We start from the raw sequence: 115,343 nt of genomic DNA, 5'->3' as shown, positions 1-115,343 counted from the left end.
TCGTGGACGGGGTCGCGATGGGGCAGGTCCTCCAGGCCGGCGCCGGCCAGAACCCCGCCCGTCAGGTGGCGCTGCTCGCCGGCCTCGGCTGGGAGACCCGTGCCGTCACGGTCAACACGGTGTGCCTCTCAGGCCTCACCGCGATCATCGAAGCGGCCCGGTGGCTGCGGCTCGGCGAGGCAGAGGTCGTCGTCGCAGGCGGGATGGAGTCGATGACCCGGGCTCCTCATCTGCTCCCCGGTTCTCGCGCGGGATACACCTTCGGCGATGTCGGGCTCCTCGACCACGCACGTCACGACGGCCTCACCGACGCGTTCGACGGAGTCGCCATGGGCGAGCTGACAGAGCGCAGCATCGCCGGCCAGCCGATCAGCCGAGTCCTCCAGGACGCCCTCGCGGTCCGCTCCCACCGCCGAGCGGCACGGGCGCGCGCGGACGGCACCCTGCGCGCCGAGATCGTCCCGGTCCACGTCCCGCACCGCCGTGGCGAGCTCCTCGTCGCGGACGACGAAGGCGTTCGTCCGGAGTCCACGGGCGACACGCTGGCGCGTCTCGCCCCGGCGTTCCACGCCGACGGCACCATCACCGCGGGCAACGCCTCTCCCTTGTCCGACGGCGCAGCAACGGTCGTCCTCACGACCCGAGCTCGCGCCGAGGCAGAGGCATGGCCCGTGCTCGCCACGCTCCGTGCGCACACCGAAGTCGCGGGACCGGACAACACGCTCCTCGAACAGCCGGCCCGCGCGCTCACCATCGCGCTCAAGGCCGAGGGCTGGACCACCGAGCAGCTCACCACGATCGAGATCAACGAGGCCTTCGCCGCTGTTGTCGCCGCATCGGCCCAGGCCCTCGGCATCGACCCGGCCGATCCGCGGCTCAACGCCGACGGTGGCGGCATCGCCCTCGGACACCCGCTCGGAGCGAGCGGTGCACGACTCGTCGTCCATGCGACGCACACCCTCCGACGCACCGGAGGGCGAGCTGGCATCGCGCTCTGCGGTGGTGGCGGACAGGGAGCCGCACTCCTCCTCCAAGGGTGAGCCATCTGCCCAGGCACACCTCCTCAGGCGGCGGCCCCGTCGCTTCCCCTGACCGCTGACAGGCGCACGCCTCCCTCTCGAGCGCCCGCCCGCGACGTTCGCCTCGACGACGAGGCGCACGCAGTTCACACACACCGTCGAAGATCGAAGGAGATCTCATGACCGACGTCGCTGAACGTCACACCTCGACCCCACGCAGAGCAGGCATCGCACAAGCCGTGCCCTTGCTCGCGGCCAGCTGCATGCCGGTACTCGGGTCGGTCCTCATCACCCCCGTGCTTCCACAGATCTCCGAGCACTTCGCCACCACCCCTGGCGCGACCGTGCTCGTCCCGATGATCGTCGCCATACCGGCCCTGATGATCGCCCTCTTCGCGCCCTTCGCCGGGCAGATCGCCGACCGGGTCGCACGCAAGAAGCTCCTCCTGGGCGCACTCGTCGTCTACTCGGTCGTCGGTGTCGCCCCCGCGTTCATGGACGGACTGCCCAGCATCCTCGTCACCCGCGTCCTTCTCGGCATCTGCGAGGCCGCGATCATGACCGTCGCGACAGCGCTCATCGTCGACTACTTCCCCGACGAGAAGCGCAGGAACCGCTACCTCGGGCTGCAGGCAGTCACCACGACCCTGGCCGCAACGGTCTTCATCGCCATCGGCGGTGCGCTGGGCGCCAACGGCTGGCACACACCCTTCTGGATCTACTCGGCGGGTCTCGTGATCGCCGTCCCGGTAGCGCTCCTCCTCTGGGAGCCCACCGCCCAGCGGACCGCCTCCACCGCGACATCACTCGCGCTGTCCCGCATCCCCTGGCGCGAGATCGCCGTCCCCCTCCTCGTGACGTTGATGGGCGGCATCACGTTCTACGTGCTCATCGTCGAGATCAGCTACCTCGTGGTCGGTACCGGAGTCGATGCCCAGTCCACCGCGATCATCGGTGCCGTCGCAGCCGGGGCATCCCTGGCCACGGCCGCCGGCGGCCTCACCTTCCCGCGCGTCGCACGGTTCACCCCCGCGAGGCTGCTTCCCGTTGCCTTCGGTCTGCAGTCCATCGGCATGCTGGTCATCTGGCTCGCGCCGGGCGGCCTCGCAGCAGTGGTCACCGGGGCCGTGATCGCGTCGGTGGGATCCGGCTTGCTCCTGCCGACGCTGGTGGTCTGGGTCATCGCTCGCCAGCCGTTCGAGCAGCGTGGCCGTGTGTCCGGGCTGTGGAACTCCGCGTTCTACCTGGGCCAGTTCCTCGCCCCCCTCGTCGCGACCGGAGTCGCCGCCGCTCTCGGCGGCCTGCCTGCGGCGATCGGCGCAGTCGGAGCGGTCGCCCTCGTCGTCGCGCTCCTGCTCGGGGCCAGGGCCCGGCGGGTTGCGCCCGCCGCCGTCGCGCCCGCCGGCTGACGCGCACCGCCGTCGGCGAAGGGCTGGGCCGTGGAGCGTGCTTCCCGGCCCAGCCCCGGTCGACCGTGCCGTCGGCGCGCGCGTGGACGAGCAGGTTGCCCAGCGCTGCACCCTCGACCGGTCCGGCGACGACCGGCAGCCCGGTGGCGTCGCAACTCTCAGGCGTCGGACGGAAGACCGAGGTAGCGGATCACGGCCTGCTCCACGGCGACGAGGTCGTCGTGGTGCAGGTAGTCAACGGGGTCGCCGACGATGTCGTCGACGTCGACGGTACGGAGCTGGTCGACCAGGAAGCGGGTGGGTCGGCCGGCGACCTCGAGCTCCGGTCGGAAGACCGCCTCACCCGCGCTGGTGGAGGTCGGCACGATGGTTGCCGCCGACCACGGCATCTGCGAAGGCGACAGAACGAGCCCGTACCGGTGTCCGCCCTGCTCGTGCCCACGGGGCTCGCCCAGGTCGACCCTGTAGACGGCGCCGCGGATCACCAGGCGTCCGGCTCGCCGCTCAGATCCTCGGCGTGCAGCCGCTCCGCGTCGCTTCGCGCCCTGTCCACCCATCTCTCACGCTCGACGAGGCGCAGGCCGTGGCGCAAGGCGTCCGCCGTCGTCATGCCCGTGCGCGTCAGGGCGTCCAGGATGCGCTGGTCCTCAGCGGTGGGACGGAACCCCACGGTGGCATTCGGCATGGCGCCAGGCTACCTCCGTGTGCAACATTTGTCGAACACCTGGCAGCGGCGTGATCGCGGCGCGTGGTTCAGCGGGCGAGCTCCTCCGCGGGCTCGTAGCGCTCCACCGCGACGGACCGGCGCACGACGCCGCGCAGCGCGGCGAGATCGCCGTCGAGCACCCCGATGGCGCGGGCCTGGACGAGCAGGTTGCCCAGGGCGGCGCCCTCGACCGGTCCCGCGACGACCGGCAGGCCGGTCGCCTCGGCCGTCAGCCGGCACAGCAGCGCGTTCTGCGACCCGCCGCCGACGACGTGCACGACGTCGACCTCGCGACCCGAGAGGGTCGTCACCCGCTCCACCGCTCGCCGGTAGGCGTCGGCGAGCGAGTCGAGGACGCACCGCACGACCTCGCCCACCGTCACCGGGACGGGCTGCCCGGAGGCGCGCGCGGCCGCGGCGAGACGCGCCGGCATGTCTCCGGGCGGGAGGAACGCGTCGTCGTCGAGGTCGACGACCGTGCGACCCGGCTCGGCCGCCTCGGCCGCGGCGAGCGCGTCGTCCAGGGCCACCGGGTCGCCCGCGTCCCGCCACGTCCGCAGCGTCTCGGACAGCACCCACAGCCCCATGACGTTCTTGAGGTAGCGCACGGTGCCGTCGACGCCGAGCTCGTTCGTGACGTTCGCCGCGCGGCTCTCCGCCGTGAGCACCGGGGCGTCGAGCTCGACGCCCACGAGGGACCACGTCCCGGAGGACACGTACGCGAAGCGCTCGTCGGTCGCGGGCACGCCGACGACCGCCGAGGCGGTGTCGTGCGACCCGACCGCCACGACCGGGACCGGCCCGAGCCCCGTGGCGGCCTGCACCGCCGCCGTCAACGGCCCGAGCACCGTCCCCGGCTCCACCACGTCCGCGAGACGCGCCCGCAGCCCGCCGAGCTCCGGGTACGCGTCCTCGAGCGCGGCGACGGCCCGGTCGGACCAGTCGCGCGTCGTCGCGTCGAGCAGGCCGGTCGTCGACGCGTTGGTCACCTCGCTCACGACCACGCCGGTCAGCCACGACGCGAGGAGGTCCGGGACGAGGCGCACGGACGCGGCGAGCGGCCACGCGGCGTCGTGCCGGCCCGCGACGAGCTGGAACGACGTGGTGAACGGGAGCACCTGGAGGCCGTCGACCGCGTACTGCTCGGCCGCGCCCAGGCGGGCGAGCACGTCGTCGGCGACGCCCGCGAGGCGCGGGTCGCGATGGTGCCGCGGGTTGCCGAGGAGCGTGCCGTCGGCGGCGACGAGCCCGACGTCGACCGCCCACGAGTCGATGCCGATGCCGGAGAGCCGCAGCCCGAGCGACCGGGCGTGCGCGCCCGCCGCACGGAGCCCGTCGAGGGTTCCGCGCCACAGGTGCAGGAGGTCCCAGTACAGGCCGGAGCCCGTGGCGTCGGGCACCTCGACGGGTCCGTTGGCGAAGCGCGCGACCTCGGTGAGGTCGACGCGCTCCTCCCCCGGCACACCCCGCACGACCCCCACCACGGCGCGGCCGCTCGACGCGCCGAGGTCCACCGCGGCGAAGGCTGCGCGGGCCGCGTCGTCCGGCAACCCGTGCGCACCGTCGTGCGGGGTGGCGCTCACCGCAGGAACGCCGCGGCGACGCCCGAGTCGACGGGCACGTGCAGGCCGGTCGTCTGCGCGAGGTCCGGGCCGGTGAGGGCGAGGACCGCGGCGGCGACGTGCTCGGGGAGCACCTCGCGCTTGAGCAGCGTGCGCTGCGCGTAGAACGCGCCGAGGTTCTTCTCGTCCACGCCGTAGACGGCGGCGCGCTGCGCGCCCCAGCCCGCGGCGAAGATGCCCGAGCCGCGCACGACCCCGTCGGGGTTGATGCCGTTGACGCGGATCTGGTGCTCGCCGAGCTCCGCCGCGAGCAGGCGCACCTGGTGGGCCTGGTCGGCCTTGGTCGCGGAGTAGGCGACATTGTTCGGCCCGGCGAACACCGCGTTCTTCGACGCGATGTAGACGATGTCACCCCCCATGCCCTGCGCGACCATCGCGCGCGCCGCCTCGCGGGACACGAGGAACGAGCCCTTCGCCATGACGTCGTGCTGGAGGTCCCAGTCCGCCTCGGTGGTCTCGAGCAGCGGCTTGGAGATCGACAGCCCGGCGTTGTTGACGACGAGGTCCACGCCGCCGAACGCGAGGGCCGCGGCGTCGACCATCGCGGCGACGTCGGCCGCGGAGGTGACGTCCCCGCCGACGGCGACCGCGACGTCGGGGCCCCCGAGCCCCTCGGCCACCTCGCGCGCGCCGTCGACGTTGCGGTCCGCGACGACGACGCAGGCTCCCTCGGCCGCGAGCCTCTCGGCGATGGCCTTGCCGATGCCCGACCCGCCACCGGTCACGAGCGCGACCCGCGTGGCGAGCGTCTTCGGCTTCGGCAGACGCTGGAGCTTGGCCTCCTCGAGCGCCCAGTACTCGATCCGGAACTTCTCCGACTCCTCGATCGGCGCGTACGTGCTGATCGCCTCGGCGCCCCGCATGACGTTGATCGCGTTGACGTAGAACTCGCCCGCGACGCGCGCGGTCTGCTTGTTCCTGCCGAACGAGAACATGCCGACACCGGGCACGAGCACGATCGCCGGGTCGGCCCCGCGGATCGCCGGGCTGTCCGGCGTCGCGTGCCGGTCGTAGTACGCGCGGTAGGCCTCGCGGTAGGCGGCGTGGGCGTCACGCAGCGCGGCGACCGTGTCCTCGACCGACGCGTCGGCGGGCACGTCGACGACGAGCGGGCTGACCTTCGTGCGCAGGAAGTGGTCCGGGCACGACGTGCCGAGGGCGGCCAGCGGGGCCAGCTTCTCCCGGGCGAGGAAGTCGAGCACGACGTCGGAGTCGGTGAAGTGCCCGACCTGCGGTGCGTCGGTCGACGCGAGGCCGCGGATCGTCGGCGCGAGCGCGGCCGCCTTGGCGCGCCGCTCGTCATCGGGAAGGGCCTCGCGTCCCGCGCGCACCGCGCCGAACGGGTGCTCGCCGCCGTCGGCGAGCTGCGCCGTCCGGCCGGCGATGAACTCCTCGGCGCGGCGGACGATCTCGAGCGAGCGCCGCTCGGCCTCCTCCGACGTCTCGCCCCACGCCGTGATGCCGTGCCCGCCGAGCACGCACCCGATCGCGTGCGGGTTCGCCTCCTTGACGGCGGCGATGTCGAGCCCGAGCTGGAACCCGGGACGGCGCCACGGCACCCACACGACCTCGTCGCCGAAGACCTCGCGCGTCAGGGCCTCGCCGTCGGCAGCCGTCGCGAGCGCGATGCCGGCGTCGGGGTGCAGGTGGTCCACGTGCGCGGCGTCGACGAGGCCGTGCATGGCGGTGTCGATCGACGGCGCGGCGCCCCCCTTGCCGTGCAGGCAGTAGTCGAACGCGGCGACCATCTCGTCCTCGCGCTCCACGCCCGGGTACACGCCGACGAGCGCGCGCAGCCGGTCGAGGCGCAGGACGGCGAGGTTCTTCGCGGTGAGCGTGCCGAGGTCGCCGCCCGAGCCCTTGACCCACAACAGCTCGACGGGCTCACCCGTGACCGGGTCGGTCTCGGTGCCCTTGGCGGACGTGTTGCCGCCCGCGTAGTTCGTCACGCGGGGGTCGGAACCCAGGCGGTTCGACCGGGCGACGAGGTCGGCGACGGCGTCGGGGGCCGGCTGCGTCGCGGTCGCGGGCTGGGTCGGGTGCTGGGCCGGGGTCGTGGTCGTGGTCGTGTCGGTCATCTCAGGCTCCCCATCCGGCCTGGGCGCCACCCACGCGCTCGGCCACGATCGTCTCGGTGTAGCCCGACGCCGCGAACGCGGCCATCGGGTCGGGCGCGAGGCCCTGCTCGGTACGCAGGTCCGCCAGCAGCGGCCGCACGTCGGTGCTGTAGGCGTCCATGAGGGCGCCGTTCGCGGCGAGGACGTCTCCGGAGACCTGCGCGGCCTCGAGCGCCTCGGCGTCGACGAGCAGCGCCTTGGCCGTCGCCTCCTGGACGTTCATCACGGACCGGATCTGGCCCGGGATCTTCGCCTCGACGTTGTGGCACTGGTCGAGCATGAAGTTCACGCCGCTGCTCGGGTCGAGCGCCCCCGCCTGGACGATCTCGTGCATGATCCGGAAGAGCTGGAACGGGTCCGCCGCGCCGGCCATGAGGTCGTCGTCGGCGTAGAACCGCGAGTTGAAGTCGAAAGCGCCGAGCCGGCCCTGGCGCAGGAGCTGCATGACGATGACCTCGATGTTCGTCCCCGGGGCGTGGTGGCCCGTGTCGAGCACGACCTTCGCCCGGTCACCGAGCGCGAGGCAGTGCAGGAGAGACGTGCCCCAGTCGGGGATGTCCGTCGCGTAGAACGCGGGCTCGAAGAACTTGTACTCCAGCACGAGGCGGTTCTCGGGGTGGGCGGCGGTCAGCGCCGCGTAGATCTCCGCGAGCGAGTCGGCGAGGCGGTCCTGGCGCGCGCGGATCGAGTCCTGGCCCGGGTAGTTGATCCCGTCCGGGAGCCACAGCTTGAGCTCGCGCGAGCCCGTCGCGGCCATCACGTCGATGCACTGGAGGTGGTGGTCGACCGCCTTCTTGCGCACCACGGGGTCCGGGTGCGTGAGCGACCCGAGCTTGTAGTCGTCGTCCTGGAAGAGGTTCGAGTTGATCATGCCGATCGACACGCCCTGCTCGGCCGCGTGCCGCGCGAGGTCCTCGTAGTCGTCGACCAGGTCCCACGGGATGTGCAGCGACACGCGCGGCGCGACGCCGGTGTACCGGTGCACCTGCGCGGCGTCCGCGATCTTCTCGTACGGGTCGCGCGGCACGCCCGCCTGGGCGAAGACCTTGAAGCGCGTCCCCGAGTTCCCGAACGCCCAGGAGGGCAGCTCGATCGTCTGCTGCCGCAGGGCGGCGAGCGCCGCCTCGGTGCGGTCCGTCATGGTCCTTCTCCTCCTGCGCGCAGCCTCGCGCGCCGTCGTCGGTCGCCGTCGGCCCCGGCGTCCGATCTGGCGATGAATCGATTCATCGGAGCGTACGCGGGCCAGCGACCCACGGTCAACACGTCCGGGACGTCAGACGGTCGGGAGGCCGGCGCGCTCGAGCTGGGCCTCGAGGTGGAAGACCTCGTCGAGCACGACGAACCCCTCGTCGGGGCTGCCGTCGGCGACGAAGAAGTCGCCCATCGCGGCCTGCCAGCGCGCGTTGACCGCAGTGCGCGCCATCGCCGCCTGGGCCGCGACGTAGTCGTCGGTCTCGAGGAATCCCACGAGCAGCCCGTCGGGACGCAGGAACAGGTGGTAGTCGCGCCAGCCGGAGTCGCGCAGCGCCTCGAGCATCTCCGGCCACACGGCCCCGTGGACCGCGCGGTACTCCTCCAGGCGGTCGGGGCGCACCTGGGACGTAAAGCACACGCGGGTCGCACGACGATCGGACATCGAAGGCCTCCTGGGCTCGAGGATGAAACGGTTCATGACCGTAGCGCACGAGAGCGTCGACCGCGGTGGGACGTCGTGCGCGAAGATGTGACCGGGCACGAGACCGAGGAGGACGGATGAGCACGAGCAGCACGCGTCGCCGCGCATCGGTGAGCGACGTCGCGCGGCGCGCGCAGGTGTCGGTGGGCACGGTGTCGAACGTGCTCAACCGGCCGGACCGCGTCACCCCCGCGACGCGCGAGCGCGTGCTGGCCGCGATCGACGACCTCTCGTTCGTGCCCAACGGGTCCGCACGCCGTCTGCGCGCGGGCACCATCACGACCGTCGGCGCGATCGTCCTCGACATCGCGAACCCGTTCTTCACCGACGTCGCGCGCGGCATCGAGGACCGCCTCGCGCGCGACGACTACACGCTCATGATCGCGAGCTCGGAGGATGACCCGGAGCGCGAGTCCCGCTACCTGCGCCTCTTCGAGGAGCACGGTGTGCGCGGCGTCATGGTCGTGCCGGCGACGGACCGGGTCGACCACCTGCTGGCCCTGCGCGAGCGCGGCGTCGGGGTCGTGCTCCTGGACCGCCCGGCGCCGACGCCCGACCTGTCCTCGGTCGCCGTCGACGACGTCCGGGGCGGTGAGCTCGCCGCACGCCACCTCCTCGACCAGGGGCACACGCGTATCGCGTTCCTCAACGGGCCGCACTCGATCCGCCAGTGCATCGACCGCCTGCGCGGCGTCGAGCACGCGCTCGAGGCCGCGGGCCTCGACCCGGCGGAGCACCTCACGGAGATCACGCTCGCGTCGCTCAACGCGGACGGCGGCGAGGCTGCGACCCGCGCCCTGCTCGCGCGCGACGACCGCCCCACCGCCCTGTTCTGCGTCAACGACCTGGCCGCGCTCGGGGCCCTGCGCACGCTGCGCCGCGAGGGGGTCGACGTGCCGGGCGAGGTCGCCGTCGTCGGCTACGACGACGTGGCGTTCGCCGCGGAGCTCGCGACCCCCCTCACGTCGGTGCGCCAGCCGACGCACCTGCTCGGCGAGCGTGCGGCCGACCTGCTCCTGCGCGGGCGCGACGCCGCGGCGGAGCAGGTGATCTTCCAGCCTGAGCTCGTGGTCCGGGCCTCGAGCGCGGGCCACCGCCCCTGAGGCCCGAGCGGCCCGTCAGTCGCGCGCGGCGTCGCCCCGGGCCGCGCCCCAGCCGTACCAGCGCTCGACCTCGATCCACGCGCTGACGCGCGCGTTCTCACGGTTCGCGTACTCGTGGCCCGTGTAGTGCCGGGAGACGCGGTCGATGTCCGCGAGGCCCTCGTCGTCGCGCAGCTCGACGACGCGGCCGAGGAGCGTCACGTGGGTGTACCAGTTCTCGTCGAGCACCGTGAGCGAGACACGCGGGTCCCGGCGCAGGTGCTTCAGCCGGACACGGCTCTCGTCGAGGTTCACGAGCACCCGACCGTCGTCCTCGAGGACGTACCAGGTGGCGGCGGTGACCGGCGCGCCGTCGGACCGCGTCGTCGCCATGACGGCGGCGTTCGGTCGGCGCAGCAGGTCGACGAGAGCGGACGGCAGCGGGGGTCGGGGCATGACGGCTCCTCGGGTCGACGGCGTCTGGTGCCTCGACCGTACGGCACGCCGCCCGGTCAGGCACAGGACCGCACCCCGGTCCGGAAGGGCCGGGATGACGGCCTGTCTCAGGACGCGCGGTAGCGGAAGGCGTCCCACGCGCCGAGGAGGTACTGGATCCCCAGCGCGCGGTCGTACAGGCCGTAGCCGGGCCGGGGCTTGTTGGTCGTGTTCTCGTCCCACAGGTGCCGTCCGTGGTCGGGACGCACGTACCCCTGGTAGTCCGCCTCCGCGTAGGCCTTCATGATGCCCGTCGTGTCGACGCTCCCCTCGCACGCCCGGTGCGCCACCTCGGTGAAGTCGCCGCCCCCCAGGTGCTTGATGTTGCGCACGTGCGTGAAGTGGATGCGGTCCATGAAGGTCCGCACGGCGTCGACGGCGTCCGCGTCGGGGTTCGCCGAGAAGCTGCCCAGGCACAGCGTCAGCCCGTGGTACGGCGAGGGGTGCAGCCCGAGGACCGTGGCGAGGTCGTCCTTCGACGAGACCACGCGCGGCCACCCGAACACGTCGAACGGCGGGTCGTCGGGGTGGACGCCGAGCTTGACGTCCACCTCCTCGCACACGGGGACCACGGCGTCGAGGAAGTACCGGTAGTGCGCGTACATGTCCTCGCGGGTCACGCCCTCGTACGCGGCGTTCAGCTCGCCGAAGCTCGCGAGCCGCTCCGGCTCCCAGCCCGGCAGCGTGAGCCCGTGCGTGTTCGCCTCCATGTCCGCGATGAGCCGCTCCGGGGACATCGCGTCCACGACGGCACGCTCGAAGAAGAGAGCCGTCGAGCCGTCGGGCAGGGGGTGCCACAGGTCCGTGCGGAGCCAGTCGAAGACCGGCATGAAGTTGTAGCAGACGACCTTGACCCCGGCCCGGCCGAGGCGACGGATCGTCGTGCGGTAGTTCTCGATCGCCTCGTCGCGGCCCATGCCCAGGACGGTCCGACCGAGCTTGATCGACTCGTGGACGTTGACGGACTCGACCACCTCGGCGTCGAACGTCCGCGTGATTCCCCGGGCGCGGGCCTCGTCCGAGAGCCCGACGATCTTCGCGACCTCGGCGTCGATCTCCGCCTGCTCCCAGACCTCGCCGGCCTGCTTGTCGTGCAGGCTCCACACGATGGTCTCCACGCCCGGGATCTGCCGGACGTGGTCGAGGGTCACCGTGTCGTTGCCCTCGCCGTACCAGCGGAAGCCCATCTTCACGACGACCTCACCACCGTCCCGACCGCGGCGACCACCGCGTCGGCGAGGGCGTCGAGCGGGCCCGCGTCCGCGACGTCGGGCAGGAGCCCCGGCAGGCGCACGAGCGCACGGACCGCCACGGCGTCGCCGTCGGCCGCCTCCACGACCGAGCGCAGCTCGTCCGCGCGCGGGTCGTCGACCGCGCGGCCGGCGCGCACCTCGGCGACCACGAACGCCGCCCAGGCCGCGAGCGCGGCCACGACGCCCTGCGGCAGCTCGTCTCCGGCGGACCTGTCGGCGAGGCGGTCGGCGAGCGTCCCGCCCCAGCGGAACGGGATCTTCTGCGTGCCGTCCATCGCGACCTGGCGGGTCGTGTGCCCCGTCGCCGGGTTGGCGAACCGCTCCAGCAGCTCCTCGGCGTACGCGGCGAGGTCGACGCCGTCCGGGGCCTCGAGCGTCGCGATCGCGTCGGCCTGCAGCGCGCGGGCGTGCGCCGCGAGCGCCGGGTCCGCGACCGCCTCGGCGATCGTCGCGTACCCCGCGAGGGACCCCGCGTACGCCAGGAGCGAGTGGGCGCCGTTGAGCAGGCGCAGCTTGGCGCGCTCGTACGGCGCGACGTCGTCGGTGAAGGTCGCGCCGCCCTGCTCCCACGCGGGGCGGGGACCGGCGAAGCGGTCCTCGATCACCCACTGGAGGAACGGCTCGGCGACGACGAGGCCCTCGTCGCGCGCACCGAGCAGCGTCTCGACCTCGTCGCGCTGCGCGGGCGTCGTCGCGGGGACGATGCGGTCGACCATGCTGCACGGGAACGTCACGGAAGCGGCGAGCCACGTCCGCAGGTCGTCGCCCGCCGCGCCGGGCAGCGCCGCGTCCACGGCCTCGCGCACGAGCGCACCGAGGACACGGCCGTTGTCGGCGAGGTTGTCGCAGCTCAGCACCGTGAGCGGTGCGCCCCCGGCCCGACGGCGCGCGGCGAGCCCGCGCACGAGCAGCCCGACGGCGCTCGTCGCCGTCGCGGCCTCGTCGCGGTACCCCGCGGCGTGCTCCTCGCGCGCGAGCGCGTCGAGGTCGCGGCGCACGGCCTCGCGGTCGAGGCGGCCGTCCGCGCCGCGGGAGTAGCCCTTCTCCGTGATCGTGAGCGTCACGACGTGCGTCGTCGGCGCGGCGAGCGCGGCGAGGACGCGCGGCGTCTCCTCGGCCGGCCACGCGACGTCGGTCACGGACCCGAGCACGCGCGGGGAGCCGCCGTCGGGCCCGACCGTGAGCACCGTGTAGACCCCGCCCTGCGGGCGCAGCTGGTCGCGGACCGACGCGGAGCGCTGCGTCACGCCGAGGATGCCCCAGCGCGTGTCACCTGTCGCGCGCGCGGCGTCCTCCGTGGCGACGGCCTGGTGTGCGCGGTGGAACGCCCCGATGCCGAGGTGGACGATCCCGACCTGCGTCGGCCGCACGGGCGCGGGGAGACCGGACGGCACCGCGTCCCGGTGCAGGCGCGCGCCGGCCCGCTCGGTCGGCGCGTCGGCCGGGGCGGCGGTGGAGAGCACGTCCGGCACGGCGTCCGGGGTGGTGTCGGACGACGTCGGGGTGGCGGTCGGGGCGGTCACACGGCCTCCTGCGGCTGGGTGGTGCCGGGGCCGTCGGCCCGGGGCACCGTGGTCGGTGGGTCGGTCGGGGCGGTGGCCGCCGGTGGGGTGGTCGTGGCCGGCGGGACGGTCGTCGAGCCGCGCACGACGAGCTCGACGGGCAGCTCGTCCGCCGGCCCGGCCGGTGCCGCGCCGGTGGTGTCGCCGTCCGGCTCCGCTCCCCCGCCGGCGGCCGTCCCGCCGCGGCCGGGGCGGCGTGCGTCGAGGGACGCGACGAGGCGGTCGACGGCGCGCGCGCCGAGCTGGGCGAGGTCGGTGCGCACGGTGGTCAGGGGCGGGGAGGAGAGCGTCGCGACGAACGTGTCGTCGAACCCGACGACGCTGAGGTCCTCGGGGACCGACACGCCTCGTTCGCGCAGCCGGGCCACGAGCCCGAGGGCGACGAGGTCGTTGTAGGCGAGGACCGCCGTCGCCCCGGACGCGACGACGAGGTCGGCCGCGCTGCGCCCTCCCTCGACCCGCGGGCGGAACGAGCCGACCGCGACCGTCTCGACGTCGGGGAACCGCTCCTGCGCGAGCTCGAGGCCGGCGCGCCGGCGCCCGTCGGACCACGACCGTGCCGGGCCGCCGACGTAGGCGACGCGCCGGTGCCCGAGCGCGCGCAGGTGCTCGACGGCGAGGACGACGCCGTGCGCGTCGTCGGCGGAGACGGACGGCACCGGGTCGGCCCGGAGGTTCACGAGCACGACGGGCGCGTCGCGGGCCGCCTCGAGGTCGGCCTCGACGGCTCGGGGGGAGCACAGGACGAGCCCGTCGGTCTGCGACCTCAGACCCGCGACGAGCTCGGTCTCGAGCGCCGGGTCCTCCCCCGCGTCGACGACGAACACGGCGTGTCCCGTCCGGCGCGCGCGCGCCTGGACCCCCTTGGTCACGGACGCGAAGTACGGGTTCTCGAGGTCGGGCACGACGAGCCCGAGCGCTCCGGTCCGGCCCGCGCGGAGCCCGCTCGCGGCACGGTTCGGGCGGTAGCCGAGCCTGCTCGCGACGGCGACGACGCGGTCACGGGTCTCGGGGGCCACGCGGTCGGGCTCGGCGAGGGCGCGCGAGACGGTGGAGATCGACACCCCGGTCTCGCGGGCGACGTCGCGGGCGGTGACCACGGCGGCCTCCTCGGTGCTGCGGCTCGGACGAACTGTTGCGAACGATTGTAGCGTTCCCGTCACCAGGCGCGATGGATCACGCATGACGTAGGATGCAAACGTTCGCAACGACGCTGCTGGAGGCCTTCCGTGACGACCACGGCCCACCGTGACACCACCACCGCGACGACGCCGTGGTCCCTGCACCCCGACCGCGCGCTGCCCGCGGACCCCGCCCTGCGACCGATCGCGCGCGAGGTCTACGCGGCGACGCGCGACCTGCCGATCGTGTCGATGCACGGGCACGTGGACGTCTCGCTGTTCGCCGACGACACGCCGTTCGGCAACCCCGCCGAGCTGTTCGTCACGCCCGACCACTACCTCGTCCGCATGCTCGTCGCGCAGAGCACGTCGCCGCACGGCGCTCCCGGCGTCCGCGGGATCCAGGACCTCGGCGTCGCCCCGGTCCCTGGCGCACCCGCCGGGACCGCGCCCGCAGAGACCGACCCGCGGGAGATCTGGCGGCGGTTCTGCGCCGGGTGGCGCCTGTTCCGCGGCACGCCGACGCGCTACTGGACCGAGCACGCGCTCGTCGAGGTGTTCGACGCGCCGGTCCGGCCGTCGGCCGAGACCGCCGACGAGCTCTACGACCACCTCGCCGACCGCCTCGCCCGCCCGGAGTTCCGCCCGCGCGCGCTGTTCGAGCGGTTCGGCATCGAGATCCTCGCGACGACCGACCCCGCGCAGTCGCCGCTGGCCGACCACGCGCGTCTCGCGGCGGACGGCTGGGGCGAGCGCGTCGTGCCGACGTTCCGCCCCGACCCGCTGCTGCACGTCGACCGCGCCGACTGGCTCGCGCAGGTCGGCGAGCTCGGCGCTGCGGCCGGGACCGACGTCGTCGACTACCGCTCGTACCTCGACGCGCTGCGCTCCCGGCGCGCCGCGTTCGTCGCCGCGGGGGCCCGCGCGACCGACCACGGGCACCTCCGCGCCGACACCACGCCCCTCGACGACGCGGACGCCGCGCGCGTCCTCGACGCCGCGCTGCGCGGCGAGGTCACGACGGCCGAGGCGGACGCGTTCTCGGCGCACATGCTGTTCCAGATGGCCGCGATGTCCGCCGAGGACGGCCTCGTCATGCAGCTCCACCCGGGCGTGCTGCGCGACCACTGCGAGGGTGTCGCGCGCGCCTACGGCCCGGACAAGGGGTACGACATCCCCGAGCAGACGGAGTACGTGCGCGCGCTGCGCCCCGTGCTCGAGGCCTTCGGCCACCACCCCGGGTTCCGGATGATCGCGTTCACGGTGGACGAGACGTCGTTCTCGCGCGAGCTCGCCCCGCTGGCGGGCGTCTACCCCGCGCTGCGCCTCGGCGCGCCGTGGTGGTTCCTCGACACGCCCGAGGGCATGCTCCGCTTCCGCGAGGCCGCGACGGACACGGCGGGCTTCTACAACACGAGCGGCTTCGTCGACGACACGCGTGCGTTCTGCTCGATCCCCGCCCGGCACGACCTCGCGCGGCGCGTCGACGCCGGCCACCTGGCCCGCCTCGTCGCCGAGCACCGGCTCGACCTCGACGAGGCGCTCGAGACCGCCGTCGACCTGGCGTACCACCTGCCGAAGGCGTCCTACCCCGCCCCCCGCTGAGTGCTGGATTCTTGTCGTCCGAGGCTGCTTCGGACGACACATCCCCCGCACTCACGGTCGAACCGTTCTCGAGGAGCAACCCCGTGACAACCCCGGACCGCTCGTCCGTGCACCCGGCGTGGCTGCCCGACGCCGCGACCACGTTCCTGTGCGGCCGCACCGTGCGCGTGGACGGCACGGGCCCGCTCGCGCAGACCGTCCGCGCGGAGGCGCGCCGCGCGGGAGCGACGCTCGTGCACGACGGCGCGGCCGACCTCACCCTGCGCGACACCGCCGCCGTCCCCGGGGGCGAGGGCTTCGCCGTCGGGCAGCGCGACGGCGGCCTGGACGTCGCCGCCGACGACGACGCAGGCCTGGTGCACGCCTGGTTCCACGTCGTCCGCACGGGCGGTGCGACCGAGCCGGGTCGGCACGACCCCGCGCACGCGCTGCGCATGCTCGACCACTGGGACAACGTCGACGTGCACCCCGTCATGGGTCAGGTGGAGCGCGGCTACGCGGGCGGCTCGATCTTCTACGCGGACGGCCGGGTGCGCGAGGACCTGTCACGCGTCGAGCAGTACGCGCGGCTCCTCGCCGCGACGGGCGTGAACCGTGTGGCCATCAACAACGTCAACGTGCACCGGCGCGAGGCGCTCCTGCTCACCGACGACCTGCCCGACGTCGCGCGGGTCGCGGCCGCGTTCCGGGCGTGGGGCATCCGCGTCCACCTGTCGGTGAGCTTCGCGGCGCCCATGGTGCTCGGCGGTCTCGCGACGTCCGACCCTCTCGACCCGGGTGTGCAGGACTGGTGGGCGGACGCCGTCGCGCGCGTGTACGCGACGGTCCCCGACTTCGGCGGCTTCGTCGTCAAGGCCGACTCGGAGGGGCAGCCGGGCCCGTTCGCGTACGGGCGCGACCACGCCGACGGCGCGAACCTGCTCGCGCGCGCCCTCGCCCCGTACGGCGGGACCGTGCACTGGCGAGCGTTCGTGTACGACCACACGCAGGACTGGCGCGACCGCTCGACGGACCGTGCCCGTGCGGCCCACGACCACTTCGCCCCGCTCGACGGCCGGTTCGACGACAACGTGGTCGTGCAGGTCAAGCACGGGCCGATGGACTTCCAGGTGCGCGAGCCCGTGTCCCCCGTGCTCGCGGCGATGCCGCGCACGCGCCTCGCGCTCGAGCTGCAGGTCACGCAGGAGTACACGGGCCAGCAGCGGCACGCGTGCTACCTCGGACCGTGGTGGAGCGAGGTCCTGCGGTTCCGGCCCTGGGGTCCGGTGGACGCCGCGGCCTGCGTCGGTGCCGGTGCGGATATCGGTGCCGGCGCGGACGGCGGTCCCACGGTGTCCGACGTCGCCGCGGGGCTCGGTCCGGGAGCGTCGCCCCGGGTCGTGGCCGGCCGGGGCGGTGGGGTCGCCGCGGTGTCGAACGTCGGCGACGACCCGTTCTGGACGGGGCACCCGCTCGCGCAGGCCAACCTCTACGCGTTCGGCCGGCTCGCGTGGGACCCGACGCTCGACGCCACGGGCCTCCTCGACGAGTGGGTGTCGCTGACGTTCGCGGGGACGGGCGACGAGGACGGCACGGCGGCGGGCCGCGTCGACCCGGTCGTGCGCGAGGTGGTCCACCGCGTGCTCGACGGGTCGTGGGCGACCTACGAGTCGTACACGGCGCCGCTCGGGGTCGGCTTCATGGTGCGGCCAGGGCACCACTACGGGCCGGACGTCGACGGCTACGAGTACACGCCGTGGGGCACGTACCACTTCGCCGACCGCGACGGGATCGGCGTCGACCGCACCCGCGCGACGGGAACGGGCTTCACCGGCCAGTACCCCGAGCCGTGGCGCGACGTCTACGAGTCGCTCGACACGTGCCCCGACGAGCTGCTGCTGTTCTTCCACCACGTGCCGTACACGCACGTGCTGCGTTCGGGGACGACGGTGGTCCAGCACGTGTACGACACGCACTTCGCGGGCGCCGACGAGGTCGACGCCGTCGCGGCGGCGTGGGCCGGGGTCGAGAGCCGCGTGCCCGACGACGTGTTCGACCGGGTCGCCGAGCGGCTCGCGGAGCAGCAGCGCTCGGCCCGCGAGTGGCGCGACCAGCTCTGCACGTACTTCCTGCGCAAGTCCGGGATCCCGGACGCGCGGGGCCGCACCATCTACTGACCGGACCCGATCTCGACGGGGGTCGCCGCGACCTCGGCCGGCTCCGCGACGAGGTCGATCGCGACGACGCGCCCGTCCCGGACCGTGAGCGTGAGCACCGAGCGCACGACTCCCCCCGGGGCATAGACCGCGCCCCACGCGCCGTCGACGAGCGCGACCTGCGTCTGCCGGGCCCGCCCGACGAACGCCTGCGCGACGGCGTGCGCGCCGACGAGCTCCGGCTCGATCGCCGGGGCGCCGTGAGCGAGCGCGGCCCGCGCGGACTCGACCGCCGCGGGGTCGGCCCGCAGCACGACGTCCGGGTCGAGCAAGGTCAGCAGCCGCTCGAACCGGCCCTCGCGCGACGCGGCGAGGAACGCCTCGACCACCTCGCGCTCCCGGGCGGCGTCGGGCTCGGGATCACCGCCGCCCTGCACCCGGCGCCGGGCCCGCGACGCGAGCTGGCGCGTCGCGGGGATCGACCTCCCGACGACGGTCGCGACGTCCTCGAACGGGACCGCGAACAGGTCGTGCAGGACGAACGCGAGACGCTCCGCCGGCGAGAGCGTGTCGAGCACGAGCAGCAGGGCGGCACCGACGGCGTCCGCCTCCTCCGCGAGCGCCTCGGGCCCAGGCCCCGCCGCGGGCCGGTCGAACGCCGGACCGCCGTCGGACCCTGGCACGTCCCAGGACGTCTCGCGGCGCGTCCCGCGCGAGCGCAGCAGGTCGAGGCAGATGCGCGACACGACCGTCGTGAGCCAGCCCCGCAGGTTCGCGACGTCGCTCGTGTCCGACCGCTGCAGCCGGAGCCACGTCTCCTGGACGGCGTCGTCCGCCTCGGCGGAGCTGCCCAGCACGCGGTACGCGACCGCGCGCAGGTGCGGGCGGGCTTCCTCGAACTCCTCGGTCAGGCGGTCCTGGTCCATGCGGCCATCCTCTCGTCGTCCCCCACGTCGGGCTCTGCCACCCTGACGGACGAGACCCCGAGAACGTGACCGGCCGGGCCGGGCTCGTGCGTGACGACTCGGTCGACGGAGCTACGGCCGGTCCTCGCGCAGCACGACGACGTCCGTCGGCTCGAGGTGCAGCGTCTCGCCGCGCTCGATCCTCCGGCCCGTGAGCAGGTCGGTGCCCGACGCGTGCGCGGCGACGTCCACGGCGGTGAGGGCGTGGTTGAGGACGAACGCGGTGCGCTCGCCGTCTCGCGCCCGGACCGCGAGCTCGAGGTCCTCCACGTCGGCGTACGGGCCGACGAGACCGTGCCGGTCGAGCACGCGACGCAGCACCCACGCGAGGCCGGCGTCGTCCAGGCCGGTCCCCACGTACCAGGCCTCCCCTGTCCTGGCGGGCTCGTCCACGCCGCCGCCCGCGTCGAGCGCGCCGCCCGCGTCGGCCGGTACGCGGCACCGCGTCACGGCGGGCGTCCCGGCGTAGAACTCGGCGCCGTACGTCCCGACGACGTCGGCGCCCTCGGGCACGAGCAGCTCCATGACGAGCTCCGCACCGGACACGAGCGAATCGCTCGGTCCGTCGTCCGGGTCGTGCAGCGTGACCGGGTTGACCGCGCCCGGCTCGGCGGAGTCCGTTTCCTCGACGCGCACGCCGAACAGGCCGGCGAGCGGACCGGGGGCGTCCGTGAGGAACGCGTTGTCGTCCTCGTCGACGCGACCCGCCCAGAACGACGAGACGACGCTGCCCCCGCGCGCCGCGACGGCAGCGAGCCGCGCCGCGACGTCGTCCTTCAGCAGGTGCAGCATGGGCGCCACGACGACGTCGTACCGCGAGAGGTCGGCCGTCACGGGGACGACATCGACGTCCGCGTTGGCCTGCCAGAGCGCCCGGTAGTACCCGAGCACCGTGGGCACGTACCGCGCGTGGCGGTTGAAGCCGTCGGTCATCTCCGCGGCCCACCACGAGTCCCAGTCGAAGAGCAGCGCGACGCGCGCGGGCGTGCGCGCGCCGAGCACCGCGTCACCGAGCACACGCAGCTCCTCGCCGAGGGCCGCGACCTCGCGGAACGCGCGCGTGTCCGTCCGGCCCGCGTGGTCGAGGACGGCCCCGTGGTACTTCTCGCACGCGCCCCTCGACTGGCGCATCTGGAAGTAGAGGACGGCGTCGGCCCCGTGCGCGACGGCCTGCCACGACCACAGGCGCAGCACCCCCGGGCGCTTGACCGGGTTGACGTCGCGGCTCGCGGTGATGGTCGGCGTCTGCTCCATGACCCAGAACGGCGCACCGCCCTTGAGCCCGCGCATCAGGTCGTGCGCGAGCGCCGTGCGCGCGTGCTCGCGCGGCCCCGGCGGATAGTTGTCCCACGACGCGAAATCCAGGTCGTCGGCCCAGCGGTGGTAGTCGAGCGGGCGGAACAGGCCCATGAAGTTCGTCGTGACGGGCGTCGTCGCGTCGTGCTCGCGGATGCGCGCCTTCTCGTCGCGGAAGTTCTGGCGCATCGCGTCGGACTGGAACCGGCGGTAGTCGAGCGTGATGCCCTGGAACGCGGTGTGGTCGGGGCCGCGCCAGTGCTCGCTCAGCACGTTCGGCGGGACGACCTGGTCCCAGTCGGTGAACAGGTGCGACCAGAACTCCGCGTTCCACGCCACGTTCAGCCGCTCGATCGTGCGGTAGCGCTCGCGCAGCCAGACCCGGAAGGCCGCGGCGCACAGGTCGCACCAGCACCCGCCGTCGAACCCGCCGTACTCGTTGCCGACGTGCCACGCGACGAGCCCGGGCGTCCCGGCGTAGCGCTCCGCGATCCGGCCCGCGAGCTCGGCCGAGAGCCGCCGGTACACGGGCGAGCTCGGGCACGCGTTGTGCCGCTGCCCGTACACGTGCCGGCGCCCCTGGAAGTCGGTGCGGTTCACCTCGGGGTGCTCGTGCGCGAGCCACGGCGGCAGGGCACCCGTCGCGGTCGCGAGGACGATCCGCCGGCCGCCCTCGACCGCGCGCGCGACGATCGCGTCGAGCCGCGAGAAGTCGTAGGTCCCCGCCGCGGGCTGGAGAGACGACCACCCGAAGACCGACAGCGTCACGGCGTCGATCGCGGCCTTGTCGAACGCCTCGTAGTCCTCCTCCCAGACCGGGCGGGGCCACTGCTCGGGGTTGTAGTCGCCCCCGTAGAGGACCTTGTCGGCGGGCAGGTGCGCGGCGGTCATCGGGCGGAGCCCTCCTCGGCGTCGGTGGTGAAGCGGGAGCGGACGTCGTCGAGCATCCGCAGGTCGTTGCGGTACCAGCACCACACCCACACCCCGCCGACGACGGCGAGGACGGCGTCGGTCGCGAACCACGCGACGCCGCCCGCGGCGACGAGCAGCGAGAGCACGCCGAGCGTGACGAGCGGCAGGCGGCCCACGTAGTAGGCGGCGAGGCGAGCGACGTCGCGTGCCCGGAACGCGAAGAACGTGGTGATGGCGACGGCGTGCAGCGCCCAGACGGTCACCAGCACGGCGATCACCACGAGCACGCCCGCGTGCACCGGGCCGACGCCCGCGGCGTCGGCGTTCGCGAGGACGACACCGACGATCGCGAGAGCGACGAGCGCGGGCACCCACGTGCGGAGCACGTCGACCGCGTTGCCGCGGTAGCCACGCCAGAAGGCGCGCGCGGGAGCGACCTCGTCGGCCGTCTCGCGAGCCCGGACGGCGTGCAGCGCGGCGGACAGCGCCGGGCCGAGCGGGACGGCCGCGAGCGCCGCGAGCGGCGCGTTGGACGCCGACCGGTCGAGCAGCAGGAGCAGCACGACCGTGGGCAGCGCGGCGAGCGCGAGCAGCGCCGTGACGACGACGTACCAGTACACGAGAACCGTCGCCCGGCCGAGCGGACCCTGCCCGAGGTCTCCGGGGACGTGGTGGTCGTCGGTGCCCGACGGCGGGGCGCTCGGCCCGGTCACGGCGGTCACCTCGCGCTCTCGCGGCAGAGGATGCGGTCGTCGTCGAGCCACGGCGGCGTCTCGTCCTGCACGGGGTCGATCTCGACGAGCGTGACCTCGTGCCGGGCGAGCGTGAGCACGAGGTCGACGCGGCCGTCGTCGACGGGCAGCGAGGTGAGCGACCGCGCGGGCTCGGACGCCTCGTGGAGCAGGTCGAGCTGGCGTGACGTCGGCGACGCGGGGCGGCCGAGGTGCTGCCACGCGGTGAACGCGTTGCCGTGGTGCTCGTCGACGACGCTGCGGTGCACGGACGCGCGTCGGTGACTGCCCGGGGCGGTCCCTCGTGGCCCGACGGCCGGGTGGCCGACCGGCACGCTGAGCCGCAGCTCGTGACGTTCGGGCTCGGTCGGGTCGTCGGCCCCCCCGACGGGCTGCCACGCGAGGACCGTGACGCGACCCGCGGCGTCGCGCGTCACGAGGTGGTCGTCACCGCGTGCGAGGACGTCGGCGCCCATCCGGGCCATGAACGCGTAGAGGTGGTAGGTGGGCTTGCGCACCTGGCGGTGGGCGAGCATCCCGAACCCGCCGTGGAAGATCGCGGTGGGGATGTTCTCCTCCTCGAAGACGTCGCAGAACGTCCAGTAGGAGAACGAGTCGACCAGGTCCCCGCCGTGCGCGAGGACGGGCGCGAGGTAGGCGGCGTTGTAGGCCGTGTCGTGCACCGGGTTGTCGGGGCGGTAGCTCGTGTTGAACTCGGTGACGTGGGCGGGAACGCCCGCGAGGCGCGTGCCCGCGAGCAGCTCGCGGGGCCGCGCGAACTGGTCGAGGAGGCCCTGGGGGCGCCGGAGCGTCTGGTAGACCCCGAACGGCACGTGCTGGGCAGGGCCGCTCGTGTACGCGTGGAACGAGACGAAGTCGCACGGCAGGTCGCGCGCGGCGACGGCGTCGGCGAACGGCGACCACCAGTCGTCGGCTCCGGGCGAGATGGCGGGGCCGCCGACCTGGAGGTCGGCGTCGACGTCCTTGACCGCGTGCGCGGTGACCTCGTAGAGGCGGAGGTAGGCCTCCTGGTCGGCGCCCTCCCAGAAGTTCACGAGGTTGGGCTCGTTCCACACCTCGACGGGCCACGTGCGGACCTCGTCGAGGCCGTACCGGTCGACGAGGTGACGCAGGACCGCGCTCACGAGGGCGGCCCACTCGCGGTGGTCGCTCGGCGGCGTGACGTTGCCCTGCCACCAGAACACCGTCTGGTCGCCGGACGCGAGCCCGGACGGCATGAACCCGAGCTCGAGGAACGGCTTGATCCCGAGCGAGAGGTAGGCGTCGACCACCTGGTCGACGTACGTGAACGCATACCGGGTGCCGTGGTACCTCGTCGACCCGGCGACGTCGTACGGGCGGTGGATCCCGACGTCGTCGGACAGCAGGCCGTGACCGCGGACGTACCGGAAGCCGATGTCCGCCTGCGCGAGCGCGAGCGACTCCTGGTAGTCCTGGCGCAGCGCGAGGTTGAAGCGCCCGGTACCGACGCACGTGCGCCACGCGTCGGACAGGACGGCGACGGGCTCGGACGGGACGACGGTGGGTGTCACGGGTCTGGCTCCGGTGCTGGGATCGGTGGGGTGCTGGGGCGCCGGACCGCCGCCGCCCGGTGGGGCGACCGGGCGGCGGCGGGGCGTGCGGCGGGCGACGCCTTCGGCGTCAGCCGTCCTGACGCGCGAGCGCCGTGTTGTTCGTGTCGATGAGCTGCGTGGCACCGAGCCCCTCGAGCTCGGCGACGTACGCGTCCCACTCGCTCAGGGGACGCTGCCCGGTGACGAACGCGGCCGTCGCGGCCATCACGGCGTCCTTGAGCTGCGTGTCGAGGAGCGCCGTCTGCTCGAGCTCGAGCTCGTCGAGACCGGCGGACGGCGCGACGGGGAGCGTCTCCTTCTTCGCGAGCACGGCGTCGGTCCACTCCTTGATCTCGTCCGACATCACGGACTGGAGCAGGTCCTTCGACGAGCCGTTCGCGAGCAGGAACACGCCGTTGCTGTACCCGAAGTCGGCGTTGAGCTTCTTCGGCGCGTCGGGGTTGAGCGCGTTCCAGCCGATGTCGGGCTGGAGGGCGCGCACGTCGCCGTCCTTCGTGTAGGTCTCGCCCTCGACGCCCCACTGGGCGAACTCCATGCCCTCGTCGGAGTAGTACAGCCAGTCGACGAACTGCAGGAGCGCCTTGAAGTGCGGCTGCTCGGCGGCGTCGCTCGAGATCATGACACCCGAGGACAGCCGGCTGCCTGCGAGCCAGCCGCCGTAGGGGCCGTCGGGGAGCACGATCAGACGCAGCGGAACGTCGGGCTGACCGGCGTCGGCGAGCTTCTGGCGGTAGGCGTTGATCTCCTGGGTGTTGCCGGAGATCGCGGCGACCTGGCCGGAGACGAGCTTCTGGACGGCCTGGTCGTCGTTCTGGGTGATCTCGGGGTCGAGCGAGCCTGCCTCGACGAGGCCCGCGACGTACGTCAGGAGCTCCTTGTACCCGTCGGTCGTCCCGGCGAACTCGAACTCCTCGCTCTCCGCGTCCCACCACGTGTTGCTGTAGCCCCAGCCGCCGCTCGTGCCGAAGTTCGGGGCCATGTACTGGAGCATGGCGCCGAGCGGGGTGGTGTCCGTCCAGCGGTCCGTCATGGCGTACGACAGCTCGGGGTTGGCGGCCTTGACCTGCTCGAGCTGGTCCGCGAACTCGTCCCAGGTCTCGGGGTCCTCGGTGATCCCCGCCTTCTCGAACAGGTCCTCACGGATCACGACGGAGTACTGGACGTCGGGGATCTCGCGCAGACCGGGAAGGATGTAGTACTTGCCGTCGGCCTGGCGGCGCGCGTCGAGCTCCGCTCCCAGGTCCCAGTCCTCGATCTTCTGGGAGAAGTTCGGCAGGTACTCGAGGTAGTCGGACACGGGCAGGATCGCGCCGCCGGAGACGAACTGCACCTCCTGGCCGGGGTACGTCACGGGGATGATCTCGGACGCGTCGCCCGCGCCGATGAGCAGGGACTTCTTGTTGTCCCAGTCCGCCAGGGGCACGTCGGTCCGCGTGAACGTGACGTTCTGGTTGGCCTCGAGGCTCTGGAAGACCGACCAGTCCTCCTTGACCGGGTAGTTCGGGTGGTCGCGGTACATGAGGGAGAAGTCCACGGGCTCGGTCGCCGCGAACGTCGTCCCCGCCTCGAAGTCCTCCATCGCGCCGACGGAGTGCTCGGCGTCGATGGTGACGGCGCCGCCGCCCTCCTCGGCCTCGGGCGTGTCTCCGCCGTTGCCGCTGCACGCGGTCAGGACCAGCGCCAGGGTCGTCGCCGTCGCCAGGGCGGCGGCGGGGATTCGGGTGTTTCTCATCTCTCTCCTCGGGTGACGAGCTTCGTCGCTCTGACGTCGCTGAGATGTGTGCAAGGTCGTGCGGGTGGTGCGGTGTGTCGTGCGTGCCGGCGGTCAGCCCTTGACGGAGCCGAGCATCACGCCGGAGACGAAGTACTTCTGGACGAACGGGTAGAGGCACACGATCGGCAGGACGGTGAGGAGCATCGTCACCGACTGGATGTTCGCGCCGATCTGCACGGTGTCCCCGCCCGCACCGCCCGTCACGGCCTCGGTGCCGGTGGCGGCCGCGATGAGGTTGCGCAGGTAGACCGTGACCGGGAACAGCTCCTTCTGGTCCAGGTAGAGGAACGCCGTGAACCACGAGTTCCAGATGCCCACGGCGTAGAAGAGGGTCATCGTCGCCAGCACAGCCTTCGACAGCGGCAGCACGATGCGCCCGAAGATCCCGTACGTCGAGAGCCCGTCGATCGCCGCGGCCTCCTCGAGCTCCGCGGGGAAGTTCTCGAAGAAGGACTTCATGACGAGCAGGTTGAACACGGAGATCGCCCCGGGGAGCACGACGGCCCACATCGTGTTCCGCAGCCCGAGCACGTTCGCCACGAGGATGTAGTTGGGGATGAGCCCGCCGCCGAAGAACATCGTGAAGACCGCGATCCCGATGAAGAAGCTCCGGCCCTTGAGCTGCCGGCGGCTGATCGCGTACGCGTAGGTCGCGGTGAGAGCCATCGCGATGACGGTGCCCACCACGGTGTACACGACCGTGTTCTTGTAGTTCGTCCAGAACAGCGGGTCGCCCAGGACGACCTGGAACGTCTCGAGGTTGAACCCGCGCGGCACGAGGTTGACCTCGCCCGCGGCGATGAACCCCTCGGACGAGAACGCCTTCGCGAACAGGTTGACGAACGGGTACAGCGTCACGACCGCGATCGCGACGAGCACGAAGGCGTTGACGACCCGGAACACGCGGTAGCCCACGGAGTCCTTGATCGTTCCGGTCTGCTGGCGGACGCGCGCGATGTCGGGGGTCGCGGCCAGGGGGTCGGTCACCACAGCGAGGCTCCTGTCAGACGGCGCGAGAGGGAGTTCGCGGAGAGGACGAGCACGAGCCCGATGACGGCCTCGAACAGCCCGATCGCGGTCCCGTAGGAGAACTGCGCGGACTGGATGCCGACGCGGTACAGGTACGTCGAGATGACGTCACCCGTGGAGTAGATCAACGGGTTCTGCAGGAGCAGGACCTTCTCGAAGCCGACCGCCATGAAGGAGCCGATGTTGAGGATGAGGAGGACCATCATCGTCGGGCGGATCCCGGGGAGCGTGATGTGCCAGGTCTGCTGCCACCGGTTCGCGCCGTCGATGCGCGACGCCTCGTAGAGCTGGTCGTCGATCGTGGTGAGCGCGGCGAGGTAGAGGATCGTGCCCCACCCGACGGTCTGCCAGACCTCGGACGAGACGTAGATCGTGCGGAACCACTCCGGCTGCTGCATGAACGCGACCGGGTCGCCGCCGAACGCCTCGACGATCTGGTTGACCGTGCCGTTGATCGACGTGAGCTGCAGGACGAGGCCCGCGACGATGACGATCGACATGAAGTGCGGCAGGTAGGAGACGGTCTGCACGACGCGCTTGAACCGGCGCGACCTCAGCTCGTTGAGCAGGAGCGCGAAGACGATCGGCAGCGGGAAGCAGATCGCCAGGGTCAGCAGACCGAGGATCACGGTGTTCCAGAACACCTGCCAGAACTGCTGGTTCTGGATGAACATCTCGAAGTAGTAGAAGCCGACCCACTCGTCGCCGAACGGGTTGCCCCCGGGCCGGAAGCGGCGGAACGCGATGACGTTCCCCAGCATCGGCACGTACCGGAACACGAGGAGGAACAGCAGCGGCAGGACGAGGAACGTGTAGAGCCGCCAGTCCTTGCGCAGCGCGACGCGCCACGGGACGACGCCCGCCGTGCGGCGTCGCGCCTCCCGGCTGCTGCGCCCGCGCCCCCGTCGGCCCCCGCCGCCCGCGGGCTCGCCGGGCCGCGCGTGCTCGGCCGCTGCGACGGCGCTCGCGACGGTGGTGGCCTCGCCGACGTCGACGGGGCCCTGGTCCAGGGTCATCCCACGCTCACCTCCTCGTGCTCGTGCTGCTCGATGCTGTCCCGCGGTACGTCGGACCGCTCGACCCGGTCCACCCGGTTGCCGCTGACGAGACGCCGCGTGTGGTCGACGACGCGCTCCGCCCCGACGAGGCGCAGCGCGAGCGCCGCGACCGTGTCGTCGCTGGACCGCGACACCCGCAGCTCGACGTCTCCCGGCTCGACGACCCGGCGGCCGGCGGCGCCCGTGAACGACGTGACGTCGGCGGGCACCGTGAAGGTCACGGTCGCCGCCTCGCCCGGGTCGAGGGCGACCCGCGCGTAGCCGACGAGTCGCACGACGGGACGCGTGACCTGGGCGACCGGGTCGTGCAGGTAGAGCTGCACGACGTCGGCCCCCGGCACCGTGCCCGTGTTCCGGACGGTCACCGCGACCTCCGCGTCGCCGTCGACCGGCCAGTCGGCGGGTCCAGGGGCGGGCCCGTCCGGGCTCGCCGCCCCGACGACCTGAGCGTCCTCCCACGCGAACGTGGCGTAGGAGAGCCCGTGCCCGAAGGCGAACGACGGGGTCGGGTCGACGTTCGAGACGCCCGAGCGCAGGCCGAGCGGCGCGGACAGGTACGTCCCGGGCTGTCCCCCGGGCTCGCGCGGCACGCTCACGGGCAGCCGGCCCGACGGCGACACCTCGCCCGCGAGCACCTCCGCGACCGCCCGGCCGCCGAGCTGCCCGGGGAAGAACGCCTGCACGACGGCGGCGGGCGGCGTCGGCTCGTCGAGGACCGCGCCGAGCGCGTACGGACGCCCCGTGAGCAGGAGCAGGACGACGGGCGTCCCGGTCGCGAGGACCGCGCGCACGAGGTCCTCCTGGACCCCCGGCAGGCGCAGGTCGGCCGCGTCGCAGCCCTCGCCGGACGTGCCGCGCCCGAACAGCCCGGCCCGGTCGCCCACGACGACCACGCACACCTGCGCGGCGCGCGCCGCGGCGACGGCGTCCGCGAAACCGCTCCGGTCCGTCCCGGTCACCTCGCAGCCCGGGGCGTGCACGACGTCGAACCGCGACCCCAGCTCGTCGAGGACGGTCGGGACGTCGATCCCCCTCTCGACCTCCGGGTGCCGTGCGCCGACGTGCGCGGGGAACGAGTAGCAGCCGAGCATGGCCATGGGGTCGTCGGCCAGCGGCCCGACGAGCGCCACGCGGGTCCCCTGGGCGAGCGGGAGCGCCGCGTCGCGGTTGTCGAGCAGGACGACGGCCTCGCGGGCGAGGCGCAGGGCGAGGTCGCGCCCGGCGTCGTCGTCCAGCACGAGCTCGGTGCCGCCGCCCGGCACGGGCTCCCAGCCCGGGTCGAGGAGGCCGAGCTCGATCTTCTGGCGCAGGACCCGGTGCAGCGCCCGGTCGACGAGCGACTCCTCGACGTCGCCCCGGCGGACCGCGGTGGCCAGCTCCGGACCGAACGTGTCGACCGTCGGCAGCTCGACGTCGACGCCGGCGTCCAGCGCGAGGCGCGCGGCCTCGGTGCCGTCGGCCGCGACCCGGTGCAGCGTCTCGAGGAAGCGGATCCCGAAGTAGTCGGCGACGACGGTGCCGTCGAAACCCCACCTCTCGCGCAGCAGCCCGGTGAGCAGCGCGCGGTCGGCGGCCGACGGCATCCCGTCGACGTCGGTGTACGAGTGCATGACGGAGCGCGGGCGCCCGTGGCGCAGCGCCGTCTCGAACGGCGGCAGGACCACGTCGGCGAACTCTCGCGGCCCCATCGTGACCGGCGCGAGGTTGCGGCCCGCGCGCGACGCCGAGTAGCCCGCGAAGTGCTTGAGCGTCGCGACGACGCCGCCCGACTCGAGGCCGCGCACGTAGGCCGCGCCGACGGTCCCCACGAGGTAGGGGTCCTCGCCGATCGTCTCCTCGGTGCGGCCCCAGCGGGGGTCGCGGACGACGTCGAGCACCGGGGCGAGGCCCTGGTGGACGCCGGCGGCCCGCAGGCTCGCGCCGATGCGCGCGGCCATCGCCTCGACGAGCTCCGGGTCGAAGCTCGCTCCCCACGAGAGCGGGACGGGGTACGCGGTCGCCTGCCACGCGGCGAAGCCCGCGAGGCACTCCTCGTGGACCTGGGCCGGGATGCCGAACCTGCTCGCGGCGACGAGGTCGCGCTGCGAGCGCTCGAGCGACCGGGCGCCCACCGCGGGGGCCACGGGGGCGGTGCCGTACGGGCGGGTGAGCTGACCGAGGCCGTGCTCGACCACCGACTCCCACGTCGGCACGTTCCCCGTCATGTCGGCCTGGTGGGGCGCGACACCGCCGCCCGACGCGTCGGCCCCGACCCAGACGCCGACGAGCTGCGCGAGCTTCTCCTCGAGAGTCATCGCGGCCGCGAGGGCCCGGGCGCGCTCGCCGGCGTCGAGCCGCACGTCGCGCCACGGCGGGGTGGTGCTGTCGCCGTGCCGGTCGGGCACGGCGGCCGGTGTGGTCTGGGTCGTCAATCGCGTTCCTCGGTTCGGTCACGTCGTCGTGCCTTGCCCGGGGGTACCGGGCATCCACTGCGTCGTGGACGTTCGAAAGTATCGGATGAGTCTCCGATACCCGTTGGATCGGGACGCTAGACCGCACCGCCGGGCGCCGTCAAGCGAGGCAAGGTCACAGTGTGGTGACGAGCGGCGGGCGGAGTTCTCGCGGTTTCCACCCGCTCACGGACCCGCTCGGGCGCGATGTCGTCGGAGACGGGTGCTACGGTTCCCTCGAAACTTGCGAGACACCGAGGAGCAGCATGACCGTCGAGGACCGGTCCGCCACCACCGGCGGCGCCGACGCCGCGGGTGCCGGGGCGAGCCGCGGCGCACCGGCCACGATCGCGTCCATCGCCGTCGAGGCGGGCGTCTCGGTGCCCACGGTGTCGAAGGTCCTCAACGGGCGGCCCGACGTCGCGGCCGCCACGCGCGCCCGCGTGGAGGCAGCGCTCGAGCGCCACCAGTACCGACGGCGCCGGTCGGCGCCGTCGAACCCGACGCCGCTCATCGACCTCGTGTTCCACCGCCTCGCCTCCGCGTGGTCGCTGGAGATCATCAAGGGGGTCGAGGACGCGGCGGCCGCCGCAGGCGTCGCCGTCGTCCTGTCAGAGCTCGGCGGCGAGCACCGACCGCCGCAGGACTGGCTCGACGGCGTGCTCGCGCGCCGCCCGCTCGGCGTCCTGCTCGTGCTGTCGAGCCTGGACCAGTCGCAGCGGCACCAGCTCGAGAGCCGCTCGATCCCGTTCGTCGTGGTCGACACGGAGGGCGAGCAGCCCGCGGGGGTCCCCACGGTCGGGTCGAACAACTGGAGCGGCGGCCTCTCGGCGACGCGGCACCTGCTGGGCCTCGGGCACCGGCGCGTGGCGATCGTCTCCGGGCCGTCCGACGTGCTGTGCAGCCGCGCCCGCATCGACGGGTACCGCAGCGCGCACGACGAGGCGGGGATCGCCGTCGACCCCGAGCTCGTGCGCTACGGCGACTTCTACGTCGACGGCGGCTACGAGCACGGCAAGGCGCTGCTCTCGCTCCCCGACCACCCCACGGCGATCTTCGCCGGGTCGGACATGCAGGCGCTCGGGGTGCTGCGGGCCGCGCGCGAGCTCGGCCTGCGCGTGCCCGAGGACCTGTCCGTCGTCGGCTACGACGACCTCCCGCTCGCGCGGTGGATCGGCCCCGAGCTGACGACCGTCCACCAGCCGCTGCAGGAGATGGCGGGCACGGCGACCCGCATGGTGCTCGACCTCGCGCGCGGCGAGCGACCGGTCAACCTGCGCCTCGACCTCGCCACGGAGCTCGTCGTCCGCGAGAGCACCGCCCCGCCCCCGGTCTGACGGCTCAGCGCACCGTCCCGGTCTCGCGGTCCTCGACCCGTACCGGGCCGAACGCGACGTGCGCACCCTCGGGGACGGGGCCGGTCGCCGTCGTACCGCCCGCGAACAGCGCCACCTCGGCCCCGATCCAGTGGCCCTCGACGGCCTCGAACGGCGTGTCCGCCGCGCGCCACGGGCTGTCGGCGCCCGCGCGCCACGCGAACGTGACCTTCCCGGCCTCGTCCGTCTCGAGCCGCAGGTCGACCGGCCCGTTCCCGGCAGGCAGCTCGACCGGCTCCATGAGGTCGGTCTCGGGGACGCGCAGCGAGTCCTCGTCGCGGCGGCGCGCGACGAGGCGCGAGCGCCCGCCCGACCTCTCGACGCCGACCCACGCGTAGGCACGGCCGAGCACGAGCAGACCGGCACGAAGGTCCGGCGCGACGTCACCCAGGTTCACGTCGACGCTCGTCGTGACGCGGCACGGGTAGCCGGGGAGCTGCTGGCCGAGGACGCCCGCGACGTCGCGCAGGTTTCCGAGGTCGTCCGGCGCGACGGCGAGGCGCAGCGTCCCGGCGCCGGTGACGGCCGTGGCCGCGGGCACGTTGCCCTGGAAGTACCACTGCGGGCCGGGCCGCGCGCCGTCGAACAGGTCGGTGCGCCGCGGCTCGCCCTCGCCCCGCGCGACGTCCGCGCCCGCGGACGTCGCGGCGTCGGGCACCGCGTGCCGCAGGACGGGCTGCCCGCAGCGGGGGTCGTCCGCCGTGGGCTCGCCGATCACCGGCCAGCCGTCCTCGCCCCACGTCATCGGCTGGAGGTGGACCACGCGCCCGAAGACGCCGCGGTCCTGGAAGTGCAGGAACCAGTCCTCGCCGCCGGGCGTCGTGACCCAGGCGCCCTGGTGCGGGCCGTTCACGGGCGTCTCGCCCTGGCGCAGCACGATCCGGTCCTCGTAGGGCCCGAACGGCGAGTCGGCGCGGAACACCGACTGCCAGCCCGTCGCGACGCCGCCCGCGGGCGCGAAGATCCAGTACGACCCGTCGCGCTTGTACAGCTTCGGGCCCTCGAGCGTGCGGTACCCCGGGAGCAGGTCGCCGTCGACGACGGTCTCGCGGCGCCCGACCACGCGGGTGAGCCCTTCGTCGACCTCGACCAGCGTGAGGAGGTTCTTCTGCCCGCTGCGGCTCGCGGCCCAGCCGTGCACGAGATAGGTGCGGCCGTCGTCGTCCCACAGCGGGCACGGGTCGATGAGGCCGCGGCCCTCGAGCAGCAGGTGCGGCGCCGACCACTCGCCGAACGGGTCGCGCGTGCGCGTGACGAAGATGCCGTGGTCGGGGTCGGGGAAGACGACGACGAGCTCGCCGTCGTGGTACCGGATGCTCGGAGCCCAGACACCCGAGCCGTGCCGCGGGCGGCGGTAGTGCCCGGCGGGCTCGACGCGCGGCGCCGCGTGGCTCGCGATCGTCCACGTCACGAGGTCGGTCGAGTGGAGGATCGGCAGCCCCGGGCTGCGGTTGAACGACGACGCGACGAGGAAGTAGTCCGCGCCGACGCGGATCACGTCGGGGTCGGGCCAGTCGGCGTCGAGCACGGGGTTCGTGTAGGTGCGCATGCGTCGGTGGGGTCCTCGTCGTCGTAGCGTCGTCGCGTCGTTCCGCCTGCCCCCGAAGGAGCGGAAGCCGCGGCGCGGACGTCCGCCCGGGCCGCGGGAAACCGATTACCCTCACCCTATCGTCCCGGCCCGGGACGACCGTGCTCCGTCCGTCCGAGAGGCTCCTCGTGCTCGACCTGACCGCCCTCCTCCGCGAGTCCGCCGCGCTCGGCGCGGCCCTCCACGCCGTCGAGGTCACCGTCGGCGGCGACCCCGTGGTGGTCGGCGAGACCCCGTTCACCGGCCCCGACGTCCCGCAGCGCCAGTACTCGGTGGGCAAGACCGTGACCGGGATCGCCGTCGGCCTGCTGGTCGCCGAGGGCAGGCTGCGCCTCGAGGACCGCGTCAGCGCGCACTTCCCCGAGCAGGGCCGGTGCCACCCCTGGGTCGCACGGACCACGGTCCGCGACCTGCTGACGATGCGCGGCCCGCACGCCTCGACGACCTACAAGCTCTCCGAGGGGTCGTGGCTCTCCTCGTGGTTCACCGTGCCGCCCACGCACCCGCCGGGCACGCTCTTCACGTACGACACGAGCGGGTCGTACGTGCTCGCCGCGCTCGTGGAGCGGCTCGCCGGCACGACCCTCGCGGACTACCTGCGGCCGCGCCTGCTCGACCCCCTCGGGATCTCCTCCGACCTGCGGTTCCTCGCCGGGCCGGACGGCGTGAGCCACGGCGGGTCCGGGCTCGTGTGCCGCCCGCACGACCTCACGCTGCTCGCGCGCCTCCTCCTCGACGGTGGCGTGCACGACGGCGCGAGCCTCCTCCCGCACGACTTCGTGCGCGAGGCCACGACCGCCCACGCCGACACGTCGGCCGTGACGTGGGGAGCGCCGTTCCGCGGCGGCTACGGGTACCAGCTCTGGGTCCCGGCGCGCGGTGGGTTCCTCGCGTTCGGGCTCGGGGGCCAGGTCGTCTACGGGCTCCCCGAGCGCGACCTCGCGGTCGTCGTCACGGCCGACGCCCAGGCCTGCCAGAGCGGCGACCAGCGCGTCCTCGACCTCGTCCTGCGCCACCTCGTCGACCCGTTCCTCGCACCGTCCGCCGACGTCGCGCCCGGGTCGCCGGGCGTGACCTCGTACCGCTCGGCGCCCGACGCGCTCGGCTGGCCGTCGCCGCGGCACGACGACGCGCACGCCGTCCCCGCGCGCGGCCGGCACGTCGCCGTCGTCCCGGGCACGTGGCCCCACGACCTGGAGCTCGACCTCGGCGCGCGGACCGGGACGCTCGGCTCGCCGACCAGCGCCTGGGAGCTCGCGTACGACGTCGACGCCCCGCGGCGCCAGGTGCTCGGCTCCGCGGGGCGGTCGGTCGTGACGGCGGGCTGGTCGGCGCCGCGCACGCTCGACGTCGAGTGCCGGGTGCTCGACGACGAGCTCGCCGTCGTGCGCCTGCGGCTGGTCGTGGACGACGACGGCACGGTCGCCGTCCGCGGTCAGGGCTTCGGCGAGACGCTCGACCCGAGGTGGTCGTCCGTCGGGTCGTTCAGCCCTTCACCGAGCCGATGAGCGCGCCCTTGACGAAGTACTTCTGCAGCACCGGGTAGAGGATCAGCATGGGCAGGGTCGCGACCACGATCACGGCCATCTTGATCGACTGCGCCGGCGGCACGACCTCGACCGCGCCCGCGTCCGCGTTCATCCCGCTCGAGACGAGGACGATCTGGCGCAGGAGCACCTGGATCGGCCACAGGTCCGACGAGTTGATGTAGAGGATCGCGGCCTGGTACGTGTTCCAGTACGACACGGCGTAGAACAGGCCGATCGTCGCGATCGACGCGAGCGACAGCGGCAGGACGATCCGCAGGAACACCCCGAGGTCGGAGCACCCGTCGATGCGCGCGGCCTCCTCGAGGCTGTCGGGGATCGCCTGGAAGAAGCTGCGCATGATGACGAAGTTGAACGCGTTGATCGCGACGGGGAGGATCAGCGACCACAGCGAGTCGATCAGGCCGAGCTCCTTGACGACGATGAACGTCGGGATCATGCCGCCGCTGAAGAGCATCGTGAACACGACGAGGAAGTTCAGCACGCGTCGCCCGCGCAGGTAGCGCTTCGACAGGCCGTACGCCATGAGCGACGTGAGGACGAGGCTGACGAACGTCCCGACGACGGTCACGAAGACCGAGACACCCATGGCCCGGAAGATCGTCGGCGTCGACAGGATGTACCGGTACGCGTCGAGCGTGAACGCCTCCGGCAGGATGATGAACGGCCGGCGGGTGAGCTCGCCGGGCGTCGCGAACGAGCTGCCGATGATGTTGAGGAACGGCAGCAGGCAGATCGCGGCGAACCCGCCGAGCACCAGGAAGTTCACCACCTGGAAGGCTCGGCGGCCCGCCGTCGGCCGACGCCGCCGTCCCGACCTGCTCGTGACGACCTTCGTCGCTGTCGTGCTCATCGTCGTACTCCCATGCTCTGCGCAGCGACGCTGCTGGTCTGGTGCGTGGTGGTGCTGGCGGCGCGCCGCCTCGGCCGGCCCGTCTCCCGCGGCTCCTCCGGGGGCACCTGCCGCACCACGAAGAGGGCGGCGGCGGCGAAGAAGCAGAACGCGACGGGGTAGAGGATCAACTGGCTCCCGACGAGGCACGCCAGGCCCGCGCCGAGGAACAGCAGGCCGGCGGCCCGCCGTCGCGGCCGGGACCGGGCGAGGAGGATGCCCGGGACCGCGGTCGCGAGGACCGCGACGAGGGTGAAGCCGAACCAGGCGGCGAGCGTCCGGGCGGCCTCGTAGGCGTCGGCCTCGGCGACGGCGATCCCGGCGTCGGTCATCGCGGGGTGCACGTCACGCAGGAAGGCCTGCTCGTCCACGCCGTTGACGACCCCGGCGAACCCGCCGAGGAACAGCAGGCTCAGCGCGACGCCCAGCCCGGCGAGCACGATCTCCCCCGTCCGGCGCACCGCAGCGCGCTCAGTCGACGTACGCACCGTTGATCCTCACGTCGCGGTACCGCACGTCGTCGCCCGGCTCGGTGGTGACGCCGGGGCCGACGCACCCGTCGACGCGGACGCCCGAGAGCACGAGGCCCGCGGCGAACGCGACGACCAGGCCGGCCCGCGCGACGTCGTCCACGTCCGCCGCCATCGCGGGGGCGCCCGGGATCGCGTCGGGGGCGAACGAGATCGCGACGTCCTCGAGCGTGACGTCGGCGACGGGCTGCTCCGGCAGTCCGCGCACGTACGCCGCCGCGGCGTGCACGTTGCGCGCCGTGACGTGCGCGAGATGGATGCGGCGGAAGAGCGGCGTCGTCGCGTCGACGGGCTGCGGCGACCGGTCGGCGACGACGGGGTCCTTGCCGCCCGGACCGCAGAAGTAGGCGGTGTTGAGCACGAACGGGCACAGCACGCCGTCCATGACGACGTTCGACACCCGGACGTCCTCGACGACTCCCCCGCGACCGCGCCGCGACTTGACGCGGATGCCGCGGTCCGTGCCCTGGAACACGCAGCCGGTGATGACGACGTTGCGCACGCCTCCGCTCATCTCGGAGCCGATGACGACGCCGCCGTGCCCGTGCACCATCGTGCAGCCGGTGATCGTGATGTTCTCGCACGGGACGCGCTCGGCCGTGGCCTCGGTGCCCGCCTTGATCGCGATGCAGTCGTCGCCGACGTCGATGTGGCAGTCGCTGATCCGCACGTTGCGGCACGACTCGGGGTCGATGCCGTCCGTGTTGGGCGAGTCCGCGGGGTTGAGGATCCGCACGTTGGTGATCGTCACGTCCTCGCACAGCAGCGGGTGGACGGTCCAGCTCGGGGAGTCGCGCAGCGTCACGTCCCGGACCGTCACGCGACGGCACTCGTGCAGGCCCACGAGCGTGGGCCGCGGGTGGGCCAGGGAGGCACGGTCGCGACGGAAGGCGTCCCACCACGGCCGCCCCCCGCCGTCGACCGTGCCGAACCCGGTGATCGCGACGTCCGTCTCACCGTGCGCGTACAGGCACGGCGAGTAGATGCGCGCGGGCGCACCCTCCCACCGGGCATCGACGACCGGGTACAGGTCCCGGTCGTCGACGAACGCGAGCACCGACCCGGCCTCCAGGTGGAGCTCGACGTACGAGCGCAGCCGCAGCGCGCCCGTCTCCCAGCGACCGGCAGGGACGACCACCCGCCCGCCCCCGGCCGACGCCGCGGCGTCGATCGCGGACTGGATCGCCTCGGTCACGAGGGTCCCCGGCGTGGCGCCGAGGTCTCGGATGTCGTGCGTGGACAACGTGGTCTCCTGTCGGTGCTGGTGCTGTCGCCGGGAGGGGCCGCGGTGCGCGGTCCCCTCCCGGCGAGGTCGTGCGAGGTGGGGTCAGCCGCGTGTCAGCCCTGGGTCTCGGCGTACGCGGCCGTGAGCTCCTCGATCACGGCGTCGACGCCCTGACCGCGCAGGCTGTCGACGACGGCCTCGAAGCCCGCCATGTCGATCTGGCCGGTGATGTACTGGTTGTAGGCGTCCATCACCTGCTGGTCGATGAGCGACCACTGGGCGTTGTAGGTCTCCGACGTCAGCGCCTGCGCCGGGTTGGAGACCATGAACTCGGCGTTCTCCTCCATGAGCTCGTTCGCCTGGTTCGTGAGCGGGTTCGAGGACTTGAACGCCTTGACGACCTCGGACGGTCGGGACGAGCCGAACGGCTGCACCTCCTGCTCCCACACGGCCTCGTCGAGGATCGTCACGACGCCGTCGGCGTCGAGCTCGTAGTGCGTGCCCTCGACCCCGTTGGTCATGAGGTCGAACGCCTCCTCGTCCATGAGGTCGTTGATGAAGCCGAGCACGACCTTGAGGTCGGCCTCCGTCTCGACGCTCGACTTCGGGATCGCGAGCCAGCCGCCCATGCCACCGTTGGTGTCGGTGAGGATGCGACGCGGGACGTCCTCGAACGTCATGTCGTTGATCAGCGCCCAGTCCTGCGGCGTGTTCGGGTCGGCGGCACGAGCGGCCTCCTGGAAGTTCTTCGCCTCGAACAGACCGCTGACGACGATGCCGCCCTTGCCCTGCGCGATGCCGTCCTTCTGGACCTGCTTCTGCACGGTGACGAACTCCTGGTTGACCCAGCCGTTCTCGTAGACGCCGCGGTACCACTCCATGGCGTCCTTGAACTCGTCCGTGGTGAAGCTCGGGACGACCTCGTCGTCCTCGGTGACCGTGAAGTACTGCCCGGCCCCGAAGTAGCCGGCGAGCGAGCGGAACCCGACCCCGTAGGACTCCTCGCGGTCGTAGAAGCCGACGGTGTCGGCGACGCCGTTGCCGTCGGGGTCGTTCTCGGTGAAGGCCTTGGCGACCTCGGTGAGGTCCTCGATCGTGTGCGGGACCTCGAGACCGAGGTTGTCGAGCCAGTCCTGGCGCACGAGGACGCCGTAACGGGCCTGCGGCTTCTGGTACGGCACGCCGTAGAGGCCGCCATCGACGCGCGCGACGTCGATCGTGGTCTCGGGGATCTCCGCGAGGTTCGGGAACTCGGCGAGGTACTCCTCGACGTCCCAGAACTGTCCCTGCGACATCGCCTGACGGACGGTCGTGTTGTTGATGCTCGTGAGCGACACGATGTCGGCGAGCGAGTCGGACGCGAGGGCCGCGTTGATCTTCTCGTCGCGCGAGGCGTCCGGCACCCACTGGAACTCGATCGTGAGCCCCGTGTGCTCCTCGAGAGCGGTCTCGATGACGCCGTCGGTCTCCGGGGTGGTCGCCGTGTGCAGCATCGTCATCCACGAGACGCTGTCCTTGGTGCTCACCTGGGACTCGGCGTCCTGGTCGGCCTCGCCGTCGCCGCACGCGGTGAGCGCGAGCGCGATCACCGCTGTCGCCGCCATCGTGGCTCCGAACCTGGTCTTCCTCATGCTGGGTTGTCCTCTCGTGACGGTAGGCGACGAACCACGCGCGCCCTTGCTGCTGTGGTGATGAGGTCGCCGGAGGCGGTGAGGCCTGCCGGCACAGCACCTGGCTCCGGCGCCAGGTGTGTGGTGCGTGCGACGGGGGACTCCCCGTCGAGGTCCCGGTAGACGACCCGGGTGACGAACCCGACGACGGCGGCAGGGAGCGCTGCCCCGAGCAGCCCGAGGACCGGGAGGGCGTGCTGGGACAGGACGTATCCCGCCCCGAGCACCGCGGTGCCGCCGATGACGGTCCAGTGCAGCGAGCCGAAGCCGAGCATCAGCGACGCCGCGACGGTCTCGCGCAGCGTGCGCAGGTCCAGGGCCGCCATGACCGAGAACACGTAGAAGAGCGACACGGCGTAGACGACGAGCGCGACGACGTTGAGCATCTGGACGTACCAGCTCGTGGCCCCGAAGACGTTCGTGAGGATCACGGTGCCTGCGGCCAGGTAGATCCAGCTCACGATCACCGACCGCCCGTACTGCTCGCGCACGGCGGCGAAGAACGCGCGCGCGACGGGCGGTTCCTCGCCCAGGCGGAACCATCGGTCCACGTACCGGGCGAGGGCGTAGGACGCCGGCCCCACTCCGAGCACCCCGAGGCCGGCCACGGTGGTGACGAGCCAGAGGAGGTTCAGGTAGACGAGCTTGTAGGCGCCCGTCAGGACCGCGTTGACGCGGACGAAACCCTCGAAGGAGAACACGGCGCTGCCGTTCCACCGACGGCCGGGGCCGTCAGTAGACCCCTTCTTCGCCGAGGCGCTTCGCGAGCTTGTTGGCGGCCACCACGAGCAGGAGCCCGACGAGCCCCTTGAACAGGCCGACCGCGGTCGCGTAGCTGAACTGACCGTTGACGATGCCCGTCGTGTACACGTAGGTGTCGAAGATGTCGGCCACCTCGCGGTTGAGCGAGTTCATCACGAGGAACATGTGCTCGAAGCCGAGCTCCATGATGTCGCCGATGTTGAGGATGAGCATGACGATGATCGTGGGCCGGATCGCCGGCAGCGTGATGTGCCACGTCTGGCGCAGCCGCCCCGCGCCGTCGAGCTCGGACGCCTCGTAGAGCTGCTCGTCCACGGCCGTGATGGCCGCGAGGTAGACGATGGTTCCCCAGCCCGCGCCGCGCCAGATCTCCTGGAACACGTAGAGCGGGCGCAGCCAGTCCGGGTCGGTGAGGAACGGGACCGGCTCGAAGCCCATCGACACGATGACGTTGTTGATGCTGCCGCCGTCGATCGTGAGCATGACGTAGAAGATCGAGACGATGATGACCCACGACATGAAGTGGGGCAGGTAGACGATCGTCTGCACGCTCTTCTTGAGGAACGTGGTGCGCACCTCGTTGAGCAGCAGCGCGAGCACGATCGGCATGGGGAACGCGAACAGCAGGAGCAGGCCGGAGATGACGAGCGTGTTGCGCAGGAGGACGAAGAAGGTGTCCTCCGTGAAGAGGCGCACGAAGTGCTCGAACCCGACCCACTCGCTCCCCGTGAACCCGAGGAACGGCTGGTAGTTCTGGAAGGCGATGACCAGGCCGCCCATGGGGACGTACTTGAACACCAGGAAGTACAGGACCCCGGGAAGGATCATCAGGTACAGCGCGCGGTGCTTCCAGAAGCCGCCGCCGGGGTGCTTGCGCCGGGTCGCCGCGGGCGGGACGGTGCTCGCCCTCGCGGCACGCCCCCGCGGGCGCACGGGGGTCGCGACGCTCACGCGAGCTCCCCCCGTCGCGGGTCGCGGGCGGTCGTCGACGGCCGGTGAGCACAGGGCTCTCCGACCGTCGTCACCATCGTCGTCGCCGGCATCGGCTTCCTCATCTCTTCCTCGAGCATGGCGCCCGGCAGCCGCGACCTCATCGGCGGGTAACCGGTTTCCCGCACGCAAGTTAGCAGCCCCGGGCGCCAGCACCAAACGCCGCCCGTGGACCGCGGAGGCGCGTGGCGACGGTCAGGCGTTCGGGTCCACGTCGGCCCAGGTGAGGCGCTCGGCGGGCACGTCCTCGTCGAGCCGCGCGACGGCGTCGGGCGTGAGGACGCCCACCTCGACGAGCCCGGACGCGACGAGTCGCGCGACGGCACCGGCCCCGAGCGGGCTCAGATGGGTGTCGTCGCGCCGCCCGTCCGGCGCGTGGAGGAAGTACCGGCGCGTCTCGTCCGGGCCGAGCTCCTGCCACAGCGCGAGGCTGCTCGCCTGCACGTCGACGAGCGGGACACCCGCGCGGCGCGCGAGCTCCCGCATCGCCGCGGGGTACTCCCCGTGGCTCGTGACGGCTCGACCTGCGGCGTCGAACGACCGACGCTCGACGGACGTCGCGAGCACCGGGCGCGCCCCACGACGCCGCGCCACCTCGAGGTGCACCGTCAGCGACTCCTGGTAGGTGGTCCAGGGCTCGGTGTGGCGCACCGGGTCCTCGACCTTCGCGTCGTTGTGCCCGAACTGGACGAGGAGGAGGTCGCCCTCGCGCAGCGACGCGTCGACCTGCTCCAGGTGGCCGAGGCTGATGAAGGACGAGCTGCTGCGCCCGTTGCGCGCGTGGTTCACGACCTCGGTCCCGGGGAGGTAGAACGGCAGCGCCATCCCCCACCCCGTCTCCGGTGCGGCAGCGATGCCCTTCGGCGCTGCGGTCGAGTCGCCGGCGATGTGGAGGGCGGGTGCGCGGTCGTCCCTGGTGGTGCTCATGGTGCCGATCGTCCTCTCGGTGGGTAAACGGTTGCCGGAGCCTAGACCATCCACCGTGCTGCCTGCCGGGATCCGCTGTCGCGCAGCGCGGCACCCCGAACCGCCCCGACCGCCGCGAACCGGACGGGCGCCTCTCACTTGTAAAACGGTATCGATAACGGTTGCCACAGCGTGCCGTTGTGACTAGCGTCACTCGCGCACGTGCGTGACCGCGCCGGTGGACCAACGGTGGTCCACCCGGGAGAGAAGGGATCGACGATGACCCGAGCACTACCCCTGCGCAGGAGGGACGGCCGACACCGAGCCGCCCTCACAGCACTCATGGCCGTGGTGATGGCCACCGGCCTCGGTGTCGGCACCGCCCAGGCGGACGGCTCCACCCTCGAGGCTGCGGCCGCCGAGTCCGGCCGCTACTTCGGCACGGCCCTCGCCGCAGGCCGACTGTCCGACTCGACGTACTCGACCATCGCGAACCGCGAGTTCGACATGATCACGGCCGAGAACGAGATGAAGATGGACGCGACCGAGCCGTCGCAGAACCGGTTCAGCTACACCCAGGGCGACCAGATCGTGAACTGGGCGACCAGCCGCGGCAAGCAGGTCCGGGGGCACGCCCTCGCCTGGCACTCGCAGCAACCGGGCTGGATGCAGAACATGTCGGGCTCCGCGCTCCGCCAGGCGATGCTCAACCACGTCACGCAGGTCGCCACGCACTACCGCGGCAAGATCTACGCGTGGGACGTCGTCAACGAGGCGTTCGCCGACGGCGGCTCCGGCGCACGACGCGACTCGAACCTGCAGCGCACCGGGAACGACTGGATCGAGTCCGCGTTCCGCGCCGCCCGTGCCGCGGACCCGGCCGCGAAGCTCTGCTACAACGACTACAACACCGACAACTGGAACCACGCGAAGACCCAGGCCGTGTACTCCATGGTCCGCGACTTCAAGGCGCGCGGCGTGCCCATCGACTGCGTCGGCTTCCAGGCCCACTTCAACTCGGGCAACCCGGTGCCGAGCAACTACCACACCACCCTGCAGAACTTCGCCGACCTCGGCGTGGACGTGCAGATCACCGAGCTCGACATCGAGGGCTCCGGGCAGTCGCAGGCGGAGCAGTACCGCGGCGTGGTCCAGGCCTGCATGGCCGTGTCGCGCTGCACCGGCATCACGGTGTGGGGCGTGCGGGACACGGACTCGTGGCGCGCGTCCGGCACGCCGCTGCTGTTCGACGGCAACGGCACCAAGAAGGCCGCCTACACCGCCGTGCTCGACCAGCTCAACAGCGGCGACGGCGACCCCGGCAACCCGGGCAACCCCGGTGACGGGTCCTGCACCGTGACCGTGACACGAGGCGGGTCGTGGGGCGACCGGTTCAACACCACCTTCCAGGTGTCCGGAGCGTCCGACTGGGTCGTGACCATCAGCACCGGTGCTGGCCAGAGCCTCCAGAGCTCCTGGAACGCCACGGTCGCCGGCACGAGCGGCACCCTCACCGCCACACCGAACGGCAACGGCGACGCGTTCGGCATCACGCTGTACTCCAACGGCAACACCACCCTGCCGACGGCGACCTGCTCGTCGGCCTCCGGTGGGGGCGGCGGCGAGAGCTGCACCGTGACGGTCGCCCGGGGCGACTCCTGGGGCGACCGGTTCAACACCACCTTCCAGGTGTCCGGCGCGTCCGACTGGGTCGTGACCATCAGCACCGGTGCGGGCCAGAGCCTCCAGAACTCCTGGAACGCCACGGTCGCCGGCACGAGCGGCACCCTCACCGCCACACCGAACGGCAACGGCGACGCGTTCGGCATCACGCTGTACTCCAACGGCAACACCACCCTGCCGACGGCGACCTGCTCGGCCTGACCCTCACGCCGCCGGGGCCGCGGGCTCCCACGGGGTCCCCGCCTCGGCGGTCTCGGTCCGACGGCCGCGCCGCCGGACGCACGAGGTCACAGCCCCGTCTCGCGGTAGAACCCCTCGATGTGCTCCCTCACGAGACGCTCGGCGAGCGCGCCGTCACCGGCGGTCACCGCGTCGAGCACCGCGCGGTGCTCGACCCGCAGGCGCTCGGCCGTCCGCTCCCACGACGCCAGCCCGGCGCTGCCCGCAGCGACGTAGGACTCGATCGCTCCACGCAGCCCCGTCATGACCGCCTCGACGAGCACGTTGCCCGCAAGACGCACGAGGACGAGGTGGAACGACGCGTCGAGCTCGCGGAACGCGCCGGCCGAGAGGTCCGGGGAGTCCATGCGGTCGAGCAGCGCGCGCGCCTCGGCGAGCGCTCCCGCCCTGGCCTCCGTGAACCCCGTGACCTCCCCGCCCCCCGCGACCCCCGTGGCGTCCGTCGCGTCAGCGGCGGGCGACGGCGCTGCCCGCCCGGCCGCCTCGCGCACCGCCCAGGTCTCCAGCAGCACGCGGGTCTCGACGACGTCACGCACCGCGAGCGTGCCGGACGCGACATGGAGCCGCACCGCCGCCCCCAGACCGGCCGCCGGCCGGTCGACGACGGTCGCCCCGGCGTCGGGCCCCGAGCCCACCGCGGTGCGGACGATGCCCATGGCCTCGAGGACGCGGATCGCCTCGCGGACCGACGAGCGCGAGACGCCCAGCTCGTCGGCGAGCGCCCGCTCTGCGGGGAGCCGTTCGCCGAGGCCCCAGCGGCCGGCGGCGAGGTCGGCCTCGATGCTCGCGAGGACGCGTTCGTGGGTGCGCACGCAGCCAGCGTAGGCGAGCGGACGGGGCCCGGCCGGACGTCGGCTGGCTGTGGTCGGACCACATGGTCTACGGTGGCGCCGTGTGGTCCGACCACACATCTCCTCTCGGCCTCTCGTCAGGTTCTCGTCGGGTTTCTCGTCGGCGCGCTCGTCGCGCGGCCCGGGCACCGGGAGGCGAGACTGGACCGAACCGCCTCTCCTCCGGAGCACCGATGCGCATCGCCCTCGCCGCCACCTGCATCGGGGACGTCATGTTCCCGCAGGCGCCCCGCGCCACCGCCCTGCTGCTCGAACGCCTGGGGCACGAGGTCCACGTGCCCGACGGCCAGGCGTGCTGCGGCCAGATGCACGTCAACACCGGCTACATGGCCGAGGCGGTGCCGGTCGTGCGCAACCACGTCGAGGCGTTCTCGCCCGTGCTCGACGGCGAGTGGGACGCGATCGTCGTGCCGTCCGGGTCGTGCACGGGCTCGATCCGCCACCAGCAGGGCATGGTGTGCCGCCGAGCCGGGCTCGACGCGCTCGGCGCACGGGCCGACGCGGTCGCGGCGAAGACCTACGAGCTGTCCGAGCTCCTCGTCGACGTGCTCGGCCTGACCGACGTCGGTGCCTACTTCCCGCACCGCGTCACCTACCACCCCACGTGCCACTCGCTGCGCATGCTGCACGTCGGCGACAAGCCGCTGCGGCTCCTGCGGGCCGTCGAGGGGATCGACCTCGTCGAGCTGCCCGGCGCGGAGTCGTGCTGCGGGTTCGGCGGCACGTTCGCGCTGAAGAACGCGGAGACGTCGACCGCGATGCTCGCCGACAAGATGACGTCCGTGAAGTCCACCGGCGCCGAGGTGCTCACGGCCGGGGACTCGTCGTGCCTCATGCACATCGGCGGCGGGCTCTCGCGCATCCGGGCCGGCGTCCGGACCCTGCACCTCGCGGAGATCCTGGCCTCGACGCGCGTGTCCGGGCCACAGACCGCCGGGGCGTCCTCCCGCGCGGACACGACGGGAGGCGCGCGATGAGCCGCACCTTCCTCGGCCTCCCGGTCCCGCGGCGCACGACGTCCGGCGCGCGCACCCTGCCCGACGACGCCGCGCGCCCCGGCGGTCACGGCACCTCCGCGGGGGCGGGGGCGGCGTCGGACACGTTCGGCGACGTGCCGCACCCCGACGAGCCGCTGCGCTGGGGCGACGACTTCCCCACCGCCGCGCGCCAGGCGCTCCAGAACACGCAGCTGCGCCGCAACCTCGCGCACGCGACGTCGACGATCCGCGCGAAGCGCGCGGCCGTCGTGGGCGAGGTGCCCGACTGGGAGGCGCTGCGCGACGCCGGGTCGGCGATCAAGACCGACGTCATGGCGCGCCTGCCCGAGCTCCTGGAGGAGCTGGAGCGCAACGTGGTGGCGCGTGGCGGCGTCGTGCACTGGGCCCGCGACGCGGACGAGGCCAACCGGATCGTCGCGGACCTCGTGAAGGCCCAGGGCGTCGACGAGGTCGTCAAGGTGAAGTCGATGGCGACGCAGGAGATCGGGCTCAACGAGGCGCTCGCCGCCGAGGGGATCGCGGCCTACGAGACCGACCTCGCGGAGCTCATCGTGCAGCTCGCCGACGACATGCCGTCGCACATCCTCGTGCCCGCGATCCACCGCAACCGCGCCGAGATCCGCGAGATCTTCCTCGAGCGCATGGGCGACGCCCCGCCGGACCTCTCGGACGTGCCGCGCGAGCTCGCGATGGCCGCGCGCGCCCACCTGCGGCGCAAGTTCCTCTCCGCGAAGGTCGCGATCAGCGGCGCGAACTTCGGCGTCGCGGACACGGGCACGCTGACGGTCGTGGAGTCCGAGGGCAACGGGCGCATGTGCCTCACGCTGCCCGAGACGCTCATCACGGTCATGGGCATCGAGAAGGTCGTGCCGACCTACACCGACCTCGAGGTGTTCCTCCAGCTCCTCCCACGCTCCTCGACGGGCGAGCGCATGAACCCGTACACGTCCCTGTGGACGGGCGTGACGCCGGGCGACGGGCCGCAGGAGTTCCACCTCGTGCTGCTCGACAACGGCCGCACCGACGTCCTCGCCGACGAGGTCGGCCGGGCCGCGCTGCACTGCATCCGCTGCTCCGCGTGCCTCAACGTGTGCCCGGTGTACGAGCGCGTGGGCGGGCACGCGTACGGCTCCGTGTACCCCGGGCCGATCGGGGCGATCCTCACGCCGCAGCTCACGAAGTCGTCGGGCGGGCTGGGCGGCCACGGTGACCCCAACGCGTCGCTGCCGTACGCGTCGACGCTGTGCGGCGCGTGCTACGAGGTGTGCCCGGTGAAGATCGACATCCCCGCGATCCTCGTCGAGCTGCGCGCCCGCGAGGTCGACGCGGACCGCGGCGGCCTGCCCACCGGGTGGGGCGCCGCGATGAAGGCCGCGTCGTTCGTCATGTCCGACGCGCGGCGGTTCGAGCTCGCGGAGAAGGCGGCGGCCGTCGGGCGCGTGGTCGCCGGGCCGAAGGGCCGCATCTCGACGCTGCCGCCGCCTGCCTCGGCGTGGACCCGGTCCCGCGACCTCCCGGCCCCGGCGAAGCAGACGTTCCGCGACTGGTGGCGCACCGAGCACGTCGCCCCTGCTGCCGAACCCCGGGTTGTGCCGCCATCGCCCGCTCGATCGGGTGATAACCCGGGGTTGGGCAGCCATCTCGCCGAACCCGGGGATACGCGGCCATCAGGGTCGCCATCGGACGACAACCCGGGGTTCGGCGAGGACGGTGGGGCCCGATGAGCGCGCGCGACGACGTCCTGGCGCGGATCCGCACCGCGCTCGGCGGCCCGACGACGCTCGGCGGCCCGACGGCGGGCGGTCGGCCGGGTGCGGTCGGTGACGCCGCGGCGTCGGGCACCGAGCTCGCCCGCGCGTACCGGGCGACCGGCGAGCACGCCCCGGGGTCGGACGCGGCGGTCGAGATCCTCGTGGACCGGCTCGTCGACTACCGGGCGCACGTGCACCGCGCGGCGTCGCCGGAGGAGGTCGCGGAGACCGTGGGCGCGCTGCTCGCGGAGGTGAGGGGCGTCGTCGTGCCGCCCGCGCTCGACGACGCGTGGCTCGCCGCGCTGCCCGCGACGGCGGTGCGCGTGGCGGACTCGCGCGAGGACCCCCGCACCGCCGACGAGCTCGACGCCGTCGACGCGGTGGTGACGGCCGCACGCGTCGCGATCGCCGACACGGGAACGATCGTGCTCGACGGCGAGCCCGACCAGGGGCGTCGTGCGATCACGCTCGTTCCCGACCTGCACGTGTGCGTCGTGCGGACGGACCAGGTGGTGCACACCGTGCCGGAGGGCGTGCGGCTGCTCGCCGAGCACCCCGAGCGCCCGCAGACGTGGATCAGCGGCCCGAGCGCGACGAGCGACATCGAGCTGTCGCGCGTCGAGGGCGTGCACGGCCCGCGCACGCTCCACGTGATCCTCGCCCCGCCGAGATAGAGCCCAGGTCGCCGACGTAGAGCCGTGGTCACCGACCAGTGTTCTACGTCGGCGACCAGGGCTCTATCTCGCGGACCGGGGCTCTATCTCGGCGCGTGTGCCCGACGGCGGTGGCGGACCTCCCCGAGGACGGTCGCCAGGCGCTCGGGGAAGTCGGGCGGCGTGCCGACCGGCAGGTCGTCGACGGCGAACCACGCGACGTCCTCGCTCTCGTCGCTCACGGTCGTGCGGACGACGGGGTCGGCGAACGCGACGAACCCCACGTCCCAGTGCGTGCGGCACGACCCGAACGCCGCCGCGAGGTCGTGGCGGTGGACGTCGACGGGCGGCGCGGGATCGGCTTGCGGCCCCTCGCCGTCCGGCTCGAAGGGGCTCAGACCGACCAGCCCGCTCTCCTCGCGCGCCTCGCGGTACGCGGCGTCGGCGAGCGTCGCGTCGCCCGGCTCCACGTGTCCACCGACCTGCACCCAGAACTGCCCCTTGCGGTGGAAGCACAGCAGCACGCGCGACAGGTCCGGGCTGAGCACGAAACAGCTCGCCGTGAGGTGCTGCGGACCACCCTCGCGGCGCACCGCGTCGGCGCGCGCGACACCCTGCCGGGCCGCGTCGGGTCGGGCACTGTCGGGTCGGGCAGCGTCGGAGCGCGCGGCGGCACGACCCTGGACGAACGCGACGTACTCGGCGGCGAGCGCCGCCTGCGCGGGATCGGTGGGGCGGAACCTCTCGAGCCGTCGCAGGGCGTCGAGCGCGAGGTCGGCAGCAGGGTCGGTCGAGGTCACCCGGGCAGGGTACGTCGCGGTCACCGAGAAGTGACCTTCCGCCCCGGATCCGGGCGAGAAAGGGGCGGAAGGTCACTTCTCGGCGCGGTCGGCGGGCCTGGGACAATGGGTTCCCGTGAGCGCCAGCCCTGTCGACCCGACCCGCACGGACCTCGTCGGCGGCGATCCGGGCCCTGCCGGTCCGGAGCCCGCCCTGTTCGACCTGCCGCCCGGTTCGCGTGAGGTGCCGACGCGCGTCGTGCTCCTCACGGGCGCGTCGGGTTCGGGCAAGACGTCGCTGACCCGGCGGCTCGGGCTCCCGGTCCTCGCGCTCGACGACTTCTATCTCGACCACGACCACCCCGGCCTCCCGCAGCGGTTCGGCATCGTCGACTGGGACGACCCCCGCAGCTGGGACGCCGACGGCGCGGTCGCGGCGCTCGTCGAGCTCGCACGGACCGGGCACACGGACGTCCCGGTCTACGACATCCCGACGTCGCGCCGCACGGGGACGACGCACGTCGACGTCACCGGGTTCCGCGTCGTGCTGGCCGAGGGCATCTTCGCGGCGGAGATCGTCGAGAGGTGCCGCGACGAGGACGTGCTCGCCGACGCGATCTGCATCAGCCGTCCACGCCTCGTGACGTTCTGGTTCCGGCTGCTGCGCGACCTCGCGGAGAGGCGCAAGCCGCCGCTGACGCTCGTGCGGCGGGGCTGGGCGCTGCTGCGCGCAGAGCCCGGGCTCGTGCGGCACTGGGAGTCGCTCGGCTGTCGGGCGCTCACCCCGGCGCAGGCCGAGAAGGAGATCCGCGCGTTGCTGCGCGCTCCGTGAGATAGCGGGGCCCGGCCGAGGTAGCGACGCCCGACCATGTCGGCGGGGACGTTGAGTCGGTACGTCGCTATCTCGCGGTGCCCACGACGGCGGTCGCGCCGATCTCGTCGTCGCGCACCACGCGGACGGACAGCCCGGCGCGCTCGAGGATCTCGGCGGCGCCCGCTGCCTGTGCCTCGCCCGACTCGGTGAGCAGGTGCCCGCCCGGCGAGAGCCAGGTCGCGGCGTCGGCGGCGACGCGGCGCAGGACGTCGAGCCCGTCCGCTCCGCCGTCGAGCGCGACGCGGTGCTCGTGGTCGCGGGCCTCGGGGGGAAGGTGGGCGATCTCGTCCGTGGGCACGTACGGCACGTTCGCGAGCAGCACGTCGACCCGACCCCGCAGCGCCGCCGGGAGGGCGTCGAAGAGGTCTCCCCCGGACACGGTCCCGCCGACAGGCGCGACGTTGCGGGCCGCGCACGCGACGGCGTCCGGGTCGACGTCGGCCGCATAGAGCTCCACGGGGTCTCCCGCGGCGGCCGCCTCCGTCGCGAGTGCGAGGCCGAGCGCGCCCGTCCCGCAGCACAGGTCGACGACGAGCGGCCTCGCCGGGTCGTGCCCGCCCGGGGTGCCCGACGACGCGCGGCCGGCCCGGCGTCGTCGGGCCAGGAGCGCGAGCGCCTCCGCCACGAGGAGGCTCGTGCGGCGGCGCGGCACGAAGACGCCCGGCGTGACGTGCACGCGCAGCCCGCGGAACTCTGCCCAGCCGAGCACCTGCTCGAGCGGCTCGCCCGCGACCCGGCGCGCGACGAGCGCGTCCAGCGCGCCGTCCGACGACGCGGCGTCGAGCAGCAGCGCGGCCTCGTCCTCGGCGAACACGCAGCCCGCGGAGCGCAGGCGCGCCACGACGTCGGGACGGTCGACCGCCGGTGCACCCATGTCCGGGGACACTACCCGCCCGTCGCGTCACGGCGGTTCCCGATCGCGCGGCGGCGCATCCCTGAGTTGACCTCCCGCCCTCCGTCTCGCTAGGTTGCCGAGAAATCATCAGATGTCTGAGGTCGTCGTGCGGATGCGGCCGGAGGCACCAGCGACGGGCGGCGCGGACATGGCCAGGATCACGAGCGTCGACGTCGAGGACGTCCGCTTCCCGACGTCGCTCACCGCGGACGGCTCCGACGCGATGAACACCGACGCCGACTACTCCGCCGCGTACGTGGTGCTGCGGACGGACGCGACGGACACGCTCGGCCAGCCGCTCGCCGGGCACGGGCTCACGTTCACGATCGGGCGCGGCACCGACCTCGTCGCCGAGGCCGCGCGCCAGCAGGCCGCGACGCTCGTCGGGCGCGACGTCGACGAGCTCGCCGCCGACATGGGCGCAACGTACCGCACGCTCACCTCGGACACGCAGCTGCGCTGGCTGGGACCGGAGAAGGGTGTCGTCCACCTCTCGCTCGCGGCGGTGCTCAACGCGACGTGGGACCTCGTCGCGCGGCGCGCGGGCAAGCCGCTGTGGCGACTGCTCGCCGACCTGACGCCCGCCGAGCTCGTCGCCGTGGCGGACCTGCGCTACCTGTCCGACGCCCTCACGGCGGACGAGGCGGTCGCGCTGCTGGAGGCCAAGGAGTCCACGAAGGCCGAGCGCATCTCCCACCTCGAGCGGACCGGCTACCCCGTCTACACGACGTCGGCCGGCTGGCTCGGCTACGACGACACCACGCTCCGGCGGCTGTGCCAGGAGGCCGTCGACGCCGGGTACGGGCACCTCAAGCTCAAGGTCGGCGCGGACCCCGAGGACGACGTCCGCCGCCTCACGATCGCGCGCGAGGTCATCGGCCCCGACCGTCGTCTGATGATCGACGCGAACCAGGTGTGGGACGTGCCCGAGGCGATCGACCGGGTGCGGTCGCTCGCGCGCTTCGACCCGCTGTGGATCGAGGAGCCGACGTCGCCCGACGACGTGCTGGGCCACGCCGCGATCCGTCGCGCGGTCGCCCCCGTCGGCGTCGCGACCGGGGAGCACTGCCACAACCGCGTGATGTTCAAGCAGCTCTTCCAGGCCGGCGCGATCGACTACTGCCAGCTCGACACGGGCCGGCTCGCGAGCGTCAACGAGATCGTCGCCGTCCTGCTGCTCGCGGCGAAGTTCGGCGTGCCGGTGTGCCCGCACGCGGGTGGCGTCGGGCTGTGCGAGATGGTCCAGCACGTCTCGGTGCTCGACTACGTCGCCGTGTCGGGCGACCTCACGGACCGGGTCACGGAGTACGTCGACCACCTGCACGAGCACTTCACGGACCCGTGCGTCGTGACGGACGCCGGCGCCGGGAGCGGCTACGTGCTCCCGTCCCTGCCGGGCTACTCGACGCAGATGCACCCCGCGTCGGTCGCGCGCTTCCGCTTCCCCGGGGGGTCGTACTGGACGACCGAGCACGACGCCGCGGTCGCCGCCCGTCGCGGCGCCCGGCAGCCGTCCCCGGCACCGGCCGCCGCCCGGTAGGCAGGACGGCCCGGTAGGCAGGACTGCCCGGCAGGCAGGACGGCCCGACCGACCCGGTGCGCGATACTCGTCGCATGTCCCGCACGGATGAGGTCGTCGACGGCATCAAGCGCATGATCCTCGACGGGACGCTCGGTCCCGGCGACCGGCTCCCCGTCGAGAAGGACCTCGCCGAGTCGCTCGGCGTCTCGCGCGGGTCCCTCCGCGAGGGCGTCCGGGCGCTGTCGATCCTCGGCGTCGTGGACACGCGCCAGGGCGACGGCACCTACGTCACGAGCCTCGACCCGCAGCGGCTGCTCGCCCCGATGGGGTTCGTCGTCGACCTGCAGGGCGAGAGCAGCGCCCTGTCGTTCCACGCCGTGCGCAGGGTCCTGGAGACAGAGGCGGCCGCGCTCGCCGCGGCCCGGATCACGCCCGGGGCGCTCGCGGAGGCACGGCGCGTCCTCGACGGTGTCGACGACGTCCTCGCCGCGACCCCGGTCGACCACGAGCGGTTCATCGAGGCCGACATCGCGTTCCACCGCGTCGTCGCCGAGCAGGCCGGCAACCCGGTGCTCGCCGCGCTCGTCGAGTCGCTCGCGAGCCGCACGGTCCGCGAGCGCCTGTGGCGGGGCCTGCACGAGGACGGCGCCGAGCAGCGCACGCACGACGAGCACGAGGCGATCTGGCGCGCCCTCGCGGACCGCGACCCCGAGCGCGCGCGGATCCGCATGGCGAACCACCTGCTCGGCGTCGAGGAGTCCCTCCGCGGGGGCACCGCGATCGGGGACGTGCCCGACGGCGACGCCTGAGTCCCCCGTCCGGGCGTCACCCGGGCGCCACCCCGGTGCTGGCTCGCGCGACCGCTACCTCGCGCGACCGGGGTGCTACCTCGCGGCCCCCGGCTGCTGCGTCGCGGCGAACACGTGCCGCTGGCGCCCGATCCCCTCGATGTCGATCTCGACGACGTCGCCGTCGCGCAGGTACGGGAACCGGCCCGAGAAGCCCACGCCCTCCGGGGTACCGGTGCAGACGAGGTCGCCGGGCTCGAGGGTCATGTACTGCGACAGGTGCCACACGAGGTAGGGGACGTCGAAGATCATGTCGGCGGTCGACGAGTCCTGGCGCGGCTCGCCGTTGACCCAGGAGCGCAGGCGCAGGTCGGAGGCGTCGAGCTCGTCGGCGGGGCGCAGCGCGGGGCCCGTGGGCGCGAAGCCGGGCCCGCACTTGCCCTTCGACCACTGCCCGAGCGACTCCTCCATCTGCCAGGCGCGCTCGCTCACGTCGTCCACGACCGTGTACCCGGCCACGTGGGCGAGCGCCTCGTCGGGCGAGGCGAGGTAGCTCGCGGTGCGACCGATCACGACGCCGAGCTCGACCTCCCAGTCGGTCTTCTCCGACCCCGGCGGGATGGGCACGATGTCGTCCGGCCCGACGACCGTGTTCGGGTGCTTGAGGAACACGATCGGGGTCGACGGCGGCTCGGCGCCCGACTCGGCGGCGTGCGCCGCGTAGTTCTGCCCGATGCAGACGACCGCGGTCGGGCGGGCGACCGGCGCGCCGCGGCGCAGGTCGTCGGCGCCGTCCAGCACGGGCAGGTCGCCCGTGGCGAGCGCCGCGCGCGTCCGGGCGACGCCGTCGGACGCGAGGAACGCGCCGTCGACGTCGGCGGTCAGGGGGCGCAGGTCGTAGGTCGTGCCCTCGTGCGCGACGGCGGGGATCTCCTGGCCGGTGGGGCCCAGGCGGAGCAGGTGCATCGTGTCCTCGGTGGTTCGGCGGGATGGTCGGGCAGATGGTCGGGCGGGTGGTCCGGCGCGAGAGTCGGAGCGGGGTCGGCTCAGGCGAACGCGGCCGGGTGGGCCGCGGGGTCGAGCAGCCCGGCGGTGACGAGGTCCGTCCACAGAGCGGCGGGGACGCGGGCTGCCGCGCGGGCGACGGTCTCGCGGACCTGGCGCGGCGTGCGGAGCCCGACGACGGTGCTCGCGACGGCCGGGTGGGTGCGGACGTAGGCGAGGGCCGCCTCGGGCAGGGTCACGCCGTGGTCGGCGCACACGGCCGCGGTCCGCCGCGTCCGGTCGAGCAGCGGCGCGGGTGCCTGGGCGTAGTCGTAGGTCGCGTCGTCGGGCGGGTCGTCGCGTGCGAGGAGACCGGAGTTGTACACGCCCGCGACGACCACCGCGACGCCCCGCTGCGCCGCGGCGGGCAGCAGGTCGTCCAGGGCCGGTTGCTCGAGCAGCGTGAACCGGCCCGCGCACATCACGACGTCGACGTCGGTCTCGCGCACGAACCGCGCGAGCATCGCGGACTGGTTCATGCCCGCACCGACAGCGCCGACGACGCCCTGCTCGCGCAGCTCGAGGAGCGCGGGCAGCGCCTCGCGGAACGCCTGGTCCTCGTGCTCGTCCGGGTCGTGGAGGTAGACGACGTCGACCCGGTCGAGGCCCGTGCGCTCGAGGCTGCCCTCGAGCGAGCGCAGGACGCCGTCACGCGAGAAGTCCCACACGCGGCGCGCGTCGGCGGGGACGTCGAAGAGGTCCGGGTCCTTCTCGTGCGCGGTGCCGGGCGACGGGACGAGGAGCCGGCCGACCTTGGTCGACACGACGACCTCGTCGCGCGGGCGGTCCCGCAGGGCCGCGCCGACCCGGCGTTCCGACAGCCCCAGACCGTAGTGGGGCGCGGTGTCGACGTACCGGATGCCGGCGTCCCACGCGACGTCGACCGCGGCCCGGGTCTCGGCGTCCGACGTCGGCCGGTAGAGGTTGCCCGCCTGCGCCGCCCCGTACCCGAGCGGCGTGAGCCGCACGGGAGTATCGCGGATCCTCCGGGTCGGGAGCCCGGTCCCGCTCGGCAGGGTCCCGCCCCTCTCCTCACCGGCGCTGGGGACGTCCCTCTCCTCCCCGGCCCTCATGACGCCGCGGGCGGGCGGACCCGCAGGTGGTGCATCCCGCCGTCGACGGCGAGCGCCTCGCCCGTCGTCGCGACGGCGAGCGGGCTCGCGAGGTAGCACACCGCGTGCGCCACGGCCTCGGGGCTCACGAGGCGGCCGGTGGGCTGGCGCGCCTCCAGCGCGGCACGCTCGGCCGCGGGGTCGTCGGCGGCGTCGAGCAGGCGCCCGACCCACGGGGTGTCGACCGTGCCCGGGTTGACGCAGTTGACGCGGATCCCCTCGCGCACGTGGTCGGCGGCCATCGCGAGCGTGAGCGCCTGGACCGCGCCCTTCGACGCCGAGTACAGCGCACGGGCGGGCAGCCCGGTCCACGCGGCGATCGACGACATGTTGACGACGGCGGGGTGCGCCGAGCGGCGCAGGTGCGGCAGCGCGGCGCGGGTCACGCGCACGATGCCGAGCACGTTGACGTCCAGGACGCGCAGCCACTCGGCGTCGTCGTTGTCCGCGACCGTGCCCTGCGCGCCGATCCCCGCGTTGTTCACGACGACGTCGATCCCGCCCATCGCGTGCGCCGCCCCCTCGACGGCGGACCGCACGGCCGCGTCGTCGGTGACGTCGGCGACCAGGGCGTGCGCGCCGTCGGGCACGCCGTCGGCCGTCCGGTCGATCGACGTGACGACGGCGCCGCGCGCGAGCATCGCGACGACGGTCGCGGCGCCGATCCCGGACGCGCCGCCCGTCACGACGGCGCGGACGCCGTCGAGCTCGCGGAGAGGTGTGGTGCTGCTCGTCACGGGTGGATCTCCTGGGTCGCAGGGACGGGTACGAAGTCGGTCGGGGCGTAGGGTGCGGGGTCGGGCGCGTGCGTGGCGGCGTCCGCGGGTGCGGCGCCGGCAGCGTGCGCCGTGGACGACGACGCGGCGCGCGGCAACCCGTAGACGCGGCGCGCTGTCGCACCGAGGACCGCTGCCTGCTCGGTCTCGGACAGTCCCGCGACGAGGTCCCGCGCGGTCGCGAGCCAGCGACCGTAGCCGCTCGCGAGCAGGCACACGGGCCAGTCGGAGCCGAACATCAGGCGGTCCGGCCCGAAGACCTCGATCGCGTGGTCGGCGGCGGGGCGCAGGTCGCCGCTCGTCCACGCGTCCCAGCGCGCCTCGGTGACGAGCCCCGACAGCTTCGCGGACACGTTCTCCAGCGCGGCGAGGGCCGACAGGTCGGCGCGCCAGGCTTGGAGGTCGGGCCTCGCGCCCGCCGGGCCTGTCGCGAGCGGCGGCTTGCCCAGGTGGTCGAGGACGAGGGGCACGTCGGGAAGGGCGGCGGCGAGCCGCGCCGCGGCGGGAAGCTGGTGGTCGCGCACGACGAGGTCGTACACGAGCCCCGCGGCCCCGACCGCGGCGATGCCCGCGCGCACGTCGGGCCGGTCGAGGTAGCCCGGGTCGGGCTCGTCCTGCACCATCGCCCGGACCCCGACGAGCCGGTCGCCTCCCGGGCCCTCGCGCAGCGCGGCGATCCGGTCGGGCAGGTCGGCGGCGGTGAGGTCCGCCCAGACGACGGCGCCCGCGACGTGCGCAGCCCGCCCTTCGGCGGAGCCCGCGACGGCGAGGAGCTCGCTCGACTCCGACCACAGGCTCGCGGACTGCACGACGACGGTCGCGGCCACCCCGTGCCGTGCGGCGGGAAGGTCGGCCGGCGTGAAGTCGGCGTCGATCGCCGCCATCGTCACCGGGTCGACCCAGTCCTGCGGCGTGCGCGCGCGAACCCACAGGTGGTGGTGGGCGTCCACGACGTCGTGCACGATGAGTCTCCTCCGGAGCGGGGCGATTCATCCAACCTATCGCATCGCTCGGGCGCACCGAACCGCGCGGGGACGGCAGACCGCTCGCTCTCGGGAAGGTCTCACCCGGAGGAAAGAGTCGACGTCTGCGTGTCCCCGCGCGGCACGGTCAGGCGCGCAGCAGCGGCAGGAGCTGGTCTCCCTGACGCTCGATCTCGCGCAGGTACGGGGTGTCCGAGAGCACGAAGTGCGTGACGCCCAGGTCCTGGTAGCGGCGCAGCGACTTCGCGACGTCCTGCGCCGAGCCGACGAGCCACGTCGTGCCGGCTCCCCCGCCGCCGAACCTCCCGGGCGTCGTCCACAGGTTCTCGTCGAGCACCTCGCCGCGCGCGGAGAGGTCGAGGAGACGCTGCTGCCCGACGGCGGCCCGCCCACCACGGTCACGCGCGGACCACGCGTCCCCCTGCGCGGCGCGCTCCGCGAGCCGCGCGACCGTGGCCTCGGCGTCGGCCCACGCCTCCTCGGTCGTGTCCCGGACGAACGTCGTGACGCGCAGCCCGAACTCGAGCGGTGCGTGCTCGCGGCCCAGCTCCGCGCTCAGCCGCTTCAGCCGGTCGATCCGTTCCGCGACGCCGTCGAGCGGCTCGCCCCAGAAGAGCTGCACGTCGGCCTCGGTCGCGGCGACCCGCTCGGCGGCCTCCGACGCGCCACCGAAGTAGAGCCGCGGGTGCTTGCGCTCGCCCCGGACCACGGGCCGTGGCCCGAGCCGGGAGCCGGTGACGGAGAAGTGCTCGCCCTCGAAGGTGACCTCCTCCTGCGTCCACAGGCGCCGGACGATCTGGAGGAACTCCCGCGTGCGCGCGTACCGGTGCACGGGGTCGGCCTCGCCGTCCCCGTACGCCGCCTGCCCGTCCGACCCCGAGACGATGTTCACGAGGAGCCGGCCACCGCTCAGGTGGTCGAGCGTCGCGGCGGCCGACGCGAAGTGCGCCGGTCGCCAGAACCCCGGCCGGATCGCGACGAGCGGCTTGAACGTCGTCGTGCGGGCCGCGAGCGCCGTCGCCACGGTGAACGTGTCGGGACGCCCCCAGCTCGTCCCGAGCAGCGCCCCTCCCCAGCCGTGCCGCTCCAGCGCGTGCGCGTGGCGCGTGAGCGTGTCGAGGCTGTTGTGGTCCTCGACCACGTCGTCGCCGCGGTGACCGGGACGGACCTGGTTCGGGACGTACCAGAGGTGCTCCGACGCGCCGCTCATGCCAGGGCTCCGGCGAGGTCCGGGATCGCGGGCTCGGCCGCGTCCGTCGTCGGTCCGGACGGCGCCGCGTACCGGTTGGCCGGACGGTCGAGCCCGTAGTGCTCGCGCAGCGTCGTGCCCTCGTACTCGTCGCGGAACAGGCCGCGCTCGCGCAGCACGGGCAGCACGTGGTCGACGAACTGCTCGAGCCCCGACGGCAGGACCGCGGGCATGATGTTGAACCCGTCGGCGGCCTCGGCGTCGTACCAGTCCTGGATCGCGTCGGCGACCTGCTCGGGCGTGCCCGCGACCGTGCGGTGGCCGCGTCCGCCGCCGAGCCGGCCGATGAGCTCGCGCACGGTGAGCCGCTCGCGCCGCGCGAGCTCGACGACCAGCGTGTACCGGCTCTTCGCCCCCTCGATCTCGTCCTCGGACGGCAGGTCGGCGGGCAGCTCGCGGTCGAGCGGGAGGTCCTCGGGTGCGAGACGCAGGGTCTTCGCGAGCTGGGCCCGCGCGTACTCGGGGACGATGAGCTCGTCGAGCGCGCGCTCCACGGCGAGCGCCTCGGCCTCGGTCGACCCGATGACCGGCACGATCCCCGGCAGGATCCGCACGGCCCCGGGGTCCCGGCCCGCTGCCGCCGCCCGTGCCTTGAGGTCGGCGTAGAAGGCCTGCGCGTCGCCGAGGGTCTGGTGCGCCGTGAACACCGCCTCCGCGTACCGCGCCGCGAGGTCCTTGCCGTCCTCGGACGACCCGGCCTGCACGATGAGCGGTCGCGCCTGCGGGGACCGGGGCGTCGTGAGCGCGCCGTGCACCGAGAAGTGCTCGCCGACGTGCCCCGGCGCGTGGATCTTCGTCGCGTCCGCCCACACGCCCGCCGCCTTGTCGGCGAGCACGGCGTCGTCCTCCCACGAGTCCCAGAGCGCGAACGCGACCTCGAGGAACTCCGCGGCGCGCTCGTAGCGCACCGCGTGGGCGGGCTGGTCGTCGAGGCCGAAGTTGCGCGCGATGTCCGGACCGGCCGTCGTCACGACGTTCCAGCCGGCACGACCGCCCGAGACGTGGTCGATCGACGCGAACCGCCGTGCGAGGTTGTACGGCGAGTTGTACGTCGTCGACGCGGTCGCGACGAGCCCGATGCGCTCGGTCACGGCGGCGATCGCGGTGAGCACGATGAGCGGGTCGAGCGACCCCGACGGGCGGCGGCCCACGTCGGACCGCAGCCCCGGCCCGTCGGCGAAGAAGATCGAGTCGAGCTTGCCTGCCTCGGCGATCTGCGCGAGCCGCTGGAGGTGCGCGATGTTCGTCGAGGTCCACGCGGGGTCGCTCTCGGGGAGCCGCCAGGACGCCTCGTGGTGCCCGGTGCTCATGAGGAAGGCGTTGAGGTGCAGCCGTCCGGGACGGTGGCCGTCGCGGCCAGCGGCGCGGGGGACGCGCGCGGGGCCGGTGATGTCGGTGGTCATGCGGCGTGCTCCTTCGTGTCGGCTCCCCGGTCGACGCCCAGGGCGTCGAGGAGCTCCGTGCGGATGCGGGCGAAGCGGGGGTCCGCGGCGTCGCGCCGCTCCCCCGGTCGGTAGCTGTCGGCGACGCGGCGCTCGCGGGCGATGCGCCCCTCGTCGAGGACGACGACGCGGTCCGCGAGGACGATCGCCTCGTCCACGTCGTGGGTCACGAGCAGGACCGCGGGCCGGTGCCGCGCGCACAGGTCGCGCAGCAGCGCGTGCATGCGGATGCGCGTGAGCGCGTCGAGGGCGCCGAACGGCTCGTCGGCGAGCAGGAGCCGCGGGGAGCGGACGAGCGACCGGGCGAGCGACACGCGCTGCTGCTCGCCACCCGAGAGCTCGTTCGGCCAGGCCCGCTCGCGGCCCGCGAGGCCGACCTCGGCGAGGCTCTCGCGTCCCGCCTCCCGGGCCGTGCTCCGCGACCTGCCCCGGGACGTCGTGCGCGACGCGCCGTCGAGACCGAGGACGACGTTGTCGAGCACGCGCGCCCACGGCAGGAGGCGCGAGTCCTGGAACACGACCGACACCTGATCGGGCACCACGACCTCGCCCGACCCTGCGACGTCGTGGTCGAGCGCCGCGAGCGCGCGCAGGAGCGTGCTCTTGCCCGACCCGGACCTGCCGAGGATCGCGACGAACTCGCCGTCGTCGACCGTGAGGTCCAGGTCGTCGAGGATCCGCTTGTCGCCGTACGACCGCACGAGCGAGCGGACCCGCACGGCCGGACCGGCCGTCGTCGGGCCGGGCGCCGTGCCGGGCGGTCCCGCCGTCACGCTGCCCGACGGCGCCCCGGTCAGTCCTCCAGCGTGCGTCGCCATGACAGCACCCTCCTCTGCAGGAGGCGGACGCCGAGGTCCGCCGAGTAGCCCAGGACCCCGTACACGACGAGGCCGACGAGGATGATCTCCGTCTGCCCGTACGTGCGCGCGAGCTCCATCATGTAGCCGATCCCGGCCGTCGCGTTGACCTGCTCCACCACGACGAGCGCGAGCATCGACCCGGTGACCGCGAAGCGCAGGCCGAGGAAGAACCCGGGGAGCGCGCCGGGCAGGATGACGCGGCGGACGAACTGCCGCCGCGAGAGCTGGACCGTCTCGGCGAGCTCGACGTAGCGGCTGTCGATCGCCCGCAGGCCGTTGTGCGTGTGCAGGTAGATGGGGATGAAGACCCCGAGCGCGATGGTGATGACCTTCATCTCCTCGCCGATCCCGAACCACAGGATCAGCAGCGGCAGGAGGGCGAGGTTGGGGATCGCGCGCTTGACCTGGATCGGGCCGTCGAGGACCGCGTCACCCACCCGGCTGAGCCCCGCGGCGAGGGCGAGCGCCACGCCGGCCACGATGCCGAAGCCCAGGCCGAGCGCGGCGCGCGAGAGCGAGACCGCGAGGTGCCCCCCGAGCCTGCCGTCCGCGACCAGCTCGCTGCCCGTCGTCACGACGGTCCACGGCGCGCTGAGCACCCGCGGGTCGATGAGCCCGGTCGCGGACCCGACCGACCAGACCCCGACGATCAGCGCGACCCCGACGAGGGCGGCGAGCGGGATCGGCCGCCCGAGGCCCAGGCGCGTGCCGCGCGGGCGCACGTCCGTGCTGGCCGCGGGGACGTCGTCGCGCCTCGGGACCGCGACGTCGACCCGGTCGACGACCGCCGCGCTCACTGCGCGCCCCCGTCCCGGGCAGCCGTCGCGGCATCACCCGCGACAGGGCCGAAGCGCTCGTCGAACAGGTCGGCCGCGTCGAACGGCTCCTGGTCGAGCTCGGTCGCGAGCAGGTCGATCGTCGCCTGCGTCCGCTCGACGCCCTCGGTGAGGTCGGACGGGATGTCCGGCACGGGAGCGTTGTCGATGAGGTACTGCGCGTCCTCCTCGCTCATGCCCTGGTCCTCGACGTAGTACCCCTGCTTCCACTCCTCGGGGTGCTCGTCGATCCAGATCTTCGCCTCCGCCCACGCCGCGACGTACTCGCGCAGCGCCGCGGCCTTCGCCGGGTCCTGCACGACCTCCGTCGGCCCGTACAGGTGCGACGCGTCGTCGCGCAGGTGGTGCTTGACGGACGTCGCGCCGTCGGCCTCGTACTTCCCGAGGTAGCGGTAGAGCTGCGTCCCGCCCAGCGGGGCGATGTCCACCTCGCCCGCGGCGAGCGCCGTCGAGTACACGTCGCCCGTGCTCGGGAGCTCGACGAGCTCGACGTCGTCCTGCGTCAGACCTGCCTCCTGCAGGGCCTTGAGGACGATCGCGCCCTGCGCCTGGCCCGGGCTGAACGCGATGCGGTGGCCGCGGAAGTCCTCGAGCGAGTCCAGCTCGACGCCGGGCGCGCCCGCGAACTCGTAGATCGGCACGTCCTCCCAGTTGTCGCGGTACACGGAGGCGTAGATCTGCACGTCCAGCCCGGTCCACGTCGCGTGGATCGGCGGGATCTCGGCGACGGCGCCGATGTCGAGCGAGTCGGCGCGGAACGCCTCGGTCGTGGCCGGGCCGCCGGAGATGTTGGCCCACTCGACCTCGAAAGAGAAGTCGCTGTCGAGCTCGTCGCCGGCGAGCTCGAACGCCTTCTGCGTCGTCGGGTCGCCGATGCGCAGGACCGTCCCCTCCGGGACCTCGGTCGGCAGCTCGGCGTCTGGCGCGAGCGCGCCGGCCGGTGCGTCGTCGGACGCCTGGGCCGCGCTGCACGCGCCGGTCGCGAGGACGGCGGCCAGCGCGAGGCCGGCGAGGGCGGCGGGGCGGGGGCGGCGGGCCGCTGCGCGCACGGTGTCGGCGTGCGGGCCCGTGCGGTGGTGCTCGGTCATGTCAGGTCCTCTCGGGGCGGGTCGGCGGAGGCGCGGTGCGCGCGTCACGGGTGCGCTCGAGAGGGCGACAGCGGGTGGGTGCGGTGGTCGGCGGCGTGGTCGTCATGGGTCACGACGCTAGGTAAAGACGACTAGATCAGTCCAGTTTGTTCTGAGGCGTGGGCAGTTGTAACGCACGGTGAACGAGCCATGACCCGGTCCGGGCACGACGACGGCCCCGGCCCTCCCGCAGGAGGTCCGGGGCCGTCGTGGTCAGGCTGTGCCTGTCGAGCCTGTCGAGCCTGTCGAGCCTGTCGAGCCTGTCAGGCGTCGCGCGTCAGGCGCGGCGGGAGCGTGTCACTCCGCGCCGGCCTGCAGCTCGCCCGTCGGGGGCAGGTCGCGGACCGAGACGCCTGTCGGCGCGTCGAGCGCGGCGGCCGCACCCACGCTCACCGGACCGCGGTCGTGGTCGCCCTTGGAGACACCCCGGAAGGTGAACTCCCCGAGCAGGCCCTCGCCCTCGGCGTCGACCAGGACGATCTCGCCGGCCTTGAGCTCGCCGAACAGGATCTTCTCGGACAGGACGTCCTCGATGTCGCGCTGGATCGCGCGGCGCAGCGGACGGGCGCCCAGGACCGGGTCGTAGCCCTTCTCGGCCAGCAGACGCTTCGCCGCCGGGGTGAGCTCGATGCCCATGTCCTTGTCCCGCAGACGCGAGTCGAGACGCGCGATCATCAGGTCGACGATCTGGATGATCTCGTCCTGCGAGAGCTGCGGGAACACCACCACGTCGTCGACGCGGTTGAGGAACTCGGGCCGGAAGTGCTGCTTGAGCTCGTCGTTGACCTTCGCCTTCATGCGCTCGTACGACGTCACCAGGTCGCCGCCGGCGTTGAAGCCGGTCTGGACGCCCTTGGCGATGTCCCGCGTGCCGAGGTTCGTGGTCATGATGATGACGGTGTTCTTGAAGTCCACGACGCGGCCCTGCGAGTCGGTCAGACGACCGTCCTCGAGGATCTGCAGGAGCGAGTTGAAGATGTCCGCGTGGGCCTTCTCCACCTCGTCGAACAGGACGACCGAGAACGGCTTGCGCCGCACCTTCTCGGTGAGCTGACCACCCTCGTCGTACCCGACGTAGCCGGGAGGCGAGCCGAACAGCCGTGAGACCGTGTGCTTCTCGGAGAACTCCGACATGTCGAGCTGGATGAGCGCGTCCTCGTCCCCGAAGAGGAACTCGGCGAGCGCCTTGGCCAGCTCGGTCTTCCCCACGCCCGTGGGGCCGGCGAAGATGAACGACCCACCGGGGCGCTTCGGGTCCTTGAGGCCCGCACGCGTGCGGCGGATGGCCTGCGACAGCGCCTTGATCGCGGCCTCCTGGCCGACGATGCGCTTGTGCAGCTCGTCCTCCATGTGGAGCAGCCGGCTGGACTCCTCCTCGGTGAGCTTGAAGACCGGGATGCCCGTGGCCATGGCCAGGACCTCGGCGATCAGCTCCTCGTCGACCTCCGCGACCGTGTCGAGGTCGCCCGACTTCCAGGCCTTCTCCTTGTCGGCACGCTTCGCGGTGAGCTGCTTCTCCGTGTCGCGCAGGCCCGCGGCCTTCTCGAAGTCCTGCGCGTCGATCGCGGACTCCTTCTCGCGCCGCGCCTCGGCGATCTCCTCGTCGAGCTCCTTGAGCTCCGGCGGGGCCGTCATGCGGCGGATGCGCAGACGCGCGCCCGCCTCGTCGATGAGGTCGATCGCCTTGTCGGGCAGGAAGCGGTCGTTGATGTAGCGGTCGGCGAGCGTGGCCGCGGAGACGAGCGCGGAGTCCGTGATGGACACGCGGTGGTGCGCCTCGTAGCGGTCGCGCAGACCCTTGAGGATCTCGATCGCGTGCGTGAGCGACGGCTCGGCGACCTGGATCGGCTGGAAGCGGCGCTCCAGGGCCGGGTCCTTCTCGACGTGCTTGCGGTACTCGTCGAGCGTCGTCGCGCCGATGGTCTGCAGCTCTCCGCGCGCGAGCATCGGCTTGAGGATGCTCGCGGCGTCGATCGCGCCCTCGGCGGCACCGGCACCGACGAGCGTGTGGATCTCGTCGATGAACAGGATGATGTCGCCGCGCGTGCGGATCTCCTTGAGCACCTTCTTCAGGCGCTCCTCGAAGTCACCGCGGTAGCGCGAGCCGGCCACGAGGGCGCCCAGGTCCAGCGTGTAGAGCTGCTTGTCCTTGAGCGTCTCCGGGACGTCGCCACGGACGATGTCCTGCGCGAGGCCCTCGACGACGGCCGTCTTGCCGACGCCGGGCTCGCCGATGAGGACGGGGTTGTTCTTGGTGCGGCGGCTCAGCACCTGCATGACGCGCTCGATCTCGAGCGCGCGACCGATGACCGGGTCGAGCTTGCCCTCGCGCGCGGCCTGGGTGAGGTTGCGCCCGAACTGGTCGAGCACCGCGGACCCCGACGGCTGGCCCTCGGTGGGACCGCCGGCGGCGACGGGCTCCTTGCCCTGGTAGCCCGACAGTAGCTGGATGACCTGCTGGCGCACCTTGTTGAGGTCGGCACCCATCTTGGTGAGGACCTGGGCGGCGACGCCCTCGCCCTCGCGGATGAGCCCGAGCAGGATGTGCTCGGTGCCGATGTAGTTGTGGCCGAGCTGCAGCGCCTCGCGCAGCGACAGCTCCAGCACCTTCTTGGCACGCGGCGTGAACGGGATGTGCCCGCTCGGGGCCTGCTGGCCCTCGCCGATGATCTCGGTCACCTGGGTGCGGACGCCGTCCAGGGAGATCCCGAGGGACTCCAAGGCCTTGGCCGCGACGCCCTCGCCCTCGTGGATGAGGCCGAGGAGGATGTGCTCGGTGCCGATGTAGTTGTGGTTGAGCATCCGCGCCTCTTCTTGGGCGAGGACGACGACCCGACGGGCTCGGTCTGTGAATCTCTCGAACATGTGCTGCTCCTCACGAGCGGCCTACACCTGCGCACCGACGTCCCTGGCCTCCAGGAATCGCCGAGTACAGCCTGACCGCATTGACTCTATGCGGTCCGAACGAGGCACACCCCCTCCGTATGCCGTTGTTCGCCAGGGGCGTGATTGAGGGGTCACGCCGTGACCTGCGGCGGTTCGCACCCCGGCGCGCCCGGGTCTCCTGGACGCCCCGGCAGGGGCGACACGCGCCCCGGGCGTTGACCCGGCCTCTCCGCGGCGGCAGGCTCGGGGTGCGGCCCCCGCACCGGCAGAAGGGTGGGCGATCATGACGCACGGACCGGACCAGCAGCCCGAGGAGCCGGCCGCGCGCCGCGAGCCCGGCGCCGTCGGGCGCCCCGACGGGACCCCGGCGACCTGGGAGCAGGTGGTCGACCGGTTCCACGGCGTCGTCGCCGAGGTCGCCGACCCGCTGACCTGGGGCCTCGACCTCGACGAGGAGACCATCACCGGCGTGGGCGACGGCACCCACGACCTCACGGACGAGCGGTTCCTGCGCTCCTACGTCTCGTTCTCCGGGGAGACGCTCGACGTCGAGACGCTGCGCGTCGGTGCGGCCGACGACGAGCAGTCCGCCGAGATCCTGCGCACCGCGCTGAGCAGCGCGCTCGCCGCGCCCCTGCACGCGGACTCCGCGGACGACGACTTCCTCGACTCCTACCAGGAGTACCGCGCGGCGATGCGCGCGATCGTCGAAGAGGTCGAGGCGGCGCCGCTCTCGCGCGCGCCGTTCGTCGTCGACGGCGCCGAGGTCCCCGCCCTGCACGCGCGGGTGCGCGACAGCGCCGCGGTGTACGTCGAGGTGGAGGACCGGGCGGTCGTCGTCGCGGGACCGAACGACCTGCTGGAACGTGTCGACGTCGTGACCGCGCCCCTGCGCGCGATCCTCCACGGCGAGGGCGAGCTCTGAGGGATGGCGGAAGGCGGAGGTGGCGCGGTGCGCGGGGTGATCGTCGGTGTGGACGGGTCCGAGGGGTCGGACGAGGCGCTCGACTGGGCGCTGCACGAGGCCGCGTCGCGCGGGACGCGCCTCACGGCCGTGCTCGCGTGGGACCCGGGGCGTCACGCCGGCCGCGACGACACGGGCGACGACGACGAGCGGGGCGCCCGTCGTCGGGACGCGGTCACCGGCTGGGTCGAGGCGGCGCGCGAGCGCACGGGGCTCGGCACGCAGGACGTCGAGGTCGTCGCGACGGAGGTCCGCGGCAACGCCGCGACGTCCCTGCTGGCGCTCGCGGAAGGCGACACGAAGCGCGCGGGCGAGGTCGCGGGCGAGGCCGAGATCCAGGGCGGCAACGACGACGGCGGCCCCGCAGACGTGCTCGTCGTGGGACGCTGCGGCCGTGGCCGGGTCAGCCGCATGGTGCTCGGGTCGGTGCCGTCGGCGATCCTCCAGCACGCGACGGTGCCGGTCACGGTCGTCCGCGGCACCGCGAACCGGTCGGGGCCGATCGTCGTCGGGGTCGACGGCTCGGCGACGTCCGTGCACGCGCTGCGGCACGGGGCCGACGTCGCCCGCCGGACCGGCGCGACGCTCGAGGCCCTCTTCTGCTGGCAGATCGTCACGCTCGCCCCGCTGCCCGACTCGTGGGGGTGGGCGCCGCCCATCGACGACTACGAGGCCTTCGCCGCCGCGACGCTCGACACCGCGCTCACGACGGCGGGTGTCGACCTGCCCGACGACCGCGTGGTCCGCACGGTCCGGCACGTGCAGGCGGCGAAGGGCGTCATCGAGGCGTCCTCGCACGCGTCCCGGCTCGTGCTCGGCAACCGCGGCGTGGGCGGGTTCGACCGCCTCCTCCTCGGCTCGGTGAGCCGGCACGCCACGGAGTACGCGCACTGCCCGGTCACCGTCGTACGCCCGCCCGACGCGACGCACCCGTCGGGCACCACGGAACCCTGAACCCGGCCCCAGGCGCTCGCTGCTCTGTCGCCTCGCCGAGCCAGGTGACACCGTTGAACGCCGGAAGGAAGGACTCCCGGGCGCCTCGACCTGAGGCCGGGCGGCGTCCGTTCGTCGGGCGTGGGTCGGTCACGTGGCGGGCGGCGCGTCTCCCTCGCCCGCCATCGCGTACGCGCCGCCTTCGAGCCGCTCGATGAGTCCCTGGGTCCATCGGATAGCAGCGTCGGCGGTGTGCGCCCACAGGCGTACGGCCTCGGCGTGGTGCTGCCAGTCCGCGTCAGGTTCTTGCTCGTACACGCCCACCACCCGGGCACGCCGTCGCTCGAACGCCTCCATCCGCATCCGCAGCAGCTCGAGGGCGCGAGACCTCGGAAGCTCGGTGATGAAGCCGACACCGGCGATGGTCTCGGCGATCGAGCCGTCGTCGGAGCGGAGCGCGTCCTCGAGCAGCTCGCGGAACGCTGTGTGCCCGGCTGTGGTCACGGCGTACTCGGTGCGCGACGGTCCTGCGGACGGCGACGCCTCGACCTCGACGAGGAGGCCGTCGTCGCGCAGGCGCCGCAGTCCGTGATAGATCGACCCCGGTTGGATGCTCGCCCACAGGTGCACCCCCCACGACTCGAGGTCGCGCCGTACCTGATAGCCGTGCGCCCTGCCCCGCTCGCGCACCGCGCCCAGGATGAGCAGTCGTGTCGCCGTCATACGTCCTCCTGTTCCGACCCGTCCCCAGTTTCTCATCAAATTTGACCAGTGGCGGCGCCGTGTCCATGATTAGACAAACTTGAGTAGTGTCTCGGCGCCGACCGGGGCATCCGCGAACTCCGGAGGCCAGATGCATCTCGTCGTGGCAGGCGCGTCAGGAGCGACGGGCACGCTGTTGGTCCAGCAGGCGCTCGACGCCGGGCACCGGGTGACCGCCCTGGTGCGCGACGAGTCCCGGTACGCGTGCCCGGACGAGGTCCAGGTCCAGGTGGCTGATGTCGTGACCGGTCGGGGTCTCGAGCTGCCCGACAACGCCGACACCGTGGTGTCCGTCCTCGGGAAGCGGTCGTACCAGGACCCCACGCGCGTGTGCGCCGACGGCGTCGCCAACCTCCTCGCGGCGATGGGCCGCCGCGGCGTACGGAGGATCGTGGCGGTGTCCGCCTCACCGGTGCTCCGCTCTGGAGCCGGCGAGCCGTGGTGGTTCCGCAAGACGGTGCGGCCGTACGTGCGCCGGTCCGGCCCGCTCGTCTACGCAGACCTCGAGGCGATGGAGGAGGTGCTGCGCGCAGCGGGCGACGAGGTCGACTGGACGATCCTGCGGCCGGGCTACCTCGTCGACAGGCCGGCCGCCGGCTACCGGCTCGTCCCCGAGCGAAACTCCATCGCCACCGTCGGTCGTGCGGACCTCGCGGCGGCGTTGCTCGCCGTCGCGACGGGCCCCGAGACACGCGGGACCGCCTACGGTCTCGCGCGCCTGCCGAGCCGCGGGCGACCGGCTCGCCGCCACGCGGAGGGGCGAGCATGAGCCGCGCGACCACCGACCGCCGCCTCCGCGTCGGGTTCGTCGCGGACGGGGTCTTCAAGATCGTCACGGCGGCCGGCGTCACGGCGCTGCTCCCGATGCTCACCGACCGTCTCGGCGTCACCCCGTGGCTCGTGCTGGTGACCGCCGCGACCCTCGTCGTGTGCGGGGCGTGCGAGGTCGCGTTCGCGGTGCGGAGCTCCGACGTCCGACCGCGCATCACGTACCTCGTGGCCTACGACACCGGCTGGCTCGTCGTCACGGTCCTGGCCGTCGTGCTCGCGAGGGGCGGTTCCGACGTCGGCGGCGAGGTGTGGTTCGCCTACCAGGCTCTCGGGTCCGCGGCACTCTCCGCGGTCTTCGCACCCGCAGGCACGTCACGCGACGCCGCGGCAACGACCCGTCACACCCCGCCGGATCAATGACCGGGAGCTCGATCGGCGAGCCCGTTCGACCGCCGCCGACCAGGGCTCGGGTGGGGCCATCGATCTCGTGCCCCACGAATATCGTGGGCCGACACACTGCTGGGCGCCCGCCGGCCCCGCTGCCACTCACCCTGACGGAGCCCGACCGATGAAGACGCCCCTGAGCTGGCTCGCTGAACGGGTCCGGCTCGGGCCCACCAACCTGACGATCGCGGCCGGCACGGCCCTGGTGGCCAGTGTGATGATCGTTGTCACCGGCTCGATCGTCCGCGTCACCGGGTCTGGTCTCGGCTGCGACACCTGGCCGAACTGCACCGCCGAAACACTGGCCCCCACTGCTGAGATGGGCGTGCACGGCCTGATCGAGTTCGGCAACCGGCTCCTGGCGATCGTTCTGTGCGTGATCGTCGGATGGCTCATCGTCGTCGCCCGACTGCAGCGGGACGCGGACCCGGACATCACCCGATGGGCCTGGGCGCAGTTCTGGGTCATCGTGCTGAACGCGGTCGTCGGGGGGATCACCGTGTGGACCCGGCTCAGCCCCTACGTCGTCGCCGGCCACTTCCTCGCCGCGATGCTGCTCGTGACCGCAGCCACCGTGACGTGGCACAAGGTGCAGGCGCGTGAGGATGCCCGCCCGCCGGAAGCTTCGCGCCCGAGGGTCCGGCGGCTCGCGGGCGTCCTGCTGATCGCCACGGCTGCGCTCCTGTTCCTGGGGGCGTCGGTGACCGGGACCGGGCCTCACGCCGGTGACTCAGCGAACGTCCCGCGCATGCCGTTCAACTGGACCGTCGTCACCGTCCTGCACGGCGCGGCGGCTACCCTCGCCGGGATCGTCGCTCTCGCGCTGTGGCTCGCCAGCCGGCACACCCTCAGCGCCAGGGTGCACCGGCGCACGACGGTGCTCCTCGTGCTCGTCGCCGCCCAAGCAGCGGTCGGGGCCTTCCAGGTGGCGTCCGGCCTGCCGGAGCTCGCCGTCGTGCTGCACCTGCTCGGGTCTGCCTTGGTCTGGATCGGCGCCGTTCGGGTCCTGCTCGATGCACGCGACGACGTCGAGCAGCGATCCGCCACGAACCCTCACCGCTTCGACGCTCCGCGACACCCACCGGTGCGGATGACGGCGTGAGCACCAGCGACATCGCACCGGCCGGGTACGCCGAACTGCTCGAACGCCTCAAGGTCGGGGTCCGTACCAGCCAGGTCCGCTGCCCGGGCCGCGAACACCGGGCTGCGGCGCCTGTACTGGTCCATCGGCCGCGACATCCTCGACCGCCAGCACGCCTCACACCTCTCGAGCATGCACCTCTACCAGTTCGCTTGTGCTGATCAGAAGGGGTCTGGGCGGCCTCAGGCTCGGTGGTCGAGCTCATCCTCGATGACGGCCTCCAGCTCGGCCGCGCTGGGAAGCACGCCCCGCGCTTCCTCGGGCAGGCCTTTGTAGTCCGCGACCGCGACAGGCGCGTTGGTGCTGGCCAGCGCGTAGCGCACCGTCGGGCCGGACTTGCCGGTGCACAGCAGGATCCCGACCGTCGGAGCGTGGATCTCGGGCCGGCGGTACTGGTCGTCCACGATGGCGACGTAGGTGCCGAGCTGGCCGAGGTGGGACGGTTCGAACGTGCCGATCTTGAGCTCGACGATGACGTAGCGCAGCTGCTCGATGTGGAAGAACAGCAGGTCGACGTAGAGCTCGTCCACCCGGTCGCTCGCGTCGTCCGGCACGCTCAGGCGGACCTGGCGCCCGACGAACGCCATGCCCCGCCCGAGCTCGAGCATCGTGTCCTGCAACCGGTCCATCAGCGCCTGTTCGACGTCGCGCTCGGCGCGTCGTTCCACCAGACCGAGGTCCTCGAAGACGTACGGGTCCTTGACCAGCTGCTGAGCCAGGTCGGAGTCGGGCCGGTCGAGCGCGGCGGCGAAGTTTGACGGTGCCGCACCCAGAGCGCGGCGCAGGTTCATCGTGAGGTGATGCTCGAGCACGGCCCGCGACCATCCTTCCTCCGCGGCGCGCTCGGCGTACCAGTCACGCTCTTCGTCTGTCCAGCCTGTGAACAGAGCCTCGTCGGTGTGAGCACCTCCGGCGTGGACGAACAGACTACCGACGTCAGGTGCGAGAGCCGGTCGGCCCCGGCAGGCCGCGGAACGCGAACACGAGGACGCGCACGCCGAGCACCGTCCCGACGAAGCCGAGCGCCGCCCCGAGCACCGGGAAGAGCGCGACGCCGCCGCCGAGCTGCGGGCCGCCGTCGGCCACGAGCAGCACGACCGCCGCCACGACCGCGGCCGCGGCGACCACGGTCGACACGACCTGCTGCACGAGACCCGCGAGGAAGGCGCGGTCCTCGGCGTGCGCGAACGTCCGCACCGAGACCGTGAATCGCCCGTTCTCGACGTCGCTCGTGATCTTCGCGAGGCGCCGCGGGAGCCGTTCGAGCTCGGGCGCGAGGCCGAGGAACAGGCTCGTCGCGCGGTTGCGCAGCCCTTCCGTCGTCACGACCCGCCGCACGAGCGGCTGCGCCGTCTCCCGGGCGGAGGCGACGAGGTCGAACGTCGGGTCGAGGAGGCGCAGCGTGCCCTCGAGCGACGTAAAGGTGCGGAACGCGGCGGCGACCTGCGGCGGGACGGCGAGCCCGGCGTCGGTGACGAGGCGGAAGAGCGCGGTGAACATCGCCCCGCCGGCCCCGGCGCCGCGGAACCGGACGATCACCTGCCCGACGGCGCGCTCCAGGCGCCGCACGTCGAGGTCCGGGGGCGCGTCGAGCAGCTCGAGGAGGGCGTCGGTCGCGGCGACGGCGTCGTCGGCGTCGACGGCGAGCAGCACCGCCGCGAGCGCGAGGCGCTCGGGCTCGCCGAGCCGCCCGACGGAGCCCATGTCGAGCAGGCCGAGACCGCCCGACGCCATGACGAGGACGTTGCCCGGGTGCAGGTCCGCGTGGAACGTCCCGGCGACGAGCACCTGCTCGAGCGTCGCGGCGAGGAGCCGGCTCGCGAGCGCGGACCGCGTCGTGCCGTCCAGCCCCGCGAGGAGGTCACCGGCTCGCCCGACCGGCGTGCCGTCGAGGTGCTCGAGCACGAGGAGGGTCGGTCCGGAGAGCTCGAGCACGACGTCGGGCACGATCACGGCCGGCTCCCGCGACCCGCCTGCGCCCCCATCCTGCCCCGCGCCATCCCCCTGGCTCGCGCCCGCGACCACGCCCGACCGCACCCCGAGCGCGGCGCGCAGCGCGAGCGTGTTCTCCGCCTCGGTCGTGTAGTCGAGCTCCTCGCGCAGCGACGCCGCGAAGCCCTCGGCGAGCGCCACGACACCGAGCGAGCGGCCCCACGCGGTGTCGCGCTCGATGCGTCGCGCGAGTCGGCCGAGGATCGCGAGGTCGACCTCGACCTGCTCGCGCGCCCCCGGACGCTGGACCTTCACGACGACTGCCCTGCCGTCGGGCAGCCGCGCCGCGTGCACCTGGCCCACCGACGCCGAGGCGAGCGGCTCGGCCGAGAACGCGGCGAAGACCTCGTCGACCGGACGGCCGAGCGAGCCGACGAGCGCGGCCTCGACGTCGGGCCAGGGTGCCGGGGGGACGTCGCTCTGCAGGGTCGCGAGCGTGTCGGCGATCGTGGGCGTGAGCAGGTCGCGGCGGGTCGAGAGCACCTGGCCGAACTTCACGAAGGTCACGCCCGCGTCGCTCAGGGCGTCGCGGAGCCCGGTCGCGAGCCGTCGCTCGTCGGTGCGCGACAGCCGCGACCCGTCAGGCTGCCGGGCGCCCCGGCTCAGCGCGCCGCCGAGGCCGTGCCGCACCCCGATCGCGAGGATCTGCGCGTAGCGCCGGGTCTCGCGCCGACCCTGCCGCAGCCCGCGCCACGCGCGCCACGGCGTCGGGACCGTGCCCGTCGGCACGAGGAGCTCGAGGACGAGGAGCACGCACAACCCCAGCACGAACGCCCACGCGAAGGTGAGGACGACGGCCGCGAGGGCCACGAACGGCTGGACGGTGAGCCGACCGTCCGGCGCCGCCCAGCCGGCGGTGCGCAGGCCGTACGTGAGGGCCGACGACGCCCCGGTCAGCGAGAGGAGGGACACCACCCCGGCGCGCACCCACCCGACGGGGGCGCCCATGACGCGCCGCGACGTCGCGGCGAGGAGCGCGAGCATGACACCGGTCGCGAGGAGACCGAAGAGCGCGGTGAGGAATCCCGAGACCACCTGCATGACGCCCACTCTTCCCGACGGGCGCCCGCGCGGCGTCGCGCGCCACGCGGCAGGATGAGAAACCCCGACCCCCGGAGACCTCCATGACGAACGTCGACCTCCTCACCGACGCCCACCTCACGGGCGCCCGATCCGCGGAGAACGGCCGTAGCGCCGAGCTCGTGCTGCACGACGGCCCGCTGCGCCAGACGATCATCGCGCTGGTCGCGGGCGTCGAGCTGGGCGAGCACAACTCGCCGCCCGCCGCGTCGATCCAGGTGCTGCGCGGGAAGGTCCGCGTCACCGCGCTGGGCGAGGGCGACACCGAGCTCGGCGCGGGCGAGCTGCGCGTCCTGACGCACGAGCGGCACGCCGTGTCCGCGCTCGAGGACAGCGCGTTCCTGCTCACGACCGTGACGGGCGTCCCCACGGCATAGCCCGCCAGCCGCCCGTCCGGCGGCAGCGGCCGGTCAGGTGTCGGCGACTCCGTCCCGCGTCAGCGGCGCACGGCCCATGCCGCGAGGGCGACGGCCACCACGTCCTCGGCCACGGCACCCGGCCAGTCGGGGCGCTTCCCGACGGCGAGCCCGCGCCACGCGGCACCGCCCCACGTCCCCGCGGCCGCACCCAGGGCGCCGGCGACGGCCGCGACGACGACGGGCGCGCCGCTCCCGCCACGGACCCGAGCGAGCCGCGCACCCCCGAGCGCACCGCTCGCCATCCGGAACGCCGGTCCCGGCGGGGCGAGGCGGCTCGGGGCGCTCGGCAGCTTGTCGCCGACGACCTCGCCCGCCACGGCGAGCACGGCCGCACCGCGGGCGACGGGCCCGGTGCCCGATGCGCCGTCGGGCCGCGCGGCGAGCACCGGCCCCGCGACGCCGAGCGACGAGCGCGATCCTGCGGCGACCCCCAGCGCGAGGCTCCGGACGACGAGCGACGGCCCCTTCGGTCTCGACGACCCCGGCGGCCCGTGGTGCGTGCGTGCCATGCTCGTCCTCCTCGCTCGGTACCCTCCGCCCGACCGTAACCGGGACGAACCTCACCCGCGCCCTGGCGGCCGGGGGCGTCGTGGCCCCGGTAGCCTGTGCCCGTGGCCGGACCGACCCTCAGCGAGGTGGCGCGAGCGGCGGGCGTCTCGCTCGCCACCGCCTCCCGCGCGATCAACGGCAGCGCGAACCGTACGGTGGGCGCGGACCTGCGCGAGCGCGTGCTCGCGACGGCCGCCCGGATGGGCTACACGCCCGACCCGAGCGCCCAGGCCATGGCGCGCGGTCGCACGACGACCGTGGGGCTCGTGGTCCACGACATCGCCGACCCCTACTTCTCGTCCCTCGCCGCGGGCGTCACCGACGCCGCCGACCAGGAGAACCTGCTGGTCACGCTCACGAGCACGCAGCACAGCCCCGCTCGCGAGCTCGCGTTCGTCGAGCTCATGGACCGGCAGCGCGCTCGGGCCCTGGTCCTGGGCGGTGGGCGGCTGTCGTCCGACGACCCGGCGTCCGACGACGGCGCCGCGACCCCCGGCGCGCTGCACGACGCGCTGGTGCGGTACCGCGACAGCGGTGGCCGCGTCGCGCTCGTCGGGCAGGCGCTGGGCGACCTCCCGGCGGTCGAGATCGCGAACCGACAGGGCGCCGCCGATCTCGCGACGGCGCTGCACGGCCTGGGCTACCGGTCCTTCGGCGTGCTCGCCGGCCCCGTGGGCCACCGCACGGCCATCGACCGCTCCGAGGGGTTCACCGAGGCGCTGGCCGCCCTCGGCTCGCCCGTCGAGGACGCGGCGGTGGTGCCGTGCGAGTTCACGCGCGACGGCGGCTTCGCGGGCATGCAGGAGCTGGTCGCGTGCACGGGGCCCGGCGGCCCCCCGCGGGCCGTGCTCGCGGTGAACGACGTCATGGCCGTCGGTGCGATGGCGGCTGCACGCGACGCGGGCCTGGCCGTGCCGCGCGACGTCGCGGTCGCCGGCTTCGACGACATCGTCACCCTGCGCGACGTCGTCCCCGGCCTGACGACCGTCCGCATCCCCCTCGTCGAGGTCGGGCAGGTGGCCCTGCGCCTCGCTCTCGGGCTGCCGGTGGGGACGGACCTGCCCGGCGTCGTGCACGAGATCTCGCCGCGCCGCGTCGAGGTGCGGGGCACCGTGGTCCTGCGCGAGTCCACGCCCGCTCTCTGACCCCCTCCTCGCTGAACTCCGACGCGGATCGGGCGGCACGGGTGGTTGACGCTGGAAAGCGCATTCCCTATGCTGGAACCACCACGCTTCTCGCGCCGACCTCGCCGTCGCGCGACTGACAGGACGGAGTCGTCCCGATGACCACCACCCGCACCCTGCGCATCGCCATGAACGGCGTGACCGGCCGCATGGGCTACCGCCAGCACCTCGTGCGCTCGATCCTGCCGATCCGCGAGCAGGGCGGCGTCGAGCTCCCCGACGGCACGCGGCTGCAGGTCGAGCCGATCCTGATCGGCCGCAACGAGTCGAAGATCCGCGAGCTCGCCGCCCAGCACGACGTCGAGCACTGGACCACCGACCTGGACGGCGCGATCGCCGACCCGACGGTCGACGTCGTGTTCGACGCCTCGATGACGGCGCTGCGCGCCAAGACGCTCACCAAGGCGATGCAGGCGGGCAAGCACGTCTACACCGAGAAGCCGACGGCGGAGACGCTCGCCGAGGCGGTCGAGCTCGCGCGGCTGCGCGAGGAGACCGGCGTGACCGCGGGCGTCGTGCACGACAAGCTCTACCTGCCGGGCCTCGTCAAGCTCCGCCGCCTCGTCGACGAGGGCTTCTTCGGGCGCATCCTGTCGCTGCGCGGCGAGTTCGGCTACTGGGTGTTCGAGGGCGACCACCAGGCCGCGCAGCGCCCGTCGTGGAACTACCGCAAGGAGGACGGCGGTGGCATGACCACCGACATGTTCTGCCACTGGAACTACGTCCTCGAGGGCATCCTCGGCTCGGTGCGCACGGTCACCGCCCAGACCACGACGCACATCCCGACCCGCTGGGACGAGCAGGGCCAGGAGTACACGGCCACCGCCGACGACGCCGCCTACGGCATCTTCGAGATCGAGACCCCGGGCGGCGACCCGGTCGTCGCGCAGATCAACTCGTCGTGGGCGGTGCGCGTGTACCGCGACGAGCTCGTCGAGTTCCAGGTCGACGGCACGCACGGCTCCGCGGTCGCGGGCCTGCGCAAGTGCGTCGCGCAGCAGCGCGCCCACACGCCCAAGCCCGTGTGGAACCCGGACCTGCCCGTCACCGAGCCGTTCCGCGACCAGTGGCTCGAGGTCCCCGCGAACGCCGACCTCGACAACGGCTTCAAGCTGCAGTGGGAGGAGTTCCTGCTCGACGTCCACGCCGGCCGCCCGCACCGCTTCGACCTGCTCTCCGCGGCCCGCGGCGTGCAGCTCGCCGAGCTCGGCCTGCGCTCGTCCGCCGAGGGCCGCCGCCTCGACGTCCCCGAGATCACCCTGTGAGCGCCGCCACCCTCGCGGTCCCCGGCGCGCGCGAGCTGCGCGACCGGGACGGGTCGGGCGCCGTCGTGCACCTGCCCCGGTTCGCCGACGACGGGCGGGTCGCCGGCACCGAGGTGCGCGAGCTGCTCGTGCCCGGCCCGTGGTCCCGGCCGACCGCGCCGATCACGTCGCGCGTCGCCTTCGCGGCGGCGCACGTCGTGCCGCAGGTCGGTGCGGAGAACGTGCCGGGCGGTCCCGCGCTCGTCGACTGGGACGCGACGCTCGCCTTCCGGCACCGCATCTGGGAGCACGGTCTCGGCGTCGCGGACGCGATGGACACGGCCCAGCGCGGCATGGGCCTCGACTGGGCCGCGACCCAGGAGCTCGTGCGCCGCTCGTCCGCCGAGGCACGCTCGGTCAGCGCCCGGATCGCGTGCGGCGCGGGCACCGACCAGCTCGACCCCGCGGTCGTCGCGGGCTGGACGCCGGGCGACCCGGCGGCGCTCGACGCCGTCGTCGACGCCTACCGCGAGCAGGTCCGGATGGTGCAGGACGCCGGCGCGCAGGTCGTCGTCATGGCGTCGCGCGAGCTCGCGCACGTCGCGCGGTCGCCCGAGGACTACGCGCGCGTCTACGACGCCGTCATCGCCGAGGCGGACCGGCCCGTGATCCTCCACTGGCTCGGGACGATGTTCGACCCGGAGCTCGAGGGCTACTGGGGCGCCGCCGGGATCGACGACGCGACCGACGTCTTCGTCGACCTGGTCCGCGCCCACCAGGGACGGATCGACGGCGTCAAGGTCTCGCTGCTCGACGCGGACCACGAGAAGGGCCTCCGCGCCCGCCTGGCGGCCCTCGACCCGGGCACCGGGCCGGACGCACCCGGCGCCGTGCGCCTGTACACGGGCGACGACTTCAACTACCCCGACCTCGTCGTCGGCGACGGGAAGCGGCACTCGGACGCGCTGCTCGGCGTCTTCGCCGCGATCTACCCCGCCGCGTCGACGGCGCTCCAGGCGCTCGACGCCGGTCACCCCGACCGTGCGCACGCCGTCCTCGCGGCGACGGAGGCGCTCGGGCGGCACCTGTTCACCGCGCCGACGTACCACTACAAGACCGGCATCGCGTTCCTCGCATGGCTCAACGGCGCACAGCCGGGGTTCCAGATGGTCGGCGGCCTCCAGTCGGGCCGGTCGGTCGCGCACCTCGTCGCGCTCCTGCGCCTCGCGGACCGTGCCGGGCTGCTGCTCGACCCGGATCTCGCCGCGCGGCGCACGCGTGTCTTCCTCGAGGCGAACGGGGTGACCCGATGACCGCCCCCGCGCCGACGGGCGCGCCGGACCGGGCGTCGTCGGGCACCGGAGCCGCCGACCTGTCGCGCTGCTCGCTCAACACCGCGACGGTCAAGCACGCGACGCTCGAGGAGGCCGTGGCCCTCGCCGCCGAGGCCGGGTACGGCGCCGTCGGGCTGTGGCGCGACCGCGTCCAGGAGATCGGCGCGGACCGCGCGGCCCGCGTCGTCGCGGACGCCGGCCTGCGGGTGTCGTCGCTGTGCCGGGGCGGGTTCCTCACCGCGACCGACGACGCCGGCATCGCCGCCGCGCTCGACGACAACCGGCGCGCCATCGAGGAGGCGGCCACGGTCGGGACGAGCGAGCTCGTGTTCGTCGTCGGCGGCCTGCCCGCCAACGGCACCCCGGGCCAGGGTCCGCGGCCCGACGCCGGACCCGGGGACCGCGACGTCGTCGCCGCGCGCGCCCGGGTCGCGGACCGGATCGGCGACCTCGTCCCGTTCGCGACCGAGCACGGCGTGCGGATCGTCCTCGAGGCGCTGCACCCGATCTTCGCCGCCGACCGCGCCGTGCTCTCCACGCTCGGCCAGGCGCTCGACCTCGCGGCACCGTTCGACGCCGCGGCCGTGGGCGTCGTCGTCGACACGTACCACGTGTGGTGGGACCCGGCCCTGCGCGAGAGCATCGCGCGCGCCGGTGCCGAGGGGCGCGTCGCGGGATACCAGGTGTGCGACTGGATCCTGCCGCTCGCGGCCGATCCCCTGCTGTCGCGCGGGTACGTCGGCGACGGGTACGTCGACTTCCCGACGATCACGCGGTGGGTCGCCGAGACGGGATACTCCGGGGACGTCGAGACCGAGATCTTCCACCAGGAGATCTGGGACGCCGACCCGCGCGAGGTCGTCGCGACCGTCGCGGAACGCTACGCGCACCACGTGCTGCCGCACCTCTAGCCTCCTCGGCCGCACGATCCTCCGCCGCACCGCGGCACCTCGAGACCGGCAGTCCGGCCCGAGATCGGCACCCCTCCCTGCCGATCTCGGACCGGGCTGCCGGTCTCGTGCGTCACGTCCTCTTGACGAACCGGGAGCACGGGTGCAGTATCGGAGGTAGATACCCCCTGGGGGTATTACCGAAGATCTGGAGGAACGGTGGAAGAGCACGAGGGCCTGCACGAGGCGCACGGCAGCGGTCGGACCGCCGCACCCGTGCACGCATCCCACGGTGACCACGCTCCTGGTGAGCACGCACATCACCCGGGGCACGACGACCACGCCCATGCCGATGGGCATGCCCATGCCCACGGCGAGCAGCAGGGCGAGGAGCACGGCGACCACGCCGGGCACGCAGGTCACGGGGGTCACGGGGGTCACGGCGACCACGTGGCGCAGTTCCGCCGCCTGTTCTGGGTGATGCTCGTGCTCGCGGTGCCGACCGTCGCGCTGAGCCCCATGTTCGCGATGCTCCTCGGGTACGACCTGTCCGACGCCGCGTGGGTGCCGTGGGTCTCCCCCGTGCTCGGGTCCGTCATCTTCCTGTGGGGCGGGCGCCCGTTCCTCACCGGCGCCGTGAGCGAGCTCCGCGACCGGGCCCCGGGGATGATGACGCTCATCTCCCTCGCGATCACGGTCGCGTTCGTGTCGTCGCTCGGCGCGTCCCTCGGGTTGCTCGCGCACGAGCTGGACGTGTGGTGGGAGCTCGCGCTGCTCGTCGTCATCATGCTGCTGGGGCACTGGATCGAGATGCGCTCGCTCGCCCAGACGGCGTCGGCGCTCGACTCCCTCGCGGCGCTCCTGCCCGACGAGGCGGAGCGTGTCGCCGACGACGGGACCGTCACCACGGTCGCGCCGACCGACCTCGGCGTGGGCGACCTCGTGATCGTCCGCCCCGGCGGCCGGGTCCCCGCCGACGGCGAGGTGGCGGACGGCAGCGCCGACGTCGACGAGTCGATGATCACCGGCGAGTCGCGGCCCGTACGGCGGACGGTCGGCGACCCGGTCGTCGCCGGCACCGTCGCGACCGACGACGCGCTGCGCGTGCGGATCACCGCGGTCGGGGACGACACCGCGCTCGCGGGCATCCAGCGCCTGGTCGCCGACGCGCAGTCCTCCTCCACGAAGACGCAGCGCCTGGCCGACCGCGCCGCCGGCTGGCTGTTCTGGTACGCGCTGGGCGCAGCGGCACTCACCGTCGCCCTGTGGCTCCTCTTCGGCACCCCCGAGCAGGCGCTGATCCGCGCCATCACCGTGCTGGTCATCGCGTGCCCCCACGCACTGGGCCTCGCGATCCCGCTCGTCGTGTCGATCTCGACGGAGCGCGCCGCCAAGGCCGGCGTCCTCGTCAAGGACCGCCTCGCGCTCGAGCGCATGCGCACCGTCGACACGGTGCTCTTCGACAAGACCGGCACGCTCACGGCGGGCGAGCCCGTCGTCACGCACCTCGCCACGGCAGGCGGCCGCACCGAGGACGACCTTCTCGCTCTCGCCGCCTCCGCCGAGGCCGACAGCCAGCACCCCCTCGCGCGGGCGATCGTCGCCGCGGCGCAGGAGCGCGGCGTCGACGTCCCGCGCGCGTCCGGCTTCCGGTCGCTCACCGCGGTCGGGGTCGAGGCGACGGTCCCCGGGCCCGACGGTGGTCGACGGGTCGCCGTCGGTGGTCCCGCGCTCCTGCGCGAGCACGGCCTCGACCCGCTGCCCGACGCCGCGGCGTGGGAGCGCGACGGCGCCACCGTCCTGCACGTGGTCGCGGCCCGTGGAGGCTCGGCCGCGTCGGACGGCTCGGCCGGGTCGGCCGCGTCGGACGGCTCGGACGGGTCGGACGGCTCGGACGGCTCTCGCCACGCCGACGCGCCGTCGGCCGTCGAGGTGGTCGGTGCGCTCGCCCTGGCGGACGCGGTCCGGCCGGAGTCGCGCGAGGCGGTCGACGCGTTGCACCGCCGTGGCGTGCGCGTCGTCATGATCACGGGCGACGCCGAGCCGGTCGCGCGAGCGGTCGCGCGCGAGCTGGGCATCGACCAGGTGTTCGCGGGCGTGCGCCCCGAGGACAAGGACGCGAAGGTCGCCGAGCTGCAGCACGAGGGCCGCGTCGTCGCGATGGTCGGCGACGGCGTGAACGACGCCCCGGCGCTGGCCCAGGCGGACGTCGGCATCGCGATCGGTGCCGGGACGGACGTCGCGATCGCGTCCGCGGGCGTGATCCTCGCGAGCTCCGACCCGCGCTCGGTGCTGTCGGTCATCGCGCTGTCCCACGCGTCCTACCGCAAGATGCAGCAGAACCTGTGGTGGGCGGCGGGCTACAACATCGCGGCCGTCCCGCTCGCCGCGGGGGTGCTCGCTCCGGTCGGGTTCGTCCTGCCCATGGCCGTCGGCGCGATCCTCATGTCCGTCTCGACCGTCGTCGTCGCCGCCAACGCACAGCTGCTGCGCCGCGTCGACCTCGACCCGGCCAGGCTCGCCGCGCGCTGACCGTCCCGCCGAACACGGGGTCGGCCACCGGATCTCGACGATTCCGGTCGCCGACCCCGTTCTCGGCGGTCGACAACCCCGCGTTCGGCGCCCAGCCTTCTCCCCGGCGGTCGACAACCCCGTGCTCGGCGCCGAGTCGGTGGCCGCGGGAGACTGGTGCCGTGACCAGTCCGCCCGCTCCGACCGACACACCCTCGCCCGTGGCCGGCGTGCTGCTCACGCCGGGCGCCGGCGCGAGCCGCGACCACCACTCGCTCGTGGCGATCGAGGAAGCCCTCGCGGCGCTGCCCGACCCGGTGCCGGTGCGTCGCGTCGACTTCCCGTACCGCCTCGCGGGGCGCCGCATGCCCGACCGGCCGCCCGTCGCCGTCGCGCACCTGCGCGCGGAGGCCGAGGCGTTCGCGAACGAGCTGGGCGCCACGACGGACCGGATCGTGCTCGGCGGCCGGTCCTACGGCGGTCGGATGTGCTCGATGGCCGTGGCCGAGGGGCTGCCCGCGGCAGGCCTGGCGCTCGTCAGCTATCCGCTGCACCCGCCCGGCAAGCCGGAGCGCCTGCGCACCGAGCACTTCCCGGACCTGCACGTCCCGACGCTGGTCGTGTCGGGACGGACCGACCCCTTCGCGTCGCCGGACGAGTTCACCGAGCACCTCGCCGCGATCCCCGGACCGGTGACGCGCGTGGAGCTCCAGGGCGCGCACGACCTCCGCAACCAGGACGGTGCGGTCTGCGAGGCGGTCGTCGCGTGGCTGGGCGGCCTGGGTGGCCCGAGGAGCGGGTCGCCGAGCAGGTGATCACCGCCCGCCGGAGCACCGCCGTCCAGGGTGGCGCTCGCGGCTGCGTACGATGTGGCCCGACCGTGCTGCCCGACCCGGAGGTGCTCATGCGCGCCGCAGCCCGAGCTGCCGCGACCGTTCCGCTGGCGGCCCTCGTGCTGGCCGGGGGCGCGGCGCTCGCCGCGCCCGCCCTGGCCGCGGACGGTGACGGCGGCGGTGACCTCAGCGTCTCGACCGACGGCGTCACGTTCGACGCCGCGCGCCTCGCCGACGAGCGGGGCTGGCTCAGCTACGCGGTGACCGCCCCCGACGGGTCCCGGACGAGGCTGCTCGGGAACGGGTACTCCCCGGAGGACACCGCGGACGGCCACCTCGAGCTCGACATCCCTGAGCGCGGCGCCTACCGCGACGGGTGGTGCGTGACGTGGGTCCACGTGACCGGCGTCCGGGACCAGTTCGCCGGCTGGGCCGGCGACTCCCCGGTGTGCACGACGGCGCCCGCCGCGACCCCGTCGCCGACGGCCCAACCGACCGCCCAGCCCTCCGCGGAGCCGGCGCCTCCGCCCGCGGCCGCCGCTGCGCCGTCGGCTCCCGCCGCGCCTGCGGCTCCGGCCGAGCCGGTCGTCGCCGAGCCGGAGCCCGTCGCCCCGGCGCCCACGGAGACGCCGACCGCGACCCCCACCGAGACGCCGGCCGCGAACCCGTCCCCGAGCGCAGAGACCACGAACGACCGGCCCGAACCCTCCCGGACGCCGCTCGTCACCGCGGGCGAGCGCAGCGCGCCCCCTGCGCCCGGGAGCACGTTCCCGACCCTCGTGATCGCCGGTGTGGGTGGCCTCGTCGCAGCCGCCGCGGGCGGGGCGATCCTCCTGCTGCGCCGGGCGGGCTGAACGGCCCCGTGGCAGGGTGGCGCCATGACGTGGACAGCACGCTTCGTGGGCGGCGACCTCGACGGCCAGGTCTCGACGCTCGACGACGACGCCCTCGACTGGTCCGGCCACTACGTCCACGACCCGGCCGAGGGCACGACGACGCACATCCTCACGCAGTCCGACGCGCCGCAGCACGTCCAGCGGTACGAGCGCCGTCCGGCGCCGGACGGGCAGACGGACTACCTGCTCGCGCTCGTCCCCTGACGACGCACGCCTGCGAGGAGCGGGTGTCGGACGTCGCAGCGGACCACACCGTGCTCGCTCAGGAGACGACGAAGGCCCGGAACCGTTGAGGTTCCGGGCCTTCTGCCTGAGCCGCCTATCAGAATCGAACTGATGACCTATTCATTACGAGTGAATCGCTCTACCGACTGAGCTAAGGCGGCGTGCTGCAGTCGGGCTCGCTCGCGCGAACCGCCGCAACGATCGCCTACTGTACCCGGCGATCGGCCCAGACTCCAAAGCGGCTCGGGACCACCGTCCGGACGGGCCCCTCGGCGTCCCCGGACAGGCGCGCGGCGCATCCGCGGAGACGTCCCGAGGTCAGCAGGTCAGCCCGTCCTCGGGGACCGTCCCGTCGACGAGGTAGGCGTCCACGGCGTCGCCGACGCACGCGTTGGAGCGGCCGTAGGCGGTGTGCCCCTCGCCCTCCCACGTGACGAGCACGGCCGAGTCGAGCGCCTTCGCGAGGCCCTCGGACCAGACGTACGGCGTCGCGGGGTCGTTGGTGGTGCCGATGACGACGACGGGCGCGGCGCCGGTCGCGTGGACGTCGAACTCCTGGTCGACGACGGGGTACGGCCAGTCGGCGCACGTGAGCGCCCCGTAGGCGAAGAACGAGCCCATGGTCGGCGCCTCGACCTCGAGCCGCTCGCGCTGCTCCTCCATCGTCGCGGGGTCGGGGTCCTGCCGGCCGTCGAGGCAGCCGACGGCGCGGAACGCCTCGGTGGAGTTCGTCGCGAACGACCCGTCGGGATTGCGGTCGTTGTAGAAGTCCGCGAGGTACAGCAGCGCCGTGCCGGTCCCCTGGTCGAGCGCCTCGGTGAGCGCCTGGGTGAGCACGGGCCAGCTCTGGTCGTTGTAGAGCGTCACGGCGATGCCGTAGAACGCCAGGGTGGACGTGAGCCGACGGTCGGAGCTCGTGGGCAGAGGGTTGGCCTTGGCGGCGTCGAGCAGGGCCCGCACCTGCCGCATCCCCTCGTCGACGTCCCCGCCGAGCGGGCACGACGCCCCGGCCTGGCAGTCCTCGACGTAGGCGCGCAGCGCGTTCTCGAACCCGACGGCCTGCTGCTCGCTCGTCTCGCCGGCGGACAGCGTGACGTCGATCGCGCCGTCGAGCACGAGCCGGCCGACCTTGTCCGGGAACAGGCCCGCGTAGGTCGCGCCGAGCTGGGTGCCGTAGGAGTAGCCCAGGTACGCGAGCGTCTCGTCGCCGAGCACCGCACGCAACATGTCCATGTCGCGCGCCGCGCTCTGCGTGTCGACGTGGCCCAGCAGGTCGCCGGTGTTCTCCGCGCACGCCTCGGCCCACTCGCGGTAGGCGGCCCGGCGCTCCTCGAGCCCGGCCTCGCCGTCGGGCACGTCGTACTCGGTGGACAGCGCCTCGTCCTTGGCGGCGTCGTCCAGGCACGCCACGGGGTCGGACTGCCCGACGCCGCGCGGGTCGAAACCGACGAGGTCGTACGCCGCCTTGACGGGCTCCCCGATGAACTGCGCGGCGTCGCCGACGAAGTCCACGCCCGACGCACCGGGACCGCCCGGGTTGGTCAGCAGCGAGCCGATGCGGTCGCCGCTCGCGGGCAGGCGCTTGAGCGCGATCCCGATCTCCCCTGCCCCGGGGTCGTCCCAGGACAGGGGGGCACGCGCCGTCGTGCACTCCCAGCCGCCCTCGCAGTCCTCCCAGGCGAGGGTCTGTCCGTAGAAGTCCTCGAACCCCTCCGGACCGGTCTCGCCGGTCCCCTCCTGTGCACCGGCGGACGCGACGGCGTCGGCCGGGGTCTGCACCTTGGGCGGCACGGAGCAGGCCCCGACGACGAGGGCGAGCGCGAGCGACGAGGCGGCCAGTGCGGCGCGGCGGGACTTCACCCGGACACGGTAGCCGCTCCGCTCGTCCCTCCTCGCAGGGGTTCGACGCGCTGGTCGTCCTTCCACACGCTCTTCACCGCAACCGCCGGGCGGGCGGGACTACTGCTGCTCCACCCACGCCGCCTCGCCCGTCGCCCCGTCGACCGCGGGCGGCACGACGACGCTCCCCTGGTCGCCGAGCACGGCGGTCACCTCGGCGGACGCGTCGACGTCGTCGGGCACGGCGACGACCGACGTCGCCGGGACGAGGTCCATCGTGCAGACGGAGTCCGCGGGGATCTCGACGAACGTCACCACGACGTCCGACCCCTGGACGGTGGCGTCCGGCTCCGCGACGAGGGGACAGGTGCTCGACCCGTAGGTGACGACGTACAGCAGTCCCGGCTCGGCGCTCCACGCCGCACCGGTGCCGCCCTCGTTCAACCCGTCGACGCCCGACGGCAGCCCCTTCCCGGTCGCGCCCGCCTCGATCGGCATCGACGCGGCGTCGGGCGCCATCGACGGCGTGCCCTCGGTGGGCTCGGCCGTCGTCTCGTCCGTCGTGCTGTCGTCGGACGGCGACTCCGACGTCATGTCGTCCCCACCGCCGTCCGTGGACGTCGCGCACGCGGCGAGCGTCGATGCGGCGAGCGCCAGCCCGACGGCCATCGACAGGCGGATCGCGCGGTGCGGTGCGCGGCGGGTGGGGACCATGGTGTCTCCTAGCGTCGGAGCGGGTCGGACTGACGGGCTCATCCTGGCGCACCCCGACCGGAACGGCACGTGCGAGCGGACGGCCGGCCGGACCTGGCTCGACGCCGGCACCGGTGGCACGATCGCTCGCATGACCGACCGACCCGTGGCACGCCTCCGCTGGGGGCTGCGCACCGACCTCCTCCGACGCGGCGAGGGAGAGGACTCCAGCAGGGTCGGGTACGTCGAGCTCTTCTTCGACCTCGTCTTCGTCTTCGCCGTCACCCAGCTCTCGCACCTCCTCATCGCGCACCCGGGTCCCGAGGCCCTGGTCCACACCCTGGTGCTGGGCCTCGCGGTCTGGTGGGTGTGGGTCGACACGATGTGGGTGACGAACTGGCTCGACCCCGAGCGTGCCCCCGTGCGCGCGATGCTCGTCGTGCTCATGCTGCTCGGTCTCGTGATGGCGAGCGCCATCCCGGAGGCGTTCGGGGAGAAGGCTCTGCTCTTCGCCGTCTGCCTGGTCACCATGCAGGTCGGTCGCAGCGTGTTCACGGGCCTGGCGATGGCGCGCCACTGGCCGGAGAACGCGGTGAACTTCGTGCGGATCACGACATGGCTGGTGGTCTCCGGCGCCGTGTGGGTCGCGGGCGCGCTCGTCGAGGAGCACCGGCTCGCCCTCTGGGTCGTGGCGGCGGCGATCGACGTCGCGGGGCCCCGAGCCATGTACTGGGTGCCCGGTCTGGGGGCGTCCGACGCGCACACCTGGGCCGTGCGGGGTCAGCACATGGCCGAGCGGGTCAGCCTCTTCGTGATCATCAGCCTCGGCGAGTCGATCATCGTCACGGGCTCGGCCTTCGCGGAGCTTCCCCTGGACGCGACGACGTTCTCCGCGTTCGCGTCGGCGTTCGCCAGCACGGTGCTCATGTGGCTGCTCTTCTTCGACCGCTCCGAGCGCCGGGCGACCGCGTTCTTCACCTCGCGCGACGAGACCGGGATGGTCGCGCAGACGGCGTACACGTACGTCCCGTTCGTCATCGTGGCGGGGATCGTGCTCACCGCCGTGGCGGACGAGCTCGTCCTGCTCCACCCGCTGGGGCACGACGGCCACGCCGACGCCTGGACGGCGGGACTCGTCTGCGGCGCGGCCGCCACCTACCTGACGGGGAACGCCCTCTTCCGCAGGGCGACGGGTGGCGCGTGGTCGCTCCCCCACCTCGTCGGTGCGGCCGTGCTCGGGGTCCTCTTCCTCGCGCACGGAGTGCTCACCCCCCTGGCCCTCAACTGGACGTCCGACGCCGTGCTGCTCGCCGTGATCATCGGTGACGTGGTCCGCGCCCGCCGGGCCCCGTGACGTCGCCGGAGCGGTGCGGGCGGGCGATTTCTCCGGTTCGCCGCGCGCGATCCGACCGGGGTCGCTAGGTTCGGCGCTGCAAGCCTTCGCGCGGCGACCGTTCGCGCAGGATGCGGCACTCGTCGAGAAAGGGCGGACCCGTGGACTTCTGGGACTTTTTCTGGTTGCTCGTCTGGAGCTTCTTCTTCATCGCGTATCTGATCGTCCTCTTCCAGATCGTCGCGGACCTGTTCCGTGACCGGGACCTCTCCGGCTGGTGGAAGGCGGTGTGGATCATCTTCCTGATCTTCCTGCCCGTGCTGACCTCGCTCGTGTACCTCATCGCGCGAGGCCGGGGGATGGCCGAGCGGCAGATCGCGGCCGTGTCGCAGGCCAAGCAGGACACCGACCAGTACATCCGCCAGGTCGCCGGCTCCTCGCCGACGGACGAGATCGCGAACGCCAAGGCGCTCCTCGACTCCGGCGCGATCACGCCCGAGGAGTTCGCGCACCTCAAGGCGAAGGCTCTCGCCTGACCTCTCGCGCACCGACGACGGCCCGGTAGCCCCGCGTGCGGGTGCTCCCGGGCCGTCCGACGATCGGGACATGACCCGATTCGGATACACCCTCATGACCGAGCAGTCCGGCCCCAAGGAGCTCGTGGGCTACGCCGTCGACGCCGAGCGGCTCGGCTTCGACTTCGAGGTCTCGAGCGACCACTACTTCCCGTGGCTCGACACGCAGGGCCACTCCGCCTACGCCTGGTCGATGCTCGGTGCCGTCGCGCAGGCGACCGACCGCGTCGACCTCATGACGTACGTGACGTGCCCCACCGTGCGCTACCACCCAGCCCTCGTCGCCCAGAAGGCCGCGACCCTCAGCATCCTGTCCGACGGCCGCTTCACGCTCGGCCTCGGCGCCGGCGAGAACCTCAACGAGCACGTGGTCGGCAAGCGCTGGCCCGCCGTCGACGAGCGGCACGAGATGCTCGCGGAGGCGGTCGACATCATCACCGAGCTCTCGACCGGTGACTTCCTCACGTACGTCGGTCACCACTTCCGCGTCGACTCGGCGCGCGTCTGGGACGTGCCCGACGAGCCCGTGAAGATCGGCGTCGCCGTCTCGGGCGAGCAGTCGGTCGGACAGTTCGCGACGGTCGCCGACCATCTCATCGCGACGGAGCCCAAGGCCGACCTCGTGCAGCAGTGGGACGCGCTGCGGGCCGACGCGTCGCTCGAGCCGTCGCGCAAGATCGGCCAGATCCCCATCTCGTGGGACCCCGACGCCGACGCCGCCGTGCAGCGCGCGCACGAGCAGTTCCGCTGGTTCGGCCTGGGCTGGCCCGTGAACGCGAACCTGCCCACCACCGAGGCGTTCACCAGGGCGTCCTCGTTCGTCCGTCCCGAGGACGTCGCGGGCTCCATCCCGTGCGGCCCCGACCTCGACGCCGTCGTGGACGCCGTGTCCGCCTACTGGGAGGCGGGCTTCACCGACATCGCGATCGTCCAGATCGGCGACGAGAAGCAGCAGCAGTTCCTCGACGAGGCCGCCGGGCCGCTCCTCGACAAGCTCCGGTCCGCCGCTCCCTCGTCCTGACCCCGGCGGGGGAGAATCGGCCCGTGAGCAGACGAGACTCGCGGGTCGCAGGCGCCTCCCGGCCGTCCCGGTCCGGTCGGCGGGCACCGCGTGGAGGGGCACGTGGACGAGCGCCCGGTCGACGACGACCCGACGGCAACCCGCCGCTGCCACCCTGGGGCGGTCTCCTGCTCGCTGCTCTGCCGGCGGCGCTCGGCGGCCTCGTCGTGTGGCGAGGCGGGGACGACCTCGCCTCGGGCGACCCGGCGGCGATCTTCCCGATCTCCCTCCTTCTCGGCCTCAGTGTGAGCGGGGTCGTCGGCGCGCTGTCCTTCGCGATGCGCCCCCCGCACGCGGATCGCTGGTTCCGCGTCGCGGCGTTCCTCGGGAAGGCGACGGTCGTGGCGTTCTTCGGCGGGGTGATCGTGCTCGGGCTCGTCGCTCCGGCTCTGCTCGCCTCGCCGGGCTCTGGTCGCGCCCCGGACACGACGGGCGAGGCCCGCGTGACGGGGCTCCTCGCGCTGGTGGTCGTGCTCGCCGTGGGCATCCCCGCGATCCTCGACCGTCGGCGGGCCCGTGCTCAGCGCGAGCGCGGACGTCGCCGGCGCTGACGGTCGGCGGTCAGCCCTGCGGGCGCAGCGCGACGGTCATGGCCTCGACCGCGAGCAGTGGCGCGACATTGCCTTCGAGCCGCTCGCGCGCGACGCCGATCGCGTCCATGCGCCGCACCGTCTGCTCGGGCGTCGAGTCCTCGGCGAGCGCGCGGACCGCCTCGGCGAGACCGGTGTTGACCAGCTCGACCTCGGCGCCGAGCTGGACCACGAGCACGTCGCGGTAGAGCGAGAGCAGGTCGACCATCGCGCGGTCGAGCACGTCGCGCTGGTGCCGGGTCGCGCGGCGCTTCTGGTCCGCCTCCAGGTCGCGGAGCTGCGAGCGCAGCCGTGGCGGCAGCGTCTCGCCGTCGGCGACGCCGAGCGCTCGCAGGAGCTCCGCCTTCTCGCCCGCGTCGCGCTCCTCGGTGGCCGCCTTCGCCTCGGCCTGCGCGAGCTCCACGAGCTCCCCGGCGGCGAGCACCGCGTCGCCCACGCCGCGGATCCTGTGGGCGAGGGACAGCACCGAGCTCCGGCGCTCGCGCGCGCCCGCGTCGCGCGCGAGCCGGCGCGCGAGGCCGATGTGGCTCTGCGCCGCACGCGCCGACGCCTCGGCGACGGCCGGGTCGACCCCGTCCCGCGCGACGAGGAGCCGCGCCACGGCCTCGACGGGTGGGACCCGCAGCACGACGCCGCGGCAGCGCGACCGGATGGTGACGAGCACGTCCTGCGGGCTCGGGGCGCACAGGACCCAGACGGTGTGCGGCGCGGGCTCCTCGATCGCCTTGAGCAGCACGTTCGTGGTGCGCTCCGCCATGCGGTCCGCGTCCTCGATCACGATGACGCGCCGTCGGCCCTGCGAGGGGCTGCGGCTCGCCACGGTGACGAGGTCGCGCACCTCGTCGATCTTGATCGTCACGAGCTCGGTCGCGACGAGCGTGACGTCGGGGTGGGTGCCGGCGAGCACCGTGCGGCACGCCTGGCACCGGCCGCACCCGCCCTGCTCGCACTGGAGCGCGGCGGCGAACGCGCGCGCGGCGTTGGAGCGGCCCGACCCGGGTGGTCCCGTGAGCAGCCACGCGTGGGTCATCGCCGCCGGGTCGGCCACCGCGGCGCTCAGCGTCGCGACGGCCTGCTCCTGCCCGACGACGTCGTCCCAGACGCTCATCCGTCCACGCCCCGCCGCAGCGCACCGGGCCTCGCACCCGGCTGGTAGCCGAGCGCGCTGTCCGAGTCGTCGAACCCGTCGTCCGGACGCGCCTCGACCGTGTCCTCGGCCTCCTCCACGACGGGCGTCAGCTCGAGCCGCGCAGCGACGTCGACGCGGATCTGGGCCTGGAGGTCGTCGACGGGCGCCGCGGCGTCGAGCACGACCCAGCGCTCCGGCGCGGCGGCGGCACGCGCGAGGAACGCCTCGCGCGTGCGGCGGTGGAACTCCGCGCCGGCCCGTTCGAGGCGGTCGTGCGCGCGGCGGATCCGCGCCGACGCCACGGACGGGTCGAGGTCGAGCAGGATCGTCACGTCGGGCAGGAGGTCCTGCACCGCCCACCGCGAGATGAGCTCGACCTCGTCCGCGCCGAGCTCGCGCCCGCCCGCCTGGTACGCGACCGACGAGTCGAGGTACCGGTCCGTCACGACGATCGCGCCGCGCGCGAGGGCCGGGCGTACGAGGCTCGCGACGTGGTGCGCCCGGTCGGCGGCGTAGATCAGGGCCTCGGTGCGCGGGTCCATGTCCTCGCCGTGCAGGACGGCGGCGCGCAGCTCCTTGCCGAGCGTCGTGCCGCCCGGCTCGCGCGTCAGCACGACCTCGCGGCCCGTCAGCTCGCCGAGCCACTGCCCGAGCAGGCGCGACTGCGTGGACTTGCCGACGCCGTCGCCGCCCTCGAACGAGATGAAGTACCCGGGTGCGCTCACGGCGTCCACCCTAGTCGCGGCGTCGGACAGCCACACCGTCCCCGGAGGGCCGCGCGGCCGTCCCGGCACGTGGGCGTGGTGGCGGGTTAGCCTCGGGACCATGCCCCGCCCTGCCACGATCCCCGCTCCCGGTGCCGCGTTCGCGGACCGCACGTTCGACGCCGTCCTGTTCGACATGGACGGCACGCTCATCGACTCCGTGCCGGCGGTGGACCGCAGCTGGAAGCGCTGGGCGGCCGAGCAGGGGCTCCCCGACCCCGAGGACTTCCAGATCCAGCACGGGACGCCGGCGCGCACGCTCATCGGGACGCTCCTGCCGGCCGACCGCGTGGAGGCCGCCTACGAGCGGATCCACGAGCTCGAGCTGGTGGACAACGAGGGCGTGACGATGCTCGCGGGGACGCGCGAGGCCCTCACGACGCTCCCGGCGGAGCGGCAGGCGATCGTCACGTCGTGCACGACGCCGCTCGCCGCCGCCCGCATGGCGGCGTCCGGCCTCGTGGCGCCGTCCGTCGTCGTCACCGCCGACGACGTCGCGCGCGGCAAGCCCGACCCCGACCCGTTCCTGCTCGGCGCCGCGCGGCTCGGCGTGGACCCGGCGCGGTGCCTCGTCGTCGAGGACGCCCCGGCGGGCATCGCCGCCGCACGCGCGGCCGGCTGCGCGGTGCTCGCCGTGACGGGCACGCACTCCGCCGAGGAGCTCGCGGCCGCCTCCCCCGCCCCGGACGCCGTGGCGACGGGCCTGGCCGCGGTGCGCTTCGTCGTCGGGCCCGACGGCGTGCGCGTCACCGACGCCTGACCGCTCCGCGAGGGCGGGAGGTGTCAGTACACGCCCGCGCGCAGGGCCGCGGCGACGACCTTCGACGCCGCGGCGTGCACCTCGGCGAGCTCGTCCAGGTCCAGGCCCGTCGCGGCCACGATCGCCGGCGGGATGCGCTCGGCGTCCCGACGGCGCGCGCGCCCCGCGGGGGTGAGCGTCACGCGGACCTGGCGACCGTCGTCGGGCGAGCGCTCGCGCCGCACGTAGCCGAGCGTCTCGAGCCGCTTGAGCAGCGGCGAGAGCGTCCCGGCGTCGAGGTGCAGGCGCGTCGCGAGGTCGCCGACGGTCGAGGACGTGCCGGCGGCGTCGTCCTGCCACAGCGCGAGCAGCACGAGGTACTGCGGGTGGGTGATGCCGAGCGGCTCGAGGAGCGGCCGGTAGAGGGCGACCATCCCGCGAGCCCCGGCCGACAACGCGAAGCAGACCTGCGCCTCGAGCGCGAGAGGGTCGGCGAGGGTGGCGCTGCCGGGGTGGGAGGTGTCCGTCACGTCGCCAGGGTAGCCCGGATCGCGCTATCGTGTGGTGCACCAATGATTGGGGCACCAAACAACGAGGGCGGGCGGCGATGACCAAGAGGTCGGCGAGAAGCACCAGGCCGAAGGACGGGCGCTCGCTCGGCATGCGCATCACCGAGCGGTTCCTGCCGATCTTCGGCCCGGCCCAGCTGGGACGTCACGACGCGGACGGGCGCGGGGTGTCCGACGCCGAGCGCGAGCGCGACCAGGAGCTGCGGACGCGCTTCGAGCGGGTGACGGGCCCCGACGGCCGCAGCTACGTCGTCGAGCACACCGACTGACCACGAGATCGACCCGTACGTCTCCAGGTCGACCCTCTGAAGGTCGATCTCGGGACGTTCGGGTCGATCTCGGCGCGCGGACTCACTCCCCCGGGTACACGACCCCCACCTGGCGGCGCACCTCGTCGAGCGTGCGCATGACCTCGAGCGTGCCGTCCCACGACATGCGCGGGCTCTGCGTCTCCCCTGCCGTGACGCGCCGTGCGACCTCGGCGGCCTGGTACTGCTTGCCCTCGCCCGAGAACCCGTCGTAGAACCACGACGACCCGTCGTTGCGGACCACGCGGAACGACGTCGGCGCGTAGAACGCCCCCTCGACCTCGATGCGCCCGGCCGTCCCGGAGATCACGGCACCCGTCGCGGTGCGCGACCACAGCGTCGTGGAGAGCGTCGCCTGGGCGCCGCCCTCGTAGCCCAGCACGATGCTCACCTGGCCGTCGACGCCCGTCTCGGTGAGCGCCCCCACCGCGGTGACCGACGACGGCGCGCCCAGCAGGTCGTGCGCGAACGACACCGGGTACACGCCGAGGTCGAGCAGCGCACCGCCCGCGAGCTCCGCCGCGTAGAGCCGGTGCGCCGGGTCGAACGCGAAGAGCTGGCCGTGGTCCGCGCTGAGGTTGACGACGTCGCCGATCTCCCCGCGTGCGATCACGCCGCGCAGCGCCGCGACGTGCGGGAGGAACCGCGTCCACATCGCCTCCATGACGAACACGCCGGCCTCGCGCGCGGCGTCGAGCACCTCGCGCGCCTCCGCCTCGTTGCGCGTGAACGCCTTCTCCACGAGGACGTGCTTGCCCGCGTGGATCGCGAGCAGGGCGTGCTCGTGGTGGTGCGAGTGCGGCGTCGCGACGTACACGACGTCGACCTGCGGGTCCTCGACGAGCGCCTCGTAGCCCTCGTGGGTCGTCGGGACGCCGTGCGACGTCGCGAAGCGCTCGGCGCGCACGCGGTCGCGGGACCCGACGGACGCGACGCGGCTCTGCGTGTGCCGGCGCACCGCCTCGGCGAACGACGACGCGATCCCGCCCGCGCCGAGGATGCCCCACCGCACGGTCGGCGCGGACCGGGGGTCGGGCACGAGACCGGACAGCTCGCCCGGGACGTCGGCGGGCAGGTCGTGGGCGGTCAGGGCACGGGGGACGGCGGCGTCGCTCATGGCCACACCGTATCCCGGTGGGAGCGGTCCCCCACCGGGCGGACCGAGGACCGGTAGCGCAGGTACGGGACGGAGGGCGTCACCCGCCGGGGTGATGCGCGCCGGCCGTCGTCACGTCACGATGAGGCCATGCCGCGCCACCCTGACGAGGCCTCCGGCCCGACCCCCGCACCCGCCGTCGCGCAGACGGCGACCCCTGAGCCACGCGCGAGCGCGCGCGGGCTCGTCAAGGTCTACGGCACGGGCGACACGGCCGTCCGGGCGCTCGACGAGGTCGACGTCGACTTCGCGCGCGGCCGGCTCACGGCCATCATGGGGCCGTCAGGGTCGGGGAAGTCGACGCTCATGCACTGCCTCGCCGGCCTCGACTCGCCGACGTCGGGCAGCGTCGTGGTCGACGGGCAGGAGATCAGCCGCATGTCGCAGCGGCGGCTCACCGCGCTGCGCCGCACGCGCGTGGGGTTCGTCTTCCAGTCGTACAACCTCGTGCCCACGCTCACGGCGGCGGAGAACATCACGCTCCCGCTGGACATCGCGCGCGCCCCCGTGGACCGCGCCTGGTTCGACGAGGTGGTCGACGCGGTCGGCCTGCGCGACCGGCTGCACCACCGGCCGTCCGAGCTCTCCGGTGGGCAGCAGCAGCGCGTCGCGTGCGCGCGGGCGCTCGTGTCGCGGCCGTCGATCGTGTTCGCCGACGAGCCCACCGGCAACCTCGACTCGCGCTCCGCCGGGGAGGTGCTCACGTTCCTGCGCCGGTCCGTCGACGAGCTCGACCAGACGGTCGTCATGGTCACGCACGACCCGCGCGCGGCGTCGTACGCGCACCGGGTGGTCTTCCTCGCCGACGGGAAGATCTCGGGCGAGCTGCACGACCCGACCCAGCAGGACATCCTCGACGCGCTCGCCGCGACCGCGGGCGAGGCGGACGACGACGGGTCCCGCCCGCCCTCGGTGGCCGACGACGCCCGCGGCACCGACGGCGCCCGCGCGCCCGAGGTGCACGGGCGCCACCTCGCGCCGTCGGACGGGCAGTGATGCTCCGCGTCGCGCTGCGCGGGGTCCGCGCGCACCTCGTGCGCTTCGTGCTGTCGGTGCTCGCCGTGACGCTGGGCGTCGCGTTCGTCGTCGGGACGTTCGCCTTCCGGGGCATGCTGTCCTCGACGTTCGACGACATCATCGCGACGACGCTCGTCGCCGACGTCTACGTCCGCGGCTCCCAGGAGGTCACGGGTGCCGCGCCGCAGGAGGGCGGGAGCGGTGGTGGCGGTGCGACCGGCGGCGGGTTCGCCGCGGAGCGCACGCTCGTGCCCGACGACCTCGTCGCGGTGATCGAGGACGTCGACGGCGTGGACCGCGCCTCCGCCGACATCTCGGGCCCTGCGGTCCTGGTCGCCGCGGACGGCACGGCCGTCGTGACGAACGGACCGCCGAGCGTGGCGCTCGCGGTGGACGAGGAGGACCCGAGCCTCACGCTGCTCGACGGTTCCTGGCCGGGTCCGGGCGACATCGTGCTCGAGGAGAGCGCCGCCGAGGCGGCGGCGCTCGGCACGGGGGACGAGACCACGATCGTGCTCGGCGACGAGCCGCGGCCGGTCACCGTCTCGGGCGTGTTCGGCATCGAGGCCGCCGCTGCCGGGGCCGTGCTCGTCGGCCTCGACGACGCGACCGCGCGCGAGGTCTTCGCACCCGACGGCCAGGTCACGCAGATCGCTGTCTGGGCCGCGGGGAGCGACGGCGGCACGGGAGGCGCCGGTGGCGGTAGCGCCGCCGCGACCGCGGCCGACGAGGAGGCGCTCGCCGAGCGCGTCGAGGCGGTGCTGCCCGACGGCGCGGAGGCCGTGTCCGGCACGCAGGCGCGCGAGGAGGCGAGCGAGGCCGTCGAGGAGGTCCTCGGCTTCGTCGAGACGTTCCTCCTCGTCTTCGCCGCGATCGCCCTGTTCGTCGGCGCGTTCATCATCGCCAACACGTTCCAGATGTCGGTGCGCGAACGGCTGCGCGAGCTCGCGCTGCTGCGCGCCCTGGGGGCATCCCCCGGCCAGGTGTTCTCCTCGGTGCTGACCCAGGCGCTCGCCGTCGGGCTGGTCGGCGGGGCGCTCGGCGTGGCGGGCGGCGCGGCCCTGGTGCGCGTCATCCGCTGGGGTCTGGCCGCCGCCGGGATGGAGTTCTCGGGACGCGTCCCGCTCGGGGGGACGCAGCTCGCGGCAGCGGTCGGGCTGGGCGCGGTGGTGAGCGTCCTCGCGGCGGTCCTGCCCGCGCGTCGGGCCGCGGCGATCCCGCCCGTCCAGGCGATGCGCGACGACGTCGCCCCCGAGCGCGGCACGCTCGCCCGAGCGGTCGGCGGGATCGTGCTCGTCGCGGCCGGCGCGGGCGTCCTGTGGCTCGCCGCGTTCCTCGGGTCGTCCGTCGCGGACGACCCGACCGGGTGGCCGTGGGTCGACGACCTCAGCCCGCGCGTGCTCCTCGGCGTGGGCGCGGGGCTCGTGCTCGTCGGCGTGCTCGTCGGCTCGCCCGCGGTGGCAAGGCCGGTGCTCGCTCTGCTTGCCATGCCCCTCGTGGCCGCGATCCGGCCGCTCGGACGCCTCGCGCGCGGCAACGTCACGCGCAACCCGCGGCGGACCGCGAGCACCGCGGGCGCGCTGCTCATCGGCATGGCGCTCGTGTCGGTCACGGGCGTCATCGCGGCGTCCACGCAGGCGTCGGTGCGAAGCATCGTGGAGACCGAGGTGCGCGCGGACCTCGTCGTCGACTCGGCGACCCAGACGGTCCCCGGCGGCGCGGTCGACGCGGTGCGCGCCGTACCGGGCGCCGAGACCGTCGACACGGTGCGGCTCGGGCTCGCGCCGGTCGCGACGGTCGGGTCGGCCGGGTCGGCCGAGGGCGAGAGCGACGGCGCCGACGAGCCCGGCGGGGAGGCGCGCGGTACCGACGTCGCGGGCGTGCCAGCGACGTTCTTCGAGACGTCGCTCGACCCCGTAGCGCTCCAGGGAGACCCGACGTCGACGCTCGAGGACGGGGACGTCGTCGTGCACCGACGGACTGCGCGCGAGCGTGGCTGGGAGGTGGGCGACACGGTCCGGCTCGGTGGCGAGGGCGGCGTCGAGAGCGGTGCCGGGGACAGCACCGGGGACGGCGTTGCCGCCGGGGCGTCGGTCGAGGCGACCGTGGGCGCGATCATCGACAGCCAGCTCGTGGGCACGGGCATCCTCGTGCGCGACGACGTGTTCGACGACGTCGTCCCTCCCGCCCAGGCGAGCGTGCGGATCGTCTACGTCGGCGCAGCGGACGACGCGAGCACCGCCCAGCTCGACGAGCTCCGGGAGGGCCTGACCGACGCCGTCGCGCCCTACCTCGTGCTGACCGTCCTCGACCGCGAGGAGACGGCGTCGGCGTTCGCGGACCAGGTGGACCAGGTCCTCGTGATCCTCTACGCGCTCCTGGCGCTGTCGATCGTCATCGCGCTGCTCGGCATCGTCAACACGCTCGCGCTGTCCGTCATCGAGCGCACGCGCGAGATCGGGCTGCTGCGAGCCGTCGGGCTGGGACGGCTCCAGCTCGCCGGGATCATCGCGATCGAGTCGGTCCTGACGGCGGTGTACGGGACGGTCCTCGGCGTCGCGACGGGCATCGGGATCGGCGCCGCGCTGCCCGGCGTGCTGGCCGACGAGGGCCTGAGCACGCTCGCGATCCCCTGGGGGCAGGTGCTCGCGATCCTCGGGGCGGCGGTCGTCATCGGGCTGGTCGCGAGCGTCTGGCCCGCGATCCGCGCCGCGCGCCTACCCGTGCTCGACGCGGTCACCGTCGACTGACCCGTGACCTCGCCTCCCGGTTGAGTGCTGGACATTTGTCGTCGTGACGACGATCTGACGACAAATATCCCGCACTCAGCGGAGCGTCACCTCGCCGACGATCCGGTCGTCGGCCCGCTCGAGCAGTCACCCGCACGCCCGAGCGCGCTGTCCCGGGGCCTGTCGCTCTCGGCTGCTCTGGTGGCGCCGGCCACGACCGTCGTCCTCGCCCTCTTCACCGTGCTCACGGCCGACGCCTGACGGGTCGCTGGTCGAACCGGCGTCGACAGAGCGGCCCACGCCGCGAGGTAGAACCGCAGGTCGCGAGGTAGAGCCCCGGGAGCTCTATCTCGCGACCTGCGGTTCTACCTCGACGGAGCCAGGAGCTACTTCGCCGACTTGGCAGCGGGCTTCTTCGCGGGGGCCTTCTTCGCCGCCGGCTTCTTCGCGGGGGTGCGCTTCTTCGCCGGACCCTGCGCGCGCTTCTCCGCGAGGAGCTCGATCGCGCGCTCGGGCGTGATCGACTCCGGCGTGACGTCGCGCGGCAGCGTGCGGTTGGTCTCGCCGTCGGTCACGTAGGCGCCGAACCGGCCGTCCTTGACGACGATCGGCTTGCCGGTCGTCGGGTCGTCGCCGAGCTCGCGCAGCGGCGGGGTCGCGGCGCCCCGGCCGCGGCCGCGCTTGGGCTGCTTGTACAGCTCGAGCGCCTCGTCGAGCGTGACGGTGAACATCGCCTCCTCGCTCGGGAGGGTGCGCGAGTCCGTGCCCTTCTTGATGTACGGACCGTAGCGGCCGTTCTGCGCGGTGATCTCCTCGCCCGACTCCGGGTCCGTGCCGACGACGCGCGGCAGCGACAGGAGCTGCAGGGCGTCCTCGAGGGTGATCGACTCGAGGGTCTGCGTCTTGAGCAGCGAGCCCGTGCGCGGCTTGGGCTGGGCGGCCTTGGCCCGCTTCTGGGCGGCAGCCGACAGGCTCGTGTCGATCGGCGGGAGGTCGAGCACCTCGGTGACGTACGGCCCGTAGCGCCCGGCCTTCGCGATGATCTCGTTCCCGGACACCGGGTCGGTGCCGAGCACCTTGCCGTCGTCCGCCCCGGCGGCGAGCAGCTCACGCGCCTTGGCGACGGTCAGCTCGTCGGGGGCCACGTCGTCGGGCACGGAGGCGCGCGGCGGGTTCTCGCCCTCCTTGACCTCGACCGACAGGTCCTCGACGTAGGGCCCGTAGCGCCCGACGCGCAGCTGGAGGCCTTCGCCGATCGGCACCGAGTTGATGCCGCGCGCGTCGATGTCGCCGAGGTTCTCGACGAGCTCGCGCAGGCCCTCTCCTGACTCGCCCTTGGCGGCGTCGCCGAAGTAGAAGTGCGTGAGCCACTCGACGCGGTCGCGACGCCCGGCGGCGATCTCGTCGAGGTCGGCCTCCATCGCGGCCGTGAACCGGTAGTCGACGAGCCGGTCGAAGTGCTCCTCCAGCAGGCGCACGACGGCGAACGCGAGCCAGCTCGGCACCATCGCCTGGCCGCGCGTCAGGACGTAGCCGCGGTCCTGGATGGTCGAGATGGTCGACGCGTACGTGGACGGGCGGCCGATGCCGAGCTCTTCGAGCGCCTTGACGAGGCTCGCCTCGGTGTAGCGCGGCGGGGCCGACGTCGAGTGGCCGGCCGCCTCGAGGTCCTCGCCCCGCAGCGCGTCACCCTGCGCCATCTGCGGCAGGCGGGCCTCGCCGTCCGTGTCGCCGACCTTGCCGCCGGCGCCGAGCGAGTCCTCCGCGTACCGGTCCACGTCCGAGCTCTCCTCGTACGCCGCGAGGAACCCGCGGAACGTGATGACCGTGCCCGACGCCGCGAACACCGCGTCGTGCCCGGCGACCCCGGCCTCCGTCGTCCCCGGCACGGTGGCGAGCGGCGCGCCCAGGCGCACCGACGCCGTCGAACCCTTGGCGTCGGCCATCTGCGACGCGACCGTGCGCTTCCACACGAGCTCGTAGAGCTTGAACTGGTCGCCGCTGAGCTCCTTGGCGACCTGCGCCGGGGTGCGGAACGAGTCGCCCGCGGGGCGGATGGCCTCGTGCGCCTCCTGCGCGCCCGCGTTCTTCGACGCGTAGACGCGCGGCTTCTCGGGCACGAAGTCCGCGCCGTAGAGCTCGGCGGCCTGCCGCCGGGCCGCGCCCGTCGCCTCGCTCGACAGCGACGGCGAGTCGGTGCGCATGTACGTGATGTACCCGTTCTCGTACAGCGACTGCGCGGTGCGCATCGTCTGGCGCGAGGACATGCGGAGCTTGCGGCTCGCCTCCTGCTGGAGCGTCGACGTCGTGAACGGTGCCGCGGGCCGGCGCGTGTACGGCTTGGTCTCAAGCGAGCGCACGACGAAGTCCGCGTCCGCCAGACCCGCGACGACCGCCCCGGCCGTCGCCTCGTCGAGCTGCCGCACGCCGTCGCGCTGGGCGGCGGGCTTGAGCTGCCCGCGGTCGTCGAAGTCGCGACCGGACGCGACGCGCGCGTCGCCGACCTGGACGAGCCGCGCGCCGAACGCCTTGCCGGCGTCGTCGGGAGCCGCGGCCGCGGCCTCCCCCGCGAGGCCGAACGTGCCGGTGACGTCCCAGTACTCCGCGGCGACGAACGCCATGCGCTCGCGCTCGCGCTCTACGACGAGGCGCGTCGCGACGGACTGCACGCGGCCCGCGGACAGTCCCTGGCGGACCTTGCGCCACAGCACCGGCGAGACCTCGTAGCCGTAGAGCCGGTCGAGGATGCGGCGCGTCTCCTGCGCGTCGACCAGGCTCGTGTCGAGGTCGCGCGTGTTCTGCAGCGCCCGCTGGATCGCCTCGCGCGTGATCTCGTGGAACACCATGCGCTTCACGGGGACCTTGGGCTTGAGCGCCTCGAGCAGGTGCCACGCGATGGCCTCGCCCTCGCGGTCCTCGTCGGTCGCGAGGTAGAGCTCGTCGGCGTCCTTGAGCGCGCGCTTGAGCTCCGCGACCTTCTTCTTCTTGTCCGCGTAGACCTCGTAGTACGGGTCGAACCCGTTGTCGACGTCGACCGCGAACTTCCCGTACGGGCCCTTCTTCATGTCCGCGGGCAGCTCCGACGGCTGCGGCAGGTCCCGGATGTGCCCGACGCTCGCCTCGACCTCGTAGTCGTCGCCGAGGTAGCCCTGGATCTTGCGAGCCTTGGCGGGCGACTCGACGATCACGAGCTTGCGTGGCATCCCATCCTGCTTTCGTCGGTACGAAGTGTGTTCCGTGCGCCGGGCTCTCGGGGGCACCGGTCGGGCGCGCTGTCGGCGTCTCCCGGGCCGCAGACCGGGCAGCCTACGACGTTACGCCATCCGCGCCTGCGGCACCCTACCGCTGAACCCCGGCGGCGACCGGACGAGCCGTGGACTGGCGGACGAGCAGCAGCAGCGCGAAGGCGCAGGCCGTCACCGCGGTCACGCCGGCGACGCCGCCGAGGTAGGCGGTCGCCTCCTGCGCGGTCGTCGTGTCCCACGTCGCCGGGGTCGCGCGCATCGCCCACAGGGCGGCGGCGCCGGACGCCGCCGCGCCCAGGAACAGGAGCACCGCCGTGACGACGGACCCCGGCGAGGCGCCCGCACGCGGGTCGAGCGACGAGCGCGGCGTGAACGCGCACACGAGCGCGCCCCACGCGAGCACCACGAGGACGGCCGCGACGACGTCGCTCGGCCGGTGCCACTGGCCGACGAGCGTCGAGACGCCGATGGCGGCCGTGTACGCCCCACCGAGCACCGCCACCAGCGGACGCCCACCGCGCGGCACCACGAGAAGCAGCGCCGCCGCGACCGACGCCGCGACGGTGGTGTGCCCGCTCGGCAACGAGTTGTCGGCCGTCCACCCGCCGATGAGGTTCTCGCGCCCGAGGAGAACGTGCTTGACCGCCTGGGTCGTCACGTTGGCCCCCACCACGAGGAAGGCCACCTGCACCGCGAGGCCCCAGCGACGCCGGACGACGGCGATCGCCATCGCCGCGGCGAGACCGCCGACGACGAACGTCACCGAGACCGTGTCGAGCACCGGCTCGCCGAGCGTCCACAGCCGGCCCTGCCCGTTCACGGCGCCGTCGAACGCCGCACGCTCGAGCATCTGGCCCGCGTAGGTGTCGACGAAGAACCGCCACACGGCCCACGCGAGCGCCGCCGCGAGGAGGGCGACCAGCCCCGCCACGACCCGGGGGGCGACCCGCGCCGTCGGGCCGGGCTGCGTCGTCGGGCCGGGCTGCGTCGTCGGGCCGGGCTGCGTCGTCGGGCGGGACGCGCCTGCCTGCGGACGGGCCGGCGGCGCGGCGGGCGACCCCGCGTACGGCCCCGTCGGCCCGGCCGGAGCGACGACGGGCAGCGGGCGCGTCCCGGTCCCGCCACCGGTCGGCAGCGGTCGCGTCGGCGCGTGGTCGGACGGCATCCTCCCACCGTAGGCGACGTCTGTGGGAGTTCGGGAAAGACGTCGAGCAGGAACTGTCCCGCCAGGACGGCGCGGCGAGCGGTCCGCGCCGGCCGACGGAGCCGGGCCGACGTCGCGCGCAGCAGTAGGCTGGCGAGCATGACCGACGTCTCCTCGCGGCCGCTCCCTGCGGACGGTGGCGCGCGCGTCCGTCCGGCACGGCGGCCCCGCCCCGAGACGCTCGCGCGGCGCGAGGAGATCCTCCGCGCGGCGATGAAGGTGTTCGGCTCGCGGGGGTACCACCAGGGTTCGCTGGCCGAGGTCGCGGAGCAGGTCGGCATCACGCACGCGGGCGTCCTGCACCACTTCGGGTCGAAGGACCGGCTCCTCACCGCCGTCCTCGAGTTCCGCGACCGGGAGGACGTCGAGCACCTCGAGGGTCGGCACATCCCCGGGGGCCTCGACCTGTTCCGGCACCTCGTGACGACTGCCGCGATCAACGCCGAGCGCCCGGGCATCGTCCAGGCGTACACCGTCATCGCCGGCGAGGCCGTCACCGACGGCCATCCCGCGAGCGCGTGGGTCACGGCGCGGTTCGCGGGTCTCCGCGCCGACATCGCGGGTGCGCTGCGTGAGGTCGTCGAGGAGCGCCGCGCCGCGGGTACCGACGACGTGGACCTCGAGCTCGACGACGCGGCGCTCGACCGCGCGGCCTCGTCGATCATCGGCGTCATGGACGGCCTCCAGACGCAGTGGCTCCTCGACCCGGACGCCGTCGACCTCGCGGGGGCGACGGCCTTCGCGATCGAGGCGATCCTCGCGGCCACCCTCGCGGGCGCGAGCCGCCCGCGACCGCTGGACTGAACCACCCGCCGTCGGGCACCCTTCCCACCGCGGTCGGTCCCGGGCGTGCTACGGCGTGCTCAGGCCCGCGAGAGAGAACCGTGGTCACCGAAGTAGAGCCCCGGTCCGCGAGATAGAGCTCTGGTCGCGTGACCACGGCTCTACGTCGGCGACCAGGGCTCTCTCTCGTCAGGGAAGGGTAGCCGGCTCGGTGTCACGGCTGCCGTCGCCCTCGCGGAGCTCGTGGTTCTCGCGGCCGTCTCGGTAGGCGTCGATCGTCAGAGTCCGGAGGCGCGACGAGCGCCCCGTCGGGTTGTCCACGAACCCGACCGCGGAGATGTACGGCTCGATGACGTGGATCTTCTGCAGCGGCGTGACGATGAGCAGCTGGAGCCCGAGGCGGCGGAACAGCTCGAGCGCGAACCGCGTCGACTCGTCCGAGCCCCGCCCGAACGCCTCGTCGATGACGACGAACCGGAACGCCGTCGAGCGCACCGCGCCCCAGTCGAGCTTGAACTGGTACGCGAGCGACGCGGCGAGGATCGTGTACGCGAGCTTCTCCTTCTGCCCGCCGGACTTGCCGCCGGAGTCGGAGTAGTGCTCGTGCTCGGAGTCGTCCGCGCGCGACCGCTCCGACGCCGACAGCACGAACCAGTTGCGCACGTCGGTCACGCGTCGGCGCCACGCGTCGTCGAGGTCCGTCATGCCCTCGCGCCCGCGGAAGCGTTCGACGAGCGCCTTGACGCGCAGGAACCGGTCCTCGGAGTAGGACAGCGCGCCGTCGGCCGCGGACCCGTCGCCCTCGGCGAGCGCGCGGTCGTCCTCGGCGAGGATGCCGTCGCCGTCGGTGCACGCGCGCAGGTCCTGCTGGAACTCGCGCACCTCGACGTTCGGCGTGCGCGACACCTCGAGCCGGATGTACCGCCCGGGGTTGTAGTCGATCGCGCGCAGGGAGTCGTTGATCGTGTCGATGCGGTCGCGGATGAGGTCCGCCTGCTTGGCGAGCTCCGCGGCGAACCCGGCGATGTCGCGGATCGCGTTGGTGTTGAGGTACGCCTTGAAGTCGGCCTCGAAGCGCGGCAGGTCGTCGCGCACCAGCCGGTCGTGGATCTCGCGGTAGCCGTCGGCGGAGCGCACGTCGGCGTCGAGCTCCGCGGTCTCGACGGGGTACGCCGACCGGAACGCTGCCATCTGCCCGGCGATGCGCGTACCGAGGTCCGCGCGTTCCCGCTGCGCCTGCTCGGCCTCGGCCGTGAGGCGTGACCGCACCGCGTTCTCGACGGCGTCCAGGTCGGCCGCGCGCGTCGGCCCTCCTGCCGAGCCGGCCGGCCCGTCCCCCGCGCGCGCACCCGCCGTCGTCCCGACCGACGCGAGCTCGCGGTCGAACTCCTCGGCGAGCGCCGCCGTCGTCTCCTCGTCGAGCGCCTCGCCGGCGCCGTCGAGCACCGCGCGAGCCCGGTCGCGCGCCGTCCGCGCCTCGTCGAGCGCGTGCCGGTCGGCGCCGAGCGTCGCGACGACGCTGTCGCGCTCCGCCTCGAGCCCGGCCTGGCGGTCGGCGATCTCGGCGAGCGCCCCTGCGATGCGGCCGAGCTCGTCGCTCGCCTGCTCGAGACGGCTCTTCTCCGCCTCGAGCTCGGCGATGCGCGCGACCTCCGCGCGCCAGTCCAGTTCGTCCCAGTCCCGGTACACGTCCGCCCGGCCCAGGGCCGCCGACCGCTCCTGCAGGTCCGCCCGCCGGGCGGCCGCCGCGTCACGACGCCGCGCCAGCGCGTCCCGGCGCGAGGTCACCTCGGCCGCCTGCTCCAGCAGGGCGTCGACCTTCGCCTGCGTCGACCAGCCGAGCACGTACCCGCGGCGGTCGTCGACGGCGCGCACGTCGTTCTTCTCGTGGTGGTCCGGCGAGTGCTTGACCTGGCCGGACCGGGTGACGGCCCGCGGGAGCCGACGGAACGCGTCGAGGTCGTCGGCGCACGCGTGGTCGGCGCGGCGCTCGATCTCGGCCTCGACCCACGCGGTGAGCGCGGGCGCGCCGTCGAGCGTGCGGACGTCGAGCAGGTCGGCGAGCACGAGCGCGCCGTCGGGCCGCTCGGCGGGCCGGGGCGCGCCGACGCGCTCGGGCACCCGGTGATAGACGAGCCGCAGCCCGAGGTGCTCGCGGTCGACCCACGCGGCGACGGCCTCGTAGTGCGCCGCGGGCACGAGCAGCGACAGCGCGAAGCCGCGCAGCACGCGCTCGGCCGCGCCCTCCCACGCCTCGTGCTCGGGACGGACGGCGAGCAGCTCGCCCACGAACGGCAGGTCGTCCGGCGTCAGCCCGACCCCGGCGCACAGGCGGTCGCGCACGTCGAGGTGGGTCCGCGGCAGGTTGGAGCGTCGGTCGGCGAGGCTCGCGAGCTCGGCCTTGACCTCCGCGGTCTCCTGCTCCACGGCGCGCAGCAGCCCGCCGACGTCCGCGACCTCCTCCTCGGCCCGGGTGAGCCCGTCGCGCACGACCGCCGCCGCGGCGTCGACCTCGCGGCGCAGCGCCGCGAACGCCTCGGCGTCGACGAGAGCGTCCGCGAGCGCCCGCACGGCCGCACCCTCGCCGCGGGACCCGGGCTCGTGCGGCACGGAGCCCTCACCGTCGCTGCCGAACCCCGGCTTGTGCGGCGCTGGAGCGTCTTCCTGCCGCGTAACCCGGGGTTCGGCACCGGACCCGTCCGCGGCGGGAGCGTCGGCACGGGGGGTGAGCGTGAGCCCCGCCCGGACCGCGTAGCCCGCGAGCTGCGTCGCGCGGCGCTCCCGGGCGGTGCGCTCGACCTCGCGCCGGGCGATCTCGCCCTCGATCGCGGCGAGCCGGTCACCACCGTGCCCCGCGCGCTCGAGCTCGAGCCGCTGCCGTTCCGCCCTGAGCTCCTCCAGGGCCGACGACGCGCTCGCCCGCCGCGACTCGCCGTCCGTGACCCGCTCCTCGAGCGCGCCGATGAGCCCGTCGAGGTCCGCGACCCGTCGCGACGCCGTGAACGCGCGCAGCGCGTCGCGCCGCGCCGTCACCGCCTCCGCACGCCGGCCGAGCGCGTCGTGCGCGTCGACGTCCGCGAGCAGCGGCGCGAGGCGGTCGATCTGCGCGGTCGCGCGGACCACGGCGTCGTGCGCGGACGTCAGGTCGTCGAAGTGGGCGACGAGCCGGTCGGTCCAGCGGTCGGCGTCGAACGGCTCGAGCATGTGCTCGCGCACGAACTCCCCGAGGTCCCCGACGGACTTCATCGACACCGTCTGGTGGAACAGGTCCATCGCCTGGTCGGACGGGATGCCCAGGAGCCGGCGGAAGTCCCGCCCGTACTCGGGGAAGTGGTCGCGCACCTGCGCTCCCGACTCCCGGAGCCGACGCCGCAGCGCCGCGACGTCGCCCCCGAACCCGGCGAAGTCCTCGGTGATCGTCAGCGGCCGGTCCGTCGTGACGAAGAACCGGTCCGGCTGCCCCGACTGGCCCGGCGCGAGCCAGAACACCTGCGCGAGCGTCACCTGCTGGTCGAAGCCGCGGTTCGCGAACCGCCCGAGCACGACCGAGTACGTGCCGCGCTCGCGCAGCCCGACGTGGCGCGTCGTCCCCGTCGCCTCGTCGCGCTCCGCCTTGAAGTGGCCCGCGACGTACGAGCGCAGCGACCGCTCGCGCGCGCCCGCGCCCGCCGCCTTGTTGTACGAGATGCGGTGCGACGGCACGAGGAGCGTCGTCACGGCGTCCACGATGGTCGACTTGCCGGAGCCGATGTCGCCGGTCAGCAGCGCGTTGCGCCCGTCGAGGTCGAACGCCCACACGCGCTGGTCGAACGTGCCCCAGTTGAGGACCTCGAGGCGGTCGAGCCGGAAGCCGGCGCGCGCGTCGAGGTCGGTCGCCGGGTCGTGCAGCTCGACCGGGCTGAACAGGCCCTCCATCACTCCACCGTCCCCGTCTGCGCGACCGCTGCCGCGCCGCCCGCCGCTCTCGTCCCGGTGCTCCCGGGCGTGCCCGTGCCGTCGTCCCGGCCCGCGGCCACCTCCAGGTACTGCGCGAGCCGCGCGTCGAGGTCCGCGAGCCACTGCGCGTCGACGAACGCCTTGAGCACGCGGCGGACCTCGAACCGACGCGCGTCGCCCTCACCCTCCCCGGGCGGACCGGCCGGGTCGGCGGCCCCCGGACCCGGCCCCGCGTCGTCGGGCAGCGCCTGACGGCCCGCGGGACGCAGGAACCCCAGCTCGACGACGCGCCGCACGAGCGCGTCGACGCGGTCCACGAGGCGCGCCTCGTTCGTCGCCGCGCCGGCGTCCTGCGCGAGGAAGACGCGCAGCAGCTCGACGATCTCGGAACGCGTCAGGACGAGGCGCGTGTCCCCGCCCTCGGAGTCGGACTGGGCGAGCCGCTTGCGCAGCAGCGCGAGCAGCAGGCTCACGTCGAACGGCAGCTCCCGGCGCGGGATCAGCCGCGGCACGCGCTCGTCGCGCTCGTGCTCCGGCTGCGAGCGCAGGTACGCGTACCCGTCGCCCTCGTCGACGACGACCTGCAGGCCGAGCATCGCGACGGCGTCGCGCACCTGGGCCTCGTGCGCGAGCAGGTCGCGCCACGTCTCCTCGCCCGACTCGCGGTACACGACCCCCTTGAGCAGGGACGTGACGACGACGGACAGCTCCGGGCTGCGCGCGGGGCGGGTCGTGCTCGCCGGTGTGCTCACTGCTCCTCCTCGGGGCGGGTCGGGCCGGGCGCGCCCGACGCGGCCGCAGGGGTGCGCCGCGCGTAGGTCACGCGCGGCAGTCGTGCGACACGCACCACCGGGTCGGGCGCGGGCGCGTCCTCGGGCCGGTCGTCGGCGTGCCCGACGGCGGGCGGCAGCTCCCCGAGCCAGCTCACCTCGTCGGTCGCCTCGTCGTCGTGCACGACGGCGAAGCGCGGGTCGTCGAGCGACAGGTACGACACGAGCTCCGCGAGACCGTGCTCGAGCGGGGCGTCGCGGACCAGCTCGCCGAGCGAGACCTGGCTGCGACCGCCGGGACGCGACAGCACGTCCCGCACCGTGCGGGCGAGGCGCTCGGGGTCGACGTGCACCTGCTCGTAGAGCGCGGCGACCTCGAAGTCCTCGTCGCCCTCCTCGACGTGGTCGGAGTCGAGCCGGGCGCTCGGCCGCGGCGTGAACAGAGGTCGCTCGGTCGGGAGGACCACCTCGGGCGCGACCGCGTCGATCACCATCCCGGGCGGGCCCGCGGTGGTCGTGCCGGGCGGCGTGCGGACCGCTCCCCGTGCGACGTCGCGGGCCGCGAGCGCCTTCGCCTCGATCCCGCGCAGGATGTCCATGACGCGACGGTTCTCGAGCCACACCTGGTCGTCGAGGAAGCGGCGCAGCTGCTCGGAGAGCGTGCGGACCGTGGCCTGCGTGCGCTCCCCGGCGTCGAGCCAGTCGTAGTGGATGCGCCGCAGGCGGCGGTGCCCGGCATCTCGGGCGGTGTCGTGCGGGGCCTCGTGCGCGGCCTCGTGCGCGGCGTCCCGCCCGACGGCCGGCGCGACGTCCGCGGCGATCGCGTCGAGCGCCTGCACCTGGTCGACGAGCGCGGCGAACTCCTCCTGGCGCCGACGGTCGAGGAGGAAGTCGTAGAACGCGTGGAACGAGCGGCCCTGGTCCGACTCGGCGATCGCGGTGCGCGAGCGCACGACCTCCTCGAGCAGCTCGCCCTTCGCGCCGTCCCACCCCGTGATGCGCTCGCGCAGCGCGCGGTCGAGGGAGCGGAAGTTGGCCTCGACCTCGCGGAAGTCGGACAGGAGGTCGGCCGCGGTCTGCGTGAGCTGCTGGTACCGGTCGCGCTGCGCCGCGGCGTCGAGGACGGCGACGCGGCCCGCGCGCACCTGGGCGATCTCGTCGTCGATCCGGTCGCGCCGCTCCTCGAGCTCGCGCAGGCGCTCCGCCGGGTCGGTCTGGGCGCCGACCGTGAGCTGGCGCAGCAGCTCGAACACGGTGTTGAGCCGCGACTCGGTGCCGACGAACGCCCGCCCCCGCAGGGACGCGACCCAGCGCACGGCCTGCTCGACGGCGGGCGTCGCGTCGTAGTGCGGCTCGGTCGAACCCGGCGGGTACCACGCGCGCAGCCAGGCCTGGTCGGGGTGCGCCCAGTGGTCGACGTACGCCTGCGGGCTGCGCGGGTAGCGCGGTTCCGACGAGCCGCCGCGCTCCGCACGACGCAGGGCCCAGAGGTGGTCGTCGAGCCGCGCGACGAGCTCCGACTCGGGGATGGCCCGCACGTTCTCCTCGACGAACACCGTGCCGAGGAACGACAGCACGAGCGGCGCCGTGTCCGCGCGGAGCAACCGCCACGCCGCGTTCGATCGTCGCAGGGCGTCGACGTCGTCGTGCAGCACGCAGGTCCTCTCGGGTCGTCCGGTCGTTCTCGGGGGGCGCCGTCGGCAGGGCTCGCGAGCGAGCCGCGCGCGCGACGCGCCCCGTGATCCTAGGTCGCCCGGCCGCCGTCGTGCGGCAGCGCCACGGGCCGCGCGGCGATCGTGCCTCGCTCGACCCCGGGTGCGTCGCTCGCCGTGAGGTCGGGACCATGGTCCCTGTCGCCCGACGGCGCCTGGTTCCTACGCTGGAGCCCGGCGCCTGGCCGGCAGCGCGCCCACCCTGCCGGCCGGACGCCGCTCTCGCGCACCGGAGGACCGGTGCGCCGTCTGCCCGCGGGCACCTGGTCCGCGACCGGAGGACCGCCCATGAGCGACCCGACCACCACCCTCACGTCGGGCAAGCGGGACGTGACGGGGTTCGACCCGTTCGAGCGCCCCACCGGCTGGTCGCACTCCCGGACGGTGCTGTTCGGCGAGATGCTCGTGTTCGGGCTGCTCAGCCTCGTCGCGGCGTTCGTGCTGTCGTACGACGCCGTGCTGCTCGCCGCGAACCCGACCGCCACGCTGTCGTGCGACGTCAACACCGTCCTGTCGTGCGGGACGGTCGCGCAGTCGTGGCAGGCGCAGGTGTTCGGCTTCCCCAACGCGTTCCTCGGGATGATCGCCGAGCCCGTCGTCATCACGACGGCGGTCGCCGCGCTCGGCGGGGTGCGGTTCCCTCGGTGGTTCCTCTTCTCGGCGCAGTGCGTGTACTTCCTGGGCGTCGTGTTCGCGTACTGGCTCTTCTACCAGTCGATGGTCGTCATCGGCGCGCTGTGCCCGTGGTGCCTGCTCATCACCGTCTCGACGACGCTCGTCTTCGCGTCCCTGCTCCACTGGAACGTGATCGAGGACAACCTCTACCTCCCGCGGCGCGCGCAGACGAGGCTGCTCGGCTTCGTGCGGTCGGGCGCGTACGGGTACCTCGTCGGGGCGTGGCTCGTGGGCCTCGCGATCCTGGTGGTGCTGAAGTACGGCCCCGCGCTGTTCGCGTAGCCGCCTCGGGGTCGGGTCTCGGCGCGACGTCGGATCCCACCTGCGGGAGGCCGATATCCGTGCCGGGTCGGCGGGACGGTCTCGCTAGGGTGCGTCCGAGAGGAGGAACCCGTCGCGGACGAGACCGCGCACGCCCGGGAGGAGCTCGGCGGCGAGGTCCTCGGCCGGGACCTCGAACAGCGACGCGATGGCGCCCACGAGCTGCCCGACGCTCAGCTCGCCGTCGCTCGCGCCGACGAGCGCGGCGAGGCCCGTCGAGGCGTGGACCGCGCGGCCGAGCCCGCCGCCCTGGCGCAGGAGCACGACGCTCGGGTCGGCCGCGCCCGGTGTGTGGAACCGCTCCTCGGTGACGTCCTGCGCGACGGTCAGCCGCTCGTCCGCGAGGGCCGCGTCGTCGTGGGCCCCGAGCCAGTCGTGGGCCGCGAGCGACGCCGCGAGGTGGGCGCCGAGCGGCTGGTGGACGGATCCCGTGTGCTCCTCGAGGCGGCGCAGCGTGGGGACGCCCGAGACCGGGCGCCGCAGCGTGACGATCCCGAACCCGACCGCCTCGACGTCACGCGTGGCGAAGTCGTCGAGCCACGCGTCATAGGCGGAGGCCCAGGCGCCCGGCTCGCGGTCGGCGGTCGTGCCGCCGTCGCGGATCCACGTCTCGGCGTACTCCGCGGGGTCCAGCACCTCGCGCTGGATCACCCAGCCGTCGAGCCCGGCGGCGTCGAGCCACGCTCCGACGCGCTCGGTCCACGGCTCGCCGCGGCGGTGCTCCCAGTTGCCGAGGAGCTGTGCGACGCCGCCCGGGGCGAGCACGGCGCCGACGCCGGTGACGAGGTCGCGCACGACGTCGTCCCCGGCACGGCCGCCGTCCCGGTACTCGTACTCGGTGACGCCTGCGCCGCCGCCCGTCGCCCGCGGCGTGATGACGAACGGCGGGTTGGACACGACGAGGTCGAACGTCTCCCCCGCGACGGGCTCGAGCATCGACCCGGACCGCAGGTGGATCGCGCCCGCGCCCGTCCCGGGCTCGCCGGGCGTCAGGTCGAGCGCGGCGTTGAAGGCGGTGAACCCGAGCGCGCGTGCGGAGATGTCGGTCGCGACGACGTGGCGCGCGTGCCGGGCCGCGTGCAGCGCCTGGATGCCGCAGCCCGTGCCGAGGTCGAGCACCCGGTCGACGGCGGTGCGCATCGTCACCTGGGCGAGCGTCAGCGACGCGCCCCCGGCCCCGAGGACGTGGTCGGCGGCGAGGCGTCGGTCGGTCGCGAGCTCGCCGAGGTCGGACGAGAGCCACCACGAGACGGGGCCCGCGGCGTCCGACGACGCGTAGGGGCGCAGGTCGACCAGCGCGCGCACCGCGTCGTCGGGCGCTCCCCCGGCTACCTCGACGAGACCGAGGCGCACCGCGCCGTCCGTCCCGGTCCGCGCGAGCGCCGCGTCGAGGGCGCGGCGCGGGACGTCGTCGCCGAGGAGGAAGAGGGCGGTCAGGGTCCCCACCGCGTCGTCCGTGCCCGACGACGCCCCGTGCTCGCGCGCCTCGTCTCGCCCCGGACCAGGCCAGGCTCCGCGCAGCACCCGCCGCGCAGGGACCGCCTGCTCCCGGTGCAGCGCCGCGGCGGCCACCGGACCGAGCCGGCGCTCGACCCCGTCGACGGTGAAGTCGGCAGCGCCGAGGTCGGCGCGCAGGTCGTCGACAGCCCTCTGGAGCGCGTCCGGGGCGAGGCCCGTCCCGGGCGGAGGCGGGCTCGACGGGGCGTGGGGTGCGGGCATGGGTCCATCCTGCGGGATCCGGGCGCCGACGGCCCGCACGCGGTCCGCCGGGCACGACGGACCCCGGGCCGCACGGGACGACGTCGTGTCGCCCGGCGACCCGGGGTCGGGTCGGTCAGGGTGGAGGCGTCAGCAGTTCTGGGCGCCGTAGGTCGCGATGTTCGTCGTCGCGCTCATGAACTCCTCGCCCGTGAGCGCCGTCGTGGCCTCGCTGAGGGCGGTGACGTCGGCGTTCGCCGGGTCCCCGGCCGCGGCGGCCATCGTGTCCGTGAAGGTGCGGAACGTGGTGGTCAGGTAGTCCCAGTCGCTCGCGAGGTCCGCGGGCGGCTCGGCCGCCTCGAAGGCCGTCGAGATGTCCTCGAAGGCCTGGACCGCTGCCGCCGGGTCGCTCGTGTCGACGCCGCTCACGCCGGTGAGCTCGTCGATCGCGGCGCACACGTCGCCGGACGCGCCCTCCGCCTCGGCCTCGGGCTCCTCCTCCGTGGTCTCCTCGGTGGTCTCCTCCTCCGCGGGAGCCGACTCCTCGCTCGCCGTGGTCTCGGGGGTCTCCTCGTCGCTGCCGGAGCCGCCGCACGCGGCGAGGCCGAGGACGAGGAGGGCGCTCGTCGCGAGAGCGGTCGTGGTCTTGGTGATCGTCAGTCGGGTGCGCATGGGGACCATGCTGTCGTACCCGGGGGGTGACGGCGTGCCAGAACGGCCGATCCGGGGAGTCCTCCCCATGTGGCGAACGCCATGGGATGAAGTGTCCGGAAAAGGTTGTCAGGAGGTGGTGCAGCCTGCGTGGAAGAACTCGGTGACGCGCTGCGACGACCGGGTCAGCGCCCCGGTGTCGATCTTGCGTCCGACGCGGTCGATCGACCGCGCGAGCTCCTCCGGGTCGTCGGCCCCCGCGGCCTCCACCGCGTCGGCGATCATCGTGAGGTACGTCGTCACGACGTCCCAGTCCTGCGCGACGGCGCTCGGCGGCTCGGCCGCGGCCAGGGTGTCGCGGGCGGTCGTGAAGCCGGCGACGAGCGTCTCGGGGTGCTCCACGCTGAGGTTCACCTGGGCCTTCGCGGCGTCACCCCACGCGACCTCCGCGGCGTGGCACGCGGGGTCGACGGCGGCCGGGTCGGCGCCCTCGTCGGGCGCGCTCCCCTCGGCCTCGGCACCGCCGTCGGCGCTCGGGGTGTCGGTTCCCGTGCCGCCCGCAGGGGCCCCGTCGTCGGTCCCTCCCGCGCTGGCAGGCGGCACCGCGGCCGGTGCGGCCCCCGGCAGGGAGACGACGTCGAAGGAGCCGCTCGCGACCGTCGCGAAGCACAGCGTCGCCACGGCGACGAGCACGGCGCCGTGGGCCACGGTGCGCACCGGAGATCGCATGGCCACCATGATGAGGCCTCCGACGCCCTGGACGAACCCCCCGGACGGCACATCCGCGACATCCGCGGCCCGGAGGTCTCCATACGCCCGTATCGGTCGGCCCTCTAGGATGTCCGCGTGACGACCCCCGAGCCTCCCGACGAGACGCCGACGCGGGCGCTCGACGGCGCACGGACCACGGTCCAGGACCGCAGCACCCAGCGCCAGCGCGCGATGGTCGACGCCGCGGCGCGGCTGCTCATCGAGCACGGGCTCGGCGCGGTGACGCACCGGCAGGTGGCCCGCGCGGCGGGCCTGCCCCAGGGCTCGGCGTCGTACTACTTCCCGACGAGCGCGTCGCTCGTCGCCGCCGCGGTGGAGGCGGCCGAGGACCTGCGCGCGACCGCGGCGCAGGAGCACGCCGACGGGCTGCCACGGCGCGCCCGGTCGTCCGCCGCGACCGCCCGGGAGCTCATCGCGACCCTCTACGCGCCGCACGTGGACGACACGGTCGTCGACGCCCGCCTCGACCCCATGATCACCGCGATGCGCGACCCGGCGCTGCGTCCGATCATGCGCGCGTCGCGGCCTCGGCTCCTCGCCGCGCTGCGGACGGTCCTCGACGCGTCGGGCTACGACGACGTCGAGGACGTCGACCTGCTCGGGCACGTCGTCGACGCCGCTCTCGTCGGGGCCGCGGCGGAGGAGGACGGCAGGGTGCTCGACCACGCGACCGCGACCGTCGCCCGCCTGCTCGACCGCTGGCGCTGACGCGCGCGCGACGACCGCGACGACACGCCACCTCGGGTGTCGAACCGCTTTACTTACTGACCTGTCAGCCTTCCAGTAGGATGTGCGCGTGAGCACAGCCGCCTACCTCGACCCGTCCCTGCCCGTCGCCGAGCGCGTCGAGGACCTCCTCGCCCGCATGACGTTGCCCGAGAAGGTCGGGCAGATGCTCCAGCTCGACGCACGCGACGGCGTCGGGCCGCTGATCGAGGACAAGCACGTCGGCTCGATCCTCCACGCCTCCCCGGAGAACGTCCGCGAGGCGCACGCGCTCACGGAGGCCACCCGGCTGCGCATCCCCCTGCTCGTCGCCGAGGACGCGATCCACGGACACTCGTTCTGGGTCGGCGCGACGATCTTCCCGACCCAGCTCGGGATGGCGGCCACGTGGGACCCCGAGCTGGTCGAGCGCGTCGCGCGCGCGACCGCCGTCGAGGTCGCCGCCACCGGGATCCACTGGACCTTCTCGCCCGTCCTGTGCATCGCGCGCGACCTGCGCTGGGGCCGCGTCGACGAGACGTTCGGCGAGGACCCGTTCCTCATCGGCGAGCTCGCGTCGGCGATGGTCCGCGGGTACCAGGGCGGGGGCGACACGGACCCCACCGGGGTGCTCGCCACGGCGAAGCACTTCGCGGGCTACTCCGAGACCCAGGGCGGGCGCGACGCGAGCGAGGCCGACATCTCCCGGCGCAAGCTGCGCTCGTGGTTCCTCCCGCCGTTCGAGCGCGTCGCGCGCGAGGGCGTCGCGACGTTCATGCTCGGCTACCAGTCGATGGACGGCGTGCCCGTGACGGTCAACGGCTGGCTCCTCGACGAGGTGCTGCGCGGCGAGTGGGGCTACACGGGCACGCTCGTCACCGACTGGGACAACGTCGGGCGCATGGTCTGGGAGCAGAAGATCCAGCCCGACCACGTGCACGCGGCCGCCGCGGCGATCCGCGCGGGCAACGACATGGTCATGACCACGCCGCAGTTCTACGAGGGCGCGCTGGAGGCGGTCGCGCAGGGCCTGGTCGCCGAGTCCGCGGTCGACGACGCCGTGCGCCGCATCCTCACCCTCAAGGTGCGGCTCGGGCTGTTCGAGGACCCGCGCCGGCCCGACGTCGCGCGCCAGCAGGCCGTCATCGCGTCCGGCGAGCACACGGCCGTGAACCTCGAGATCGCGCGACGCTCGCTCGTCCTCCTGAGCAACGACGGCACGCTCCCGCTCGCCGGCGGTCTCACGGCCGGCGACGACGGCCGCGCGGTCGCGCCCGCCGGCTCGCCGGGCCGCACGGTCGCCGTCGTCGGGCCCAACGCCGACGACGACCACACCCAGCTCGGCGACTGGGCCGGCGCGTCCGGACAGGCCGACTGGCTGCCGACCGGGCACCCGCGCGAGATGACGGCCACCGTCCTCGACGGCTTCCGCGAGCACGTGCCCGGCGGGTGGACCGTGACGCACGCGCGCGGCGCCGACATCCTCACGCTCGAACCCGACCCCGAGGGCGCGTTCTTCCCCGACGGACAGCCCCGCCCCCAGGTCGTCGTGCCCGCGTCGCCCGACGACGCGCTGATCGCCGAGGCCGTCGACGCGGCCCGGGAGGCCGACTACGTCGTGGCGGTCGTCGGCGACCGGATCGAGCTCGTCGGCGAAGGCCGGTCGACGGCGACGCTGGAGCTCGTCGGCGGACAGGTCGCGCTCCTCGACGCGCTCGCCGCGACGGGCACCCCGCTCGTCGTCGTGGTGGTGGCGTCCAAGCCGCTCGTCCTG

Annotated in this window: 98 protein-coding genes and 1 tRNA gene (2 of these 99 only partly in view); 41 read left to right on the top strand and 58 right to left on the bottom strand. The window is 73.8% G+C overall.

The window, feature by feature from the left end:
• Positions 1-1,040: the 3' portion of an acetyl-CoA C-acyltransferase gene (locus V5D56_RS08210; RefSeq protein ID WP_435738551.1), read on the top strand. It extends 163 nt beyond the left edge of the window; only the last 1,040 of its 1,203 coding nucleotides appear in the window; its start codon lies off the left edge, out of view; it ends in the stop codon at positions 1,038-1,040.
• Between the two features lie 158 nt (positions 1,041-1,198).
• Positions 1,199-2,428 carry an MFS transporter gene (locus V5D56_RS08205; protein ID WP_435738550.1) on the top strand — a complete coding sequence of 410 codons (1,230 nt, stop codon included), beginning with the start codon at positions 1,199-1,201 and terminating at the stop codon, positions 2,426-2,428.
• A 158-nt stretch (positions 2,429-2,586) separates the two neighbouring features.
• Here V5D56_RS08205 and V5D56_RS08200 read toward each other — a convergent pair whose 3' ends face one another.
• The 6 genes from V5D56_RS08200 to V5D56_RS08175 form a co-directional block, all read right to left on the bottom strand.
• Positions 2,587-2,985 carry a type II toxin-antitoxin system PemK/MazF family toxin gene (locus V5D56_RS08200; RefSeq protein ID WP_435738549.1) on the bottom strand — a complete coding sequence of 133 codons (399 nt, stop codon included), beginning with the start codon at positions 2,983-2,985 and terminating at the stop codon, positions 2,587-2,589.
• Positions 2,910-3,113 carry a hypothetical protein gene (locus V5D56_RS08195; RefSeq protein WP_435738548.1) on the bottom strand — a complete coding sequence of 68 codons (204 nt, stop codon included), beginning with the start codon at positions 3,111-3,113 and terminating at the stop codon, positions 2,910-2,912. The genes V5D56_RS08200 and V5D56_RS08195 overlap by 76 nt, the downstream gene beginning before the upstream one ends.
• Positions 3,114-3,181: 68 nt before the next feature.
• On the bottom strand, positions 3,182-4,717 hold the full coding sequence (locus V5D56_RS08190) for a rhamnulokinase (RefSeq protein WP_435738547.1): 1,536 nt from the start codon (positions 4,715-4,717) through the stop codon (positions 3,182-3,184).
• Complete coding sequence (locus V5D56_RS08185) at positions 4,714-6,834, bottom strand: bifunctional aldolase/short-chain dehydrogenase (RefSeq protein ID WP_435738546.1); 2,121 nt, start codon at positions 6,832-6,834, stop codon at positions 4,714-4,716. The genes V5D56_RS08190 and V5D56_RS08185 overlap by 4 nt, the downstream gene beginning before the upstream one ends.
• A 1-nt stretch (position 6,835) precedes the next feature.
• Positions 6,836-8,014 (bottom strand): L-rhamnose isomerase, encoded by a 1,179-nt coding sequence (gene rhaI / locus V5D56_RS08180; RefSeq protein WP_435738545.1) that lies wholly within the window; start codon positions 8,012-8,014, stop codon positions 6,836-6,838.
• Positions 8,015-8,146: 132 nt separating this feature from the next.
• Entirely contained in the window at positions 8,147-8,509 is a 363-nt protein-coding gene (locus V5D56_RS08175; protein ID WP_435738544.1) for an L-rhamnose mutarotase, read from the bottom strand.
• Between the two features lie 116 nt (positions 8,510-8,625).
• Between V5D56_RS08175 and V5D56_RS08170 the strand changes: the two genes are divergently transcribed.
• Positions 8,626-9,651: a LacI family DNA-binding transcriptional regulator gene (locus tag V5D56_RS08170; RefSeq protein WP_435738543.1), complete on the top strand. Its 1,026-nt coding sequence runs from the start codon at positions 8,626-8,628 to the stop codon at positions 9,649-9,651.
• A gap of 15 nt (positions 9,652-9,666) precedes the next feature.
• Here V5D56_RS08170 and V5D56_RS08165 read toward each other — a convergent pair whose 3' ends face one another.
• From V5D56_RS08165 to V5D56_RS08150, 4 genes are all read right to left on the bottom strand, one after another.
• Complete coding sequence (locus V5D56_RS08165) at positions 9,667-10,086, bottom strand: TIGR03618 family F420-dependent PPOX class oxidoreductase (RefSeq protein ID WP_435738542.1); 420 nt, start codon at positions 10,084-10,086, stop codon at positions 9,667-9,669.
• Positions 10,087-10,193: 107 nt separating this feature from the next.
• A complete protein-coding gene (locus V5D56_RS08160) occupies positions 10,194-11,312 on the bottom strand; it encodes a mannonate dehydratase (RefSeq protein ID WP_435738980.1) in 1,119 nt (372 codons plus the stop codon).
• Between the two features lie 2 nt (positions 11,313-11,314).
• Positions 11,315-12,901: a mannitol dehydrogenase family protein gene (locus V5D56_RS08155; RefSeq protein ID WP_435738541.1), complete on the bottom strand. Its 1,587-nt coding sequence runs from the start codon at positions 12,899-12,901 to the stop codon at positions 11,315-11,317.
• Positions 12,898-14,040 carry a LacI family DNA-binding transcriptional regulator gene (locus tag V5D56_RS08150; protein ID WP_435738540.1) on the bottom strand — a complete coding sequence of 381 codons (1,143 nt, stop codon included), beginning with the start codon at positions 14,038-14,040 and terminating at the stop codon, positions 12,898-12,900. Before V5D56_RS08150 ends, V5D56_RS08155 begins: the two co-directional genes overlap by 4 nt.
• A gap of 129 nt (positions 14,041-14,169) precedes the next feature.
• On the opposite strand from V5D56_RS08150, the gene uxaC reads away from it, so the two are divergent.
• Both uxaC and V5D56_RS08140 read left to right on the top strand, forming a co-directional pair.
• Positions 14,170-15,666 carry a glucuronate isomerase gene (uxaC, locus tag V5D56_RS08145; protein ID WP_435738539.1) on the top strand — a complete coding sequence of 499 codons (1,497 nt, stop codon included), beginning with the start codon at positions 14,170-14,172 and terminating at the stop codon, positions 15,664-15,666.
• An 83-nt stretch (positions 15,667-15,749) separates the two neighbouring features.
• Positions 15,750-17,822, top strand: coding sequence for an alpha-glucuronidase (locus V5D56_RS08140; RefSeq protein ID WP_435738538.1), 2,073 nt, complete (start codon positions 15,750-15,752; stop codon positions 17,820-17,822).
• Here V5D56_RS08140 and V5D56_RS08135 read toward each other — a convergent pair.
• From V5D56_RS08135 to V5D56_RS08100, 8 genes are all read right to left on the bottom strand, one after another.
• Positions 17,816-18,727 carry a sigma-70 family RNA polymerase sigma factor gene (locus V5D56_RS08135; protein WP_435738537.1) on the bottom strand — a complete coding sequence of 304 codons (912 nt, stop codon included), beginning with the start codon at positions 18,725-18,727 and terminating at the stop codon, positions 17,816-17,818. The genes V5D56_RS08140 and V5D56_RS08135 overlap by 7 nt on opposite strands.
• 111 nt (positions 18,728-18,838) lie before the next feature.
• Complete coding sequence (locus V5D56_RS08130; protein ID WP_435738536.1) at positions 18,839-20,953, bottom strand: beta-galactosidase; 2,115 nt, start codon at positions 20,951-20,953, stop codon at positions 18,839-18,841.
• Entirely contained in the window at positions 20,950-21,687 is a 738-nt protein-coding gene (locus tag V5D56_RS08125) for a DUF624 domain-containing protein (protein ID WP_435738535.1), read from the bottom strand. The genes V5D56_RS08130 and V5D56_RS08125 overlap by 4 nt, the downstream gene beginning before the upstream one ends.
• A gap of 5 nt (positions 21,688-21,692) precedes the next feature.
• Complete coding sequence (locus V5D56_RS08120) at positions 21,693-23,258, bottom strand: GH39 family glycosyl hydrolase (protein WP_435738534.1); 1,566 nt, start codon at positions 23,256-23,258, stop codon at positions 21,693-21,695.
• A gap of 109 nt (positions 23,259-23,367) precedes the next feature.
• Entirely contained in the window at positions 23,368-25,032 is a 1,665-nt protein-coding gene (locus V5D56_RS08115) for an ABC transporter substrate-binding protein (RefSeq protein ID WP_435738533.1), read from the bottom strand.
• Between the two features lie 93 nt (positions 25,033-25,125).
• On the bottom strand, positions 25,126-26,064 hold the full coding sequence (locus tag V5D56_RS08110) for a carbohydrate ABC transporter permease (RefSeq protein ID WP_435738532.1): 939 nt from the start codon (positions 26,062-26,064) through the stop codon (positions 25,126-25,128).
• Entirely contained in the window at positions 26,058-27,119 is a 1,062-nt protein-coding gene (locus tag V5D56_RS08105) for an ABC transporter permease (RefSeq protein ID WP_435738531.1), read from the bottom strand. Before V5D56_RS08105 ends, V5D56_RS08110 begins: the two co-directional genes overlap by 7 nt.
• Positions 27,116-29,572 carry a glycoside hydrolase family 3 N-terminal domain-containing protein gene (locus V5D56_RS08100; RefSeq protein ID WP_435738530.1) on the bottom strand — a complete coding sequence of 819 codons (2,457 nt, stop codon included), beginning with the start codon at positions 29,570-29,572 and terminating at the stop codon, positions 27,116-27,118. Before V5D56_RS08100 ends, V5D56_RS08105 begins: the two co-directional genes overlap by 4 nt.
• A gap of 284 nt (positions 29,573-29,856) precedes the next feature.
• Here V5D56_RS08100 and V5D56_RS08095 point away from each other — a divergent pair, with 284 nt between their 5' ends.
• Complete coding sequence (locus V5D56_RS08095; protein ID WP_435738529.1) at positions 29,857-30,927, top strand: LacI family DNA-binding transcriptional regulator; 1,071 nt, start codon at positions 29,857-29,859, stop codon at positions 30,925-30,927.
• A 4-nt stretch (positions 30,928-30,931) separates the two neighbouring features.
• On the opposite strand, the gene V5D56_RS08090 is transcribed toward V5D56_RS08095, so the two are convergent.
• Entirely contained in the window at positions 30,932-32,515 is a 1,584-nt protein-coding gene (locus tag V5D56_RS08090) for a family 43 glycosylhydrolase (RefSeq protein ID WP_435738528.1), read from the bottom strand.
• A gap of 140 nt (positions 32,516-32,655) precedes the next feature.
• Between V5D56_RS08090 and V5D56_RS08085 the strand changes: the two genes are divergently transcribed.
• Complete coding sequence (locus tag V5D56_RS08085; protein ID WP_435738527.1) at positions 32,656-34,062, top strand: serine hydrolase domain-containing protein; 1,407 nt, start codon at positions 32,656-32,658, stop codon at positions 34,060-34,062.
• Here V5D56_RS08085 and V5D56_RS08080 read toward each other — a convergent pair.
• From V5D56_RS08080 to V5D56_RS08050, 7 genes are all read right to left on the bottom strand, one after another.
• The gene (locus V5D56_RS08080; RefSeq protein ID WP_435738526.1) at positions 34,040-34,954 is read right to left on the bottom strand and encodes a carbohydrate ABC transporter permease; all 915 of its coding nucleotides are present in this window, start codon (positions 34,952-34,954) and stop codon (positions 34,040-34,042) included. The genes V5D56_RS08085 and V5D56_RS08080 overlap by 23 nt on opposite strands.
• Complete coding sequence (locus tag V5D56_RS08075) at positions 34,951-35,481, bottom strand: hypothetical protein (protein ID WP_435738525.1); 531 nt, start codon at positions 35,479-35,481, stop codon at positions 34,951-34,953. The genes V5D56_RS08080 and V5D56_RS08075 overlap by 4 nt, the downstream gene beginning before the upstream one ends.
• Entirely contained in the window at positions 35,465-36,766 is a 1,302-nt protein-coding gene (locus V5D56_RS08070; protein WP_435738524.1) for a glycoside hydrolase family 28 protein, read from the bottom strand. Before V5D56_RS08070 ends, V5D56_RS08075 begins: the two co-directional genes overlap by 17 nt.
• A 95-nt stretch (positions 36,767-36,861) precedes the next feature.
• Positions 36,862-38,379 (bottom strand): extracellular solute-binding protein, encoded by a 1,518-nt coding sequence (locus tag V5D56_RS08065; protein WP_435738523.1) that lies wholly within the window; start codon positions 38,377-38,379, stop codon positions 36,862-36,864.
• Positions 38,376-39,119 (bottom strand): YesL family protein, encoded by a 744-nt coding sequence (locus V5D56_RS08060; RefSeq protein ID WP_435738522.1) that lies wholly within the window; start codon positions 39,117-39,119, stop codon positions 38,376-38,378. The genes V5D56_RS08065 and V5D56_RS08060 overlap by 4 nt, the downstream gene beginning before the upstream one ends.
• Before the next feature lie 31 nt (positions 39,120-39,150).
• Complete coding sequence (locus V5D56_RS08055; protein ID WP_435738521.1) at positions 39,151-40,131, bottom strand: ABC transporter permease; 981 nt, start codon at positions 40,129-40,131, stop codon at positions 39,151-39,153.
• A 234-nt stretch (positions 40,132-40,365) separates the two neighbouring features.
• The gene (locus V5D56_RS08050) at positions 40,366-41,097 is read right to left on the bottom strand and encodes a rhamnogalacturonan acetylesterase (protein WP_435738520.1); all 732 of its coding nucleotides are present in this window, start codon (positions 41,095-41,097) and stop codon (positions 40,366-40,368) included.
• Between the two features lie 321 nt (positions 41,098-41,418).
• Here V5D56_RS08050 and V5D56_RS08045 point away from each other — a divergent pair, with 321 nt between their 5' ends.
• Positions 41,419-42,960: an endo-1,4-beta-xylanase gene (locus tag V5D56_RS08045; RefSeq protein WP_435738519.1), complete on the top strand. Its 1,542-nt coding sequence runs from the start codon at positions 41,419-41,421 to the stop codon at positions 42,958-42,960.
• A gap of 86 nt (positions 42,961-43,046) precedes the next feature.
• On the opposite strand, the gene V5D56_RS08040 is transcribed toward V5D56_RS08045, so the two are convergent.
• A complete protein-coding gene (locus V5D56_RS08040) occupies positions 43,047-43,811 on the bottom strand; it encodes a FadR/GntR family transcriptional regulator (RefSeq protein WP_435738518.1) in 765 nt (254 codons plus the stop codon).
• Positions 43,812-44,023: 212 nt separating this feature from the next.
• Between V5D56_RS08040 and V5D56_RS08035 the strand changes: the two genes are divergently transcribed.
• From V5D56_RS08035 to V5D56_RS08025, 3 genes are read left to right on the top strand one after another with little or no spacing between them, the layout of a single operon-like run.
• Positions 44,024-44,827 (top strand): (Fe-S)-binding protein, encoded by an 804-nt coding sequence (locus V5D56_RS08035; RefSeq protein ID WP_435738517.1) that lies wholly within the window; start codon positions 44,024-44,026, stop codon positions 44,825-44,827.
• Complete coding sequence (locus V5D56_RS08030; protein ID WP_435738516.1) at positions 44,824-46,572, top strand: LutB/LldF family L-lactate oxidation iron-sulfur protein; 1,749 nt, start codon at positions 44,824-44,826, stop codon at positions 46,570-46,572. Before V5D56_RS08035 ends, V5D56_RS08030 begins: the two co-directional genes overlap by 4 nt.
• Positions 46,569-47,273: a LutC/YkgG family protein gene (locus V5D56_RS08025; protein WP_435738515.1), complete on the top strand. Its 705-nt coding sequence runs from the start codon at positions 46,569-46,571 to the stop codon at positions 47,271-47,273. Before V5D56_RS08030 ends, V5D56_RS08025 begins: the two co-directional genes overlap by 4 nt.
• A gap of 83 nt (positions 47,274-47,356) precedes the next feature.
• Here V5D56_RS08025 and V5D56_RS08020 read toward each other — a convergent pair whose 3' ends face one another.
• Entirely contained in the window at positions 47,357-48,052 is a 696-nt protein-coding gene (locus V5D56_RS08020; protein WP_435738514.1) for an NUDIX hydrolase, read from the bottom strand.
• A 115-nt stretch (positions 48,053-48,167) separates the two neighbouring features.
• Between V5D56_RS08020 and V5D56_RS08015 the strand changes: the two genes are divergently transcribed.
• The gene (locus V5D56_RS08015) at positions 48,168-48,863 is read left to right on the top strand and encodes a uridine kinase family protein (protein ID WP_435738513.1); all 696 of its coding nucleotides are present in this window, start codon (positions 48,168-48,170) and stop codon (positions 48,861-48,863) included.
• A 67-nt stretch (positions 48,864-48,930) separates the two neighbouring features.
• Here V5D56_RS08015 and V5D56_RS08010 read toward each other — a convergent pair whose 3' ends face one another.
• The gene (locus V5D56_RS08010; RefSeq protein WP_435738512.1) at positions 48,931-49,779 is read right to left on the bottom strand and encodes a putative protein N(5)-glutamine methyltransferase; all 849 of its coding nucleotides are present in this window, start codon (positions 49,777-49,779) and stop codon (positions 48,931-48,933) included.
• 169 nt (positions 49,780-49,948) lie between these two features.
• On the opposite strand from V5D56_RS08010, the gene V5D56_RS08005 reads away from it, so the two are divergent.
• Both V5D56_RS08005 and V5D56_RS08000 read left to right on the top strand, forming a co-directional pair.
• Positions 49,949-51,340, top strand: a complete 1,392-nt coding sequence (locus V5D56_RS08005; RefSeq protein WP_435738979.1) for an enolase C-terminal domain-like protein — start codon at positions 49,949-49,951, stop codon at positions 51,338-51,340.
• Positions 51,341-51,414: 74 nt separating this feature from the next.
• Positions 51,415-52,131, top strand: coding sequence for a FadR/GntR family transcriptional regulator (locus V5D56_RS08000; protein ID WP_435738511.1), 717 nt, complete (start codon positions 51,415-51,417; stop codon positions 52,129-52,131).
• 75 nt (positions 52,132-52,206) lie between these two features.
• On the opposite strand, the gene V5D56_RS07995 is transcribed toward V5D56_RS08000, so the two are convergent.
• The 10 genes from V5D56_RS07995 to V5D56_RS07950 form a co-directional block, all read right to left on the bottom strand.
• Positions 52,207-53,076, bottom strand: coding sequence for a fumarylacetoacetate hydrolase family protein (locus V5D56_RS07995; protein WP_435738510.1), 870 nt, complete (start codon positions 53,074-53,076; stop codon positions 52,207-52,209).
• An 80-nt stretch (positions 53,077-53,156) separates the two neighbouring features.
• The gene (locus V5D56_RS07990; RefSeq protein ID WP_435738509.1) at positions 53,157-54,122 is read right to left on the bottom strand and encodes an aldo/keto reductase; all 966 of its coding nucleotides are present in this window, start codon (positions 54,120-54,122) and stop codon (positions 53,157-53,159) included.
• A gap of 101 nt (positions 54,123-54,223) precedes the next feature.
• Positions 54,224-55,003 (bottom strand): SDR family NAD(P)-dependent oxidoreductase, encoded by a 780-nt coding sequence (locus tag V5D56_RS07985; protein ID WP_435738508.1) that lies wholly within the window; start codon positions 55,001-55,003, stop codon positions 54,224-54,226.
• Positions 55,000-56,004 carry an amidohydrolase family protein gene (locus V5D56_RS07980; protein ID WP_435738507.1) on the bottom strand — a complete coding sequence of 335 codons (1,005 nt, stop codon included), beginning with the start codon at positions 56,002-56,004 and terminating at the stop codon, positions 55,000-55,002. The genes V5D56_RS07985 and V5D56_RS07980 overlap by 4 nt, the downstream gene beginning before the upstream one ends.
• Positions 56,005-56,152: 148 nt before the next feature.
• The gene (locus V5D56_RS07975; protein WP_435738506.1) at positions 56,153-57,235 is read right to left on the bottom strand and encodes an LLM class flavin-dependent oxidoreductase; all 1,083 of its coding nucleotides are present in this window, start codon (positions 57,233-57,235) and stop codon (positions 56,153-56,155) included.
• Positions 57,232-58,584 (bottom strand): LLM class flavin-dependent oxidoreductase, encoded by a 1,353-nt coding sequence (locus V5D56_RS07970; protein WP_435738978.1) that lies wholly within the window; start codon positions 58,582-58,584, stop codon positions 57,232-57,234. The genes V5D56_RS07975 and V5D56_RS07970 overlap by 4 nt, the downstream gene beginning before the upstream one ends.
• Positions 58,585-58,673: 89 nt before the next feature.
• Positions 58,674-59,534, bottom strand: coding sequence for an ABC transporter ATP-binding protein (locus tag V5D56_RS07965; RefSeq protein WP_435738505.1), 861 nt, complete (start codon positions 59,532-59,534; stop codon positions 58,674-58,676).
• Positions 59,510-60,373 (bottom strand): ABC transporter permease, encoded by an 864-nt coding sequence (locus V5D56_RS07960; RefSeq protein WP_435738504.1) that lies wholly within the window; start codon positions 60,371-60,373, stop codon positions 59,510-59,512. The genes V5D56_RS07965 and V5D56_RS07960 overlap by 25 nt, the downstream gene beginning before the upstream one ends.
• Positions 60,370-61,500: an ABC transporter substrate-binding protein gene (locus tag V5D56_RS07955; RefSeq protein WP_435738503.1), complete on the bottom strand. Its 1,131-nt coding sequence runs from the start codon at positions 61,498-61,500 to the stop codon at positions 60,370-60,372. The genes V5D56_RS07960 and V5D56_RS07955 overlap by 4 nt, the downstream gene beginning before the upstream one ends.
• A 336-nt stretch (positions 61,501-61,836) precedes the next feature.
• Positions 61,837-64,404 (bottom strand): ATP-dependent Clp protease ATP-binding subunit, encoded by a 2,568-nt coding sequence (locus tag V5D56_RS07950; protein ID WP_435738502.1) that lies wholly within the window; start codon positions 64,402-64,404, stop codon positions 61,837-61,839.
• A gap of 304 nt (positions 64,405-64,708) precedes the next feature.
• Here V5D56_RS07950 and V5D56_RS07945 point away from each other — a divergent pair, with 304 nt between their 5' ends.
• Together V5D56_RS07945 and V5D56_RS07940 are read left to right on the top strand one after the other, a co-directional pair.
• The gene (locus V5D56_RS07945) at positions 64,709-65,350 is read left to right on the top strand and encodes a hypothetical protein (RefSeq protein ID WP_435738501.1); all 642 of its coding nucleotides are present in this window, start codon (positions 64,709-64,711) and stop codon (positions 65,348-65,350) included.
• 27 nt (positions 65,351-65,377) lie between these two features.
• Entirely contained in the window at positions 65,378-66,343 is a 966-nt protein-coding gene (locus V5D56_RS07940; protein ID WP_435738500.1) for a universal stress protein, read from the top strand.
• 129 nt (positions 66,344-66,472) lie between these two features.
• On the opposite strand, the gene V5D56_RS07935 is transcribed toward V5D56_RS07940, so the two are convergent.
• The gene (locus V5D56_RS07935) at positions 66,473-67,045 is read right to left on the bottom strand and encodes a PadR family transcriptional regulator (protein ID WP_435738499.1); all 573 of its coding nucleotides are present in this window, start codon (positions 67,043-67,045) and stop codon (positions 66,473-66,475) included.
• Positions 67,046-67,175: 130 nt separating this feature from the next.
• Here V5D56_RS07935 and V5D56_RS07930 point away from each other — a divergent pair, with 130 nt between their 5' ends.
• The 3 genes from V5D56_RS07930 to V5D56_RS07920 all read left to right on the top strand — a co-directional run bounded on the left by V5D56_RS07930 (position 67,176) and on the right by V5D56_RS07920 (position 69,401).
• Entirely contained in the window at positions 67,176-67,853 is a 678-nt protein-coding gene (locus tag V5D56_RS07930) for an NAD(P)-dependent oxidoreductase (RefSeq protein ID WP_435738498.1), read from the top strand.
• Positions 67,850-68,275 carry a hypothetical protein gene (locus V5D56_RS07925; RefSeq protein WP_435738497.1) on the top strand — a complete coding sequence of 142 codons (426 nt, stop codon included), beginning with the start codon at positions 67,850-67,852 and terminating at the stop codon, positions 68,273-68,275. The genes V5D56_RS07930 and V5D56_RS07925 overlap by 4 nt, the downstream gene beginning before the upstream one ends.
• Positions 68,276-68,423: 148 nt before the next feature.
• A complete protein-coding gene (locus V5D56_RS07920; protein ID WP_435738496.1) occupies positions 68,424-69,401 on the top strand; it encodes a COX15/CtaA family protein in 978 nt (325 codons plus the stop codon).
• 221 nt (positions 69,402-69,622) lie between these two features.
• Here the strand turns inward: V5D56_RS07920 and V5D56_RS07915 are convergent, their stop codons facing one another.
• Positions 69,623-70,252, bottom strand: coding sequence for a PDDEXK nuclease domain-containing protein (locus tag V5D56_RS07915; RefSeq protein WP_435738495.1), 630 nt, complete (start codon positions 70,250-70,252; stop codon positions 69,623-69,625).
• Positions 70,253-70,376: 124 nt separating this feature from the next.
• Positions 70,377-72,473: an ABC1 kinase family protein gene (locus V5D56_RS07910; RefSeq protein ID WP_435738494.1), complete on the bottom strand. Its 2,097-nt coding sequence runs from the start codon at positions 72,471-72,473 to the stop codon at positions 70,377-70,379.
• A gap of 83 nt (positions 72,474-72,556) precedes the next feature.
• On the opposite strand from V5D56_RS07910, the gene V5D56_RS07905 reads away from it, so the two are divergent.
• On the top strand, positions 72,557-72,889 hold the full coding sequence (locus tag V5D56_RS07905; protein ID WP_435738493.1) for a cupin: 333 nt from the start codon (positions 72,557-72,559) through the stop codon (positions 72,887-72,889).
• Positions 72,890-72,948: 59 nt separating this feature from the next.
• Here the strand turns inward: V5D56_RS07905 and V5D56_RS07900 are convergent, their stop codons facing one another.
• A complete protein-coding gene (locus tag V5D56_RS07900) occupies positions 72,949-73,440 on the bottom strand; it encodes a hypothetical protein (RefSeq protein ID WP_435738492.1) in 492 nt (163 codons plus the stop codon).
• A gap of 102 nt (positions 73,441-73,542) precedes the next feature.
• Between V5D56_RS07900 and V5D56_RS07895 the strand changes: the two genes are divergently transcribed.
• From V5D56_RS07895 to V5D56_RS07860, 8 genes are all read left to right on the top strand, one after another.
• Entirely contained in the window at positions 73,543-74,625 is a 1,083-nt protein-coding gene (locus V5D56_RS07895; RefSeq protein ID WP_435738491.1) for a LacI family DNA-binding transcriptional regulator, read from the top strand.
• Positions 74,626-74,762: 137 nt separating this feature from the next.
• Complete coding sequence (locus V5D56_RS07890) at positions 74,763-75,929, top strand: Gfo/Idh/MocA family protein (RefSeq protein ID WP_435738490.1); 1,167 nt, start codon at positions 74,763-74,765, stop codon at positions 75,927-75,929.
• 71 nt (positions 75,930-76,000) lie between these two features.
• The gene (locus V5D56_RS07885; RefSeq protein ID WP_435738977.1) at positions 76,001-77,221 is read left to right on the top strand and encodes a dihydrodipicolinate synthase family protein; all 1,221 of its coding nucleotides are present in this window, start codon (positions 76,001-76,003) and stop codon (positions 77,219-77,221) included.
• Positions 77,218-78,153: a sugar phosphate isomerase/epimerase family protein gene (locus V5D56_RS07880; protein ID WP_435738489.1), complete on the top strand. Its 936-nt coding sequence runs from the start codon at positions 77,218-77,220 to the stop codon at positions 78,151-78,153. Before V5D56_RS07885 ends, V5D56_RS07880 begins: the two co-directional genes overlap by 4 nt.
• Before the next feature lie 429 nt (positions 78,154-78,582).
• Entirely contained in the window at positions 78,583-80,664 is a 2,082-nt protein-coding gene (locus tag V5D56_RS07875; RefSeq protein ID WP_435738488.1) for a heavy metal translocating P-type ATPase, read from the top strand.
• A gap of 161 nt (positions 80,665-80,825) precedes the next feature.
• Entirely contained in the window at positions 80,826-81,458 is a 633-nt protein-coding gene (locus V5D56_RS07870) for an alpha/beta hydrolase family protein (RefSeq protein WP_435738487.1), read from the top strand.
• Positions 81,459-81,523: 65 nt separating this feature from the next.
• A complete protein-coding gene (locus V5D56_RS07865) occupies positions 81,524-82,330 on the top strand; it encodes a hypothetical protein (RefSeq protein ID WP_435738486.1) in 807 nt (268 codons plus the stop codon).
• Between the two features lie 24 nt (positions 82,331-82,354).
• Entirely contained in the window at positions 82,355-82,576 is a 222-nt protein-coding gene (locus V5D56_RS07860) for a hypothetical protein (protein WP_435738485.1), read from the top strand.
• Positions 82,577-82,685: 109 nt separating this feature from the next.
• Here V5D56_RS07860 and V5D56_RS07855 read toward each other — a convergent pair.
• From V5D56_RS07855 to V5D56_RS07845, 3 genes are all read right to left on the bottom strand, one after another.
• Positions 82,686-82,758 (bottom strand) — tRNA-Thr (locus V5D56_RS07855).
• Between the two features lie 157 nt (positions 82,759-82,915).
• On the bottom strand, positions 82,916-84,457 hold the full coding sequence (locus V5D56_RS07850) for an alpha/beta hydrolase (protein WP_435738484.1): 1,542 nt from the start codon (positions 84,455-84,457) through the stop codon (positions 82,916-82,918).
• A gap of 99 nt (positions 84,458-84,556) precedes the next feature.
• Positions 84,557-85,150, bottom strand: coding sequence for a hypothetical protein (locus V5D56_RS07845; protein ID WP_435738483.1), 594 nt, complete (start codon positions 85,148-85,150; stop codon positions 84,557-84,559).
• Between the two features lie 130 nt (positions 85,151-85,280).
• Between V5D56_RS07845 and V5D56_RS07840 the strand changes: the two genes are divergently transcribed.
• The 4 genes from V5D56_RS07840 (at position 85,281) to V5D56_RS07825 (ending at position 88,648) form a co-directional block, all read left to right on the top strand.
• The gene (locus tag V5D56_RS07840; RefSeq protein ID WP_435738482.1) at positions 85,281-86,483 is read left to right on the top strand and encodes a low temperature requirement protein A; all 1,203 of its coding nucleotides are present in this window, start codon (positions 85,281-85,283) and stop codon (positions 86,481-86,483) included.
• Positions 86,484-86,623: 140 nt separating this feature from the next.
• On the top strand, positions 86,624-86,998 hold the full coding sequence (locus V5D56_RS07835) for an SHOCT domain-containing protein (RefSeq protein ID WP_435738481.1): 375 nt from the start codon (positions 86,624-86,626) through the stop codon (positions 86,996-86,998).
• 70 nt (positions 86,999-87,068) lie between these two features.
• The gene (locus tag V5D56_RS07830; protein WP_435738480.1) at positions 87,069-88,058 is read left to right on the top strand and encodes a TIGR03557 family F420-dependent LLM class oxidoreductase; all 990 of its coding nucleotides are present in this window, start codon (positions 87,069-87,071) and stop codon (positions 88,056-88,058) included.
• Positions 88,059-88,081: 23 nt separating this feature from the next.
• Positions 88,082-88,648 (top strand): hypothetical protein, encoded by a 567-nt coding sequence (locus tag V5D56_RS07825; RefSeq protein ID WP_435738479.1) that lies wholly within the window; start codon positions 88,082-88,084, stop codon positions 88,646-88,648.
• Between the two features lie 10 nt (positions 88,649-88,658).
• On the opposite strand, the gene V5D56_RS07820 is transcribed toward V5D56_RS07825, so the two are convergent.
• Together V5D56_RS07820 and tmk are read right to left on the bottom strand one after the other, a co-directional pair.
• Positions 88,659-89,795, bottom strand: a complete 1,137-nt coding sequence (locus V5D56_RS07820; protein WP_435738478.1) for a DNA polymerase III subunit delta' — start codon at positions 89,793-89,795, stop codon at positions 88,659-88,661.
• A complete protein-coding gene (gene tmk / locus V5D56_RS07815; RefSeq protein ID WP_435738477.1) occupies positions 89,792-90,541 on the bottom strand; it encodes a dTMP kinase in 750 nt (249 codons plus the stop codon). The genes V5D56_RS07820 and tmk overlap by 4 nt, the downstream gene beginning before the upstream one ends.
• A 100-nt stretch (positions 90,542-90,641) precedes the next feature.
• Between tmk and V5D56_RS07810 the strand changes: the two genes are divergently transcribed.
• Entirely contained in the window at positions 90,642-91,340 is a 699-nt protein-coding gene (locus V5D56_RS07810) for an HAD-IA family hydrolase (protein WP_435738476.1), read from the top strand.
• Between the two features lie 23 nt (positions 91,341-91,363).
• On the opposite strand, the gene V5D56_RS07805 is transcribed toward V5D56_RS07810, so the two are convergent.
• Complete coding sequence (locus V5D56_RS07805) at positions 91,364-91,849, bottom strand: MarR family winged helix-turn-helix transcriptional regulator (RefSeq protein ID WP_435738475.1); 486 nt, start codon at positions 91,847-91,849, stop codon at positions 91,364-91,366.
• Between the two features lie 77 nt (positions 91,850-91,926).
• Between V5D56_RS07805 and V5D56_RS07800 the strand changes: the two genes are divergently transcribed.
• On the top strand, positions 91,927-92,157 hold the full coding sequence (locus V5D56_RS07800) for a hypothetical protein (protein ID WP_435738474.1): 231 nt from the start codon (positions 91,927-91,929) through the stop codon (positions 92,155-92,157).
• A gap of 82 nt (positions 92,158-92,239) precedes the next feature.
• Here V5D56_RS07800 and V5D56_RS07795 read toward each other — a convergent pair whose 3' ends face one another.
• Complete coding sequence (locus V5D56_RS07795; protein ID WP_435738473.1) at positions 92,240-93,313, bottom strand: Gfo/Idh/MocA family protein; 1,074 nt, start codon at positions 93,311-93,313, stop codon at positions 92,240-92,242.
• Between the two features lie 129 nt (positions 93,314-93,442).
• Here V5D56_RS07795 and V5D56_RS07790 point away from each other — a divergent pair, with 129 nt between their 5' ends.
• Genes V5D56_RS07790 through V5D56_RS07780 form a run of 3 tightly spaced genes read left to right on the top strand, consistent with a single transcriptional unit; the run spans position 93,443 to position 97,359 of the window.
• Positions 93,443-94,348, top strand: coding sequence for an ABC transporter ATP-binding protein (locus V5D56_RS07790; RefSeq protein ID WP_435738472.1), 906 nt, complete (start codon positions 93,443-93,445; stop codon positions 94,346-94,348).
• Positions 94,348-97,119, top strand: coding sequence for an ABC transporter permease (locus V5D56_RS07785; protein WP_435738471.1), 2,772 nt, complete (start codon positions 94,348-94,350; stop codon positions 97,117-97,119). Before V5D56_RS07790 ends, V5D56_RS07785 begins: the two co-directional genes overlap by 1 nt.
• Positions 97,120-97,143: 24 nt before the next feature.
• A complete protein-coding gene (locus V5D56_RS07780; protein ID WP_435738470.1) occupies positions 97,144-97,359 on the top strand; it encodes a hypothetical protein in 216 nt (71 codons plus the stop codon).
• 125 nt (positions 97,360-97,484) lie between these two features.
• Here the strand turns inward: V5D56_RS07780 and topA are convergent, their stop codons facing one another.
• Together topA and V5D56_RS07770 are read right to left on the bottom strand one after the other, a co-directional pair.
• The gene (topA, locus tag V5D56_RS07775) at positions 97,485-100,301 is read right to left on the bottom strand and encodes a type I DNA topoisomerase (RefSeq protein WP_435738469.1); all 2,817 of its coding nucleotides are present in this window, start codon (positions 100,299-100,301) and stop codon (positions 97,485-97,487) included.
• Between the two features lie 136 nt (positions 100,302-100,437).
• Complete coding sequence (locus V5D56_RS07770) at positions 100,438-101,508, bottom strand: phosphatase PAP2 family protein (RefSeq protein WP_435738468.1); 1,071 nt, start codon at positions 101,506-101,508, stop codon at positions 100,438-100,440.
• Positions 101,509-101,646: 138 nt separating this feature from the next.
• Here V5D56_RS07770 and V5D56_RS07765 point away from each other — a divergent pair, with 138 nt between their 5' ends.
• Positions 101,647-102,351, top strand: coding sequence for a TetR/AcrR family transcriptional regulator (locus V5D56_RS07765; RefSeq protein WP_435738467.1), 705 nt, complete (start codon positions 101,647-101,649; stop codon positions 102,349-102,351).
• Positions 102,352-102,519: 168 nt separating this feature from the next.
• On the opposite strand, the gene V5D56_RS07760 is transcribed toward V5D56_RS07765, so the two are convergent.
• Genes V5D56_RS07760 through V5D56_RS07750 form a run of 3 tightly spaced genes read right to left on the bottom strand, consistent with a single transcriptional unit; the run spans position 102,520 to position 108,691 of the window.
• Entirely contained in the window at positions 102,520-106,245 is a 3,726-nt protein-coding gene (locus tag V5D56_RS07760) for an ATP-binding protein (RefSeq protein WP_435738466.1), read from the bottom strand.
• Positions 106,245-107,018: a DUF4194 domain-containing protein gene (locus V5D56_RS07755; RefSeq protein ID WP_435738465.1), complete on the bottom strand. Its 774-nt coding sequence runs from the start codon at positions 107,016-107,018 to the stop codon at positions 106,245-106,247. Before V5D56_RS07755 ends, V5D56_RS07760 begins: the two co-directional genes overlap by 1 nt.
• The gene (locus V5D56_RS07750) at positions 107,015-108,691 is read right to left on the bottom strand and encodes a DUF3375 domain-containing protein (RefSeq protein ID WP_435738464.1); all 1,677 of its coding nucleotides are present in this window, start codon (positions 108,689-108,691) and stop codon (positions 107,015-107,017) included. Before V5D56_RS07750 ends, V5D56_RS07755 begins: the two co-directional genes overlap by 4 nt.
• A 345-nt stretch (positions 108,692-109,036) precedes the next feature.
• On the opposite strand from V5D56_RS07750, the gene V5D56_RS07745 reads away from it, so the two are divergent.
• A complete protein-coding gene (locus V5D56_RS07745) occupies positions 109,037-109,705 on the top strand; it encodes a vitamin K epoxide reductase family protein (RefSeq protein ID WP_435738463.1) in 669 nt (222 codons plus the stop codon).
• Between the two features lie 84 nt (positions 109,706-109,789).
• On the opposite strand, the gene V5D56_RS07740 is transcribed toward V5D56_RS07745, so the two are convergent.
• The 3 genes from V5D56_RS07740 to V5D56_RS07730 form a co-directional block, all read right to left on the bottom strand.
• Complete coding sequence (locus tag V5D56_RS07740) at positions 109,790-111,463, bottom strand: DUF7059 domain-containing protein (RefSeq protein WP_435738462.1); 1,674 nt, start codon at positions 111,461-111,463, stop codon at positions 109,790-109,792.
• 129 nt (positions 111,464-111,592) lie between these two features.
• Positions 111,593-112,114 (bottom strand): hypothetical protein, encoded by a 522-nt coding sequence (locus V5D56_RS07735; RefSeq protein ID WP_435738461.1) that lies wholly within the window; start codon positions 112,112-112,114, stop codon positions 111,593-111,595.
• A gap of 108 nt (positions 112,115-112,222) precedes the next feature.
• The gene (locus V5D56_RS07730; RefSeq protein ID WP_435738460.1) at positions 112,223-112,822 is read right to left on the bottom strand and encodes a hypothetical protein; all 600 of its coding nucleotides are present in this window, start codon (positions 112,820-112,822) and stop codon (positions 112,223-112,225) included.
• A gap of 117 nt (positions 112,823-112,939) precedes the next feature.
• On the opposite strand from V5D56_RS07730, the gene V5D56_RS07725 reads away from it, so the two are divergent.
• Both V5D56_RS07725 and V5D56_RS07720 read left to right on the top strand, forming a co-directional pair.
• Complete coding sequence (locus V5D56_RS07725) at positions 112,940-113,572, top strand: TetR/AcrR family transcriptional regulator (protein WP_435738459.1); 633 nt, start codon at positions 112,940-112,942, stop codon at positions 113,570-113,572.
• Positions 113,573-113,660: 88 nt separating this feature from the next.
• On the top strand, positions 113,661-115,343 hold the 5' portion of the coding sequence (locus tag V5D56_RS07720) for a glycoside hydrolase family 3 N-terminal domain-containing protein (RefSeq protein ID WP_435738458.1). It continues 606 nt past the right edge of the window; the window shows 1,683 of its 2,289 coding nt (coding positions 1-1,683); its start codon is at positions 113,661-113,663; its stop codon lies off the right edge, out of view.

The organism is Cellulosimicrobium sp. PMB13 (assembly GCF_051294865.1).
Classification (GTDB): Bacteria; Actinomycetota; Actinomycetes; order Actinomycetales; family Cellulomonadaceae; genus Cellulosimicrobium.
Note: the sequence above shows the minus strand (reverse complement) of the source record. Positions and strands in the feature narration are given on the sequence as shown.

Bases quoted from the DNA above. Each gene is read 5' to 3' on its own strand.
- V5D56_RS07930 (WP_435738498.1), top strand. From the start codon at position 67,176: ATGCATCTCGTCGTGGCAGGCGCGTCAGGAGCGACGGGCACGCTGTTG.
- V5D56_RS08045 (WP_435738519.1), top strand. From the start codon at position 41,419: ATGGCCGTGGTGATGGCCACCGGCCTCGGTGTCGGCACCGCCCAGGCG.
- V5D56_RS07745 (WP_435738463.1), top strand. From the start codon at position 109,037: ATGAGCGACCCGACCACCACCCTCACGTCGGGCAAGCGGGACGTGACG.
- V5D56_RS07730 (WP_435738460.1), bottom strand. From the start codon at position 112,822: ATGCGATCTCCGGTGCGCACCGTGGCCCACGGCGCCGTGCTCGTCGCC.
- rhaI (WP_435738545.1), bottom strand. From the start codon at position 8,014: ATGACGGACCGCACCGAGGCGGCGCTCGCCGCCCTGCGGCAGCAGACG.
- V5D56_RS07800 (WP_435738474.1), top strand. From the start codon at position 91,927: ATGACCAAGAGGTCGGCGAGAAGCACCAGGCCGAAGGACGGGCGCTCG.
- V5D56_RS08195 (WP_435738548.1), bottom strand. From the start codon at position 3,113: ATGCCGAATGCCACCGTGGGGTTCCGTCCCACCGCTGAGGACCAGCGC.
- V5D56_RS07955 (WP_435738503.1), bottom strand. From the start codon at position 61,500: ATGACCGAGCACCACCGCACGGGCCCGCACGCCGACACCGTGCGCGCA.
- V5D56_RS07900 (WP_435738492.1), bottom strand. From the start codon at position 73,440: ATGGCACGCACGCACCACGGGCCGCCGGGGTCGTCGAGACCGAAGGGG.
- V5D56_RS07965 (WP_435738505.1), bottom strand. From the start codon at position 59,534: ATGGCGACGCACGCTGGAGGACTGACCGGGGCGCCGTCGGGCAGCGTG.
- V5D56_RS07735 (WP_435738461.1), bottom strand. From the start codon at position 112,114: ATGCGCACCCGACTGACGATCACCAAGACCACGACCGCTCTCGCGACG.
- V5D56_RS08025 (WP_435738515.1), top strand. From the start codon at position 46,569: ATGAGCGCGCGCGACGACGTCCTGGCGCGGATCCGCACCGCGCTCGGC.
- V5D56_RS08090 (WP_435738528.1), bottom strand. From the start codon at position 32,515: ATGCGCACCTACACGAACCCCGTGCTCGACGCCGACTGGCCCGACCCC.
- V5D56_RS08135 (WP_435738537.1), bottom strand. From the start codon at position 18,727: ATGGACCAGGACCGCCTGACCGAGGAGTTCGAGGAAGCCCGCCCGCAC.
- V5D56_RS08030 (WP_435738516.1), top strand. From the start codon at position 44,824: ATGAGCCGCACCTTCCTCGGCCTCCCGGTCCCGCGGCGCACGACGTCC.
- V5D56_RS08175 (WP_435738544.1), bottom strand. From the start codon at position 8,509: ATGTCCGATCGTCGTGCGACCCGCGTGTGCTTTACGTCCCAGGTGCGC.
- V5D56_RS07785 (WP_435738471.1), top strand. From the start codon at position 94,348: ATGCTCCGCGTCGCGCTGCGCGGGGTCCGCGCGCACCTCGTGCGCTTC.
- V5D56_RS08105 (WP_435738531.1), bottom strand. From the start codon at position 27,119: ATGACCCTGGACCAGGGCCCCGTCGACGTCGGCGAGGCCACCACCGTC.
- V5D56_RS07975 (WP_435738506.1), bottom strand. From the start codon at position 57,235: ATGAGCGGCGCGTCGGAGCACCTCTGGTACGTCCCGAACCAGGTCCGT.
- V5D56_RS07830 (WP_435738480.1), top strand. From the start codon at position 87,069: ATGACCCGATTCGGATACACCCTCATGACCGAGCAGTCCGGCCCCAAG.
- V5D56_RS08080 (WP_435738526.1), bottom strand. From the start codon at position 34,954: ATGAGCACGACAGCGACGAAGGTCGTCACGAGCAGGTCGGGACGGCGG.
- V5D56_RS07880 (WP_435738489.1), top strand. From the start codon at position 77,218: ATGACCGCCCCCGCGCCGACGGGCGCGCCGGACCGGGCGTCGTCGGGC.
- V5D56_RS08160 (WP_435738980.1), bottom strand. From the start codon at position 11,312: ATGGGCTTCCGCTGGTACGGCGAGGGCAACGACACGGTGACCCTCGAC.
- V5D56_RS07845 (WP_435738483.1), bottom strand. From the start codon at position 85,150: ATGGTCCCCACCCGCCGCGCACCGCACCGCGCGATCCGCCTGTCGATG.
- V5D56_RS08200 (WP_435738549.1), bottom strand. From the start codon at position 2,985: ATGGGTGGACAGGGCGCGAAGCGACGCGGAGCGGCTGCACGCCGAGGA.
- V5D56_RS07840 (WP_435738482.1), top strand. From the start codon at position 85,281: ATGACCGACCGACCCGTGGCACGCCTCCGCTGGGGGCTGCGCACCGAC.
- V5D56_RS07950 (WP_435738502.1), bottom strand. From the start codon at position 64,404: ATGTTCGAGAGATTCACAGACCGAGCCCGTCGGGTCGTCGTCCTCGCC.
- V5D56_RS08035 (WP_435738517.1), top strand. From the start codon at position 44,024: ATGCGCATCGCCCTCGCCGCCACCTGCATCGGGGACGTCATGTTCCCG.
- V5D56_RS08050 (WP_435738520.1), bottom strand. From the start codon at position 41,097: ATGAGCACCACCAGGGACGACCGCGCACCCGCCCTCCACATCGCCGGC.
- V5D56_RS07970 (WP_435738978.1), bottom strand. From the start codon at position 58,584: ATGAGCACCGGGCACCACGAGGCGTCCTGGCGGCTCCCCGAGAGCGAC.
- V5D56_RS08205 (WP_435738550.1), top strand. From the start codon at position 1,199: ATGACCGACGTCGCTGAACGTCACACCTCGACCCCACGCAGAGCAGGC.
- V5D56_RS07905 (WP_435738493.1), top strand. From the start codon at position 72,557: ATGACGAACGTCGACCTCCTCACCGACGCCCACCTCACGGGCGCCCGA.
- topA (WP_435738469.1), bottom strand. From the start codon at position 100,301: ATGCCACGCAAGCTCGTGATCGTCGAGTCGCCCGCCAAGGCTCGCAAG.
- V5D56_RS07920 (WP_435738496.1), top strand. From the start codon at position 68,424: ATGAAGACGCCCCTGAGCTGGCTCGCTGAACGGGTCCGGCTCGGGCCC.
- V5D56_RS07760 (WP_435738466.1), bottom strand. From the start codon at position 106,245: ATGGAGGGCCTGTTCAGCCCGGTCGAGCTGCACGACCCGGCGACCGAC.
- V5D56_RS08000 (WP_435738511.1), top strand. From the start codon at position 51,415: ATGTCCCGCACGGATGAGGTCGTCGACGGCATCAAGCGCATGATCCTC.
- V5D56_RS07770 (WP_435738468.1), bottom strand. From the start codon at position 101,508: ATGCCGTCCGACCACGCGCCGACGCGACCGCTGCCGACCGGTGGCGGG.
- V5D56_RS08185 (WP_435738546.1), bottom strand. From the start codon at position 6,834: ATGACCGACACGACCACGACCACGACCCCGGCCCAGCACCCGACCCAG.
- V5D56_RS07810 (WP_435738476.1), top strand. From the start codon at position 90,642: ATGCCCCGCCCTGCCACGATCCCCGCTCCCGGTGCCGCGTTCGCGGAC.
- V5D56_RS08170 (WP_435738543.1), top strand. From the start codon at position 8,626: ATGAGCACGAGCAGCACGCGTCGCCGCGCATCGGTGAGCGACGTCGCG.
- V5D56_RS07945 (WP_435738501.1), top strand. From the start codon at position 64,709: ATGACGCACGGACCGGACCAGCAGCCCGAGGAGCCGGCCGCGCGCCGC.
- V5D56_RS08065 (WP_435738523.1), bottom strand. From the start codon at position 38,379: ATGAGGAAGACCAGGTTCGGAGCCACGATGGCGGCGACAGCGGTGATC.
- V5D56_RS07910 (WP_435738494.1), bottom strand. From the start codon at position 72,473: ATGCAGGTGGTCTCGGGATTCCTCACCGCGCTCTTCGGTCTCCTCGCG.
- V5D56_RS08115 (WP_435738533.1), bottom strand. From the start codon at position 25,032: ATGAGAAACACCCGAATCCCCGCCGCCGCCCTGGCGACGGCGACGACC.
- V5D56_RS07935 (WP_435738499.1), bottom strand. From the start codon at position 67,045: ATGACGGCGACACGACTGCTCATCCTGGGCGCGGTGCGCGAGCGGGGC.
- V5D56_RS08165 (WP_435738542.1), bottom strand. From the start codon at position 10,086: ATGCCCCGACCCCCGCTGCCGTCCGCTCTCGTCGACCTGCTGCGCCGA.
- V5D56_RS08005 (WP_435738979.1), top strand. From the start codon at position 49,949: ATGGCCAGGATCACGAGCGTCGACGTCGAGGACGTCCGCTTCCCGACG.
- V5D56_RS07795 (WP_435738473.1), bottom strand. From the start codon at position 93,313: ATGAGCGACGCCGCCGTCCCCCGTGCCCTGACCGCCCACGACCTGCCC.
- V5D56_RS07860 (WP_435738485.1), top strand. From the start codon at position 82,355: ATGACGTGGACAGCACGCTTCGTGGGCGGCGACCTCGACGGCCAGGTC.
- V5D56_RS07740 (WP_435738462.1), bottom strand. From the start codon at position 111,463: ATGCCCGCACCCCACGCCCCGTCGAGCCCGCCTCCGCCCGGGACGGGC.
- V5D56_RS07995 (WP_435738510.1), bottom strand. From the start codon at position 53,076: ATGCACCTGCTCCGCCTGGGCCCCACCGGCCAGGAGATCCCCGCCGTC.
- V5D56_RS07890 (WP_435738490.1), top strand. From the start codon at position 74,763: ATGACCACCACCCGCACCCTGCGCATCGCCATGAACGGCGTGACCGGC.
- V5D56_RS07765 (WP_435738467.1), top strand. From the start codon at position 101,647: ATGACCGACGTCTCCTCGCGGCCGCTCCCTGCGGACGGTGGCGCGCGC.
- V5D56_RS08130 (WP_435738536.1), bottom strand. From the start codon at position 20,953: ATGACCGCCGCGCACCTGCCCGCCGACAAGGTCCTCTACGGGGGCGAC.
- V5D56_RS07790 (WP_435738472.1), top strand. From the start codon at position 93,443: ATGCCGCGCCACCCTGACGAGGCCTCCGGCCCGACCCCCGCACCCGCC.
- V5D56_RS07925 (WP_435738497.1), top strand. From the start codon at position 67,850: ATGAGCCGCGCGACCACCGACCGCCGCCTCCGCGTCGGGTTCGTCGCG.
- V5D56_RS08095 (WP_435738529.1), top strand. From the start codon at position 29,857: ATGACCGTCGAGGACCGGTCCGCCACCACCGGCGGCGCCGACGCCGCG.
- V5D56_RS08010 (WP_435738512.1), bottom strand. From the start codon at position 49,779: ATGGGTGCACCGGCGGTCGACCGTCCCGACGTCGTGGCGCGCCTGCGC.
- V5D56_RS07820 (WP_435738478.1), bottom strand. From the start codon at position 89,795: ATGAGCGTCTGGGACGACGTCGTCGGGCAGGAGCAGGCCGTCGCGACG.